Raw genomic sequence first — 113,004 nt, 5'->3', positions numbered from 1 at the left:
AACCCCTGCTCGACCTGCATGCCGAGGCACCACGGTTCGCCATCGATTCGATCGACGTGGACGGCCGTCGCATCGACGTCGACGAAACGATCGTCTCGCACACGCCGTTTTGCACGCTGCGCCGCTTCTCGCACGCCGGTGCACAACGCGTGATCCTGCTCTGCGTGCCGCTGGCCGGCCATGCGGCCGTGATGATGCGCGAGACGGTCGAGACCCTGCTGGCCGACGGCGACGTCTGCATCACCGACTGGATCGATGCGCGCGACGTGCCGTGCGACGCGGGCCGATTCGGCCTCGACGAGTACGTGTCGATGCTCGACCGCTTCGTCGATACCCTGCTTGCGGACGCCCGGCCGGTGCACGTCGTCGCCGTCTGTCAGGCAACGTTTCCGTCGCTCGGTGCCATCGCGCTGCGCGCGCAACGCGACGCCGCGCTGCCGGCGAGCCTGACGTTGATCGGCGGCCCGCTCGATGCCCGCATCAATCCGAGTGCGCTCGGCACCGCGGCCCGGTCGCATTCTCTCGACTGGTGTCGCGCCACGCTGATCGATACGGTGCCGCACGGCTTCGCCGGATACGGGCGGCAGGTATTTCCGGCCTATCTGCAGCGCGCCGAGATCGCGGTCACCTACCCGCAACGCTACATGGCGCTGGTCGATCGCTATCGACGAGCGGTGTCGAGCGACGACGCCGACGCACTCGCAACCGCACGCCGCGCACTGCGCGAGTACCTGACGCTCCTCGACATGCCCGCCGAGTATTTCCTCGATACAGTCGACATCGTGTTCCAGCGGGCTTGCCTGGCAAACCGGACGTGGCACGTTCACGGCCAGCGGGTCGAGCCCGCCGCGCTGCGCTCGGTCGTGTTGCTGACCGTCGAAGGCAAGTGCGATGCCGTCACCGGTGCCGGCCAGACCCATGCCGCGCTGGCCATGTGCAGCGGCCTCGCGGCGGATGCCCGGCAACGCGTCGACATCGACGACTGCGACCACTACGGGCTCTTTACCGGCGATCACTGGCACGCCGACGTGCATCCGGTACTGCAAGCGGCGTTCGTCCGGGCCGAACGCGGCTGGCCGCGCTCGTGCGCGGCGTGATGCGCCTTCAACCCGGTGCGGGACCGTCGTGTGCCCATCCGACCCCGTTCATTCCGGCGCCGCACGCTCGCCGGGCGCAGCGCGCTCCGCAGCGGCCACGCGACGCTTGACCGCGATGAAGCTGTCGGGGCTGACGGAAACCGAGTCGATGCCGCACGCCACGAGAAAATCGGCGAACGCCGGATGATCGCTCGGCGCCTGGCCGCACAGGCCGACCTTCGCTCCCGCGTTGCGGGCCGACTCGATCACGCGGGCGATCATCCACTTCACGGCGGCGTTCTGTTCGTCGAACAACCCGGCCAGTTCCGCCGAATCGCGGTCCACGCCAAGCGTCAGTTGGGTCAGATCGTTGCTTCCGATCGAAAAGCCGTCGAAGCGCTGCGCAAACTGGCTCGCGAGGATGACGTTCGACGGGATTTCGCACATCACATAGATCTGCAATCCGTCATCGCCACGCTTCAGGCCGTTGGCGGCCATCACCTCGAGCACGCGGTCCGCCTCGTCGAGCGTCCGGCAGAACGGGATCATCACGACCACGTTCCTGAATCCCATGTCGTTTCGCAGCCGCGCGATGGCCCGGCATTCGAGCGCGAATCCGGCACGATAGCGCGGCGAATAGTAGCGCGACGCACCGCGAAAGCCGAGCATCGGGTTTTCTTCCCGCGGTTCGAACTGCGCGCCGCCGACCAGATGAGCGTACTCATTCGTCTTGAAGTCGCTCATGCGGACGATCACCGGCGCGGGATGACAGACCGCCGCGATACGCGCAAGGCCATGCGCCAGCCGGTCGACGAAATAGTTCGACGGGTCGTCATAGCCCGCCGTCAGGGCAGCGATCGCGCGCTTCGCATGCGCGTCCGTCAGCGCATCGTAGTGGGCCAGCGCCATCGGGTGAACCTTGATATGGTTGCTGATCACGAACTCCATGCGCGCGAGCCCGACGCCGTCGGCAGGCAGTCGCCACCACCTGAACGCCGCGGCCGGATTCGCGAGGTTCAGCATGACCTGCGTACGGGTAGCCGGCAGGTCGGTCAGGTCGATCGCCTCCACGTCGTATTGCGCGATGCCTTCGTACACGAACCCGGCCTCGCCCTCCGCGCACGATACCGTCACTTCCTGCTGATCGTGCAGCATGCGGGTCGCATTGCCGGTGCCGACGATGGCCGGCAATCCCAGTTCGCGGCTCACGATCGCGGCATGCGACGTGCGGCCGCCATGATCGGTGACGATCGCCGCGGCGCGGCGCATCACCGGCACCCAGTCCGGATCCGTCGTGCGCGTCACCAGTACCGCGCCATCGACGAATCGCCCCATGTCGCGCGGACTGTCGATCACACATACGCTGCCGACCGCGATCGCCTCGCCGACACTGACGCCGGTGAGCAGCTTGCGGCCGGCCCGACCAAGTCGATAGGTCTTGATGGCGCTGGCCTCGCGCCGGGACTGCACCGTTTCGGGACGTGCCTGCACGACGAACAGTTCTCCGCTTACGCCGTCCTTTGCCCACTCGATGTCCATCGGCTGGCCATAGTGCGCCTCGATCGCGCAGGCCCAGTTCGCAAGCGCCAGGATGTCGCGGTCCGCCAGCACGAAGGTGGCACGCTCGGCTTTCGAGGTCGGCACGTTGCGGGTCGGTGCATGCTCGTCGCGCGCATAGATCAGCTTGCGTGCCTTGCCGCCGAGCGTCTTGCCGATGACGGGCGTGCACGCCGGATCGCCGAGCAACGGTTTGAACACCTCATATTCGTCGGGATCCACGGTGCCCTGCACGACATTCTCGCCAAGCCCCCACGCCGCGTTGATCAGCACCACCTTGTCGAATCCTGTTTCCGTGTCGAGCGAAAACATCACGCCGGCCGCGCCGAGGTCCGAACGCACCATCCGCTGCACGCCGATCGACAGCGCGACGCGCAAATGATCGAAACCCTTTTCTTCGCGGTAGGCGATCGCCCGGTCGGTAAACAGCGACGCATAGCACCGTCGGCAAGCCGCGAGCAACGCATGCTCGCCGCGCACGTTCAGGTAGGTTTCCTGCTGACCCGCGAAGCTCGCGTCGGGAAGATCCTCGGCGGTCGCGCTCGACCGGACGGCGACATCGACGTCGTCGCTGCCGGCCTCGCGGCACAGTTGCCGATACGCGTCCCGGATCGCGTCGGCGATGTCGTCGGGCCAGTCTCCGTGGAGGATCGCCTGCCGGATCGACGCACCGGCCTCGGCAAGCGACATCTTGCGTGCGCCGAACGCTTCGAGCGTGCTGCCGATGGCCTGCCTCAACCCGTTCGCATCGATGAAGCGCCAGTACGCATCCGCGGTCGAAGCGAACCCGGGTGGCACGCTCACGCCCCGTGCGGACAGGTTGGCGATCAGTTCGCCCAACGACGCATTCTTGCCGCCGACGCGCGCCACGTCGCCGCGTCGCAGATCGTCGAACCAGACGATGTGTGATTTTCCGTGATCCATGACGAGCCCTCCGATGGTCGCGGCCGAGCCGCGAGCGACAGGCGCGGGCCGGCAGTGGCCGGCGCGGTCGGCCGAACACGTTCATCGTGGCTCGGCGCGTCGGCGTCTCCCGTGACCTGCATCAAGAACGGCGCTGCATCGCACCCGGCTTCGCCCGGGGCGGCTTTCCCGCTGCGGTTCGTTCGCTTGCTGCAAGAAATCGACGGGTTTCCGATCGATCGCCCATCGCACTAATCTGCAACACACTTTCAACCAATCGAACAAGAATCGACGAAAAAATGGGCGAGCAAAATCTCCGGTTCGCCATTAAAATGCACCGCTTGGTTAATTTCTACAGCTAACCAGGCTGCACGATCAGGACCTGCGAAGCCCGCGCATGCATGCCGTGCGGCGCCTTCTCCACGTGTTCGAACGGGGCCACCCACGGCGCCCTCTTCCCGCCTGTCGATGCAGCCCGGCGCAAACGGATAAGAAGACACTCATGTCCAAGCAATCCCCTGCAGAGCCGATTCGTGCTTCCGCCCGCATCGGCCTGACCGCCGCGGGCGCGGTCTCGCTGCTCCTCGGCCTTTATTTCGTCATCGGCGGCGGCATGCTCGTCGCCCGTGGCGGGAGCGCGTACTACCTGCTGGCCGGGCTCGCCCTGTGCGCGACCGGCGTCCAGCTCGCCCGGCGCCGCGCCAGTGCGGTCGCGATCTACCTCGTGATGCTGATCGCCACGGCGCTGTGGGCCGTGTGGGAAGTCGGCTTCGCGTTCTGGCCGCTCAACGCGCGGATCTTCATGTTCTCGATGATCGGCATGCTGCTCGCGCCGGCCTGGCCGCTGCTGCGCCGTGCCGAAGGCAAGGCACCCGCACGCGGCATGGCATGGGGCATCGCCGCACTCCTGCTCGCCTGCAACGGCGCATTCGTCTACGGCATGTTCGTGCCGCACGGCACGTTCGGCACCGAGACGCCCGTGCCGGCGGCCGGCAATGCAGGCACCGACGACTGGACGGCCTACGGTCACTCGGACGGCGGCGACCGCTTCACGCGCTACGCGCAGATCGATCGCGACACGGTGAAGCACCTGCAGGTCGCGTGGACGTTCCGCACCGGCGACACGCCGCACAGCCCGGACGGCGGCGGCTCGGAAGATCAGCAAACCCCGCTGCAGGTCGGCAAGACGCTGTTCCTGTGCTCGCCGCACAACACCGTGATCGCCGTGGATGCCGCGACGGGCACGGAGAAGTGGCGCCATGCGTTCCCGACCAAGACGACGGTCTGGGTGCGCTGCCGCGGCCTCGCGTACTTCGATGCGGACAAGCCGCTCGTGCAGCCGACCGTCGCCGGATCGACGCCGGTCCTGCCGGTCGCCGCGTCCGGGGATCCGGCCGTGTGCCGCCGCCGCATTTTCATGAACACGATCGACGCGAAGCTCGTCGCGCTCGATGCGGACACCGGCAAGCCGTGCGACGGCTTCGGCGATCACGGCATCGTCGACCTGAAGGCCGGCCTCGGTAACGCGAAGAGCCCGTTGTACCAGCTCACGTCCCCGCCGACGGTCGCGGGCACGACGGTGGTCACGGGCGGCCGTGTCGCCGACAACGTGTCGCTCGACATGCCCGGCGGCGTGATCCGCGGCTTCGACGTGATGACCGGCAAGATGAAGTGGGCATTCGATCCGGGCAATCCGGACGATCACGCGCAGCCGGCGCAAGGCAAGACCTTCGTGCGCTCGACGCCGAACGTGTGGGCGCCGATGACCTACGATGCGACGTCGAACACGATCTACATGCCGGTGGGCAACGCGGCGATCGACCTGTGGGGCGTGAAGCGCACCGCGCTCGACGAGAAATACGGCGCGTCCCTCCTCGCGCTCGACGCCACGACGGGCGCGGAAAAGTGGCACTTCCAGACGGTCCACCACGACCTCTGGGACTACGACGTGCCGATGCAGCCGACGCTGATCGAGTTCCCCGCGGAAGGCGGCAAGCGCGTGCCGGCGCTGATCGTCGGCACCAAGATGGGCCAGCTGTTCGTGCTCGACCGCGTGACCGGCATGCCGCTGACGCAGGTCGTCGAACATCCGGTCAAGACCGCGTCGATTCCGAACGAGCCGTATTCGAAGACCCAGCCGCTGTCCGTCGGCATGCCGCAGATCGGCGCCGACGTGCTCAAGGATTCGGACATGTGGGGCGTCACGCCGATCGACCAGCTGATGTGCCGCGTGATCTTTCGCGGCATGCGCTACGACGGCCTCTTCACCGCGCCGGACACCGATCGCTCGCTCAGCTTCCCGGGTTCGCTCGGCGGCATGAACTGGGGCGGCCTGTCGTACGATCCGAACGCGGACATGATCTACGTGAACGACATGCGGCTGGGCCTCTGGGTCCATCTGGAGCAGGAGAAGAACCGCGGCGGCGCTTCCGACGGCAACGAATCGGTGAACGCGGGCATGGGTGCCGTGCCGCTCGGCGGCACGCCGTACTCGGTGCTGAAGGACCGCTTCCTCTCGCCGATCGGCATCCCGTGCCAGAAGCCGCCGTTCGGCAGCCTCACCGCGGTCGACCTGAAGACCCGCCGCATCGCATGGCAAGTCCCGCTCGGTACCGTGAAGGACACGCGCCTTCACGGCGTGCAGATGAACATGCCGTCACCGATCGGCATGCCCACCATCGGCGGCTCGCTGACGACCGGCGGCGGTCTCGTGTTCTTCGCCGCAACGCAGGACTACTACCTGCGCGCGTTCGACAGCTCGACGGGCAAGGAACTGTGGAAGGCACGGTTGCCGGTCGGGAGCCAGGGCACGCCGATGAGCTATACAATCGGCGGCAAGCAGTACATCGTCATCTCTGCAGGCGGCGCGCGCCAGTCGCCCGATCGGGGCGACTACGTGGTGGCTTACGCCCTGCCCGACAGCAAGTAAGCGCCGGAATCGACCGGATCGCGTGCGGGACGGGGCGGCGAGGGTTGCCGCACCATCCCGCATTCAGCGCGTCACCTCACTGTCTTGACTGCATGCTACCGTTGTCCATGACTCATTCCTTTCCCGCTTCCCGCATCCGAAATCACGACCTCACGCCGGGACGCCGCCGATCGCGCCGGCCGGCGGCCGTCACACGTTTCGCACTGCGCATCGGTGCGGCCGCAACGGCCATTGCCGCACACGCGCCGGCGGCCCATGCGCAAAGCAGCGTGACGCTGTACGGCACGATCGACACGAGCATCGAGATCACGAATCCCGGCGCGGGTTACGTCGCCCGGATGGATTCCGGCGCGTATCGCGGCTCGCGCATCGGCGTGCGCGGCGCGGAGGATATCGGCAACGGCGTGAAGATCCTGTTCGATCTCGAGAACGGCTTCGGCTCGGCGGACGGCACCCTGGCCGCCGCCAACACGTTGTTCAACCGCCAGGCCTGGATCGGCGTGAGCTCACGCTACGGCACGGTGCGGGTCGGCCGTCAGTATTCGCCGATCTACATCCCGTTCAAGGGGCAGCTCGATGCGTTCGGGGCCGGCACGATCGCGTCGGGGCTGAACAATCTGTCGAAAATCACGCCGTACGAAAGCAATGCGATCACGTATCTGTCCCCCGAGGTGCACGGCTTTTCGACCACGATCATGGCGTCGTTGCGCGACGCGAAGGACGGTGACGGCAACGGGCTGGCAGGCCACATCGAGACGTTCGCCTGGCATGACGGCCCGCTGCGCATTTCGTACGCACACCAGCAAACCCACGGCAGCGGCGCACTGCGCGCCAACCTCGGCGGCGTGTCCTATGCGTTCGGCCCGGTGACGGCCTTCCTGTCGTACTTCAATGGCGACGGCGGAACGCCGCGATATCACGGCGACGGCGTGTCGGCTTCCGCACGCTACGCGGTGAACGCGCGTTTTCGCGCGTCGCTGGGTTATACGTGGCTGCGCGACCGGTCGGGCCGCGACAACGATGCCGACCAGTTCAGCGCGGCGTGTGAATACGATGTGTCGAAGCGGGTGCTGGTCTATGCGAGTGCCGCGTGGCTTCACAACCGCGGCCAGGCCACCTACACGCTGAGAGGCGTGAACGTGACCGGCCTCACGCCTTCGTGGCCGGGTGCGTCGGTGCGCGGTATCCAGTTCGGCGTGATCGATCGCTTCTAGAAGAAGCGCACGTCCGCGGCCGATGTCGCGATCGACGCGACGCGCCCCTTTCACTAAAAGAATTTCGCAAGCCACCCCGGCGCCGCCGCGCGATCGAACACCACGTGCAGCTCCGGGCTGAACGAGCCGAATTCAAGCCCGTGCCGCGTCGCCAGCAGCGTCAGTGCCTGGCTCGTATAAAACGAAATATGCCCGTTGCGCGGCACGCAGTACCACCATTGCTCGATCCCGCGCGCGAGGATCTCCGGCGTGATCAGTGACGTCTGGAACAGCAGTGCGCCGGCAGGCGCCCGGTAGCGGATGATGTCGGCGAACAGGCTTCGAGGATCCGGATGATGCTCGAAGACCTCGAACGACAGGATCGAATCGAACTGCCCCTGCGGCGCGTCGGGATGGCTGAATGGATCATACGAAGTCACATCCGCGAAGCCGCGCGCGGACAACTTCTTTTCCAGCAGCCCGAGCCCCGAGCCGAAATCGAGAATGCGGGTCTCGCGCATCGACGGAAAGCTCGTGCAGATCAGGTCGGCGTGCTGCTGCGGACGATGCTCGAGATACTCCGGATCGTGGCGCGCGTAGTCGTCGTTGTACACGTGACGCGCAAAATCGTCGTGCGTCCAGCGGTCGAAGGCCGGCGTACACGTGAATCCGCATTGCCGGCACGCGTAGTAGTAGATCGGCACGCCCACGAACGGATCGACCTTTTTCCCGGCGATCATGTCGGCGCCGCAGCGCGAAAAATCGACCACGCCGCAGATGTCCGCGTCGGCGCCGCACACCTTGCAGGCGATCGTCGCCGGATGGTTGGCCGGAATGTCAATCATGTTGCAGTCCCCTGGTTGGCTTCAGGCGTACGCGCCACCCGCTCGGTCACGTCGCCCCGGCGCCCCGGCGCCGTCTGCCGGAACGGCGTGGCCGACGGCTACCGCGGCGAATCGTCCCGATCCGCGCACGATACCCGGTTTCCGGCGAACATTTGTTAAATAGCTTGAATAGCCGACATCCGGTCGACAATTTGCCTTAACATCCGGCCACACGATCGACCACGGGCTTCAGCAAGGACCGCGGTCACCATTTTCAGCGGCGCGAAAACGGGCGCGGCTTTCATTCGAACGGACGGACCGACCATGTTCCAATCACCAGGAGACTCCTTCGTCGGCGGCTCGCTGCTCGGCCTGTGCGTCGAGGTGCCGCTCGCCGTGCTCGTTTCGCTGATGATGCATGGCGTCGACTGGACCGGGCCGCGCATCGCGATGCTCGTCGCGACGCCGGTGCTGATCGCGTGCACCGTGCTGCTGACCCGCCCGGTGGCATTCAGCACCGTATGGAAGCACAAGCGCTCGCCGTTCGAGCTGGACGACAATGTGCGCGCGTCGATCTACGGCCGGCTGACCGGCATCGCGCTCGGCCTGGTGTTCGGCATCATGGTCGCGACGACGTTCGCCTGAGCGACGTGTCCTGATTCGGTCCGCGCGGGCCGGATTCGCGCCGGGCGCGCCCGCTCCGGCGCCTGCGCGTCCCTGTCGCGGCACGAGCGTCGGGATCCGCCAGCCGCGCAACCGCACGCGCGACGACCGGCCGTTCGCCGCGCAGGCGGCCGACCATGCGATCTCACGCCACGGCGGATTCGCCCTTGCCGCGCCCGCGCATCACCTACCGGCGTTTGAAGCGCCGGTCGCGCATCACGCCGACGCCACCAGCGCGTTGAACGACGTATCCCAGAACGGCGCGACGTTCGCCGGCCCATCCAGCACGCCGATTCGCGCGAATACGTCCGCGACTCGTTGATGCTGCGCGATCACGTCGGGCGTGACGGGCAGCAGTGCGTAGTCGTCGCTGCGCTGCGCGAACATCGCCTCGAGATCGGCAACCGGCACGCGCGTTTCGCCGTTCTGCGCGCGCGCATACGCGCCGAAATGCCCGTTCGCCCACGCGTACGCGCGCTGGAACCGCAGCAGCAGATCGCCGGTCGCCGCGCGCCGGCGCGGGTCGTCCAGCGTGCGCGGGTTCGCATAGATCGGGAAATTGCCGGACAGATAGCCCTTGCCCGTCTTCAGCACGCGCGCCCCGTAACGGTTGCGCGCGAGCTGGCCGTTGTAGCCGTAGATCGCCCACGCGTCGAGGTCGCCGCGGTCGTACGCGGACAACCCGTCGGTCGGCGACAGGTTGATCGGATGGATGTCGTCGAAACCGAGGCCGGCCTCCGCGAGCTGCCGGTACAGGAAATAGTGCGACGTCGTCGCGCGCACGTAGCCGACGCGCTTGCCCTTCAGGTCCGCGATGCCGAGGATCGGCGTGTCCTTGCGCGCGAGCGTGACCTGGTTGTTCAGATCCTCCCGCGTACGCGAGATGAACCGGACGCTGGCCTTCTGGCGTGCGGCGAACACCGCGGGAATCTCGCTGCCCGAGCCGATGTCGAGCGCATCCGCGTTCAGCGCCTCGATGTGCAGCACGCCGTTGTTGAGCTCGCGCCACTCGATCCGGTATGGCGTGTCGCCCAGGCCGGCCGCCTGCAGCAGCGCGCGCCAGCCGCCCTTGTAGGTCGCGACGCGCAGCGTGGTGCCGGCAAGATCGGCGTTGACGGTCGGCGCGGCAAGCGCGACCCGCGCGACCACGGGGCCCGCCGCGATCGCGGCGCCGGCGAGCAGCAGGCGGCGGCGTGCCGCCGAAGTTGACGCCATCGGATACTCCTGTCGATTGAACGGTAAAGGGAAAAAGGAAGCCGCCGTGCGCGACGGCCGACGTGCGTCAATGCAGCGAAGGAAAACCGTGGCGCTCGGCGAGCAGGTCGAGGATGCGGCGCGGGTCGGTGACGAAGCGCGTCGTGCCGAGCGCTTGCGCGTCGTCCGGCGCCGGTTGCGCGCTACCGAGCACGAGCACCGGCAGGCCCTGATGCGCGTCGTCGAGCACGTCGATCACCGCGTGCCGCGGCCGTTCGAAACCGACCCGGCGCACGTCGAGGCGGCCGGCCCGCTCGGGCGCGCTCGCGAGCAGGCCTTCGATCGCCAGTCCGTGAGGACAGACGAAGTGTCGGCCCGGATACTTCGGATCGGCAAAGCCCGGTTCCAGCAGAAACAACACATCCCGACTCATTTCACACGGCTCCCATATTCGTGGTTCGACCGGGCTGCACGCTGCGTGCGCTGCGCCCGGCGCTGGCCGGCTCGCGGCCGGATGCCCGACTCTACTGCCTTGCATCGCGCGGCCCTACCAACGTTTTGCGGAATCGATATGCAGGTGTGCCTACCGCATCGGCCGCGCGTCTCACAGAGCCGCGTTGCATAAAAACATCGTCATCCGAACGGATCTCGTCGCGATATCCAACGATTTCATCGATCGATATGCGCACGACCGCGCATGGCCGTCGCGCGATGTCCGCCATCCATGCCGATACGTCCGCTGCAGCACGCGCACCGGACGCGATCGCGGCGCACGCGTCGAGCGTGCAGCGGCACGCATTGCAATTCGCTCGCGCAGCGAATTGCAAACCACGGATCGAACGTTCGTCGACCGGACCGACGTCAATAGCATCGTGATCCTCGCAGATTCACCCATAAAAAGAGGTTATTCATGATCAAGAAGTCGGTAGTCCTGGGTTTGGTTTCGATCGGTTCCATCGGCGCGCATGCGCAGAGTTCCGTCACGCTGTACGGCGTCGTCGACGCCGGCTTTGCCTATACGAACAGCCAGGGCGGCGCGAGCAACATCCAGCAGACGAGCGGCAAGCTGAGCGGCAGCCGCTGGGGCCTGAAAGGCAACGAGGATCTCGGCGGCGGCCTGGCGGCCGTGTTCACGCTCGAAAGCGGCTTCCGGCCGAGCGACGGCGGGCTCGGCCAGGGCGGCCGCCTGTTCGGCCGCTCCGCGTACGTGGGCCTGAGCAAGGCCGACCTCGGCACGCTGACGTTCGGCCGCCAGTACGAGCCGATCACCGATCTCGTCGCGCAGTACGCGGGGTCCGGTTTCTGGTCGCCGGCCACCCATGTCGGCGACAACGACAACCTGAACCAGAGCTTCCGGATCAACAACGCGGTGAAGTTCCGCAGCGCGACGATCGCCGGTTTCACCGCCGACGTGCTGTACGCGTTCAGCAACCAGGCCAACGGCGGCGCGGGCACCGGCTTCTCGAACAACAGCGCATGGGGCGTGTCGGCGAACTACGTGAACGGCCCGCTGTCGGCGGGCGCCGGCTACGTGCGGCTCAACCACCCGAACGCGACGTCGAACACGAGCGGCGCGGTTGGCGGCGCGACCACGACGACCGGCAACGACTACAGCGGCGCGTTCTTCTACGGGCTGAACGGCGGCGTGCGCAAGCAGCAGATCGGCGTCGCGGGCGCGAACTACGCGCTCGGCCGCGCGACCCTCGGCTTCGCGTGGAGCCACACGCAGCTCGACTATGTCGACGGCTCGTCGCGCAAGTTCAACAACTACGACGTGAACGGGCGCTACCAGATCACGCCGGCGGCGACGCTGATCGGCGTCTACACGTTCACCGACGGACGCGCGAGCGGCTTGCCGGGCACCGGCGGCCAGACGCTGAAGCCGCGCTGGCACCAGTTCACGCTCGGGTTCGACTATGCGTTGTCGAAGCGCACCGACATTTACCTGTCCGGCATCTACCAGCTGGCCGCGGGCGATGCGAGCACCGCGACGTCCGGTGGCTATCGCCGGATCGCGGCGATCTCGAACATCGGCAGCGCATCGTCGACGAATCGGCAGCTCGCGTTCGTCAGCGGGCTGCGCGTGAAGTTCTGAGCGTTCGCGCAGCCGGCGCGGCGCGATAAGCAAAGCGGGAATCGTTGTTTGCCGCGTCGCGCCCGGTTGCCGAGAATGTCCGTTTTTCCGGATGCTGCCGCGCCCGCGCGCGGCACGGCTTCTCTCATGACCGACTCTCCTTCCCGCCCACGCCGCGCCGGCCGACGCGCGGCGCTGCGCCAGCTCGCCGGCGGCTGGGCCGCCGCGATGCTGCCGGCCGGCGGCGCGCTCGCGGGCCAGCCGCTCGCCCCGCTCGCACCGCTGGACGTGCCGCCGTGGACGCGCACGCCCGGCGCACCGCTGCTGTCGCCACCGTATGGCCTGCCGGGCGCGCACGAACGCGACGTCATCCGTCGCAGCGCGCGCACGCCGGCGCTGCCCGGCTCCGGCTCGTCGATGACGCCGCTCGCCGACCTGTTCGGCGACATCACGCCGAACGGCCTCGTCTACGAGCGCCATCACGCGGGCGTGCCCGAGATCGATGCACAACGCCACCGCGTCGTCGTGCACGGCCTCGTGCGCGAGCCGCGCAGCTTCACGCTCGACGACCTGCTGCGCTTTCCGTCCGAATCGCGGATCCACTTCCTCGAATGCTCGGGCAATACCGGCAGCGAATGGAACGGCCCGAGCGGCCTGCCCGTCCAGTTCACGCATGGATTGCTGTCGTGCTGCGAATGGACGGGCGTGCGGCTGTCGACGCTGCTCGACGAAACGGGCATCGATCCGGCCGCGCAGTGGCTGCTCGCCGAAGGCGCGGACGGCGCGGCGATGACGCGCAGCCTGCCGCTCGACCGGATTCTCGAACGCGCGCTCGTCGTCTATGCGCAGAACGGCGAGCGGCTGCGCCCCGAGAACGGCTACCCGGTGCGGCTGATCGTGCCGGGCTTCGAAGGCAACACGAACATCAAGTGGCTGCGGCGGCTGAAGCTCGTGCGCGCGCCGGAGATGACGCGCGAGGAAACGTCGAAATACACGAGCCTGCTGCCGAACGGCTGCGCCCGCCAGTTCGTGTTCGAGATGGACGCGAAATCGGTGATCACGCGCCCGTCGGCCGGCCACCGGCTCGCATCGCACGGCTACTATCCGATCAGCGGCTATGCGTGGTCGGGGCGCGGCCGGGTGCGCGCGGTCGACGTCTCGACCGACGGCGGCCGCACCTGGCGCGCCGCGCGGCTCGCGGGCGACGTGCGCGATCGCGCGCTGACGCGCTTCGAAGCCGACTGGGTCTGGAACGGCGAGCCCGCCGACCTGCAAAGCCGCGCGACCGACGAAACGGGCTACGTGCAGCCGACCCGCGACGCGCTCGTCGCCGCACGCGGCGTCAATTCGCAATACCACTACAACGGCATCCAGAACTGGCGCGTCGGCGCGGACGGGGAGGTGCGCAATGCGTAACACGATCGTGCGTCGGCTCGCGTCGTGCGCGGTCGTGTCGGGCACGCTCGCGTCGTCAGCGCTACCTGCGTTCGGTGCCGGCTTCGGCCTCGGTCAGCCGGTCGACCGCGCGGCGCTCGCCGCATGGGACATCGACGTCGCGCCCGACGGCGGCGGCCTGCCGCCCGGTGCGGGCACGGTCGCACGCGGCGCGCACGTGTTCGCCGACAAGTGCGCGATGTGCCACGGCGCCGGCGGCCAGGGCGGCGTCGGCGATCCGCTCGTCGGCGGCCTCGACTCGCTGGCCGGCGCGAAGCCGAAAAAGACGGTCGGCAGCTACTGGCCGTATGCGACGACGCTGTTCGACTACATCCGCCGCGCGATGCCGTACAACGCGCCGCAGTCGCTGAGCGCGGACGAAGTCTATGCGGTCACGGCCTACGTGCTGCACCTGAACGGCATCGTGCCGGACGACACGACGCTCGACGCGCACACGCTGCCGCGAGTCAGGATGCCGAACCGCGACGGCTTCGTGCCCGACCCGCGGCCGGGACGACTGTGACGCGACGCGATCCACCGGCCGGCACGACGCAGAACGGCCCGGCAAGACTGCCGGCATCGCGTGCCGGATTTTTTCGTTCGGCGCCAGCGCGCCGCGCAGGGAGGAGCCTACCTTGACCGACACATCCGCCGCCGCTCGGGCCGACGCGCCGCTCGTGACGCCGCCGTTCGTCGACGTCCGTTCGCCGGCCGATTTCCCCGACAGCCCCGCGTCGCGCGTGCTCGCGCAGCCGCTGATGCTCGGGCTGTTCCTGCCGATCCAGGCCGGCGGCTGGAGCGCCTCGACGCTGCCGCGCTCGACCGACTGGACGTTCGACTACAACGCCGACCTGGTCGCGCGCGCCGAGGCGCTCGGCTTCGATCTCGTGTTCGCGCTGTCGCAGTGGTTGCCGAAAGGCGGCTACGGCGGCGTGTTCGACGGCCAGGCGCTCGACTCGTTCATGACGCTCGCGGCGCTCACCGCGCGCACCGAACGGATCATCCTCGTCGCGACGAGCCACGTGCTCTACGGGCCGTGGCATCCGCTGCATTTCGCGAAGTTCACGGCGACGCTCGATCACATCTCGCGCGGACGCTGGGGCATCAACGTCGTGACCGGCCACCGCGCGATCGAACACGAGATGTTCGGCTGGAACCGGATCGAGCACGACCGTCGTTACGAGATGGCCGCCGAGTTCGTCGACGCGGTCAGCCAGCTTTGGGCCCAGCCGGACAACTTCAGCTATGCGCCCGCGCTGTCGAGCTGGCGGCTCTCCGGCGCGTTCGTCACGCCGAAGCCGCGCTACGGCCGCCCGCTGCTGATCAACGCGACCGGCTCCGACGCCGGCATCGATTTCGCGGCCCGCTATTCGGACATCGTGTTCGTCACGAGCCCGGCCGGCCCGGACGTCGATCTCGCGCTGGACGCGCTGCCCGCGCATACGGCCCGCGTGAAGGCGGCCGCCGCCGCGCGCGGCAGGACGATCCGCACGCTGCTCAATCCGCTCGTGATCTGCCGCGAGACGGCGGCCGAGGCGCGCGCGTACCGCGACGCGATCGTCGCGCATGCGGACGAAGGCAGCTTCCACCGCTTCGACAGCGACGCCCATGCGTGGCGCGGCGGCTTCGAACAACGCGCGCAGGCGGCCGCGCGTGCGATCGGCGGCAACATCTCGATCACGGGCTCGCCCGAGGAAGTCGCCGACTACATCGTGCGGCTGCATCGCGCGGGCATCGACGGCATCCAGTTGAGCTTCTACGACTTCAGGCCGGATCTCGACTTCTTCGGCGCACGCGTGCTGCCGCTGCTGCGCGACGCCGGCCTGCGGCGCTGAACTCAGGCCGCCGCCGCGCCGGGCACGGCCGACGCGCGCCGCGCCGCGGGGCGCCGCAATCCGAGGTGATCGCGCAGCGTGCTGCCGGCGTAGTCGCTGCGGAACAGCCCGCGACGACGCAATTCGGGCAGCACGAGCGCGATGAAATCGTCGAGGCCGCCGGGCAGGGTCGGCGCCATCACGTTGTAGCCGTCCGCGCCGTAATGCACGAACCGTTCCTCGAGCGCATCGACGATCTGCTCCGGCGTGCCGACGAGCTGCCAGTGACCGCGCGCGCCCGCGATGCGCAGGTACAGCTCGCGGATCGTCAGGTTCTCGCGGCGCGCGAGCTCGAGCGTCAGCGTCTGCCGGCTCTTGCTCGCATTCGTTTCCGGCAGCGGCGGGATCGGGCCGTCGAGCGGATAGGCGGACAGGTCGACGCCGCCGGTCAGGCCCGACACCAGCGCGAGCCCGACCTTCGGGTCGATCAGCGCCTGCAGCGCGTCGAACTTCTCCTTCGCCTCGCTCTCGGTGCGACCGACCACCGGAAAGACGCCGGGCATGATCTTCAGCGTGTCGGGGTCGCGGCCGAACGCGGCAAGCTGCCCCTTCACGTCCGCGTAGAACGCGACCGCGTCGTCGAGCGTCTGCTGCGCGGTGAAGATCACCTCGGCCGTGCGCGCGGCCAGCCGCGTGCCGGCCGCCGACGAGCCGGCCTGCACGATCACCGGCTGCCCCTGCGGCGCGCGCGGCACGTTCAGCGGCCCGTCCACCCGGAAGAAGCGGCCGCGATGAGCGAGCACGTGGCGCTTGTCCGGGTCGAAGAAGCGGCCGCTGGCACGGTCGCGCACGAACGCGTCGTCGTCCCAGCTGTCCCACAGTCCGCGCACGACGTCGGCGAATTCCTCCGCGCGCGCATAGCGTTCGCCGTGATCGAAATGCGCATCGCGGTTGAAGTTGCGCGCTTCGTGCGCGCTCGACGACGTGACGAGGTTCCATCCGGCGCGGCCGCCGCTGATGTGGTCGAGCGACGCGAACTTGCGCGCGATGTGGAACGGCTCGTTGAAGCTCGTCGACGCGGTGCCGACGAGGCCGATGCGTTCGGTGACGGCCGCGAGCGCCGACAGCAGCGTCAGCGGCTCGAACTGCGCGACGTAGCTGTGCGCGGTGCGGCTCAGGAATTCGACGTCGTCGCCGCGCGTGCCGACGCCGTCCGCGAGGAACACGAGGTCGAACTTCGCGGCCTCGGCCGCCTGCGCGAGCCGCACGTAATGACGAAAGTCGACACCGGCGTCCGCCTGCGAGCCGGAATGGCGCCACGCGGCGATGTGATGGCCGGTCGGATACAGGAACGCGCCGAGGTGCAGGTGGCCGGTGCGGGTCGTCATCGGGGAGCTCCCGGAAAGTGGGCTGCGGGTGCAGCGGAATCAGAACACGCGTCCTTCGGTCAGGTGCGTGGTCACGCCGTTCAGGTCGTAGTCGCCGATCACCCGCGCCTTGTGCAGCAGCGGGTTGTGGCTGAAGATCGTGCGCAGGTTGCGCCAGTGCCGGTCGAGGTTGTGCACGCGCGCGGTCGCCGACGCGCCGCCCACTTCGAACAGCCGTTCGGCCGCGTACAGCGCGAGCTTGCCGACGATCAGCTGCGTGCGCGCGGTCGCGAGCGCGCTGTCGAGCACGCGTTCGTGCGCGTCCGCCGCGCCGGCCTCGATCGCGTCCGCGGAGCGGTCGAGCGCACGCGCGTTGTCGCGCACGAGCGCGTCGATCGCGTGGCTGTGCGCCGACAGCTCGCCGACGATCTGCTGGATGAAATGATCGTCGCGCGCGCTCGCCGCCGGGCTGTGCAGCACCGGCCGGCCATGCTCGAGCACGTAGCGGCGCGCGTCGGCCGCCACGTTGCGCACGATGCCCGCGCCCGTCGCGACGAGATGAAGCTGCCGCAGCGCGCCGCAATGGCGGCCGACGAGCGTCGAGCCGTCGCGGGCCGCGATTTCGTCCGCGAATACCTGCACGTCGTGCAGCAACAGGCTGCCGCTCGCGGTCATGCGCTGGCCCATGCCGTCCCAGTCGTCGAGCACCTGCACGCCGTCGCGCGCGACCGGGATGATCACGGCGAGCGCGTCGCCCTGCTCGTTCTCCACGTTGATGCGCGCGAAATCGGCAAACGCGGTGCCGGTCGAATAGTATTTGCGGCCCGTCACGCGATGGTGCGCGCCGTCGCGGCGCAGCACGGTCGTGTTCTCGCCCGGCCGCGACGTGCCGCGCTCGGTCGACGCGCCGCCGAAGATCGCGCCGGCCAGCGCGCGCTCGAGCTGCACGTCGTTGAACGGCGTGCACGGCGACAGCCGCAGCGTCTCGGTCAGGTCGTAGTGGATGCGCAGCGCGTGCGCGAGATTCGAATCGGCGGCCGCGAGCGTCGCGATCGTCTCGAACAGGTCGACCAGCGTGCCGCCCAGGCCGCCGCGTTCGACCGGAATCCTCAGTACGCCGAGCGCGGAACGGCGAAAGAGTGCGAAGCCTTCGAACGGCAGTTCGCGACGCGCCTCGCGTTGCGCGGCGTCGCGCCCGATCGCCGTCGCGAGTTCGGGCAGTGCGGCGAGCGCGGCGCGCAACGCGTCGTGCGGTTCGGCACCATGACGGGCATTCATGCAGCGGTTCCTCATCGTCGAAAAGCGACGGCCCGCCGCACGATTGCGCAGGCCGTCGCCGCAGCCCGCAGGCAGCACCGAAAAGTATAGGGACGCATCCGGTGCGCGTGAAAAACCGATTTCAGCTTTGGTTATGCGTGCGCCGGGAATGCGGCGCGCACGCGCATCGATACGGTCAGTGCGGGATGCCCCAGCGGCGCACCGTCACGCGTTCGAGCGTATCGAACACGAGATGCTCGACGAGCAGGCCGATCACGATGACGGCCGCGAGGCCCGCGAACACGCGGTCGGTATACAGCTCGTTGCGGTTCTGGAAGATGTACCAGCCGAGCCCGCCCTGCCCCGCGCTCGCGCCGAACACGAGTTCGGCCGCGATCAGCGTGCGCCACGCGAACGCCCAGCCGACGCGCAGCCCCGACAGGATCGACGGCAGCGCGGCCGGCACGAGAATCAGCGCGATCTGGCGCAGGCCGGTGAGGCCGTAGTTGCGCCCGGCCATCTTCAGCGTGGCCGGCACGCCGGCGAACCCCGTGTACATGCTGAGCGCGAGCGGCCAGAGCACCGCGTGCACGAGCACGAACAGCAGGCTGCCGGTGCCGAGCCCGAACCACAGGAGCGCGATCGGCAGCAACGCGATCGACGGCAGCGGATTGAACATCGACGTGAGCATCGACAGCACGTCGCGGCCGATGCGCGTCGACACCGCGAGCGAAGTCAGCACGAACGCGAGCAATACGCCGAGCGCATAGCCGCGCAGCAGCACCGACATCGAGATACCCGTCTTCACCAGCAGTTCGCCCGACGCGATGCCCTGCACGAACGCGGCCAGCGTCGCGCCGAAGGTCGGCACGAGCAGGTCGTTCGCGACGATGCGCGCGATGATTTCCCATGCGGCGATCAGCACGAGTGCGATGACCGCGCGGCGAAACCCGCTCGCGCCGACGATGCGGCGCCAAAGCGGTGCGGGCGCCGCACGTTCGGCGTCGGGCGGCGGGTCGAGCGGGCGCACGTATTCGGCGCGCACGGGCGGCAGCGGCGGCAGGACCGGATCGATCGTGCTCATGATGCGATGCCCTCCGTGGCCGGTGCGGCCCGCGTTTCGTCCGCGACGTCGGTATCGAACAGCAGATGATGAATGCGCGCGACGCGCTCGCGGAAGTCGCCGCTGCCGACGCTGTCGAGCGAATGATCGTGACTGTTGAGCTCCGCGCGCACGCGGCCCGGATGCGGCGACAGCAGCAGGATCCGGTTGCCGACGACGAGCGCCTCCTCGATCGAATGCGTGACGAACAGCAGCGTGAAGCGGAACTCGTCCCACAGGCGCAGCAGTTCCTCCTGCATCTTGCGGCGCGTGAGCGCGTCGAGCGCGGCGAACGGTTCGTCCATCAGCAGCACGCGCGGCTGCATCGCCAGCGCACGCGCGATCGCGACGCGCTGCTTCATGCCGCCGGACAGCGTGTGCGGATAGGCATCGGCGAACGCACCGAGGCCGACCTTGTCGAGATAGTGCAGCGCGCGCTCGCGTGCTTCGGCGCGCGACAGCTTCGCGGCCACGCGCAACGGAAACGCGACGTTCTCGACGACCGTCTTCCACGGCGGCAACTGATCGAATTCCTGGAACACGACGATGCGGTCGGGGCCCGGCCCTTGCACGGGCCGGCCGTCGAGCGCGATCGAGCCCGACACGGGCTCGATGAAGCCGGCGATCGCCTTCAGCAACGTGGACTTGCCGCACCCCGACGGGCCGAGCAGCACGAAACGGTCGCTGCCATACACGTCGAAGCTGACCTGATGGGTCGCGCGCACGATCCGCGCGCCGCTCCGGTATTCGAGGCTCACGCGATCGATCGCCAGCAGGCGCTCGCTGTGCGCGCCGGCCGGCGCGGACGCGGATGCCGGCCTGCTCGCCGCGTCGGTGTCGGTGACGGGTTGGGCGGGCGGTGCGGCGGCGCCGCGCGCCGCGTACGGCGGCAGCCCGATTCGGGGAGAAGTGGCGTTCACGATCGAAACTCTTGCGGGTAAAGCATCAACATACGGCGGCACCGCGCGCGGCCCAACCAACGATTGCACATATCGAAACCGCGTCGACGCATAAGCGTCGATCGCGGCGCCGCAGCGCCACGCCCGCTCAGCTGCCGCCGGCCGTCGCCGGATCGTCGAAGAAGTAGTCGCGCCACGACTTCGGCTCGTTGCGGATCGCGCCGGTGCGATACATGAACTGCGCGAGCTTCAGCGTGTTCTCCGGGGCCGTCTTGAACTGCACCTGCGGATTGCGCAGGATCTTCAGCAGCAACGCGCGATCGATCTTCGAACCGTTCACGCGGATATAGGTATCGACCGCGCGGTCGGGATCTGCCGCGATCTGGTGCGCGGCGTCGGCGAGCGCGGCGACGAACGCGCGGTACGTCTTCGGGTTCTCGTCGCGGAATTTCTCCGTCGCGTACAGCACCGTCGCGGAACTCGGGCCGCCGAGCACGTCGTAGGAATTCAGCACGATGTGTGCGTTCGGATTGCCCGCGAGTTCCTGCTCCTGGAACGGCGGATTGCCGAAGTGGCCCGTGATCACGTTGCTGTTCGCGAGAATCGCGGCCGTCGCGTCGGGATGCGGGATCGCCTGCGTGAGCGGATCGAGCTTGTCGAACTGCTTGTCGCCCCACTGCTTCGCGGCCGCGTACTGCAGCACGCGCGACTGCACCGACACGCCGACGGCCGGCACCGCGATGCGGTCCTTCGCGCCCAGGTCGGCGATCGTCTTCACGTTCGGGTTGCTGCTGACGAGGTAGTACGGAAAATTGCCGAGCGACGCGACGCCCTTCACGTTCTGCCGGCCGCGCGTGCGATCCCACACGGTCAGCAGCGGCCCGACGCCCGCGCCGGCGACGTCGACCGCGCCCGACAGCAGCGCGTCGTTCACGGCCGCGCCGCCCGACAGACGCACCCAGTCGACCTTGATGTCGAGGCCGGCCTTGCGCCCTTCCTTCTCGATCAGTTGCTGGTCGCGCGCGACGTTCAGCATCAGGTAGACCACGCCGAACTGCTCGGCGATGCGGATGCGGCCTTCCGCGTGCGCGGCTTGCGGCGTGCCGGCGGCGGCCAGTGCGAGCGCCGCGGTGAGCGTGGCGGCCAGTGCGCGGCGCGCGGCCAGGGTCGTGCGGCGCAGGGCCGGCGAAAGCGGAAACGACATCGGAACTCCAGTGAGAATGAGGCGGCGAACCAGGACGTGCCGTTCAGAACGGCGCGTCACCTTCGATCGTGGTGCGGTACAGCTTGCGGCGCAGATGGTCGGGCGTGCCGGCCGCGAGATGCATCAGCGAGCGGTTGTCCCAGAACACGAGGTCGTGCTCGCGCCAGTGGTGCCGATACAGATGCTCCGCGCGCACGCTGTGCGCGAACAGTTCGTCGAGCAGCGCGCGGCTTTCGTCTTCGGGCAGATCGACGATGCGCGTCGTGAAATGCTCGCTGACGAACAACGCCTTGCGGCCCGTTTCAGGATGCGTGCGCACGACCGGATGCACCACCGCCTCGACCTGCGCGATCTGCTCGGCCGACAGGTTCGGCCGCCACGGGCTGCGCGCCTGCAGCTCCGCATAGCGGGCGAGATACGTGTGCTCGGCACGCCGCCCTTCGACCGCGCGGCGCAGGTGCGCGGGCAGCGTGTCCCACGCGAGATGCATGTTCGCGAACAACGTGTCGCCGCCCTCGGCCGGCAGCTCCTGCGCATGCAGCAGCGAGCCGAGGCTCGGCTTTTCCTTGTACGACAGGTCGGAGTGCCAGAAATGGCCGGCGTCGCCGAGCCCGATCGGCTTGCCGTTCTCGACGATGTTCGACACGATCAGCACTTCCGGATGCGCGGGCAGCGCGAACTGGTGCAGCACGTGGATCTGCAGCGGGCCGAAACGGCGGCTGAACGCGATGTGCTCGTCCGGCGTGATGCGCTGGTCGCGAAACACCAGCACGTGATGGTCGAGATGCGCGCGATGGATGCGTGCGAAATCGGCGGCGCCGAGCGGTTGCGACAGGTCGATGCCGACGACTTCGGCGCCGAGCGGCGCATCGAACGGGACGATGTCGAATCGCTGCGCGCCGGCCTCCGGCGGCAAGGCGGGCGTCGATATTGCGGCGCGGATGGCGGAAGTCGTCACGGTACAGCCCTTGATTCGGTAAAGATGCGAATCTACGAGCGCGTGCCGCACTGCGTCAACGAAGCGATTCGGATACGTTTATCTGCTGCAGCGATAAAGATCGCTGCTCGGACGGCGGGGCCGGCAGGCGGGCGTCCGCCACCCGACGCGGGCTTTCTGCAGTATTTACAAATGCAGCGCCGTCCGGCACCGCCCGCGTGGGCCGGGCCGATGCCGCGGCGTCGCCGGGCATCGGCGCCGCTCCGGCACGCAGCTTGCGCGCGCCGGACCGGATATGGCCGCGGCACGGAATCGCCGGCCGCCAACGGCATTGCCTGGTCGTGAGCGATGAAAACAGTCCCTCCCCTGCTGGAATCGGCGCCAATGCGGGCCGATCACTTCGTCCAGTTCTACGAGTCCGACGCGCAGCTCATGTCGGAAGTCGCCGTGTTCGCGGCCCAGGCGCTGAGCGCCGGCGGCAGCGCGATCGTGATCGCGCGGCCCGCCTGCCTCGCGGCGGTGCACGAACGCCTGCACACGCTCGGTGCATCGGCCGGCGGCGCGGCTCGCGGCCGCATCTTCATGTCGAGCGCGCATGCGCTCCTCGACAGCTTCATGAATGGCGACCTGCCCGACCCCGCGCGCTTTCGCCGCTCGATCGGCACGATCGTCGAAGCGGCGATCCGCGCCGGCCGGCCCGTGCATGCGTTCGGCGAAATGGTCGCGCTGCTGTGCGCGCGCAACCGGTACGCCGCGGCGCTGCGGGTGGAAGCGCTATGGAACGCGCTGATCGAGCGCTACCGCTTCTCGCTCTACTGCGGCTATCCGCACGATGCGTTTGCGAGCGCCGAGCAATCGGAGACGTTCCGCCACGTATGCGCGCTGCACCGCCGCATCCTGCCCGTCGCATCGCTGCGCGACGACGAAGGCGGGCTGCACCCGACGCTGGCGCTGGCGCAGCAGCGCTCGCGCGCGCTGAGCGACGAGATCCGCCGCCGCGAGGATGCCGAACAGCAACGCAACGGCGTCCTGATGCACGCGCCATTGCCGATCGCGCTGCTGTCGGGCCCCGCGCACCGGATCGTGCTCGCGAATCACCGCTTCTCGGCCTTGTGCGGCCGGACCGACATCGTCGACCAGCCGCTGACGGCGGTGCTGCCCGGCGGCGATGCGCCCGAGATCGTGCGTGCACTGGAAGCCGCCCGCGCGCAGGGCTGCTCGACGACGATCGGCGAGCACCGCGACCGCGCCGAGCCGGACGGCGCCCGCGTGTACCGGCTGCATTTCAATCCGCAGCCGCTCACGGACGGGCTGGGCGTGATCGTCAGTGCGGTCGAGGTGACCGAGCACGTCGCCGCGCGCGAGAAGCTCGTCGCCGCGAACGCGGAGCGCGACCGGCTGCTGGGCGAGCTGCGCGACGCGAATCAGGCCAAGGACCAGTTTCTCGCGGTGCTCGGCCATGAGCTGCGCAATCCGCTGACGCCGATCTCGCTCGCGCTGGAGCTGATCCGCAACCGCGACGGCCACGCGACGCCGAACGAGATCGCGATCATCCAGCGCCAGCTCGATCACATGGTCCGGCTGATCGACGACCTGCTCGACGTGTCGCGCATCACGCGCGGCAAGATCACGCTGAAGAAGGAAGCCGTGCGGCTCGCCGACATCGCCGACCGCGCGGTCGAGATCGCGAGCCCGCTGCTCGAGCAGCGCCGCCACCGCCTGCAGGTCGACGCCGATCCGGACGCGCGCTGCCACGGCGACCCGGTGCGGCTGTCGCAGGCCGTCGCGAACCTGCTGACCAACGCGGCGAAATACACGCTGCCGGGCGGCGACATCACGCTGCGCGCGGCGCGCGGCGCGGACGACACCGCGATCGTCGAGGTGTGCGACAACGGCGCCGGCATTCCGCGCGATCGTCTCGACAGCATCTTCGAGCCGTTCTACCGGCTCGACGGCGAAGCGAAACAGGCGCATGGCGGCCTAGGCATCGGCCTTGCGCTCGTGCGCAGCCTCGTGACGCTGCACGGCGGCACGGTGCGCGCGGACAGCGCCGGCCCCGGCTGCGGCAGCACGTTTACGATCACGCTGCCCGAATACCGGCCGAAAGCGGTGGCGGTCACCGTGCCGCAGCCGCCGCCCGGCGTCCGCGACCTGGCGCCGGGCCGCACCGGCCGGCGCGTGATGCTGGTCGACGACAACGAGGATGCCGCGTCGACGCTCGCGCAATGGCTGCGCGACGCCGGTCACGAGGTCGCCGTCGTGCACGACCCGGTCACCGCACTGGCCGCGTACCGCGCCTATCGCCCCGACGTCGCGATCCTCGACATCGGACTGCCGGTGATGGACGGCTACGAGCTGCTGCGGCGGCTGAAGGCGATCACCGAGGTCACGCCGTGCATCTTTCTCGCGCTGACCGGTTATGGCCGCAACGCGGATCGCGAACGCTGTCTCGCGACCGGGTTTCTGCAGCATTTCGTGAAACCGGTCGACCCGGCCGCGCTCCATCTCGCGATGAGCCGGCCGGGGACGGACGGCGATGCGCACGACGGCGCCGGTGCGGAAGCCGGACGCTGAACGCTGCCGGATCCTGAATGCCGAATGCGGCACGAGGCATGGAACCAGCCGACGTTCCGGCAAGCGCCGTGCGGCTCAGTTCTCCTCGGAACAGCGGATCGACGTCAGGCCGGCCGATTCGACGATCCGGATCAGTTGACGCAGCATCGCATCGGCGTCGGCCGGTTCGCGCCACTTCACGAGCAGTTCTTCCTCGCGCGACGCACGCGCGGCCGTTTCGCGAAAACCGCGCGTGCGGCACGCGAAGCCCGCATTGTGCAGCCCGGTCGTCAGGCGCTCGCGCGCCGTCGAGCCCAGTTCGTACTCGACCGTGACCAGCGCAGTCCTGACGCTGCGCACGCGCTGCTCGACCAACCGCAGCGGCCATACGACCAGGAGGGCGAGCGCGAGCCCGAGCGCGCCGAGCGACAGCTGGCCGCCGCCGATGCACAGTCCGACGACGGTGACGAACCACAGCGTCGCGGCCGTGGTCACGCCGGATACGAGGCCGTCGCGATGCAGGATCGCGCCGCCGCCGATGAAGCCCATCCCGGTCAGGATGCCGAGCGGCAGGCGCATCGGGTCGAGCACCGAGAACCCGTCCTGCGGCTTGCCGGCCTGCAGCAGCAGCGCATTGACCTGCAGCATCGCCAGGCACGCGGCGAGACAGACGAAGATCGTCGTGCGCAGCCCTGCCGTCTTGCCGGATTCGCTGCGATCGAGGCCGATCAGCCCGCCCGCGACGAGCGCCAGGACGATCCTGACGAGGACCGCATCCCACTGAAGTACGACCGGCATCGGCTCCATGCGCGCCTCCCTGCAAATCTTCTTGCGTGATGCGTCGCGGCGTGGCCGCGGACGACGCTTGCGGCGCGCAAGGTTCGGGCCCGGTTCGCGCGCGTGTCACAGTGTCGGCGTGTCGCCGCGCGCACGGCTAGCGCCCTGACCGCTCAGTCGTCGCACGCGCATGCGACCGGGCCGCCGTCACGGTCCCGCCCTTCTCCGCATCCGTTCGGATACGAAAATCGCCTGCGTCACGCTTCCGCGCCTCCCGGTATCCGACCGGGTACGAAACGGCGCACCGGCTCCCCGGTTCGCCGCTCCGTTCCTGTACGGATACGAAGGGATGCCCCGGCCGGCGAGTTGTGCAATACTGTTCCCGATCAGATACGAAGCACGGAGAACGTCATGTCGGAGTCCCAGTCCGTCGACACGATCGGCGCGCTCGCCCACCTCATCCGCGCCGCGCGGCTCCAGCAGGGGTTCACGCGCGACGAACTCGCGAACGCGACCGGGCTGTCGCCGAAATTCATCAGCCAGGTGGAAGGCGGAAAGCCGACCGCGCAAATCGGCAAGGTCATGCTGCTGCTCGGCGAACTGGGCGTGCGCCTGTACGCCGAGTCGTCGGTCGAGATTTCGGAAGCCACCGCGCTGAAGGCCGCGCAACGCCGCAGGAGCAGCCATGGCGGCTAGAACGCTGATCGCGTCCGCCAACGGCGTGCGCATGGGCACGCTGACCGACGACAAGGGCATCTGGTCGTTCGCGTACGACCCGCAATGGCTCGCGTCCCCGGCTGCCTATCCGCTGTCCCCGGCGTTCGCGCTGCGCGCCGGCCCCTACACCGACACGTCGACCGATCGCCCGGTCCAGTGGTTCTTCGACAACCTGCTGCCCGAGGAAGGCATGCGCACCTCGCTCGCGCGCGAGGCGAAGGTCGACGCCGCCGACGCGTGGGGCCTGCTCGCGTACTTCGGGCGCGAATCGGCCGGCGCGCTCACGCTGCTGGCCGACGGCGAACGGGAAGCGCCCGGCAGCCTGCAGCCGCTGCCGCTCGACGAGCTCGAGCGCCGCATCCAGGCGATGCCCGAGCGCGCGCTGACGGCCACCGCGCCCAAGCGCATGTCGGCGGCCGGCGCGCAGCAGAAGCTGCTGCTGGTGCTGCGCGGCGATGCACCCGACTACGCGCTGTACGAGCCGGTCGGCAGCGAGCCGTCGATGCACCTGCTCAAGCCGGACATGCGCGCGGCCGGCTACCCGCACTCGGCGATCAACGAATTCTTCTGCATGAAGCTCGCGAAGAAGATGGGGCTCGACGTGCCCGACGTGCACTTCCTGCGCGCGCCGTCCGCGTGTTACGTGATCGACCGGTTCGACCGCGACGTCGCGTCGGCGCCGGCCGCACGCGTGCATACGATCGACGCGATGCAGTTGCTCAACTACGACCGCGGCTTCAAGTACCAGCGCGCGAACGCGCAGGAGCTCGCCCGCGCGATCGAGCGCACCAGCACGCGCGCGCTGGCGCGCCTGTCGGTGTTCCGCTGGACCGTGTTCAACGTGGTGGTCGGCAATGCCGACGCGCACCTGAAGAACCTGTCGTTCTTCGTCGACGCGCGCGGCTACCGGCTCGCGCCGTTCTACGACATCGTCAGCACGGTCGTGTATCACACGCCGACGCACCGCCCCGACCATCGCGGCGATCACTGGCCGCACTGCGAATTGACGATGCCGCTCGGCAACGCGATGCGCTTTGTCGAAATCGATGCGGCCGCGCTGATCGCGTTCGGTCAGGCGCTCGGGCTCAGGGAGAAAGCGGCGGCAAGCGAACTGCAGCGCTTTCTCGAACCGCTCGATCGCCATGTCGCGCAGACGCTCGACGAAGTGCGGGCAATCGCGCGCCCGGACGCCGGCGAGACGCGGCTGCTGAATTCGATCGCGGCGATGCCGATCGCGGAGATGGGGCGCGCGCTTCGGCCGACGCACGGTTGAGGACGGACACGAAGCATGCACCTGGGCGCGCCGGTCCAGGTGGATCGCCAATCCGACGTCCTGCGTCGGTCGGGTGCCCCATTCCGCGATCGTTGCCGCCGTGCCCGCCCCGCGCCGGCATGTCGGCAGACGCGAACCTGCGCCCGCCGTACGGCCGGGCGCCGAACCGCTCGGTCAGCGGATCGGCGGCGTCGAACTCAGCTTCTCCGACAGCATCCGTTCGTACACGCCGAAGTGCAGATCGACCTCCTTTTGCGTGACCGGGGTGACCGTGATGTTGATCTGTTCGGGCAACAGGCCCAGCACGACCGCGACCGCGGCTTCAAGTTGCGGTGCACAAGCCTTGTCCTCCGCCATCGTCGTGCCGACCAGCACGTCGTAGGTCTTTTCCTGCCGGCAGACGATCTCGACGAGTCGCGCCCGCGCGCTCATGTTGTTGTCGATCGCGAGCCTGACGACCTCGGTCACGGTGCGCATCGTCTCGGTCGGAAAGCCCTTCGTCGAGCGCAGCCGGATACGATGCCTGCCCAGCGTAAGCCAGTCCGTATCGAATTCCATGGCGTCCTCCGCATGCAGTTCCAAGCCGCTGCGATGATAGGTTCCAGCACCGGAATTTCAAGTGCAAAAATCTGCCGCCGCCCCTTGAAATTTTCCGCAGAGTGCCTATCTTGAGTTTCGCTCAGGCAGACGCGCGAACCGTTTCATCCCGCGCGCTGCGTGTTTCGATTTGTTTGCCGGCAGTCCGGCAGGCGAACTGGAGCGCGTAGGCCCGTTCGCCTCCCGATTGCCATCCAGGAGGATACGATCATGAGCGATCTTTACTTCGGAACCGATCTCTTCAGCGAGTTCGACCGCCTGCAGCAGCAGATGGCGCAACTCTTCGGCGGCTTCCCGTCCAGCATCCGCGCGAGCCGGCTCGGCGCATTTCCTCAGATCAACATCGGCGCGACGGACGAGTCGATCGAGATCGTCGCCTTCGCCCCGGGCATCAACGCCGCCGAACTCGACGTGTCGATCGACAAGGGCTTGCTGACCCTCAGCGGCGAACGCAAATCGACGCAACCCGACACTGAAAGCGAGACGCGTACGTATGCGCAGGAGCGCTTCGTCGGCGCCTTCCGGCGCGTCATCGAGCTGCCCGACACCGCCGATCCCGACAAGGTCCAGGCGCGCTACGAAAATGGCTGCCTGTCGATCAGCATCGGCAAGCGCGAGTCGTCCAAGCCACGCGCCATCACTGTCCAGTAACTCGAGGAGCCGATCATGAACGACATGACCAAACTGGCTGAACGCGACCCGTCCGCAGTCACGCGTCGCGACGCGGAACAGGCCACGCGCCGGATCACCCTCACCCCGGCCGTCGACATCTACGAGAACAACCAGGGCGTCACACTGTGGGCAGATCTGCCCGGCGTGACGAAGGACAAGCTGGACGTCAAGGTTCACGACAGCAGCCTCTCGATCGAGGCCGAGGCGGTGGTGCCGACGCCGGCAAATCTGCGCCTGCAGCATGCCGAGGTCCGGGAGCCGCACTTCGCCAGGACGTTCACGCTGTCACCGGACTTCGATACGTCGAAGATCGAGGCAAGCCTCCAGGACGGGGTGTTGAAGCTGACGATCCCGCGTCGCGACGAGGCTCGCCCACGGCGCATCGAAGTCAGGACCGGCTGACCCTGCGGCAATGGCGGGTCGGGAGCATGGGCGGCGGGAAAAGCGCCGCCGCCCGTCGCGAATCAGGAGCGGGAGGCACCGGTTTCCGATGTCGCTCAGGAGTCCTGGAAAGGGCATGCGGTCCTTGTCCGCACCGTGCCCATGCGACGATCGCGACACGCACGTCCGCACCGGATGGCCACATCGCCATCGTCCGGATCGAACGGAACGACGAGGTGTCGGCCGACCGGCATCCGCCGCGTTTCGGCGAGCGCTGGACAAGCGCGGCCGAAACGCAGCGCGATGCGCTCGAGTACGCGGTGCAACTGATCGATCGCGACATGCCCGGCGCAGCCGAGGCTCGGGGCACGCATGCTGCCCGAGGGGCTGGCCGCCACGCTCGAAACGGATTGAAGCTGAATCGGAGGATGCCATGAATACCGATCCGAAAAAGTGGAACCCCTTCAAGTTCCTTCGCGGAACTGCCCGCAAATCCGACGCGGAAGGCCCGGAAAACCCGCCGTCAAGCGAACAGTGGCGGGCCGCGTGGCCCGACATTCCGCGACTGTTCTCACGTGAGCCGTGGCGTGCGGTGGAGGAATTCCTTCATGACCCGCTCGCAGGCCGTGGCGCGCTCGAACGATGGTTCGGCGACTTCAGTTCATCGCGCTTCCAGCCGCGCATCGACGTCGTCGATGAAGGACCGGTGCTGCGCGTGACCGCCGAACTGCCCGGAATGGCGCGCGAAGATCTGAAGGTGAGCGTCGAGGCCGGGGCAATCGTGCTGCGCGGAGAGAAAAAGCAGGACGTACGCAGCGAGGAAAACGGCTGTTACCGGCTGGAGCGCGCCCACGGAAGCTTCATCCGCACGATCCCGATGCCGGACTACGCCGACCCCGATCGCACGTTGGCAAAGTTCGATAACGGTGTACTCACGTTGACCGTGCCAAAGTCGGAGCCGACGCAGACCGTGAGTCGCACGATCGATATTCGCTAGGGCAAACACGAAAAGTGCCGTGGTGGCGGGCGGATATCGGACGAACCGGGCCGTTGGCTCAGTTGGTGGAGCGGCCGACTTTTTTGTCCGTTGGTCACTGGTTCGAATCCGGTACGGCCCGCATGAAACCGAAAATCCGCTGCCAGCCGACAAACGCCGCTTGCCATAGGCGACGAACGCACCGCATCCACGGATGATGGTCAGCCAGCCGCTGTGGAAGTGTCGTGGCAGACGTGCCCGAAGCGGGACACTCGCGACGCATATCGCACGGCGTCGTCCTTTGGACCCGGCTCGATCTCGCACCAGAATTCCTGATGACGGGCACCGAGACGGCGGGCCGCCTCGTAGCGATGAAAGTGACTGGCGAGCCAGAACCGGCACCCGTCGAAGAAGACCTTCATGGCCGGCCGCGCCGCGCGCATCGAACCACGGCGGATAGCGGTCATGGCTTCCTCCAGCGCTTCGTCGGCGAATGTTTGCGCGCCGCGCAGTGCATCATCGACCGAGAGTTGCAAGAACTTGAGGTAGTCCCTCCCGAGCACGCCGGCAGGAAGCCCCATCGACGAGCGGACAGGCGAACGCGGTTCATTGGCCATGACCATGTCCGATTCAGCGGGTTGGCAAGACGATCGGGACGCGGGTTGATGTCGCCGCATCCCGAGCCGGCCGGTCGGGCAAGTTCATTCGTCGGCCATGAGATGGCGGATGACCAGCGCCGGATCGGCGATATCCAGAATCAGCCGGCGCAGTATGCGCCTGCGCATGTGCTCTTCGTCGAGACTCCAGGGCGCGCCCTTTGCGCTGAGATAACGCGCGAGCGCGTCCCGGTTGTCTGCGCCTGCGGGCAAGTCGAGCCGGACGGCCAGCAGTCCCGCCACCACGTCGTCGAGCTCGATGTCGAGCGGCTTCGAGTCGATGCAAAGTTCGAGTTTCATGTCGGTCACCCGCAAAAAGCGGCGCCGCTTCAGCGGGGCAGCGCGCGGCGCCGAACGTGTCGCGCCGGCCGCGACTGTTGGCCGGCGCGTACGAGACCCGCTGCCCGGGTCAGTACTCGAGCGCCGGTTCGGCGGACTGCGCCGGCTTTTCGTCCTTCGGCGCGTCCGCAACCGTCGCGTCGGTCGTCAGGATCAGCCCGGCGATCGATGCGGCGTTCTGCAGCGCCGTACGCGTAACCTTGGTGGGATCGACCACACCCGCCTCGACCAGATCGCCATATTCTCCGGTGGCCGCGTTGTAGCCGAAGTTGCCCTTGCCTTCGAGCACCTTCGCGATGACCACCGAAGGCTCGTCCCCCGCGTTCGAGGCGATTACGCGCAGCGGCGCTTCGAGCGCGCGCAGCACGATCTGGACACCGGCGTCCTGGTCGCCGTTGGCGCCTGTCAGGCTCGCCACCATCGAACGGGCGCGCAGGAGCGCTACGCCACCGCCCGGCACGATGCCTTCCTCGACCGCCGCGCGCGTGGCATGCAGCGCGTCGTCCACCCGGTCCTTCTTCTCCTTCATCTCGAGTTCGGTCGCCGCCCCGACCTTGATGACGGCCACCCCGCCCGCGAGTTTCGCGACGCGCTCCTGCAGTTTCTCGCGATCGTAGTCGCTCGTGGCTTCCTCGATTTGCGTGCGAATGGACTTCACGCGCGCTTCGATGCGCTTCTCGTCGCCCGCGCCGTCGATGATGATCGTGTCGTCCTTGCGCACCTCGACGCGCTTGGCACGGCCGAGATCCTCGAGTGCCGCCTTCTGCAGCTGCTTGCCGGTTTCTTCCGAGATGACGGTCGCGCCAGTCAGGATGGCGATGTCCTCGAGCATGGCCTTGCGCCGGTCGCCGAAACCGGGCGCCTTGACCGCCACCACCTTCAGGATGCCTCGCATCGCGTTGACCACGAGCGTGGCCAGCGCTTCGCCGTCGACATCTTCCGCAACAATCAGCAGCGGCTTGCCTGCCTTGGAGGCGACCTCGAGGATCGGCAGCAGATCCCGGATGTTCGAGATCTTCTTGTCGTGCAACAGGATCAGCGCGTCGTCCAGGTACGCGGCCTGCCGTTCCGGATCGTTGATGAAGTAGGGGCTGACGTAGCCGCGGTCGAACTGCATCCCTTCAACCACGTCCAGCTCGTTCTCGAGCGACTTGCCATCCTCGACCGTGATGACGCCTTCCTTGCCGACCTTCTCCATGGCGTCGGCGATGATCTTGCCGATGGTCTCGTCGGCGTTCGCCGAGACCGCCGCCACCTGTGCGATCTCCCTGTTCGTGGAAATCGGCTTCGACAGCTTGCGCAGTTCGTCGAGCACGGCGGCCACGGCCTTGTCGATGCCGCGCTTGAGATCCATCGGATTCATGCCGGCGGCGACGTGCTTCATGCCTTCCTGCACGATCGCCTGGGCGAGCACGGTGGCCGTGGTGGTACCGTCGCCGGCCACATCGGCGGTCTTCGACGCGACTTGCTTGACGATCTGCGCCCCCATGTTTTCGAAGCGGTCCTTCAGTTCGATTTCCTTCGCGACCGACACGCCGTCCTTCGTGAGGGCAGGCGCGCCGAAGCCGCGCTCGATCAGCACATTGCGGCCTTTCGGCCCCAGCGTGACCTTCACGGCATCGGCGAGAACGTTCACGCCCTTGACGATACGGGCACGGGCGCTGTCGTGGAATTGGACGTCTTTTGCACTCATGTTGCTGCTCCGGATAGTAGTCGTTGACTCGACCCGTCGCGAACCGCCAGTCGGGTATTCGCGACCGGCTCGGGATGTCAGGCGGCCTCACGCGAGGCGCCGACTTCGGCCTCGAGGAGGCCCATGACGTCTTCCTCGCGCATGACGAGCAGTTCCTCGCCATCGACCTTGACGGTCTGGCCTGCGTATTTGCCGAAGAGAACCTGGTCACCGACTTTCAACTGGAGCGCGCGCAGCGTTCCATCCTGCAGCAGCCGGCCGCTGCCGACTGCGACGACTTCGCCTTGTTCTGGTTTTTCTGTCGCGGAATCGGGTATCACGATGCCCGAAGCCGTCGTCCGCTGCGTCTCGATTCGCTTGACGATAACCCGGTCGTAGAGGGGACGAATCTGCATTTCCATCTCCTGAGCGATTAAAGGATCACCAATAAGGGAATCCGGCTACGGGCACCGAGGCGCGTGGAACGCCGCCGTGCAGCCGAGCCAATGTCTGGCGGATTGCGAAATAGAGGCGGCCGTCGCGCGCTTCAAGGGGGTGTGAAAACGGCTATTTGTAACAAATTGTTTCGGGGCGGCAGCGGAATGGGATTGCCCTGCCGAGGCGACGTACGGTGCGGCCGCGTCCACATTGCCGGGCTCGCTACGGGCGCTGCGAGGTCCGGCCAGTGGTGACCAGCGAACGAACGCGACAAGCGGGGGAATGGGCGATGCTGAATAGATAAGACAGGATAAGTATTCTTATCACAATGCATCTGTTTTTATTAAAAACTCGAACACGAACAAATACGCCGGGTCAATCGATCCCCTGCCCGCTCGCCCGTGTTTGCCTCACACGGCATGACGAAACGCGAAGGCACGCGAAGACACAGGAACACGGCAGACGTACGCGGCAAATCACGCGAACGAAGCACCGCTGCGGCGCGTCGCCCGCGCGCATGCCGCAATCGATTGGCCGTCGATATTCCGCGGCGGCCTCATCCGGTCGAAGCTCGGGCAGACCGCGCCGCACGCCCGATGCAACGCACACGAGATTCAGCCGTGAAAGGCGCCCCGCCTCACCCGGCAGTCGACTGAAGCGGCAATTCAGGGCCTTTGCAGGATGTCTGTCGCCTGCTCGGCGTCGGCCAGCGAGTCGAGCGCTAGATAGGCGATGAACTGCGAGCCGAGCACGGCGGCGGATACGCCGCGGAGATTGATCCCGCCGTCCGACAGTTTCTGGGTCAGTTCCGCGATGATCCCCATCTGGTCCAGCCCCATCACACGGATCGAGTGCAGGCTCGAGCTAGGACTGAATCCCGCCTGCGTGGCAGCACGGGTCTCCCGATCTCCCTGCAGCGGCGCGACGAATACCACCCCTTTGCCGGGTGCTTCCTGGGTGCGCCGGGCGACGATGAATTGCAAATCCGCGCCGGCATCCCGCAACGCGTTCAGCACGCGTGCAAGACCGCCCGGCTTGTCCTCGATGGTGGCCGCCCATACGTCGACGCGTTCCACGAGCAGTTCCATGGCCCCTCCAGAAAGTCGGACCTCGATGAAGACAATCTATGTCGCGCATGACCGGCGAGCAAGGCCGCTTGTGCGAACGGCGGCATGCAGGTTCGCCTAGGAATCCGATGATTTCGCCGACGGGGGACGCAAGCCGAGCATGACCGCCTGCCGATGCCGCCATTGAAGCAGCGCGTCGCGGAACTCGTCGGATGATTGCCCGGACGTAACCCGCCATGCTCCGGATTGAAAGGATCTCGCGGCGCGCCAGAACGATCGGGCCTCGGGCCCGTCGTCGATGGGAGTAATGGGCAACTGGTACGTTCGATGCAGATACGACAGGAAGGCGAGCCCGTAGCCGCGGCGCCTCATCGTCGGGAGAATTTCCAGTCGATGGACATATACTCGATCGGTTCGCGGCGCCAGGCTGTATGTCGCCGCGCCGACGATACCGCCGGATGCCGCGAGGATCGCGACTTCCCAACCCGAATGCGGCACACCGTCGATGCCCAGATCGATCGGAGTCGATTGAAAACGAATCACGGGAAGCCGGCGAAATTTGTGCCGCGCAAAAAGTAACCGCAGGTAGGAAAGCACGTTCAGCCTTTCGTCATGTCCGCAGCGGCACGCTTGCTCATCTTCGCGCGCCACCGCAATTCGCAGCCGCACCCTGGCGCGTTGACGCTTCCCCTGTCGAACGCAACCGCCCATGACATGAACGACCCGGCATGGATGTCCGGATCGACGCGACCGTGCGGTTCGCGAGCGACGCCGGCCAGAACTATTTCCGGTTCTTCAGGAACGTCTGTCCGGCTGCCGTGATCGAGACGCTTCCGCGGCCGTTCGTCGGATAGCGCACGAATCCTGCGCCGATGAGCTCGCGGGTAATGGACCAGCCAAGTGCGGGTGTATCGCGACCGTAACGAATATCGGCAAGGCGCTCCAGCGCCCAGATCGCGGATGCCGAGATGGTCGGAACGGTCGAAGCTTCGTTATCGCTCATGGCGTCTCCAGGAGTTTGATCATGATCAAGGGTGCCGCATGTATCGGACTCAATCGGCAAGGCACGCACTCAGGCGCGTCCAGTCGTAACGGGCGCCGACCTCGATGCGTACGGCGGCATCGACGAGGTCGATGCCGTGGTGGCCGCAGTGCCGATCCGCACGTTCGATGAGTGCCTCGAGCGACGGCAGCGGTGCGTCGCTCTTCCAGGCGAAGGCGATCACGTTGCCCGCATCGTCTTCAGCCGGTGCGATTGCGACGGACGGGCCGAACGTCTCACGCAGCCTCGCGAGACAATCACCGAGTCGCGGATCGTCGCCGAGCAGATTGACGACGAGCACGCCGTCGTCGTTCAGTCGCGCGCGACAGGTGTCGTAGAAGGCTGCGCTGCAGAGCTCGGACGGCGCGCCATCCGCATTGAAACCATCCTGCAACAGCGCATCGAATGTGTGCGCGGTCGTCGACAGGTGCCGCGCCGCGTCCGCGCAGATGATCGTCAGTCGCGCGTCGTCGGGTGGAACGTGGAACCCGTCGCGAAGCGCGATCACTTCCGGATTGATTTCGATTGCGGTGAGACGGGTGTTCGGCAGGTTCCGATAGCAATACTTCACGAGCGAACCGCCGCCGAGCCCGATCAAGCCAACATGCGCGGGTTCCGGCTGAAACAGCAGGAACCCCATCATCGTGCGCGTATAGCCGAGTGCGAGCGCGTCCGGAGCCTCCCGCAGCATCGTGCTTTGCATGCCACGGCCGTCGAAGCACAGCGAGACGAGGTGCTCGTTTTCCACGACGATCGGCTTGTCGGCGATCTCGGCCGGGGAAGCCGCGCGCAGGCCCAGGAACGGAAAATCGACAGGCGGCACGTCGGTCAGCCCTCTTGAAGCAAGGGCAGGAGCGCACGAAGCGCCGCCTCTTCGTCCGGACCGCTTGCAAGGACTTGCGCGGATGCGCCGCGACGCACCTGCAGCGATGACATGGCCATGCCGTCCTTGGCATTCCCGCGCCGCCCATTGGCGATCAGCAGGATGTCGCTGTCGAAACGGCGCGCCGTGACCACGAGCGCATCGCGCACGGCGGTCGCACCGTTCCGGCTCCAGGCGGGACCTGCTTCGAAATAGACGACGGTTGCCATGTTCCTCGCGTGTGGCGTGAGATGGATGCTGGTATTCAGTGGGACGGGGCGATCCGGCAGGCCATCAGGAACGCCTGGAACTCGGTTTCCCATGCCGCGTCGCGCATGTCGATTTCGAAACCGACGAGACGCTGCATTGCGCCGCTCAGATACACGACACGGAGCAATCGAGGCGGCACGCCCTGCGCGAAACAGCAGCCATCCGCATCGAGCAGCAGGCGCGGATGGTGCCGGAACCGCGCACTGGCCACCGAGATGGGATCCATCACATGCCGAGCCGATTCCCGCGGATAGACGAACGCCAGATGAATACCGGCGGCCGCGAGCCGCTCGCCCACATCATGGAAGCGGTGGACCATCTGGAAGCCGCGCTCGCCGCCGCGCCCGACGCCCACCACGACAAGCCCCCGGCTCCCCGCGACCTCCGGCAGGGATATGGGCCGCCGATCAGGCAACAGCAGCATCCCATCTAGATCGAACATGTCGGCTACCTCCGCGAATCCGCCCTCAATTCCGGCGATCGGCGGCAAGGCTGGATTATAAGACAGCATTCATATAATGTGTATTTCATTATAATGTTGTGTGCGCCCACCCCGTGGTCGGCCCGCCTGCGAGCCGACGGCACGGCGCCCGTTCCGGCGAGGCAGGTATTCGCCCGCTCTTGCCGCCGGCCGGCTCGAATCCGTCCGATGGAAGCCGCGAACGGTGCCCCCGCCTGCCCGCAATGCGCAATGGAATACACCTGTCCGAACGGCACACTGCATCTGTGCGCGGACTGAGGTCATGAATGGTCGGCGGGCGCCGGCATCGAATCCGCTGACGATTCGGCCAGGCGAGTCGTCAAGGACGCGAACGGCAATGTGCTGTCGGACGGGGGCGCGGTCGCGCCGATCAAGGATCCGCGCGTGAAGGGTTCATCGATCACGCTGAGAATGGGCGCCAAGGTAAAAAGCATCCGGATCGTCGGCGGCGATCACGAGATCGACGGCAAGACCGACGCGGGCAGCTTCGTGCTCACGGCGTGCTTTCGCCGGGAAGCGTGACGCCGCGCGCTCACCTACGGCGAACCCGCTTGTCGTTGCGGTTCGCTGCACGCGCTCCCCACCGACAACATATCTACCCGGATCGATCGGGCATGGAGCGCGGTTATCGGAATCTGCCCGGCGTGACCATCGACGCGATCGAAACCGATCCGGACGCGATCGCGCTACGCGATGTATTCAGGATTCCTGCAGACGATGCCCGGTTCAAGATGGCCCGTGCGGATGGCACGAAGTACGTGACACGGAAGGATGCCCATACCGACCCTGGCATGCGCACGGCATGCGCACCGGGAAATCGACGTCCGGGCGGCTCGCGAACTCAGTCCGCGCTTCGCTTCACCCGTTTGCCGAGCGCGCTTTTCGTCTTGTAGCTCACGCCGTGTTGTTCGAGATACTCGCGAATCAACTGCCGCACGACTTGCGACGGCGTCAGGTCCTGCTCCGCGCAGAGCATGTCGAACGCCTCTTTCTTGGCGGGATCGATCAGGATGGTCAAGCGTGCGGTTTTCGTTTCCATTGCAGGGCAGAGTCGGCGATATGCTAATTTAATTATAATGCATCGGCCCTTGCGTACCGCGCCCGAAAGCATTCGGCACGCGCGGGTGGCCCACGCTCGGCGAAAGCGCCCCAAGCAGGATCCGCCGCCGGCAACGCGCAGTCGGGTTTCGTTTCACCTTGTGCAGGCTCACGACCGGCGGTCAAGCCGATAGAGATAGTCGAGCACGTCGTCGACGACGGGCACGATCGCCAGCGTGACGAGTGCCGCGGCCAGCGGCACGGTCGACACGTAGCCGACATGCTTGAAGCCGATTGCGCCCGCCAGCCCCCCGACGAAGAACGACGCCAGCATCGTCGCGTGAATCCTGAGCTTCGCGCGGTTCGCGATCACCGTCTGCGCGTGCACGTCGGCACTTGAACGATTCCAGTAAAAGAGCTTGCCGAGTTCGATGCCGAGGTCCGTCACGATGCCCGTCATGTGCGTCGTGCGGATTTCCGCCCCCGACAGCTTGGTGATCATCGCGTTTTGCAGCCCCATGATGAAGCACAGCAGGATCACCGTGACCGGCATGAAGAACGCTTCCCACAGCGCGAGATGGCTGCCGAGCAGCCCGAACAGGAGCAGCAGCGCCGCTTCGACCAGCAGCGGCAGCACATACTGACTCTGCAGGCCACGGCGCCGCCCCCAGTTGACGAGCACGGCCGAGCAGCCGGCACCCACCAGAAACGACGCGAGCGAACCCACCCCGGCCAGCACGAGCCGGATGTCGCCGAGCGCGGTCTGATCCGCGATCGCCGACACGATCCCGCTCATGTGCGACGTGTATTGCTTGACCGCGAGGAAACCGCCGGCATTGGTTGCGCCGGCGACGAAGGCAAGCGAAAACCCGAGCTGGCGGTTCGCGGCCGCGCTGCGGTGTTTTCCCGTCAGGCTTCGGAAGTACTGCGCTGGCATAGGATCTTCCCTCATTCGCCCGGATCGGGAGACAACGACGCCCCGGGCGGAGCCCGGCGCGCCGCGGCACACCGCCACGGTCGCCCGTTCCATCCAGGGTGCCATGAGACTTTTATGATAACGGCATTATCATACCTTGTTATCCTGATTCGTCTTTCGGTGTCATAATGCGGGCAGGAACAGATCGCGGAAGAAGCGGCCTTTCCATCACCTCGTCCAACCCGAGCGTACTGGAGACATTCCGGATGGCACCCGTGCCGGTCGTCCATTTCGTCCTGCTGGCCGTGGCCGCGTGGCTCGCGGTCGGCACGCTGGGGCTCGGGGCGCTGCGCCGCACGCGACTGGTTGCCCACGGCCTCTTTCCGCTCGGCGCGCTGGTCGGGCTGTTCGTCGGCGCGGCGGGCCTCGCCGGCATCCTTGCCGAGCCGTCTGCCGCGGCGCTGCCGATCGGGCTTCCCGGCCTGCCCTTTCATCTGCGTCTCGATCGCCTGTCCGGCTATTTCCTGTTCGTGCTCGGCCTCGTCGGCACCGGGATCGGCGCCTTTTCAGCCGGCTATTTCCGCAAGGGTGAAGGATCCGCGCCCGGGCTGATCTGCTTCGAATACCACGTCTGCGTCGCAAGCATCGCGCTGGTGTTGATCGCCGACGACGCCTATGTATTCATGGTCGCCTGGGAGACGCTGACGCTGTCCGCGACGTTTCTCGTCATGACCAACCACCGGATCGGCGAGATCCGCCGGGCCGGTTACCTGTATTTCCTGATCTCGCACGTCGGCGCGCTGGCGCTGCTGCTCTGCTTCGGCATTCTGCAGGCGCGCACCGGCGACTACACCTTCGCCAACCTGCGCGCGCAGTCGCTGGATGCCTTGCCCGCGTCGTTCGCCTTCCTGTTCGCGCTCGTCGGGTTCGGCGCAAAGGCGGGGATCTTCCCGCTGCATGTGTGGCTGCCGGAGGCGCACCCCGCGGCGCCGTCGCCGGTCTCGGCGCTCCTCAGCGGATTCGTGCTGAAAGTCGGCCTGTACGGCCTGCTGCGCGTGCTGTTCGACCTGTTGCACGTGCAGATTGCGTGGTGGGGCGTGCTGCTGCTCATGCTGGGGCTCGGCACCGCGCTGCTCGGCGTGGTGTTCAGCACCATCCAGGTCGACATGAAGCGCCTGCTCGCCTATTCGTCGATCGACAACGTCGGCCTGATGCTCGTCGCGCTCGGTCTCGCGGTACTGTTTCGCGCGTACGGGATGACGAGCCTGTCGGCGCTCGCGCTGACCGCGATGCTCTACCAGATCGTTGCGCATGCAGCGTTCAAGAGCCTGCTGTTCCTGGGCACGGGCGCCGTGCTCCACGCCACCGGCGAGCGCAACCTCGGCAGGCTCGGCGGACTGATCCGCTTCATGCCGTGGACCGCGTGGGCCGTGCTCGCGGGCGTCGCGGCCAGCGCGGGCCTGCCGCCGCTAAGCGGTTTCGTGGCCGAGTGGCTGCTGCTGCAGGGCTTTCTGTTCGCGCCGCGGTTGCCGGATTCGGTACTCGCGATGACGGTGCCGATCGCCGCCGCGCTGATCGCCATGTCGGCCGCGCTGGCCGGCTACACGATGGTCAAGTTCTTCGGCATCGTGTTCCTCGGGCAGCCGAGAGAAGCGAAGCTGAACCGCGCCCGCGACGCGAACGCGTGGGAACGGCTCGCGTTCTGCTGGTTCGCGGCCGCCAGCGTGCTGCTCGGGCTGATGCCCGCCCAGTTCGTCAAGTTGCTGGATCGCGTCACGCACACGCTGGTCGGCGCCGGCGTCGGCGCGGACAATCATGGCTGGCTGCTGTTCGCGCCCGTGTCGGCCGCTCGCGCGAGCTACATGCCGGCGGCGTTCATGCTGTTCTTCATCGCCTGCTGCGGGCTCGCGTGGGTGCTGGTGCGGCGTTTCTATCACGGCCGGCTGCGCCGCGCGGCCCCGTGGGGCTGCGGCTTCCCGTTCACGACCGCGCGCATGCAGGATACGGCGGAAGGATTCGGGCAGCCGATCCGCGAAATCTTCGCACCGCTGCTGCACATCGAGCGGCAATTGCCGTCGCCGTTCGACACCCAGCCGGCCTACCGGGTGTCGGTGACCGATCGCACCTGGTCCGCGCTCTACGCGCGCATCGCGGCGCTCACGCAACGCGCCGCCGACTGGGCAGGCCGCCTGCAGACGGGCAAGATCGCGGTTTACCTGACCTACAGTTTCGTCGTGCTGATCGTGCTGCTGATGTTGGTGAGACGATGGTAACCCTGTCCGGCGTCATCTCGCAGACTCTCGAAATCGTGATAGCGATCGCGGCCGCGCCATTGCTCACGGGGTGGGTCAACCAATGCCGCGCCTGGCTTCAGAACCGGCGCGCGCCGTCCATCTGGCAGCCGTACCGGATGCTCCACAAGCTGTTCAACAAGGAATCGGTCATCGCGCACGGTGCGAGCCCCGTGTTCCGCGGCGCGCCCTATGTCGTCTGGGCCGCCATGACGCTCGCGTGCGCGATCGTGCCGACCCTGTCGACCGAGTTGCCGCTGTCGCCCGCCGCCGATGCGATCGCGCTTGTCGGCCTGTTCGCGCTCGCGCGCGTCGCGCTGTCGCTCGCGGCGATGGACGTCGGCACGGCGTTCGGCACGCTCGGCGCCCGCCGCGAAATGCTGATCGGCTTCCTCGCGGAGCCGGCATTGCTGATGGTGCTCCTGTCGGCCTCGCTGATTACGCAGTCGACGCTGCTGACGAGCATCGTCGCGACGCTCGGCCGCGGCGAGCTCACGATCTATCCGAGCCTGGCGTTCACCGGCATCGCGTTCACGCTGGTCGCGCTGGCCGAAAATGCGCGGCTGCCGGTCGACAATCCGACCACCCACCTCGAGCTCACGATGATCCACGAGGCGCTGATCCTCGAATATTCGGGGCGGCATCTTGCGTTGATGGAATGGGCGGCAAGCCTCAAGCTGTTCGCGTATTCGTGCATCGGTCTCGCGTTGTTCGTGCCCTGGGGCATCGCGAATGCGGGCGATCCCGTCGCGCTGCTGCTGGCGGTGCCGGTGCTCTTCATCAAGCTGACGGCAGGCGGTGTCGCGCTCGCCGTGGTCGAAACGGCCAACGCGAAGATGCGCATCTTCCGGGTACCGGAATTCCTGGCCACGGCTTTCCTGCTGGCCGTGATCGGCATGCTCGTCCACCTGCTGCTGGGGGCATGAATGCACGCCTACGCGACACAACTGATCAATTTCCTCGCGGCCGTGCTGCTGATGCTGTCGTTCGCGATGCTGAGCCAGCGCCGGATCCTGTCACTGATCCATCTCTATACGCTGCAGGGCGTCGCGCTCGTGTCGGCGAACCTGATCCTCGGCTTCGTCACGGCCGACGTGCACCTGTATGTGTCCGCCGGGCTGACGCTCGTGCTGAAGGTCGGCGTGATTCCGTGGTTCCTGTATCGGCTCGTGCGCAGGCTCGACGTCAAGACCGACGTCGAACCGCTCATCAACATCCCGACCACGCTGCTGATCGGCATCGTCCTCGTGATCGTCGCGTTCAACGTCGCCGCGCCGATCAGCCAGCTCGCGACCTCGGTCGCGCGCGGCACGCTCGGCATTGCGCTCGCGTGCGTGCTGCTGTCGTTCATGGCGATGATCACGCGCGCCAAGGCCATTCCGCAGGTGATCGGCTTCCTGTCGATGGAAAACGGGCTGTTCTTCGCGGCGGCGGCCGCGACCAACGGCATGCCGATGATCGTCGAGCTCGGCATCGGGCTCGACGTGCTGATCGGCATCCTGATTCTGGGCGTCTTCATGTTCCAGATTCGCGAGCAGTTCGACAGCCTGGACATCCATCACCTCGAGAAACTCAAAGATGAATGACGCCCACGTCGTGCTCGCCGTGCTCGGGCTGCCGCTCGCGGGCGCCGCGTGCCTCGCCTGCGTGCGGCCGAGCCGGGTCGCGCGCCATCTGAACGTCGGCTTCAGCCTCCTGACGTTCGCGGCGACGCTGGTGCTGGCCGCGCGCACCGTCGAGCACGGCCCGTCGTTCGCGTTCGGACGCGCGTTTTTCGTCGATCCGCTCAATGTCTATCTCGTTGCGCTCACGGCGTTCGTCGGCTGGACGACCTCGCTGTTTTCCCGGCCCTACATGCAGATCGAGGAAGCCCGCGGCCGGATGACGGCCGCGCGGATGCGGCTCTATCACAGCATGTATCAGCTCTTCATGTTCGCGATGCTGCTCGCGCTGCTGACCGACAACGTCGGCGTGCTGTGGGTCGCCATGGAAGCCGCCACGCTCGCCACCGTGTTGCTCGTCAGCGTCTACCGAACCGCCGCGAGCCTCGAAGCCGCATGGAAGTACTTCATCCTGTGCGGCGTGGGCATCGCCCAGGCGCTGTTCGGCACGATCCTGCTGTACCTCGCCGCGAGCCGGCAGCTCACCGACGGCGACGCGCTGCTGTGGACGAGCCTGGCCGCCGTCAGGACGCAGCTCGACCCGACGATCGTGTCGATCGCCTTCGTGTTTCTGCTGGTCGGCTACGGGACCAAGGTCGGCCTCGTGCCGATGCACAGCTGGCTGCCTGACGCGCACGCCGAAGGTCCGACGCCGATTTCGGCGGTGCTGTCCGGCCTGTTGCTGAACGTCGCGCTGTATGCGGTGCTGCGCTGCAAGGTGCTGGCCGACGGCGCGCTCGGCAATGGCCTGCCGGGGCGGCTGCTGGTCGGGTTCGGGCTCGTGTCGGTCCTGATCGCGTCGTTCTCGCTGTTCCGGCAGAAGGACGTGAAGCGCCTGTTCTCGTACTCGTCGATCGAGCATATGGGCTTGATGACGTTCGCATTCGGGCTCGGCGGCCCGATCGCGACGTTCGCCGGGCTGCTGCACATGACGGTCCACTCCCTCGTCAAGTCGGCGATCTTCTTCGCGGTCGGCCATGCCGCGCAGAAGGCCGGCACGCAGGCGATCGACGGCATTCGCGGGCTGCTGCAGGTCAGCCCGACGGTCGGCTGGGCCATGATGCTCGGCACGCTTGCGATTCTCGGCCTGCCGCCGTTCGGCGTGTTCGCGAGCGAATTCCTGATCGTGACGACGGCCATGAACACGCTCCCGTGGACCGCGCCGTTGCTGCTGCTCGGGCTCGCCGTCGCGTTCGCGGCGATCTTCGCGCGCGTGCAGCGGATGGTGTTCGGCGAAACGACGACGGCGACGCCGCTCGAACACCGGCCGGCGCTGCTGCCGGTGTTCGTGCATCTGGGACTCGGCCTGATGCTGGGCCTGTACGTGCCGCCTTACCTGGCCATGTGGTACCGCCAGGCGGCGACGATGCTGGCGGGGTGAACGATGCGACTCGACTTGATTCAGGCGGACGGCTCGACGCGCCTGCGGCACGCGGCAGGCCAGGTTCCGGCTGCCGTGGTTGACGTGGACGAACCGCGCTGGCTCGACATCGCGCATGCCGCGCGGAGCGAACGAAGCCGGCTTGTCGCGATGTGGGGCGGCGAAACGCGCGCGCGCGTATTTTCGGTCAATGCGGCGTACGAATGCGACGACGGCGTCCTGTGGGTGCGTCTCGCGACCGGGCCGGAACCGCGGGCCGACGGCGACTATCCCGATCTCGCGGGCGTGTTTCCCGCCGCGACGCGGATGCAGCGCGCCATTTTCGACCTGACCGGCCTGCGCGCGCGCGATGCGCGCGACACGCGCCCGTGGCTCAATCACGGCAACTGGCCCGACGACTACTTTCCGCTGCAGAAGCAGGCAACCGGCATCGAGCGATTCGACTCGAACGAAGCGGATTATCCGTTCGTGCAGGTTGCCGGCGACGGCGTGCATGAAATCGCGGTCGGGCCGATTCACGCCGGCATCATCGAGCCGGGCCATTTCCGGTTTTCCGTCGTCGGCGAGAAGGTGCTGCGGCTCGAGGAACGGCTCGGCTATGTACATCGCGGCGTCGAGCGGCTGTTCGAACGGACGGCCGCATCGAACGGCCATCGCGTTGCGGGCCGGATCGCCGGCGACTCGACCGTCGCGTTCTCGTGGGCCTATTGCATGGCGCTCGAACAGGCATGCGGCACGGCCGTGCCGGCGCGTGCGCTGGTGCTGCGCGCCCTCCTGCTCGAGCGCGAGCGCATCGCCAATCACCTCGGCGACCTCGGCGCGCTCGGCAACGATGCCGGATTCGCGTTCGGTCTCGCGCAGTTCTCGCGGCTCAAGGAGAACTGGATCCGGACCAACGGCGGCGTCTTCGGGCATCGCTACCTGATGGACCGGATCGTGCCGGGCGGGCTGGCCGTCGACATCGATCCGGAAGACGCGGCGATCCTCACCGAACAGTGCGAACGCATTGCACGCGACGTGCACGTGATGCGCAAGATCTACGAGGACCAGTCCGGGCTGCAGGACCGGTTTCTCGGCACCGGCCGCCTGAATGCCGACGTCGTCGCGCATTTCGGCGTGCGCGGCATGGCCGCCCGCGCCAGCGGCCAGACCTTCGACGTGCGCGCGAACCTGCGGCCGGCCCCGTACCACGACCTGGCCGTCCAGGCGGCCAGCGATGCGCGCGGCGACGTTGCGGCGCGGGTCGCCGTGCGGTTTGCCGAAATCGACGAATCGCTGCGCCTGATGACCGACCTGCTCGCGAATCTTCCGGAGGGGCCGATCGCCGCCGCCGTCATGCCCGCGGCGGCGCCATCCGCGGGCATCGGCTGGGTGGAGGGCTGGCGCGGCGACGTGTTCGTCGCGCTCGAGACGGCATCGGGCGATGCCATCGCGCGCTGCCATTGCCACGATCCGTCCTGGCAGAACTGGCCGGCGCTCGAGCACGCGATCATCGGCAACATCGTTCCCGATTTCCCGCTGATCAACAAGTCGTTCAACCTGAACTACGCGGGGCACGATCTCTGATGTGGCAACTCATCCGTCAATTCGCGCGCACCGACTTTCCCGACGAACCCGTGCCGGCCACCGAAGCCGCGTGGCGACACGAGGCGCAGCAGATTCGTCAGGACATACTCGACCTCCTCGGCCGCGCCTTGTGCATCCGGCAGATCGACGCGGGTTCGTGCAATGGTTGCGAGCTGGAGATCCACGCGCTGAACAACCCGTACTACAACATCGAAGGGCTCGGGATCAAATTCGTCGCCAGCCCGCGCCATGCGGACCTGCTGCTCGTGACCGGCCCCGTCACGCTGAACATGAAGGCCGCCGTGCTTGCCGCGTACGACGCCACGCCGGCGCCGAAACTCGTCGTCGCGGCCGGCGAGTGCGCATGCACGGGCGGCATCTTTGCCGACAGCTATGCGGTGTGCGGCCCCGTTTCGTCGGTCCTGCCCGTCGACGTGACCATCCCCGGATGCCCGCCCCCTCCGGTCGATTTGCTGCGCGGCATCCTGACCGCCTGCCGATCACGCGGAGCCTGAAGCGGATGCCCGCGGCAATCCTTCAGGCGGCCGATGAGGCGCGGATATCCGGATCCATGACGTCGTCTCGTTCGAACGCAAGCCGGCCCCGGCGCACAGCCACCAAACGATCCGCGTGCAAACGGAAACGCGATGCTCACGCGCGTCGCGACGCGCGGTATCGGTATCCCTGCAACTTTTATTGAGGCGAAGGAAAACTGTATGACTGAAAAAGGTAAAGACCAGATCGTTCGTGCGTTCCGCGCGGTCTTCCTGGCGTTTCTCGGCGTCAACAAACGAAAGAATCTCGAAGCGGATGCCACGCAACTCAACCCGTTCGCGGTAGTCATTGCCGCGTTCGTTGCGCTTGGCGCATTCATTGCGCTGCTGCTGATCGTCGTTCATCTGGTCGTAGGTTGACGGTTCGCCGCCACGAATGCGCGAGCTCGCCACGGCAACGCACCGGCCAGGTCGCGCGCATGCCCGTTCGCTAGGGCGTGAAGATCGGCAGGCCCGGTGCGATCGGGTCGCCCGGGTCGCCCGGCTCGATCGGCCGGTTCTCCCGTATCGCATCGACGATCCAGGTCATCGGCGCCGACCGCGCCGGTCGACGCGCGACCGGATGCCGCACATCACCGCCCGATCGGCAGCCCAGTCGGTTCGATCCACCCGAGCCGGTATGCGATCAGCAGCGACAGGAACAGCGTGATCGACAACCCGACGCGCGCCGCCAGCGACCACGCCATCCGCTTGCTTCCGCCGCGGTCGTGATTCATGAAATACAACGCGAAAACCAGGCTTCCGATAATCATCACGAAAGCCGCCGAAACCAGCGCAATCTTCATTGTTTGTGTTCCTCCAGACCCGAATCGGTCTTCAGCAGTTCGACCAGCCTTTGCCGCTCGGCAGCGACGTCGGCGACGCCCGACGCCGGCCAGTCCAGCGCCACGCCATTACCCAGCGAATCGCGCACGAGCGTCTGGTAATGGCGGTCGCTGATCCGGCCCTGCTCCATCGCTTCCGATATCTCATGCCGAAACGGTAGCGGAAAGCTCGCGTATCCGCGCGACAGCGCGGCATATTGCCGCGCGTCGATCTCTTTCGACGACGGCACGACGGCCCACACCACGACGGCCACGATGGCTGCAAACGGAATCGCCGTATAGCGGAGAACGAACTTGATCGGGGTCATGAGGCGGATATCGGAGTGGCGTGTAGCGGAGTGGCGTGTAGTAATGGCGAAGCAACGGCCAGGCAGCGCCGCGGTGACGGCCCGCACGGGCCGCATGGAAACGGAAGCGGCCGGCGCCCATCGCGCAAACGCCGGCGCCGCTTGGGCAGCCCGGCTGCCGGCAGCCACGTCCGACATTGTACTTAAAGCCCCATACGGCCAACAGGGTATGATAATCCGGTTATCATGTTTGCCGCGCGATCGACGATCCGTTCTCATCGCGCGAATGCCGGCGTCGCGAGTTCGCTCGCACACCACAATCGCGCATTCGGACAGAGCAGCGAAAACGAATGGATTATAATTTGATTAACATATCGACCGCGCCCGCCTCACGATGGAAACGAAAACCGCCCGCCTGACCGTCCTGATCGACCCCGCGAAGAAAGAAGCGTTCGACCTGCTCTGCGCGGAGCAGGATCTCACGCCGTCGCAAGTCGTGCGTCAGTTGATCCGCGAGTATCTCGACAAACACGGCGTCACGTACAAGACGAAGAGCACGCTCGGCAAGCGGGTGAAGTAAGCCCGGCCGAAGGCGGCGCCGTCACGCGCAGATCTCCCACCGTGCATGTTCACGCGCGCGCCACACGAGCCGCGCGGGATCGATGCCCTCCCCGGCCTTCATGCGCCGGGCGGTGGACGACAGCTTGAGCGCGCCGGCCGAACCGAACCCGAGCGCGCGTTCGAGCAGGATCCGCAGCGACGGCAACGGGTTGCCGTTCTTCCACGCGAACGCGATGAAATTGTTGTCGTCGCCGCACGGCACCAGCGCATACGAATCGTCGAACACCGCGCGCAGTTGCTCGAGATGCCGCGGCAACGCCGGATCGTCGTCCATGAAGTTGATCGCGAGCACGCCCGTTTCGCTCAGCCGCGCACGGCACGCGTCGAGAAAGGCCACGCCCGTGCAACTGCCCGGCATGCCGTCGGCAACGAACGCGTCGTGCAGGATCACGTCCGCCCGGACCTCGGGCCTTGCCACGTAGTCGGCGCCGTCCGCGCAGACCACCGCGAAGCGCGCGTCGTCCTGCGGAATCCGGAACACGTCGCGCAGCGCGATCACGTCCGGGTTGATCTCGACCGCGTCGATCGCCGTGTCGGGCAGGTGCCGATAGCAGTATTTCGCGAGCGATCCGCCGCCGAGCCCGATCATGCAGATGCGCGCCGGCACCGGCTGCAGCAGCAGGAAACCCATCATCACGCGCGTATAACCGAGTTCGAGCCTGACCGGATCCTGCAGCGACATGAAGCTCTGCGTGCCGAAGTGGTCGAAGTGCAGCGACACCGCGTGCTTCGTCTCGAGCACGAACGGCCGGCCGTCGTTCAACGGCATCGCCAGGAACTGCAGGAATGCGTCATAGGACGCTCGATCCTCGCTCATGCTCGGCAGGCCCGGTTGATCGGAGCGTCGGTCGCGCCGCGTGCGGTCATACCTTCTTCAGGTAGCAGGCCTTCAGCATGAAGCCGCCCATGTCGGTCTTGCAATCGACTTCGTGATCGCCTCCGACGAGACGGATGCTCTTCACCTTGGTGCCCATCTTCAGCGTGATCGACGAGCCCTTCACGCGCAAATCCTTGATCAGCACGACGGAATCGCCGTCCGACAGCACGTTGCCGTTCGCGTCCTTGACGACGTCGCCCGCCGGTTCGTCGCCCGCTTCGGCGCCGGCGCCGGCCGACCATTCATGGCCGCAGTCCGCGCACACGTAAAGCGTGCCGTCCGGGTAGGTGTTTTCCATCGCGCATTGCGGGCAGGCGGGGGCGGCGTTCATTGCAGCTTCCATTCGGTGGGGGTTCAGGTCAATCGAAAAAAATACCGGGCACGCAAGCACGTGGCCCGGACCGCGCGCGCACCGCTGCGATCCACGGATCGGCAGGGCAGCGCAACGCGCACACGACATTATAATGCAATACACATAATCCAGTTGTCGGATTATAATCGTCAGCTTTCGATCATTCGCCGGACTTGATGGCGGTTTCGCTGAGGATGTCGACATGTTCGAGATGAATGCCGCACCGGCACCCGATGCACGGCGCGCGGCGCCCCGTCGGGAAGCCGCGCGCCGCGCGTTCCCGCCGTGCTGCCGGCCGGCCATTGCACGCCGTTCCGGCGATTTTCCCCGAGGCTGATCCGCACGTGGCAACCGTCGTCTACGTTGAAATCGGCCCCGCATGGAACCGCGGCCGTGCGGCCGCGTCCCGCGACGCGATCGTCGCGGCGGCGCACCGCTTCCAAAGCGAGATACTGCTGCTCGCCAACGGGCTCAGCGGCAGCGCGAAGGACGCAACGGCCATCGCGGCGCTGCAGATGCATGGCGGCACGTCGGCGCAGATGCTTGCCACCGGCCCCGACGAGGAAGCCGCGCTCCAGGCGCTGTTGCCGTTGCTGCAGGCGGGCTGACGCCGCCGCGCGCCGCGTCGCCCGATCCCACGGCCTCGTGCCGTTCACCCTGAATCACCCGTCCCCTGAGGAAGCGATGAACGACAACGTCACGTCCAATACCCCCAACCTGTCCGCGTCCGCGCTCTGGGCGCTCGAGCGCCTCGCCGACGTGCGCTACGGCCGCGATGCGCCGGCACTCGGCTGGTCGGTCGAGCAGGAACTCGTCGGCGCGGGCTTCGTCAGCCATGCCGCGCATGGCCGTTCCGGAGCATCGATCACCGCGCACGGCCGCAACTTCCTGAAAAGCCGGAAGTAGGAAACAGCAAACGGCCGGCACGGGCGCGCCGCCGCCACGCGGCCGCCATCCCGTGCCGGCCCCGTCGGGCGACGGCTATCCCGGCGATGCGATTCGCATGCCCCGCTGCCGGCGGGGATTTGCGGCCGCGCCGCAGTTTCCGCGGTATCGTACGGGACCCAAGCGCGGCGCACCGTGCCGCCTTCGCCTTCCTTTCCTCATGGAACGCCCGATGACCTCCCGCGCCCTGCCGCCCGTCACGTCCCCACCGGTTCTCGACACGCCCCGCCTGATCCTCGAAGGCCATCCGCTCGGCGACTTCGACGCGCTCGCCGCGATGTGGACCGAGCCGACCGTCGTCGAGCACATCTTCAACGGCAAGCCGTCGGCGCCGCGCGACTCGTGGATGCGGCTGCTCGCGTATCGCGGGCTGTGGCCGCTGCTCGGCTACGGCTACTGGGCGATCCGCGAGAAGGCAACGGGCCGCTATGTCGGCGATCTCGGCTTCGCCGACTTCCACCGCGCGGTCGAGCCGCCGATTCGCGGCGTGCCGGAAGCCGGCTGGGCGCTCGCGAGCTGGGCGCACGGCAAGGGCTATGCGACCGAGGCGCTGGCGCATGCGCTCGGCTGGCTCGATGCGCAGAACCGGTTCGAACGCAGCGTGTGCCTGATCGCACCGACCAACGTCGCGTCGATCCGCGTCGCGCAGAAGGCCGGGTATGCCGATCCGGTGCGGATCCGCTTCAACGACGCCGATTCGCTGCTGTTTTCGCGCGCGTGCCGCTAGGCACGATGCCGCCGTCGCTGCCGACGACGGAACGCGCAGCGATCGCGAGCCAGCACAACCCTTGCATGCCGCGGGTCGGTGCGCCCGCCGCCGTCACGTGTCCGCCGGCTTGTCGCTGAGCGCGGACGACGCCGGATTCTCCGGCTCGCGCGCGAGGCCTTGCGCGAACACCTTCAACCCTTCGAGCAGCGGCGTCAGCGCATCCCACAGCGCTTCGTCGTGCAACAGCCGGTACGCGCCGCGCACGCCGGGCGCGACGTGCTCGTGCTCGGCCGGCTGCCACGCGCCGATGTGATGCAGCGCGTCGGCTGCCGCGAACACGGCCTTGCCGAACTGCTCCGGCGGAATCCGCGACAACGCCGTCACGAGTGCCGCGAGGTTCTGCATGCCGCTTTGCATGCCCGGCTTGTCGAACGCGCCGACGAACGTCTCGGCCATCTGCGCATTCGCGCTGACGACCTCGTTCGCGAAGCGCAGGAAGCCATGGCGGTGGAGGCTGCCGAGCAGGCTTTCGAGCGCGTGGTGCGCGTCGGGCTCCGGTGCCGGGGGCGTCGTGGCGGGATAGGGACGATCGGTCATCAGCGGTTCTCCGGATGAGGCGCGGCGTGACGGACGTTGCGGCCGCCACGCGTGCGCCGGATTCGTGTCGTGCTTCGTTCACCGCGCCCGCCGGCGCGCAGCCGATGTCGCCGTCAGTGCGTCGGGCCGCCGGGCGGCGCCTTGTATTCGCTGCGTGCGCCCATCGCGTCCTCGACGGTCTGCACACCGCGCAGCGCGGCCACGCCGTCGACGACGGCATGCCGTTCCGCTTCTTCCACCTGCCCGCTCAGGCGCACGTGCCCGTGCTCGACGGTCACGTCGACGTCGCGCGGACGCCCGACCAGATGGCCCAGCGCGGCACGCACGCGTTCGGTGACCAGTGCGTCGTCCGCGTCGCCGGCGAGCCAGTCGGCGCGCAGCCCCGCGATCGCGCCGCGCGCATGATCGGCCGCGCGCTTCGCCTGCGTATTCGCGTAGTCGATCACGCCGTGGCGGCCCGCGGCGGCCTTGTCGCGCACGTACGCGCGCCGCCGCCGGCCCGACGCCGGATCGAGGAAATACATCGCCGCCGCGCCGCACGCGACGGCTACCGCGAGATTCAACAACGGGTTGTTCGAGCGTGTTCTGGAAGTCATGGGAGCACCGTGGTCGATACCCGGGACAGCCGGGCTTCGCCGACACGTGCAGCATGTGCCGTTCCTCGCCGCAACGCCGCCGCTGCGGCGGCGTTGCGCGCACGCCGGTGCGGCATCCGGGCCGCGTGGCTTACTCTGCGACGGGGCGATCGAAATGACAAGCGCTTGAAAATTCCGCGACCGGCGAGCACCGCCGGCCATGGACGGTGCCGGGCACGAAAACCGCGGCATGCGTCGTTGACGCGCGTCGAATGGCGCGGTACACGAGCCGGCCGCGGCCTGCGAGCCGGTTCATGCGTGAGCGTCCGGCGACGTGCGTTGCCGCCGCGCGCGCGTATCCGTGTCGCGGGCGGGTATGCGACTGACCGTTAGTTGCAATTGCAGGATCACCCGTCCGGGTGCTGGCCGCGGGCATGCGGCATCCGCCGTCGGTCATGCCCCCGCCCCCTGCTCGGATGCGGCCCGCCGCGACACGACCGACCGCGCCCGCTCAACCGCGTGATGGCCGGCGCTCACGGCGTCGCGCCGTGCATCTTCTGCCAGCGCTCCATCAACGCGATCTCGTCGCGCTGCGCGGCGACGATGCGGCTCGCGAGCTGCCGCAGCGTCGGGTCCTTGCCGTACTTCAGCTCGACCCGTGCCATGTCGATCGCACCCTGGTGATGCGGCGCCATCTGCGACACGAAATCGCGATCGGCGTCGCCGGAATAACGCGCGCCCTCCATCGCATCCATCATCCTGCGGTCGGCGCGCTTGTACGCCTGGGTCGAGGTGTCGGGAACGGTCACGGTGTCGGGCGGGCGCAATTGGCCCCCGGCCGGCGATACGGCTGCCGCGGCGGCGACCAGCAGTGCGCAGGCGGCGCAGTGCCGGGCCGCGCGCACCGGGCGGCGGGTGAATGCATCCATGTCACGGCTCCTCGGGAATTGAACGGTCGGTTGCCTGCTCTTCGCGTGCAACGCCTGCCTGCAACGCCCGTACCCGACGCAGCCGGCACGCCCGGACGGCACGCGCATTGCGCGACGCACCGGCAACGCCGCGCACGGCGATCGCCCGCGCCCGGCGCATCGGCTCATCCCGAACCAAGGAGAAACGGCATGGCGACAGTGGCGGATTTCATCGTCGAACGGCTGTATGACTGGGGCGTGCGCCGCATCTACGGCTACCCGGGCGACGGCATCAACGGCTTCTTCGGCGCGCTCGGCCGGGCCGAGGACAAGATCGCGTTCGTGCAGGCGCGCCACGAGGAGATGGCCGCCTTCATGGCGTCCGCGCATGCAAAATTTACAGGCGAGCTCGGCGTGTGCGTCGCGACCTCGGGCCCCGGCGCCACGCACCTCGTGACCGGCCTGTACGACGCGCGGCTCGACCACATGCCGGTGCTCGCGATCGTCGGCCAGCAGGCGCGCGCGGCGCTCGGCGGCCACTACCAGCAGGAAGTCGACCTGCCGGCGCTGTTCAAGGACGTTGCGGGCGCATTCGTCCAGCTTGCCGTCGTGCCGGGCCAGGTGCGCCACCTGGTCGACCGCGCGGTGCGCATCGCGCTCGGTGCGCGCACGGTCACCGCGCTGGTGCTGCCGAACGACCTCCAGTCGCTCGACTACGCGCCGCCGAAGCGCGCGCACGGCACCGTGCATTCGGGGATCGGCTACACGCCGCCGAAGGTGGTGCCCTATCCCGACGACCTGCAGCGCGCGGCCGACGTGCTCAATGCCGGCAAGCGGGTCGCGATGCTGGTCGGCGCGGGCGCGCTGCGTGCGACCGACGAGGTGATCGCGGTGGCCGACCGCCTCGGCGCGGGCGCGGCGAAGGCGCTGCTCGGCAAGGCGGCGCTGCCCGACGACCTGCCGTGGGTGACCGGCTCGATCGGGCTGCTCGGCACCCGGCCGAGCTACGAGCTGATGAGCGAATGCGACACGCTGCTCGTCGTGGGCTCCGGTTTCCCTTATTCGGAATTCCTGCCGAAGGAAGGCGAGGCACGCGGCGTGCAGATCGACCTTAAGGCCGACATGCTGAGCCTGCGCTACCCGATGGAGGTCAACCTCGTCGGCGACAGCGCCGAGACGTTGCGCGCGCTGCTGCCCCTGCTGAAGGAACGGGACGACACCGGCTGGCGCGACCGGATCGCGAAATGGAATGCGGACTGGCGCGACACGCTCGCGGCACGCGCGGCCGCGCAGGCGAGCCCCGGTCGCGGCGTGAATCCGCAACGCGCGTTCACCGAGCTGTCGCCACGGCTGCCCGGAGACGTGATCCTGACGAGCGATTCGGGCTCCTGCGCAAACTGGTATGCGCGCGACCTGATGATGCGGCGCGGGATGATGGGCTCGCTGTCCGGCGGCCTCGCGTCGATGGGCGCCGCCGTGCCGTATGCGATCGCCGCCAAGTTCGCGCACCCGGCGCGCCCCGTGATCGCGATGGTCGGCGACGGCGCGATGCAGATGAACAACATGGCCGAGTTGATCACCGTCGCGAAGTACTGGCGGCAATGGCCCGATCCGCGCTGGATCTGCATGGTGCTGAACAACGAGGACCTGAACCAGGTCACGTGGGAGCAGCGCGTGATGGAAGGCGACCCGAAGTTCGACGCATCGCAGCAGATTCCGGATGTGCCGTACTACCGCTTCGCGACGCTGCTCGGGTTGAAGGGCATCTACGTCGACGACCCGGAGCAGCTCGGCGCCGCGTGGGACGAGGCGCTCGCGTCCGACCGTCCGGTCGTGCTCGAGGTCAAGAGCGATCCGGAAGTGCCGCCGCTGCCGCCGCACGTGACGCTGCAGCAGGCGAAGCACTTCGCGCAAACGCTGGTGAAGGGCGACGCACGCGAGGCGAACGTGATCGTCGAGACCGCGCGGCAGGTTCTGTCGGCCGTGCTGCCGGGCAACGGCGAACACGGTGGCAAGGGCGGGACAAGCCGGTCGTAGCGCATCACGGGCGGGACGGCGCGGTGCGCGTGTCGTGCCGCCCCGTCGCGTGCGGCGCGGCGCAGCGCGGTGGGTCAGCCGATGTCGACGTCGCCGCCGCCGTCCTGCAGCGCGAGCGCCGCGTTGACCAGGCCGACCTGCGCGAGCGCGAACGGGAAATTCCCGCACATGCGCCGCGCCTTCACGTCGTACTCCTCGGCCAGCAGACCGACGTCGTTGCGCAGGCCCAGCAGCCGCTCGAACAGCGCGTGCGCGTCGGCGTCGCGTCCCTGCATCCGGTACACCTGCACCAGCCAGAAGCCGGCCGCGACGAACGTGCCCTCGTTGCCCTCGCAACCATCGTCGAAGCGCGGCGGGCGATAACGGAACGGCAGGCCGTCCTCGACCAGCTCGCGCTCGATCGCAGCGACCGTCGCCGCGACGCGCGGGTCGGACGCGTCGAGCATCCCCGTCAGCGGAATCAGCAGCAGGCTCACGTCGAGCCCGTCACCGTCGTAGCGGTCGACAAAGCGGCCGAGTTTCGCGTGGTAGCCGCGCGCGAGGACGTCCGCATGCACGGTATCGGCCCAGCGCCGCCACGCGTCGAGCGGCGCGTGATGATCGAACGCGTGCGCGGAGCGGCACGCGCTTTCGACGGCCGCCCATACCATCACCTTCGACGACGTGAACGGGTGCCGGCCGCTGCGCACTTCCCAGATCCCTTCGTCCGGCTCGCGCCAGATCGTCGCGAGATGCTCGAGCAGTCGCCGCTCGAGCATCCATGCGTCGTCGTCGGGCGGCAGCCCGTGCCGGCGCGCCTGGTACAGCGCGGCCAGCACTTCGCCGTACACGTCGAGCTGCAGTTGTTCGGCCGCCGCGTTGCCGAAGCGCACCGGCCGCGCGCCTTCGTAACCGGCCAGGTGCGCGGCTTCCCATTCGTCCGCCCGCCGGCCGCCGTCGGCCGCGTACAGCACCTGCAATTGCGCCGGATGATCGGCGATCGCGCGCACCAGCCAGTCGCGCCAGCGCGCCGCCTCGTCGCGGTAGCCGCAGCGCACCAGCGCGCGCAGCGTGAAGCTCGCGTCGCGCAGCCAGCAGTACCGGTAGTCCCAGTTGCGCATGCCGCCGAAGGATTCGGGCAGCGAGCTCGTCGGCGCCGCGACGATGCCGCCCGTGCGCACGCTCGACAGCAGCTTCACCGTGATCAGCGCGCGCTCGATCGCGTCGCGATACGGGCCTTGCGCCGTATTGCACGTCGACCAGGCGCGCCACGACGCGAGCGTGTCGCGCAGCGACGCGTACGCATCCGGCAAGGGCGGCGGCCGGTCATATGAACGCGCATAGCTGATGCAGAAATCCGCGCGCTCGCCCGCGGCGATCCGCTGCGTGCCGACGAGCCGGTCGTCCCGCACGTCGAGGTGCGCGTCGGTATCGAGCCACATCGCGTCGCCGCCCGTCATCATCCGCCAGCGCCGGCCGAGCCGCCGACACCACGGCAGCGCGTGGCCGTAGTCGAAGCGCACGCCGAGATCGACGTCGAGTTCGACCGTGCCGCGCTCGCCACGCACGCTGCGGATCAGGCACGGGTCGGGCGCCGCCCAGTTCATCCAGTCGATCACGACGACGCAGCCGGACGACGTCTCGAACGTCGTTTCGAGCACCGCGCTGCCCGGCAGGTAGCGGCGCGTCGCGCGGGCCCCCGGCTCGCGCGGCCCGATGCGGAAGCGGCCGTTGTCCGGCGTGCCGACGAGTGCGGCAAAGCATGGCGGCGAATCGAAGTCCGGCCAGCACAGCCAGTCGATGCTGCCATCGAGCGCGACGAGCGCGGCACTGCGGCCGTCGCCGATCAGCGCGTAGTCCTCGATTAGCATCGCGCTCACCGGTTCAGCTTGCGCGCGGCGGCGTCGCCGACGTCGACGGCGATCGGCAGCGCTTCGACGCCATGCGCGCGCACTTCGCACGCGATGTCGGGCAGCGCGCGCGGATCGCGGGCAGGCAGCGCGACCTTGGCACCGCGTCGCGCGAACGCATGAGTGGCGGCCCGGCCGCCCCCGGCATTCGCACTCGTGATGGCGACGGTCCTCACGGTCGATTCCTCCTGTTTGTTCGCGGTGGCCGGCACGCCGCCGAGACATTCCCGGGGTTGCCGGCCGTAACACGATCGGCGTAGCAAACTGCGTGCCGGATATCGCACGAGCCGCGGCACCCTGCCCCCGAACGATGAACCGTCGCCCGATTTACAAGCCGGCTGTAACGCGCTGCACGTTGCGTGCACAACGCCGGGCGCCTCGCCTGCGCGCCGGACGCGCACGGAACTTGCTCCGCCGCGAACGGTTTGTCGTCACGCCGCCGGATCCGGCAAGGAGTCGCCGTTGCTCGTCCCGCCGTTCATGAATGCGTGCCGTATTGCCGATACCGCCGATACCGCCGATATCGCCGGTATTGCCGGCATCGCCGCGGCCGCGTGCATCGTCGCGCCGCGGGCAGCGCGTGCGGCCGACGCTTCTGCGTCACCCGCCGGCCCGCTGCCGCTCGCGTACGTCGCGCATGCTGCCGGCCCCGCTGCAGATCCGGTGCTCGTGCTCGGCTGGGCCTTGCTCGCGCTGTGCACGTTCGTCTGCGCGACGATCGCGGTGCTGCTGCTGATCGCGATGTTTCGCCGCCGCGCTCAGGCGGGCGGCGGTCACGGCAGCGGGCTCGCGATCGTGACGGTCGGCTCCGCGATCTCGATCGCGCTGCTGTTCGGCGCGCTGGTCTACATGCTGCGCGTGCTCGGCGCGGTCGCAGCGCCGCCGCGTCCGCCCACGCTCACGATCGTCGTGACCGCGCGCGACTGGTGGTGGGCCGTGCGCTATCCGGACGACGCGGGTGGCACCGCGTTCGTCACCGCGAACGAGATCCACATCCCGGTCGGCGAACCCGTCGCGGTCGAACTGAAGAGTGCGGACGTGATCCATGCGTTCTGGGTCCCGCAACTGGCCGGCAAGACGCAGACGATCCCGGGCCAGACGAATCACCAGTGGCTGCAGGCCGACCGGCCGGGCGTCTATCGCGGACAGTGCTCGCAATACTGCGGCGCGCAGCACGCGCACATGGCGTTCGAGGTCGTGGCCGAACCGCCCGATGCGTTTCGCGCGTGGCTCGCCGCCCAGCGGCAGCCGGCGCCTGCCCCGGCGGCCGGCGCCGAGCAGCGCGGCCAGCGCCTGTTCGCCGCGCGCTGTGCGGGCTGCCATGCCGTACGTGGCACCGACACGGCCGGCGACGCGGGCCCCGACCTGTCGCATCTCGGGTCGCGCCGGCTGCTCGCGGCCGGCACGCTGGACAACACGCCCAACAACCTGCGGCGCTGGCTCGCGCAAGCGCAGCAGATCAAGCCGCAGACGCTGATGCCGTCGTTCGCGCTCGCGCCGCGCGACGCCGACGATCTCGCCGCGTATCTCGCGACGCTGCACTGAACGGAGGATGACGATGGCCGTTGCCCGCGACCCGCCCGCCCCGCTCAGCCGCGTGCCGGACCTCGGCGAAGCGCCGCCCGGCTCCGCGCACGAGCGCGAACTGGCCGGCCTGTGGGAATCGGAACCCGGCTGGCGCGGCCGGCTCCGCACGGTCGACCACAAGCGCATCGGGCTGCGCTACATCGTCACCGCGTTCGCGTTCCTGCTGCTCGGCGGCGTCGAGGCGCTCGTGATGCGCATCCAGCTCGCGCGGCCGGATGCGACGGTGCTCACGCCTGCGCAATACGACGCGCTGTTCACGATGCACGGCGTCACGATGATCTTCCTGTACGCGCTGCCGGTGCTGTCCGGCTTCGCGAACTATCTGTGGCCGCTGATGCTCGGCTCGCGCGACATGGCGTTCCCGCGCCTGAACGCATTCTCGTACTGGGCGTTCCTGTTCGCCGGGCTGTTCCTGTATGCGAGCTTCCCGCTCGGCGCGGTGCCGGACGGCGGCTGGTTCAATTACGTGCCGCTCGCGTCGCTCGACTACAGCGCCGGCGCGAACATCGACATCTATGAGCTCGGCATGATCCTGCTCGGCATCTCGACGACCGGCGGCGCCGCGAACTTCGTCGTCACGCTGCTGCGGATGCGCGCGCACGGGATGTCGATCGACCGGCTGCCGATCATCGTGTGGGGCACGCTCACCGCATCGGTTGCGAACCTCGTCGCGGTGCCGTCCGTGAGCCTCGCGTTCCTGCTGCTGTGGCTCGACCGCAATGCCGGCACGCACTTCTTCGATGTCGCGAACGGCGGGCGGCCGCTGTTGTGGCAGCACCTGTTCTGGATGTTCGCGCACCCGTGGGTGTACGTGGTCGTGCTGCCCGCGATGGGGATCGTGTCGGACGCGCTGCCGACCTTCTGCCGCCGGCCGCTCGTCGCCTACGAGGCCGTCGCGGTATCGACGGTGGCGACGATGCTGATCGGCTTCGAGGTGTGGGTCCACCACATGTTCGCGACCGGCATCGCGCCGCTCGCGCTCGCGTTCTTCGGCGCGGCGAGCATGCTGATCTCGATCCCGAGCGCGGTCGCGGTGTTCGCGTGGCTCGCGACGATCTGGACCGGCCGCCCGGTGTTCCGCACGCCGTTCCTGTATTTCGCGGGCTTCGTGCTGATGTTCGTGATCGGCGGCGTGTCCGGCGTGATGACGGCCGCGGTGCCGCTCGACTGGCAGCTGACCGACACGTATTTCGTCGTCGCGCACCTGCATTACGTGCTGCTCGGCATCAACGTGTTCCCGGTGCTCGGCGGGCTCACGTACTGGTTCCCGAAATTCACCGGGCGGATGATGAACGAGCGCTTCGGACGCCTGACGTTCTGGGTCGTGCTGGCCGGCTTCAACCTCGGCTTCTTCCCGATGCACGTCTCCGGGCTGCTCGGGATGCCGCGCCGCATCTATACCTATCCGTCCGGAATGGGCTGGGACACGTCGAACCTGCTGACGACGATCGGCTCGTTCGTGTTCGGCATCGGGATCGTGATGTTCGTCGTCAACGCGCTGGTCAGCGCGCGGCGCGGCGCGCGCGCCGGCGGCAATCCGTGGGGTGCGGCCGGGCTCGAATGGTCGGTCGCGTCGCCCGCGCCCGTGTACAACTTCGCGGTGCTGCCGCTCGTGGCGTCGCGGCACCCGCTGTGGGAAACGCACGACGACGCGAAGCGCACCAGCGTGCAGGTCGGCTACCGGCTCGCGGACGGGCGCGAGGCGCTCGCCGTCACGCCGCTCGCGGCGACGCCGAGCGCGATCCTGAAGATGCCCGAGGACAGCAGCGTGCCGTTCGTGCTCGCGCTGCTCGCGACCGCGGTGTGCGCCGCGATGCTGGCGCGCTCGCCGACGCTCGTGTGCGCGGCCGTCGCCGGCTGCGCGATCGGGACCGCCGTGTGGCTGTGGCCGCGCCGCACGCTCGGGCAGCGCGCGCGCCTGCCGGCCCGCGATACCACGCAGGCACCGTCGGCAGCGGCCGGGCTGGATCCGGAACGGCCGCCGTCGGCCGCGGTGCCGCCCGGCGCGCCGGCCGCGTGCGTCGAGCCGTTGCCGGTCGGCAGTTACGGCGAACGCGCGGGCGGCTGGTGGGGCGTCATCACGCTGATCGTGACCGAGGCCGGACTGTTCGGCTACCTGCTGTTCTGCTATTTCTACCTGCAGTCGCAAGCGGCCGCGCCGTGGCCGCCCGAAGGGATGCCGAAGCTCGGGCTCGCGGCCGGCAACACGGTCGTGCTGCTGTCGAGCAGCGGGTTCGTGTGGCTCGCCGAGCGCGCGGTGCGAGCCGGCAGGCAAACCCGCGCGGTGGCCGCGCTCGCCGTCGCGCTGGCGCTCGGCGTCGCGTTCGCGCTCGTGCAACTGCACGAGTGGCGCGACCATCCGTACGGCCCGACCGCGCATCTGTACGGCAGCTTGTACTTCACGATCACCGGCTTCCACCTCGCACACGTGGTGGCCGGCCTCGTGATCCTCGCGCTGCTCGCCGGGTGGACCGCCGCCGGCTTCTTCGGCCGCGAGCGACGCGTCGCGCTGACGGTCGGCGGGCTCTACTGGCACTTCGTCGACATCGTGTGGCTGTTCATCTTCACCGCGCTGTACGTGTCGCCGTACTGGCTCAGGAGCCCGGGATGAACGGCGCGCGACGCTCGTGGACGCCCTTGCTCGCGATCGCGGCCGGCCTGGTCGGCGCGCCCGCGCTGTGGTTCGCGCAGATGCTCGCGTCCGAAACGCTCGCGTCGACCGCCTGCTATCCGCTCGGCGTCGCGCAGGCGGTGCCGCGCTGGGCGCACGTCGGCGTGTGGCTCGCGCTGATCGCCGCGTGCGCGTTCGCGCTGGCAGCCGTCTCCGCCACGTGGCTCGTGCGCACCTGGCAACGCCGGCATGACGCCGATGTGGAGGCCGCGACGCGCGACGACAGCACGCGATTCCTCGCGCGCTGCGGGATGCTCGCCGCGCTCGGGTTCGTGATTGGTCTCGTGTTCACGGGGATCGTCACCGCTTTCCTGGGGCCGTGCAGTCCATGGCGCTGATCTCGTTCGCTGCGCTCGCTTCGATCGTTTCGCGCCCGGCGCGTCTCGTTCCGGGGCGCGGCGTCGGCGTCGCGCTCGCCGCGTGCGCCGCGCTCGCCGCATGCGACATGCAGCGCGACGACCACGCGATGTCCGCCGGCGATACGGCCGACGACGCGTCGGCGGCCGAAGCGGCCGAGCCCGCATCGGGCTGGCGGTTCGTGAAGATTCGCGCGGCAGCCGATGCCGGGGCGTCGATGTCGGCGCGGGTGGAAAGCGATCGCCGGCTGTCGCGGTCGCGCGATGCGACGGCGTCGGATTCGGCAGCGTCGGGGGCGTCCGCCACGCCGCGCGATGCGGCGTCCGCGGCGGCCGCCCGTCGCCCGGTGGTCGCCGCCGCCGCCGCGAGCGCCGATGCCGCCACCCTCGCGCGCGGCCGCTATCTCGCACTCGCCGGCGACTGCGCGGCCTGCCACGACGCGGCCGACCACACGCCGTACGCGGGCGGCCAGCCGGTGAATTCCCCGTTCGGACCGATCTATGCGCCGAACATCACGCCGGACACGGCTCACGGCATCGGCGACTACACGCTGCGGCAGTTCGACGACGCGTTGCGGCGCGGCGTGCGCGCGGACGGCAGCCGGCTCTATCCGGCGATGCCGTACCCGTCGTTCGCGCGCATGACCGACGATGACGTGCGCGCGCTGTATGCGTATTTCATGCGCGGCGTGGCGCCGTCCGCGAACGCTGCGAAGCTCACGCAACTGCCGTTTCCGTTCAACCAGCGCTGGGCGCTCGCGCTATGGAGCCTCGCGTTCGCGAACCACGACCGTTTCGCGCCGCGGCCGTCGCAATCACCGGAATGGAATCGCGGCGCGTATCTCGTGCAGGGGCTCGGCCACTGCGGCGCATGCCATACGCCGCGCGGCCCGGCCTACAACGAGCGCGGCTACGACGAACGCAGTCCCGCGTTCCTGACGGGCGGCATCAACGATCACTGGTTCGCGCCGAACCTGACCCGCGCGGATGCGGACGGCCTCGGGCGCTGGACCACCGACGACCTCGCCGCGTTCCTGCGCAGCGGCCACGCGGTGCGCGGTGCCGTGTTCGGCGCGATGGCACCGGTCGTCGCCGAGAGCACCGCGCGGCTGACGGATGCGGACCGCCACGCGATCGCCGTGTACCTGAAGTCGTTGCCCGCGCAACCGACCGCCGCGACGAATCCGCTCGGCGTCGGCGTCCCGCGGCTGACGGCCGCCGGGCCGCAGCCGGAAGGCGGCCAGCAGGCACCGGGAGCCGGCGTGTATGCAGCATTCTGTGCGCGTTGCCACGGCGCCGACGGCGCGGGCGTGCCCGGGCGCGGGCCGCCGCTCGCCGGCAATTCCGCCGTGCTCGCGGCCGACCCGACCAGCGCGATCCGGATCGTCGTCGAAGGCGCACGGCCGGCGCCCGGCACGCACGGGCCCGTGCAGCGGATGCCGGCGATGCGCGGCGCGCTGACCAGCAGCGAGATCGCCGCGGTGGTCAGCTATGTGCGCGGCGCGTGGGGCAATCGCGCCGCACCGGTGTCGGAGCAGGATGTGAGACGGTTGCGGGCGGCGATCCACCGCTGAACCCCGGCCGCGATCGACATGTATGACTAATCGAACCGTACGAACCGGACCGGCCGGTTCACGCGCTCAGTGCGGCATCGCCGGCGCCGCTTCGACGTCGGACCGGCCCGGGCGCAAGCAGAGCGTGGCAAGCGCGGCGCCCGCGAGCGGCACGGCCAGCGCGAGGAAGAATCCGGACGGCCCGCCCCACGCCAGGAACGTGCCGCCGACGGCCGAGCCGGCGATCGCGCCCGCGCGGCCCATCCCGATCGCCCAGCCGGTCGCGGTCGCGCGCAGCGCGGTCGGATACGCGCCGACGATCAGGTAGTTCAGCGCGATCTGCTGCCCGCCGATGCCGAACCCGGCCGCGCCGACGAGCGCGAACACCAGCGCCCAGTTCGTGCCGGCGTAGCCGAGGGCGAGCGCGATCACGATGCCGGACGCGAACATCGCGCCGAGCAGGTTGCGCGTATTCACGCGCGGCAGCACGATCGACAGCGGGATCGCGCAGACGATGAACACCGCATTGACGATCACGGTGCCGACCGGCGCCTGCTGCGCGGTCAGGCCGGCCGCCTTCAGCACCGTCGGCAGCCACGACAGCAGCATGAACCATGCGATCCAGTTCAGCAGGTAGATCGCCCAGATGCCGAGCGTGTTGCCCGCGTGGCCGTCGCGGAACAGCGCGGCGACGCTCGCTTTCGTCGTCGCCTCTTCGGGCACGGACAGGCGCGCGTCGGACGGCAGCGCCTGTGCGACGATCTTCGACAGCGTCGCCCGCATCCGCTGCTGCGCGCGTGCGTCGTCACGCGACGCCAGATAAAACAGCGACTCCGGCAGCAGCAGCGCGACGAGGCCGAGCACCGCGAGCGGCGCCGCGCCGCCCACGACGAAGATCCCCGGCCAGCCGATCACCGGCAGCATGCGCGCGGCGAGCAGCCCGCCGAGCATCGCGCCGGCGGGCAGGCCGAGCAGCACGCCCGTCATCACCGCGCCGCGCAGCCGGGCCGGACAGTATTCGGCCGCGAGCGCGAGCAGCACCGGCGTGCAGCCGCCCATCCCGAGCCCCGCGACGAAGCGCAGCGCGAGGATGTGGCGCGGGTCGCCGGCCCACGCCGTGGCGAGCGTCGCGCTGCCGAACAGAGCAAGGCCGATCATGATCGCCGGCCGGCGGCCGATGCGGTCGCCGACGAGGCCAAGCGTCATCGCGCCGATCGTCATGCCGACGATCCCGGCGGTCAGGATCGGGGCGAGCGCGCCGGCCGGCAGCCGGAACGACGCGAGGATCGCCGGGCCGGTAAACGCGATCGCCTGCGTGTCGAAGCCGTCGAGCAGCGCGATCAGCACGCACAGCGCGAGTACGCGAATCTGCAACGCGCCGAGCGGCGCGTCGTCGATCAGCGCGGGAATCGAGCGAACGGAAGCAGCAGTCATGAAAGCGTCTCCAGGATCGCCCCGTCGTTGCGGGGCGATCCGTTTATCGTTTTTGAATTACGGCGTGAAGGGGTCGCGTATCAGTCCGCCTGCACCGCGACGGCCTTGATCTCGACGATGTAACCGGGCGAGCCGCCGAGCATGTGCGCGCCGACCGCGGTCCACGCGGGCCGCGGATGCGCATGCAGATAGCGGTCGCGTACCTCCATGAACAGCGGCAGGTCGCGCATGTCGGTGTGGAAGGTCGTCAGGTCGACCACGTCGTCGAGCGATGCGCCGGCCGCCTCGAGCACTCGCTTCAGGTTCTCGAACGCCTGCACGATCTGCGCCTCGCGGCCTTCGACGAGCTGCATCGCGGCATCGCGGCCGATCTGGCCGGATACATAGACGGTATCTCCGACCTTGACCGCCGGCGCGTAGCCGATTTTCTCGTACACGGCTTCCATTCCGGCGGGGATGATCGCTTCGCGTTTGGGCATGAGTGTCTCCGGGGCCGGCGTGTCGGCGCCGGCCGGTTGTTGGATGGTTGTTGGATGGTCGTTCGCGCGCACGCCGGGCTGCGGGCTGCGGCGCGCACGTGTCGGAAGAAGCGCGCGGCTCGGCGCGCGCCGCTCAACCCGTATCGCCACCCGCGACCGGCAGCACCGTGCCGGTGATGTAGCTCGCCTCGTCCGACGCGAGGAACAGGATCGGCGCGATCTGCTCGTCGAGGCTGCCATAGCGCTTGAAGAACGTCGAATCGGTCACCTGCCGCACCGCTTCGGCCATCCACGCCTGCTCCTGCGCGTTGTCGCCGGCCGCATTGCGCGGCACGCGGCGTGGCGGCGCCGTGGTGCCGCCCGGCGCGGTCGCGACCACGCGGACGTTGTGCTCCGCGTATTCCATCGCGAGCGCCGCCGTCAGCGCATTGACGCCGCCTTTCGCCGCCGAATACGGCACGCGGCGAATCCCGCGCGTCGCGTTCGACGATACGTTGACGATCGTGCCGCCGCCCGCGGCCAGCAAGTGCGGCAGCACCGCGTGGCAGCTGTAGAGCGTCGGCATCAGCGAGCGGCGGATTTCGGCGTCGATCTGCTCGGGTTCGAACTCGGCGAACGGCCGCATCCGGATCGCGCCGCCGACGCCGTTGATCAGCACGTCGATCCGGCCGAACGTCGCGACCGCGCACGCCATCGCCGCGCGCGCGCCGTCGTAGGTCTCGAGATCCGCGACGAAGCCGGCCGTGTTGCCACCCGCCGCTTCGGCGGCCACCTCGGCCACGAAGTCCGCGCGGTCGACGAACAGCACCTGGCCGCCCTCGGCCGCCGCGCGCAGTGCGACGCCGCGGCCGATGCCCTGCGCCGCGCCGGTGACGACGACGACCTTTCCGGAGAATCGTTGCATGGTCATGCCGCCTTTGCCGTCACGTTCGGGGTGAACTTCTCGTAGTGGAAGCTGTTGGGCTTCACGCCTTGATCGTCGAAGTACTGGCGCACCGCGTCGACCATCGGCGGCGGGCCGCACAGATAGACGTCCACGTCGCCGTCGTTCAGCGCATCGGCCGGAATGTGCTGCGTGACCCAGCCCTTGCGTTCGTGGCTCGACGCCGCATCGGCGACGACCGTCGCAAAGCTGAAGTTCGGCAGCTTCGCCGCATACGCTTCGATCGCGTCGACCAGCACGAGGTCGAGATCGCGCGTCACGCCGTAGATCAGGTGCACCTTCTGCTGCGAACCGCTGCGCGCGAGCACCTCGAGCATCGACAGGAACGGCGCGAGACCCGTGCCGCCCGCGAGGAACAGCAGCGGCCGCGCGACGTCGCGCAGGTAGAAGCTGCCGAGCGGCCCGTTCAGTTCGAGCGTGTCGCCGGGCTTGGCCGATTCGAGCCACGTGCTCATCACGCCGCCCGGAATCTTCTTGATCAGGAATCCGACCTTCGTGTCGCCCGGCGCGGACGAGAACGAGTACGAGCGGTGCTGGCCGCTGCCCGGCACGCCGATGTTCACGTACTGGCCCGGCAGGAACACCGGTGCGGCCGTGTCGACGTCGAGTTCGAGCACGATCGCCGCGTCGTTGTGCTGGTCGACCTTCGTCACGGTCGCGGCGAACGCGCTGTGGCCGGTCTTGCATGCGACCGACGAGCTCGGCACCGCGATCACGCAATCGCTTTGCGGCACCATCTGGCACGTCAGCACGAGGCCGCCGTCCTTCTCGTCCTCGGTGAGCGCGTCGTCGATGTAGTCGTCGCCGAGGTCGTAGCTGCCGCTTTCGGCGCGGCACTTGCAGGTGCCGCACACGCCGTCGGAGCAGTCCATCGGGAGGTTGATCTTCGCGCGGAACGCGGCGTCGAGCACCTTCTCGCCGGCCTTGCAGTCGATGAAGCGGGTGACCCCGTCCTCGAAGTTCAGTGCAATCTTGTAGGTGGACATGACCTCGTCTCCCTGTGTTACTGGTCGAAACAATCGGCGTCAGACGTGGTACACGTCGAGCACCTGCCGGATGTAGTCGTTCTTCAGCACGATCTTCTTGTTCGAGATCAGCAGCGCGTCGCCCACCTGGCGCAACGTGACGAACATCGTGCCGAAGAAGTGATCGGTCACGCGGTAGCGGTGGTTCAGCGTGTGGAAGTTGTAGCGCACGTCCACCTCGCCGTCGCGCTCGGCCAGCACCTCGACGTTCGTCACGTTGTGGCTCGTGCGCGGCTCGGGCGTCGACGCGCCGCTGCGCTCGGTCTTGATCCGGAACACGCGATCCTCGAGGCCGCCGCGATCCGCGTAGTACATCAGCGAGATCTGGCTGTGCGGATCGTCGGTCGGCCGGTCGTCGTCGTCCCACGCGGGCATCCAGTACGTGACGTCTTCCGTGTAGCAGGTGAGCCACGCGTCCCACTCGCGGTCGTCGAGCAGGCGCGCTTCGCGATACAGCGCCGCGCAGATGGTCCGGTAATCGATGTTCATGCTTCCACCTCCCCGCGTTCCTGCTTCAGTGCATCGCGCATCACGCGCACCCAGTGTTCGTGCTGGCACACGAACAGCCCTTCGTCCTCGCTGCGCTCGCCCGACATGCGCGGGTTCAGCCCCATCCGTTTCGCGTTCTCGTCCGGCCCGTCGATCCACAGCGGCGCGCCGCGCGACAGGTCGTTCCACATCGCCGTGATGCCCGCGTAGCCGGCCTGGCACGCGCGGAACTCCTCGAGGTCGTCGGCCGTGCCCATGCCGCTCACATTGAAGAAGTCCTCGTACTGGCGGATCCGCGTCTCGCGGTCGGCGTCGCTCTCGCCCTTCGGCGCGAAGCAGAAGATGCTGACTTCGGTCTTGTCGACGCCGAGCGGGCGCACCACGCGGATCTGCGTGCTGAACTGGTCCATCAGGAACACGTTCGGGTACACGCACAGGTTGCGCGTCTGGTTCACGATGAAGTCGGCCTGCACTTCGCCCACGCGCGCCTTGATCTCGTCGCGGTGCTGGTACACGGGCCGCACTTCGGGGTTCATCGTCTTGGTCCACAGCAGGATGTGGCCGTGGTCGAAGCCGTACACGCCGGCGACCGACTTGCTCCAACTGTTCGCGTCGACGGCCTTGGTGCCGTCCTCCTTGCGGCGGCCCATCGTCGCCGCGTAGTTCCAGTGCACGGTGCTCACGTGATAGCCGTCGCAGCCGTTCTCCATCTGCATCTTCCAGTTGCCTTCGTAGATGTAGGAGGAGTTGCCGCGCAGCACTTCGAGGCCGTTCGGCGCCTGGTCGACGATCTGGTCGATGATCACGCGCGCCTCGCCGAGGTAGTCCTCGAGCGGCAGCACGTCGTCGCTGAGGCTGCCGAACAGGAAGCCGCGATAGTTCTGGAAGCGCGCGACCTTCTTCAGGTCGTGCGAGCCGTGCGTGTTGAACTGCACCGGATACTCGGTCGTCTTCTCGTCCTTCACCTTCAGCAGCTTGCCGGTGTTCGAGAAGGTCCAGCCGTGGAACGGGCACGTGAAGCTGCCCTTGTTGCCGTGCTTGCGCCGGCACAGCATCGCGCCCTTGTGCGCGCATGCATTGATCACCGCGTGCAGCTCGCCGGTCTTGTCGCGCGTGATGACGACCGGCTGGCGGCCGATCCACGTCGTGTAGTAATCGTTGTTGTTCGGGATCTGGCTTTCGTGCGCGAGGTACACCCAGTTGCGCTCGAAGATGTGCTTCATCTCGAGCTCGTACAGCGCCTCGTTCGTGAAGATGTCGCGGCGGCAGCGGAAGATGCCGGCCTCCTTGTCGTCCTGCACGGCGGTGGCGAGCAGGTGGTCCAGTTCGGTGGTGGGGTCGATCGTGGCGGACATGTTGGTTCCTCCTGTGCGCGTGCCGGGTCCTGCAAGCACGCTCGCATCGGTATCGATTGAATCTCGCGGGAGCCCGGCCGGCGGCGGCGCCTGCGCGCCGCCGGGCCGTCGGGCGGTTATGCCGTGGCGGAAGCGCGCAGGCGTTCGACGATCTGGTTGTCCCTGCCCTCGACGCGCGGCGTCAGGACGAAGTTGAACTCGATGTCCTGGTACGCGTCGGCCTTCAACCCGAGCGCGGCGCCGCCGGTCTTGCCGGTGACGGGCGGGATCAGCTCCTCGCGGGTCGCATACGCGAAGTCGTCCCAGATCAGCGGGTCGCCGTCGATGTTGAACTGGGTCGTCAGCTTGCGGTGGCCGTCGCTCGTCACGAAGAAGTGCACGTGCGCCGGTCGGTTGCCGTGGCGACCGAGGCGGTCGAGCAGCTGCTGCGTCGCGCCCTGCGGCGGGCAGCCGTAGCCGACCGGCATCAGCGTGCGGAACTCGTACTTGCCGTCCGCGCCCGTCTTCACCGCGCCGCGCAGGTTGAAGTCGCTCTGCGAGCCGGTCGGGTCGAAGTGCGAATAGAAGCCGTGCGAGTTCGCGTGCCAGCATTCGACCAGCGCGCCGGCCACCGGCTTGCCGTCGAGATCCTTCACGGTGCCGTGGATCACGAGCGGGCCCGCGCCTGCGTCCGCGTCGAGGTCGATCTTCGCGACGCCGTCGCGCACCGGGGCGCCGGCGACGTACAGCGGGCCTTCGATCGTGCGCGGCGTGCCGCCGTCGAGGCCGATCGCCTCGTCCTCGGCGTCCATCCGGATGTCGAGATACTTCTCGAGGCCGAGGCCGGCCGCGAGCAGCGCCGCTTCGCCGTCCTGGCCGAGCTTGTTCAGGTAGTTCACGCCGGCCCACACTTCGTCGGGCGTGATGTCGAGATCGTCGATCGCCTTGAACAGGTCGCCGAGCAACCGCAGCACGATCTGCTGCGTGCGCGCGTCGCCGCCGTTAGCTCCATTGGCGCCCGCGTTCGACGCGGCCTTCAGCAGATCCTGCACTTCCTTGGTTTCGAAAACTTTGACGCTCATGATGGTGTCTCCACGTGTATTTGGGGAAAGGTGACCCGGGGTGCTCGCCGTTGCAGAAGCGGCGGCTCCGTGGCTCAAACGTCGCCGTCGTGTATCGACGACGGGTGGCGACACAACGGCGTCACCGAAATCTTCATGTACGGGAACAGCGGCAGGCCGGTCAGGATCTCGTGCAGCTCGGCGTTGCCCGACACGTCGAACACGCTGTAGTTCGCGTATTCGCCGGCGATGCGCCAGATGTGGCGCCACTTGCCGCTGCGTTGCAGCTCCTGCGAGTACGCCTTCTCGCGGGTCTTGATCTCGTCGGCCACCGCGGCCGGCAGGTCGGCCGGGAGGTTGACGTCCATGCGTACGTGGAAAAGCATCGTGATGTCCTGGTACGTGAGCAGGTTGTCGCGGGTATTAGCGGGTCAGCGGGCGACTTTCGTCAGCCCGTCGCGGGTGAAGCGCGCGACCTTCGCTTCGTCGAGTTCGATGCCGAGGCCCGGGCCGCTCGGCACGGTCAGCTCGAAATCGCTGTAGTCGAGCGGGGTCGCGAGAATCTCTTCGGTAATCAGTAGCGGTCCGAACAGTTCGGTGCCCCACTGCAGGTTCGCGAAGCTCGCGAACAGATGCGCGGACGCGACCGTGCTGAACGCGCCTTCGAGCATCGTGCCGCCGTACAGCTCGATGCCGGCCGCGTCCGCGATCGCCGCGACGCGTTGCGCCGCGAACAGGCCGCCGCTTTGCTCGATCTTGATCGCGAACACGTCCGCGCCGTGCTGCTTCGCGATCTCGAACGCGCTGTCCGGGCCCTGCAGGATTTCGTCGGCCATCAGCGCGACCGGGAAGCGGCGCATCAGCCGTGCGAGCGCCGCGGCCGACGCGACCGGCTGCTCGACCAGTTCGCAGCCGGCATCGGCGAGCGCCGGAATCGCGCGCGCGGCCTGCGTTTCGCTCCATGCCATGTTCACGTCGACGCGCACCGAGGCACGCTCGCCCACTGCCCGCTTGATCTCGGCCACGTGCCGGATGTCCGCGTCGAGCGCCTTCGCGCCGATCTTCAGCTTGAACACGTTGTGGCGGCGCAGGTCGAGCATCCGTTCGGCTTCGGCGATATCGGTCGCGGTGTTGCCCGATGCGAGCGTCCACGCGACCGGCAGGCGATCGCGCCGGCGGCCGCCGAGCAGTTCGCTGACCGGCACGCCGAGGCGCTTGCCGTGCGCGTCGAGCAGCGCGGTTTCGAGCGCGCTCTTCGCGAAATGATTGACCTTCGCGAGCTTGCCGAGGAACGCCATCAGCGTCTGGATGCGCGTCGCGTCGCGGCCGATGATCGCGGGTGCGAGATACGCGTCGATCGCGAGCTTCATCGCCTCCGGGCTTTCCGGGCCGTAGGCCATCCCGGCGATCGTCGTGCCTTCGCCGAGGCCCGTCACGCCGTCGCTGCAGGTCACCTTCACCAGCATCAGCGTCTGGCCGTGCATCGTGGCGACCGACAGCTTGTGCGGACGGATCGTCGGCAGGTCGACGAGGCGGGTTTCAATGCGTTCGATGGTGACTGAGGACATGGGGCACGCTGCGTGTGGGGAGTTCATGGAACGGATTTATACGCGGCGGGGAAATGGAGCGTCCAATACTTTTGGTCTCGCTTTTTGATACCTGGGAGGTATTGAAAAGCGCATGAAGTTGCGGAATATTGCGGTGTGCCATACCTTTTTTGGCTAGGTATGCGGGCTGGGAGGCTTGCTGGAGCGCGGTCTTGCGGGTCCGGGGTGTTGCTTGGGCAGGGGTGCGGTGCGGCTGCTTTCGGTGGGGGGGAAATCGGCTGAAAACCGGTGGGCTGCCTGAGCCGATCAGGGTTTTCCTGAGGGGATTGGTGGGGTGGCCGCGCGGTCTTCGGGTTTGGCGTCGGTTTCTGCGGATGAACGGATGAAGGTCGGTATGCGTCAGGTGGGGTACCAGGGACGCAACCGACGACGGCGCGAGAGGTCTTCTGACATCGGCGAAGGCCGCAATCCGCCAGGAGCGGTCGCTGCCTCATGCCTCGACATAGCCGCTCGAGCGTCCCTTCCGCCCTTGGCAAGAGACACCCGAGGATCGACGTCTCGGCAGACGCGTATGGCCTTCATCCGAAAAAAGCTGACAGATCGTGTGTCAACTGGACCTTGAGAATCAGTTCCCCTGATCGTGCGGTACCGTGACGGTTGTCGCAGCAGTCGAAACACTACCGCAGTAATTCTTCGCCGAATATATGGCCGTGTAAACCCGACCGGCCTTATCGCTTCCTTTACGTGCGCTCATCACACTGAATGTTGTCGCGGCGGTGCCAACGTCTGCCGAAATATCGCCTGAATTTCCGGCTGGATTCGAGACGACGGAAACGAGTGTGATTAAGGGATTCTGGTCAAAATCGTCTTTAACCGAGATTGTTGCCGTAATCTTGACCATCTTATGGTTGGGCGGCCAGAGTACGTTCGGCGAAGCAGCAACTGACAGTCGGGGTGCTGGACAGAAGCGCTCAAGACTCAACGGAGCGGAAAAGGCGGCATCCCCGCCTCCGTTCAGTGAGACAGTCCAATGCGAGGTCGTATAGGTCTGATCGCTGTTGGGCACGGTCACACTGAAACCCGCGAGGTTGCTCCCCGGTGCTATAGCGGCGTCGGGATTCGTTACGCCCCACTCAAGATCGACGTTCCCCGTTTCTTCCGTCGTGTTCATCACAACATTCCACCCCGGCGGCGACGTGACTGAGGACTGTGGCAGCCCATCCTGGGCATTCAGAGGCATGGTGCGCAGCTCCGGCGCACCGTGATAGTAGTCGAAGCCGACTTGCAATGCGGTGATCGGACTCGTCCCTGCGTTGACGACTCGATAGTGATAGATCGTAAAGCCTGAAGATGGCTCCACGCTCACTTTCACGTCGACTGGAGGGACCTGCTGGGCGTTGGCGGCAATGTCGAACAAGGCACTCGTTGCCAGTACCAGCAGGAGCAAAATGGAATTAACTACATGCCGAGCTTTCGGTGCCATGATGGGTGTCCCTCTACTGATGCTCGAAATGCACTCTGTCCGTCGACGGAAATGGCCGGTATAACTGGCATTGAGCAGCCAGTGCGTCCACGTTAGGAAGTCCGTTGATTGAAATGTCAATCGCCATGCCGCGCGTATGGTTCCCGTTCGGTCCTGCCGGCCGGATATGCGATGCACCGACACCATGCCTATTGAATTCTGCCTGAACCGCAGCCTTCGTCGCAGCACACTCGGGGTCGGTATTGGATCTCAAATTGCCGGGCGCATTCCATTTGTCCCAAATTTCACGCAGGTGGCTCTGATACTCGGACGGCCTGTAAGCCGATGTTAGCCGATTTGCGCCGACGAGCCCGGAGAAGCAGGACCAGGCTGTCTGCATCGACGGCGTCAGATGATCTGTATCGATCGTCTGCCCATTCTCGAACGATTGGGCCACCGGATCGGTGAAAGGAGGGTTCGTCAGCGGAGGAATTGCACAATGGCGAAGCGCGATATTCACCGCCTGGGCCTGGGTCTGATCTCCCCAGCCATCCTGCACCACGGAGAACACGAGTTGAACGTGCTTATTTTTCCATGGGCTTAAATCCTTGGATACAGGGACGTTTGGACTTTGCCAAAAGGTTCCCCAGTTGCTTCCAGAAGGCTGGCCCAATTTACTGACAAGCGGGATAGTGCCAGAAGGGGTGACAAGATTGATATCCAGCCAATCGTATATCCCGCCATCCCACGTCTTGAGCCCGTAAGAAAAATTGACCAGCCCTCCGTCATTAACGTCGATGTCGACGGTCAGCGTGCTTGGTCCGGAGGGCTCCGCCCCAGGGAGGCGTTGGCCGTTCACGCCATAGGGATATGGCGTGTCCCACTCGCCAATCGATGCGTTGATCCCATTCGCCCCTTGAGTCACGGTGACAAAACCGACCCCTCCTTGGGAAACGCCAGTGATTTTCGGTGGGTTGGGCTGCTGTTGCGAGTATGCGGTTGATCCGGTGAACACGGAAATCAAAAACAACCAGAATAACAGTTGCCTGCGCATAGCCGCCCCCCGCTATTTTTCTTCCCGACTTCGTAGCCGCGTCATCAGAAATGACGGGGGCTAGCCCTTTCTAGTCTGAACCTTGTCGATTCAGCTTAGGCGACCGGATGTCCAGCGTCAACCGCGTGGTGCGTAAGCATGTTAAGTACGCCGGCACGGTCCTGGATATTCCCTTGCTCCGATGCCCGAGAAAAACACTCGAGGCAATCGTTCAGTGAATAAGATCGTGGAAGCGGTGATTAGGGAAGGGATGGGGCTTGAGTGTTCGAGTCCAATGACCGTTCGAACTTAGAAGCTGCCGTCGAGGTCGCTGCAGGCCGAAGGGCTGAAGTGGGTCGATCTGCGCCGGTCGTGCGTCACAGGGCGGCGGCCGACCGCGTTCGGCCAACTTGCGACGTTCGGCGCGGGTGTAGAAATCGTCGACAATCATTCGGTGCATAGCTGGCTGGCCGAAACCACGACCGATGTGTCCGATAGGGGGATCTGTTGAAACACGAACCAAATCAATCGGCTTGGCACCTCGCTGCCGGAAACGAGCTCTTGCTCAAGCTATTCAACGAGTACCCAACGTTCCACGATGCCATGGTGTGCTCAGTGAGCATGGAGCGGGCGAAACGCGTGAAATCTGCCACGCCGGGGGTGCTGTTCGATCCACGGAAATTGGAACTGGTCGACGTCCTGCTTGAATTGAAACATAGAGTCCCACGCAGCCGCGCCGAGCGGGTTGGTCAGATTGATTATGGAGTCACCGTAGCCCTGCTCGACGTTCAAGCGTGCGATATCGATCTAAACGCAATGCTAGCTGACAGCTTCGTGAATGAAGTGACCTTGTCTCGCGAAACCGATGGACTGTTTCTGTTCGATCTTGAACCGAACATAGGGCTGAGTATGAGCGTTCGGTGTGCCGAAGTGCAGGTGCGTGCGGTTTGGCCGTACCCGGCTGAATCTCCGTTCGACGAGCTCTTGCCATAGGTCGTCGGCGACGGCCACTTCCGGCTGCGCCTCTTCAATGGCCGCTATGTAAAATGTCGCAGGTCTCTTGTGGGGTGCTCTTGGCCGATCGCGCCATTTCAACGGCGATGGTGATGCAATGCGTTCCGCGTGTTCCTATCATGGTTCGAACGCTTCGATGATTGCTTGTCCATGTGCTGCGATTCGGCTGTCGAGCAGAGACCAGGTCCCAAGCCACTCCCTGTAGCTCGCGGAATGAAACGTCACTGCGTCACCGGCAACTGCTTCTGCAAAGCTGGCAATTTCGTCCCGGTGCCGGGCGAGGTTATCCGGGGCGATGGCAAGGCCGCCTCGCGCCGCGGGTTCAGCGAAAAGATAAAACAACGCGGGTGCCCGGTTGCGTCGGCCGCCTTCGGTCACCAAACCGAACGCGTGCTTGACCAGTTGCGCGGCATCGAGGTGAACATACCTTACATCTCCGGAGCGCAATCGGTCGCGCATCCTTTCATAACCCTTCATATTGGCGCCCCACACCGGGCGGTCATAGGCGTCTGACAGGCTGACCGATTTCGCGTCCCGGAAGGGCTCAAAACGCTTGCTCTCTATTCCGATGAGGTACCTGGGCGTCTGCACGATGGCGTCGAGCCAAGGATGGCGCCCTCCGGCCCAGGGAAATCGCGCACAGAATTCGATGTCTACCAGTTCCGGAACGCCTGCGTTCTCGAGGCCTTTCAGTGGCGGCAGTTGGCGAGGTCGCTCAATGAACCAGCCAAAACAATTGACCGCGAGTGCCGCGGAGCTTTCAGGGCTCGAAAACTTCCCGGATTCAATCTCCTTGCCTCCGGCTTTCGCGAGGCGGTCAAGCACATGATTGACGGGAATTCCGGATAGAAATGGTTGGCCGTCCACACATCCCCCCGCATCGGATTGACGAATATGCCGAACGGCCGAGCCAGCAAGGCGCTTGCGAGTCGGTTCAGCCTAATGTAGTGCTCGACGCCCCGCACTCGGTCTTTGAGTGGGACGAGCAGGCACCTGCTCTGCCCGAAAGATGTCAACTCGGCTTGCCGTACCGAAACCCGCGCCCCCCACGTCGTCGACATGTCGGAAGATGCTACATAGGGAGCGAGTCGACCGCAATGGCCATTGCATCTTGGACGTTGTCGTCGCAGCGGTGGAGCCGCTAATGACGGCAGTAGGTCGGTTTGAGCCGATCGCGGACCGCCGGGAGGGCAATCGGCCGGGTTCGGCCAGGAGGCGACATTCGTCTATGCTGTCACCTGGGCAGTCGGACATCGGTTCGGTCCAGTAAAACCGCCAGTCGGTTGGCGAAGATGCCGCTACCGTAGGCCAGCCATCAAAACTCCATTGGGGACTCGTTTTGGAACGCTCTCCGGGTAACGTCCGAGCAGGATGTTACAGAAATGCAACCTCGTCGAACGGCATTGTCTTGGGTTGAGCAAGGCTTCATAGATCACAAGAAATAAATCAAATCAATCACTTGCTCTGCAATGCGCCCGGAACTTTCCGGGCGGTAATGTTGCGTGCCTGAAACAATTTGTACGGAAAAAAAGCGCAAACCACAAGAATCACCATGGATGCGTTGCGCCGTTCCCCAGATCTTCAGGGTTGGCACAATCTGTGCTGCCTGTCCCTAAGCCGAATTATTCGGTGTGTGTTCGAAGTAAACGATCCCGCCCTCCGGCGAGGTTTCCGCCACGCACAGGAGCGGGAAATCAATATATGACGCAATCGGGGTGAACTATGAATACCAAGACCGCGCTGGCAGCGCTTGCTCTCGTCGGGTTATGTGGTTGTGTCACACAGGGCGGGGCTCCCACTGCTATGCGTGTGGAAAAGAGTCGAACATTCGACGCCCCTTTCGACGTGGTATGGCCAGCAATAATCGATAGCATCGCAGAACAAAATTTACCGATCACCACACTCGAAAAGGTAAGCGGTCTAATAGCCATAAGCGGCGTTTCTTATTCCCCAAATGACGCAAACGAGGGGTATCGCGGTGCGGTAATGGGGGTTCCCGATCTAGTAACTGCCCGCGCCGCAAGGTTTAATATTTTCGCGACGTCGCAGGAAGGTGGAAAGACGACCGTCAAAGTAAACACAAGCTTCACAATGCAGGTGCGCACGGGAAATGGATCCAATCTTTTCCCATACCGATACCAAACAGAAGAAGCATTTTCGAATGGCAATTTCGAGAAGCGAGTATTTAGCGAAATTTCTTATCGCGTTAACCACGGTCCCGAACTGAAGAGGGCAGTTAAAACAGGTTCGGTAACGGGTGATTCAGACGACGGTGGAATGCATTGCGTGCAAGGCATCGGTGGAACAATATGCACGCACACCAATCAATGATGCATTTAATTAAAATGCGAGGCGCCCTTCTTCGCTGTGATGGCGTACGGCGAGCTTGCAGTAATCAGATGCATTCAGGAAGGACGTCGGCAATGTGCTGCCGACGTTCGCGCGGAATTATGCGTCGGCGCGCCGCTCTGCATTTGAGTGAAAAAACAGGCGATGGTCGATGAAAATTGTTGCGGCAACGCGGATTTCGGCCGTCGATGGGTGCGTAGTTAATCGGGCCATCGCAATGGCGGCTCAAAAATGCTAAGAACTACGGAGACCACCAATGAAGTCGATCGGAGTTGTGGTGGCGCTTGCATTCGTTGCAAGCCTGGCATACGCGCAGCAGTACGCAATCGACCCCCAGACGGGTCAGGCATACCCAGTCGTCCAAACCAAGCGTGGTGCGATGGCACAGAACCCGGAGACCGGACAGACGTACCAGATAGTTCAGCCGTCGCAGACGTGTGACGATGCGAAATGGCGCCTGCAAGAGAATACTCGCATGGCAGCCGCACAGGGTCGCCCATTACCGGCAAACTTCATTGCCGCATCCCGGCGCCGGATTGCCCGCTTGTGCGAGCAGTAACGTCTCCCCACCCGGCATGGAGTTGTAATTGATGTTCGCTGTGATGCGGTAGCGGCCGATCCTCGAAGGGCGAACGTAGAACTTGGCGTAGCTTTGTGCGCCAGGCCTTATCAGTTAAGACGCAGATGCTGCAGCATCATTGGGGTGACGGTTGCAGGTGCTGCTGCGGGTTGCGTGCTCATGTGACCGGGTAAAGTTGCTTTGGCGGCCCGACTTTACCAGCGCCTCTGACGCGGGAGTACGAAGTTCGCCGTCCGGCCAGTTTCCGGCGGCCACACCGGAGGTTACCGGCCAGAAGCGGTCAACCGACGGCTCGGAGAGATCGGTAACAATCAGTCCAGTTCTTACGGGGGCAGGGAAACGTACATCGCCGGCAAACAACCGAGACGCAACTAGAACAAAGTGCTTGAGACAAGGGGGCACGAATATGCGATCCAGTCTTCACTCTTGCATTTCGATTGCTACGACATTTGTTCTCTGCCTGTGTCTTGGGGCTTGCAAGCAGGAACAAGACAAGTGGCCTGCTCTATTGCAAAACGTGACGGCGAGTGGTGGTTACTGGGGCGCGTGCCCGCCTAAGGACAGGATCGGACAGGAAACGTTGAAAACCATGGGGCGGCTTGGAACATCGCCTGAACTTGACGCCCGATTGAATGCCGGTTTCCCTCCTGGATCGGATGCTCAGAAACTCGAAAGGATCCTTGCTGAACAAGGATTTCACCTTGACGGTGTCTGCCAGACAGACCGGTCGATTCATGCTGCCGACTTTTTCCGTAAAGGCGAGGACTTCCTATCTTACGGTGTGTCCGCAGAAGTCTATTGGAAAGTGGATCAAATCGGAAAAATCGAGTGGACGAAAGGATTTGTTATGTTTGTCGGCTTATAGAATCATCGGATTGTTGACAACAAAGACTGTGGTTGGTCGATTGAATGACCGTTTGCAAATCACTAAAGGACCGCTCAGGGTGATAACGGCCTGTCGCTGAAAGGGTAGGGATTCAAGATATTGTTGACGAAGGTCTCACTGGGGCGGCGCTGGGCAAACGAGGTCCGGCGAAGACCCCGGATGGCGTGGCGAGAGAAATCCAGCAACCGTATATGGCTCACCTGACTGCTATGTCACCCCGTGAATGACCGAACCGGCGAGGTGGTGCAGGTGAGCGACAAGACCGGTCCGGCCGGCGCGTTGACTCTCGGATTACGTGGAAATGAAAGAATGAACATTGATCGTGGTCGTCTATATCATTCGTCGGATGACTTCTTCGCCCTCGGTGAAAATCCGGCGATGAAGCTCTCGACAGCCGCTGCAACCGATGTCTGTGAGCGCGCGGCCCAATATGGCTTGGTCGTCGCTCGAATTGAAGGCGGCATCTGGCATTTGGATCCCCCCCAATTCGAGGCGCGGTACGATTGCATTTGGGACGGCGCAGATCCGCCCATCGACGTGAATTCAGCGGATCAGAATAACCATGCGGGAGCTGAATTTATTCGACGAATGAGTCCGCCCAACGACGTTTTCGTGCTGATGACCCTGCCGATAACAGGGTGAAGGCAGTATGCGGATTCTTGGCTTCGGGAGGTTTATAGAAATTCGTGTGAGCGTTGATAGCGAAGTTAATCAAGAGAAGCAGCAGTCTGGTCAATTGAACGACTTCTTCCCAAATTGCTGAAGGCTCACTTCGGGTCGGTAACGGCCGGTCCCTAAAAGGGCAGGCGTAGGTCTTGGCGTAGCTTTGGGCGTCAGGCCTTGTCAGATAAAGCGCAGGTACTGCTGCATCATTGGGGTGACGGTTGCAGGTGCTGCGGTGGGTTGCGTGCTCATGTGACCGGGGAAAAGTTGCTTTGGCCGCCCGAGTTTACCAGTGGGCCGGACACGGCTGGCGAAGTTGGCCGTTTGGTCAGTTGCTCGGGATCCGCGCGACGAATGTTTCCGCCCCAGCTTCTGGGCTTCGAGTGGCGGGAATGACCCACCACGTAGTGCAAACCCCGACACGCCGTTTGCAGTCGACAGGTCTAGATTATGACTATACGGGCGCTGCCTCGGGCGCCGGTCCAGTGCGTGGTCGTGAGGCTCGTCATGACTGTAAAGATCAAAGAAATGTCGACGCGTGCCAAACGGATACTACATGTCACTGGCATGCTCGCCGTTATCAACTTCTTCGCTTTCTGGTTCGCCGCTGTCTACTTGGGCGGTGACGCCCTGAACGGTTATGTGCGCGATCTGCACTACTTTGTTTGCGCACATGGCTCATGCCATGAGGTCACCCACTCGATCTGGAGGTACAGCTATTGGCATGCGACATCTGCTTTAGCAGGTATCGCACTGATATTCATCGAGAGTGCGATTCTTATAAATTCCGGAGACATCGTCGTTGATTGATGCGTCGCGGTCTAATGGCCGAACCCCAAAAGAGTTGGCGTGGGTCATAGCATAGCTTTGTGCGTAGCGCCTTGTCATATAAGGCGCAGGTATGATCACAGTGGACTCGGATATGAAGATGTATTCGCAACTATTAACGCCCCCCTGTTTACGGCGCCGCCACAATGAATATTCGAATTATTGCTACCGTGCCGATGATGATTGTAATCATTGTCAATAATGGAATGAATATTGTTTTTCTTCTCTCTCCTTTTGCATTAAATGTAGCGAAGTTATATATACTCGGATATGATTTTTTTACTCGAAACGGAATGACAAACATCGCGATAAGTGTCAAGACGAAGCATGCGTCTCGCCAATGAGCCATTTGGGTTGATATTGGTGCTCGACCGTGACCGTAAAATGCGCGAACGTAGTAGAAAAACAAAACCGCCGAGACCAATGCGGCGTCCATCAAATGCAAGGCAATTTTCTTCATGATGCTACCCCGCCAAGCTTTGATTGTTGCGTTTGGTAGCAATTAGATGCAATGGCAGCGGAGTTTTCAAGGAATCGTTAACCCCATTGCATTTCACACACGTCAATTCGAAAGAGTTGTAAACTTTCGCGCGGCGTTTGGCCCATCTGAAGCGAATGGCTGCTTTGTAGAAAGGCGGCTGTCCGCTCCGGGTCGGTAACTGCCGATCCGGAAAAACATGAGCGCAGGTCTTGGCACAGATTCGCGCGATGAGCGTTGTCAGACACGGCGCAGCTCCTACTGCACCAACAATCCCCGCACCGACTGTTCAATTTCCGCACACCGAATCGCAGGCACCCACCGACCCGCGCGGCCTCGCCGGGTGGGAATAAACCCGTATAGCCCCGCCTCTCCTCACCTGCCTACCCTCGCGCGCATGCCGGTCGGGCGGCGCAACGCCCGCTCCGGCCGATCGGAATTTCGTGAGGAGACTACATGGATAGCAGCAGCAACACCGCACTGTTCGACGCCGACATCTGGCGCGGCAAGACCTTCACCGGCCGCTGGCACGCGAGCCCGCACACGGCCGACGTAATCGAACCCGCAACGGGCAACACACTCGGCCGCATCGGTCTCGCGGATGCCGGGACAATCGCCGACGCATCGGCCGCCGCCCATCGCGCACAGCCCGCCTGGTTCGCCCTGCCCTACGACGACCGCGCGGCGGTCCTGCGCCGCGCCGCAACCGTCGCCGAAACGCACTTCGATGCGATCGTCGACTGGCTCGTGCGCGAAAGTGGCTCGACGCGCGCGAAGGCGTCGTTCGAAACCTCCGTCACGATCAAGGCACTGCACGAAGCAGCCGGGCTGCCGTCGCGCGCGGCCGGCGAAGTGCTGCCGTCGGCGGCCGGCCGGCTGTCGCTCGCGCGCCGCCGCCCGCGCGGCGTGGTCGGCGTGATTTCGCCGTTCAACTTCCCGCTGTACCTCGCGATGCGCGCGGTCGCACCGGCGCTCGCGCTCGGCAACGCGGTCGTGCTGAAACCCGATCCGCGCACGGCCGTATGCGGCGGCGTCGCGATCGCGCGCGTGTTCGAACTCGCCGGCCTGCCGGAAGGCGTGCTGCACGTGCTGCCCGGCGACGGCGCGGCCGGTGCGGCGCTGGTCGCCGATCCGCACGTCGCGATGATCCAGTTCACCGGCTCCACAGCGGCCGGGCGCAAGGTCGGCGAAGCGGCGGGCCGCCACCTGAAGAAGGTGTCGCTCGAACTCGGCGGCAAGAACTCGCTGATGGTGCTCGACGACGCCGATCTCGACCGCGCCGTCGCCAACACCGCATGGGGCGCGTATCTGCATCAAGGCCAGATCTGCATGGCGACCGGCCGCGTGCTCGTGCAGCGCACGATTCACGACCGCTTCGTCGCGAAGCTCGTCGAGAAGGCACAAAGCCTGCGGGTCGGCGACCCCGCGACCGCGGACGTCAGCCTCGGCCCGCTGATCAACGCCGCGCAGCGCGATCATGCGGCGAGCGTGGTCGACGCGGCCCGTCGGGCCGGCGCACGCGTCGAGACGGGCGGCGGCCATCGCGACCTGTTCTTCGAGTCGACCGTGCTGAGCGGCGTCGCGCCGGGCAACCCGGCATTCGACGAGGAGATCTTCGGGCCGGTCGCGATCGTCGTGCCGTTCGATACGGACGAAGATGCGATCGCGCTCGCGAACCGGACAGAATACGGGCTGTCGATGGCGATCCTGTCCGCCGACGTCGGGCGCGCGCTCAGGATCGGCGAGCGCTTGAACACCGGGCTGCTGCACATCAACGACCAGACGGTCAACGACGAAGTGATCAACCCGTTCGGCGGCGTCGGCGCATCGGGCAACGGCTCGAGCATCGGCGGCAGCGCGAACTGGGAAGAATTCACGCAGTGGCAGTGGCTGACGATCAAGGGTGAAGCGCCGCTTTACCCGCTTTGACGAGGAGACCGACCATGTACACCGAAAACGATACGCGCGCCGTCACCGCGGCCGTCGCACGTGCCGCCGGCGCGCCCTTCTCAATCGAATCCGCCCGGCTCCGCGCGCCGCGCGGTGACGAGGTGCTGGTGCGCGTCGTCGCGACGGGCCTGTGCCACACCGACCTGATCGTGCGCGACCAGTATTACCCGGTGCCGCTGCCGGCGGTGCTCGGTCATGAAGGCGCCGGCGTGGTCGAGGCGGTCGGCCCGAACGTGAAGACGCTCGCCGCGGGTGACCACGTCGTGCTCACCTACGGCGCATGTGGCCACTGCGCGTCGTGCGTCGGCGGTCACGGCGCGTATTGCCGGCAGTTCTTCGGGTTGAACTTCGGCGGCGCCGACGCCGACGGACAGACCGCGATCCGCGACGCAGCCGGGCAACCGCTGCACGATCATTTCTTCGCGCAGTCGTCGTTCGCGAGCTACGCGCTCGCCCGCGAAAACAACGCGATCAAGGTGCCGACGCAGGCGCCGCTCGAACTGCTCGGGCCGCTCGGTTGCGGGATCCAGACCGGCGCGGGCGCGGTGATCAATTCGCTCGCGGTGCGCACGGGCAGCAGCTTCGCGAGCTTCGGTGCCGGCGCGGTCGGCATGAGTGCCGTGATGGCCGCGCGCGTCGCGGGCGCCACCACCATCATCGCCGTCGACATCGTGCCGTCGCGGCTCGCGCTGGCGCTGGAGCTCGGCGCGACGCACGCGATCAACAGCAAGGAAGTCGACGTCGTCGACGCGATCCGCGAGCTCACCGGCGGCGGCGTCGACTACGCGCTCGAGTCGACCGGACTGCCGGCCGTGCTGTCGCAAGGGATCGATGCGCTCGGCTCGCGCGGCACGATGGGCGTGGTCGGCGCGCCGAAGCTCGGCACCAAGGCCGAATTCGACGTGAACAGCTTGCTGCTCGGCGGCCACACGATCCGCGGCATCGTCGAAGGCGACAGCGTGCCGCAGACGTTCATTCCGCAGCTCGTGCAGTTGTATCTGCAAGGACGGTTTCCGTTCGACCGGCTGGTGAAGTTCTATCCGCTCGACCAGATCAACCAGGCGGCGGAAGACAGCAGCAAAGGCATCACGCTCAAGCCGATCCTGCGTTTGCCGCATTGAGCGCGGGGACGCCGCCGGCCAACGGTGGCCATCGTGGCTATCGGGCTGCCATCGGCGGCGCCCCTGTCGGGAAAATACCGCGCTCCTGGCGCCGGGCTATATTACGCATTCGCGCGACACGCCGGGCCGCCACGCCCGGCCCCGGACACTCGCCCCCCAAATGGAGCGCAGCGTGAAGACGGCCCCCGAATCCCTTGCACGGCCGGTCGACCTCGACCGGCTCCGCGCCCGCTTCGCGGCGGGCGAGCCGCTGCCGGAAACGGCATTGCCGGCCAGCGTCGCGCGCTCGTGGCTGCGTTCGCGCGACGCCGGGCTCCGGCCGTGGCAAACCGCCCGCTACGAAATGCAGCGCGAGTTCGACGAACCGCGCGCGGACCGGCGGCTGCTACGCTGCGTCGCGCAGGAGATCGAGCAGCTGTGGGCCGCGTTCGGCGGCAGCGAGTGGACGATCTTCTGCGTCAATCCGCGCGGCACGATCGTCCATGCGCGGCGCAGCCCGCAATGCGACGACACGCTGCTGACGCCGATCGTCGCCGGCCGCCGGATCGTCGAACCGAACATCGGCACGACCGCACCGAGCTGCGTGATTCACGACGGCACGGAGGCCGTCGTTGCGGGCGCGCAGCACTATCTCGACGAGTTTTCGCGGGTGTTCTGTCTCGCGGTGCCGCTGGTCGGCTTCGACGGCGAAGTGATCGGCGCGCTCGACATCACCGGCATCGGCCGGCGCAATGTCGTGCAGCTGCGCGAGCAGTTCCGGCATGCGGCGCTGTCCGCCGAGCAGCGCCTGTATGCGATGCTGCGCGACTGCCATCTGCTGCAGGTGCAATACGATCCGCGCTGGCTCGGCACGCCGCTCGCCGGGGTCGTCGCGCTCGACGAAGCGGGCCGCGTGCGCGCGGTGAGCCGGCTCGCGCGCCAGATGCTCGACCTCGCGCCCGAAGGGCCGGTCGCGCCGGTCGATCTCCGGCAACTGTTTCCCGGGGCGACGCCCGCGCAACAGCGCCGCCTGCTGACGCCGGCGCGCACGCCGCAACGGATCGCGCGGGACGATGGTAGCCACGTATGGGTGCGCACGGTGCGTGCGCCGCTCGATCGGGCGACGACGGCACGCCACGCCGATGTGCTCGAAGAAGCCGCCGACGTGTGCAACGCGGCGCCGGCCGCCAGCCCTCAGGCGAGCCTGCACGAACAGTCGCTCGACGCGATCCGCCGGGCGCTCGGCGAGCACGACGGCAATGTGTCGGCGGCCGCGCGGCAGCTCGGTATTTCACGTACGACGCTTTATGCGAAGCTCAGGCAGCTCGATGCGGCGGGGCTCAGGACTGGCGGGCCGCATTGACGCGGTTTGCGGTTTGCGGTTTGCGGTTTGCGGTTTGCGGTTTGCGGTTTGCGGTTTGCGGTTTGCGGTTTGCGGTTTGCGGCTTGCGGCTTGCGGCTTGCGGCTTGCAGCGATCAGTGCAACGCGCCGGCGGCACGATCGCCGCCCCCGCCGGCCCAGCGGCGGCTACGCCAACGCCCGCCGCTCATGCAGCCGCAACGCGGCCCACGCAATCCCGGCCGAGAAGATCCCGACCACGCCGCCGAACGTGCCGATCCACGGCAGGCCGAAATCCCCGGCGATATGGTTGCCAAGCAGCGCGCCGGCACCAATCCCGACGTTGTACAGCCCGGAAAAGATCGACACCGCGAGATCGGTCGCCTCCGGCGCCAGCTTCAGCACCCACGCCTGCATCGCGAGCCCGAAGCAGACGATCGCCCCGCCCCACACCAGCGTGTGAACCGACAGCGTGACGATGTTCAGCGCGCTCGGGAACAGGATCAGCAGACAGGCCGACAGCGCGATGATCGACGCGAGCAAAAAATCGGCCGGCCGTTCCGGAAACACGCGATTGAAGCAGAGCGCGGCCGGCATGCCGGCCACGCCGAACAGGATCAGCACGTAGGTAATCCGGCTGCTGCTCGCATGATTGACGCTCTGCACGAACGGCTCGATGTACGTGTACGACGTGAAGTGCGCGGATACGACCAGCACGGTGATCGCATACAGCGCCACGAGCGCCGGCTTCCTGAGAAACGCGCCGATGCTGGAAAGCGATCCGGCGCCCTGGCTCGGCAGCACCGGCAGCGTCATGCGCAGCATCAGCAGCGCGACGGCCGCCGCGCCGCCGATCACGAGGAACGTCACGCGCCAGCCGAGCGCCTCGCCGATCACGCGCCCGAGCGGAATGCCGGCGACCATCGCGATCGCCGTGCCCATCGCGAGCAGGCTGAGCGCGCGGCTTTTCCGGTCGCTCGGCGCGAGCCGCACGGCCAGCGGAACGGAGATCGACCAGAACACCGCGTGCGCGCACGCGATGCCGAGCCGGCCGATCATCAGCACCGTGAAATTCCACGCGACGCCGGTCACGACATGGCTGCCGACGAACACCAGCAGCGCGCAGCTCAGCAGCTTGCGACGCTCGACGTGGCGCGTGACGAACGTGAGCGGCAGCGACACGACGGCGACGGCCCATGCGTAGATCGTCAGCATCAGGCCGACGTCGGTCGGCGGCATCCGCAGGCTGTCGCCGATCGCGCTCAGCAGCGCGACGGGCACGAACTCGGTGGTATTGAAGATGAAGGCAGCAAGGGCCAGGGCCAGAACGCCCCACCACGACTGTTCGGAACTGACGGCGTCCGGGGTTGCCATACGGGAATTCGACGAAGGTTGGGGGCGCGGGCAGCCGGCCCGGCGCATCGGCGCGATTGTACCAGCGGCACATGACATGCCGCGGCGGGCTGCGCCGCCGGGACATGGCGATGACACGGCCGCGCGCCGATAATGCGTCGAAGGATATTTCGCGGACGATTTGCCCGAACGTCATCGGGCCGGGAGATTCACATGCGCATTGAAACGTCGTTTCTGTTCGATCTCGACGGCACGCTCGTCGACAGCGTCTATCAGCACGTGCTCGCGTGGAAGGAAGCGCTCGATGCCGAAGGCATCGAGCTGTCGGTATGGCGCATCCACCGCAAGATCGGGATGAGCGGCGGCCTGTTCCTGAACCAGCTGCTGCGCGAGACGGCCGGCGACATCGACGCCGAGCGCGTCGAGCGGCTCGCGCGGCTGCACGCGGCCGCGTACCAGCGGCTGCGCGCGCAGGTCCGGCCGCTGCCGGGCGCGCGCGAGCTGCTGGCCGCGCTGTCGAACGCCGGCATCCGCTGGGCGATCGCGACCAGCGGGCGGATGGAAACGGCCGCCATCAACCTCGAGGCGCTCGGCGTCGATCCGGCGAAGAACGTGGTCGTCACGCGCGACCAGGTCAAGTATGCGAAGCCGGATCCCGACCTGTTCCTGACGGCCGCGGCGAAGCTGAACGTGCCGATCGAGCACACGGTGGTGGTCGGCGACAGCATCTGGGACATGCTCGCCGCGAGCCGCTGCCGCGCGCTGGGCGTCGGGCTGCTGTCGGGCGGTTACGGCAGCGACGAGCTGGAACGCGCGGGGGCGCTGCGCGTGTACGACGATCCGGCGGATCTGCTGTGGCATCTCGACGAGATCGCGGCACGGCCGTAGACCGTTCGCGTTTGCGGACCCGGTCGCGCGCGGCGTCGGCATGCAGTCACGAAAGAGCCGAGCCGCGCACCCGCGCCCTGTTGATCGAACCAGGTCGCTCGATTCGATTCGCACTGAATCAATCGTCATCGACCCGCTTGTCGATCAGATAACGCCCGCGCTCGACGCCCGCGCGCAGCGCCTCCTCCTGCGTCGACCATTCGGAGCCTGCCGGCTCCGGCACGATCAGCTCGATGCGGGCACCGTCGACATACACCTGCACCTCGTCGCCCCACGCGCCGCGTGCGTTGCGTCGCGCCCATACGCGTATCTCGTGGCCGCGATACGGGTCGCGAACCTGTGCGTCCTGTTGATGTTGCATCCTGGCCTCCTGTACTTATCTGCGATGGCGATGCAAAAAATGCGCGCCGCATGGCCGCCGCGCGCGCCGTCGGCCCCGCGCGCACGCGCCGTGCCCGCTGTCGGCCGCCCCGGCACGTGTCTTGCGTTCGTGCCCGGTATCGAACCACTCCGGTCCGCCAGACAACAAAGGAGGCCGCGATGATCGGCCATATCGAACTCGTCGGACGCCTGCTGCTCGCCGCGCTGCTCGGCAGCGTGATCGGGCTCGAACGCGAACGGCTGAACTGGGCCGCCGGGTTGCGCACGCACATGCTGGTGTGCGTCGGCTCGGCCCTCGTGATGCTCGTCTCCACCTTCGGCTTCGAGGACGTGCGCGGACAATACGGCGTCGTGCTCGATCCGTCGCGGGTCGCGGCCCAGGTGGTCTCGGGCATCGGCTTTCTCGGCGCCGGGTCGATCCTGCTGCGCGGCGAGGTCGTGCGCGGGCTGACGACGGCCGCGAGCCTCTGGGCGGTGGCCGGCGTCGGCCTGGCCGCCGGCGGCGGCATGTACGTCGCGTCGATCGGCGCGACGGCGATCGTGCTCGCGATCCTGGCGGGCGTGAAGCCGCTCGAGCGCCGCTTCATCGCGCAGCGGCAGCAGCGCACGCTGCGGCTCGTCGTCGAGCGCGGCGGCCTGACGCTCGGCGTCCTGCACGACACGCTCGGCGCGGGCCGCGTGCGCGTGAAGCGGTTCATCGTCCAGCAGTCCGACGACGATCCGGACACCGACGACATCTCGATATCGTTCTCGCGCACGAGCGGCGCGGAATTTGCGGCGATCTGCGAATCCCTGCAAGGCATCGCCGGCGTGCGGACCTGCAGTCCCGACACCTCGTCAAGGAGTTTCGCGTGACCCAGACCGACCTGCTTTCCTATCTCGTGTCGAGCCAGCTGGCCGCGCGCATGCGCGGCGGCGCCTGGCTCACCACCAGCCAGGTGGTCGGCGCGCTGCGCGCGTGGCTTGCGTGCCATCACGCCGAATGCGGCTGGCTCGACCGGATCCGGATCGCGAATGCGTCCGCGACGATCGCGCAACGCATCTACGACATCGCGGCCGCGTACGGCGAACCCAAGCACGGCGAACGCGTCCGGCTCGACGCCGGTTCGCCGGAACTGCAGGCGCTGCGCGCACGTTGCGACGCGCTGCTGCAACGCATCGACGGCGGCCGGGACGTCGACACCCGATGATCGCGCCGGACCGCAAGCCGCGCGCCGCCGTCGCGACGGCGGGCCCCGACGAGGCGGCGGCCGCCCCCTCGCGCACGGACGAACCGGTGCGACACGGCCTGCTCGAATGCGGACGCAATTGCGACACGATCCGCAGCGCGGACCGCTTCGCGATGCTGGTGGACGGCGCCGCGTATTTCGCGACGCTGCGCGCCGCGCTGCGGCGGGCGCGCCATACGGTGTTCATCGTCGGCTGGGACGTCGACAGCCGGATGCGCCTCGCGCCGGCCGACGCCGCCGGCGACGGGCTGCCCGACACGCTCGGCGCGTTCCTGCACGCGCTCGCGGCCGCGCGCCACAACCTGCGCATCTACGTGCTCGCGTGGGACTTCGCGATGATCTACGCGCTGGAGCGCGACTGGCCGCCCGTCTATCGCGCCGCGTGGCGCGCGCATCGCGGCATCCGGTTCCGGCTCGACGACACCCATCCGCGCGGCGCGTCGCATCACCAGAAACTCGTGGTGATCGACGACCGGCTCGCGTTCGTCGGCGGGCTCGACCTGACGCGCGAGCGCTGGGATACGCCCGCGCACGCGGCCGACGATCCGCGCCGCCGTGACGCCCGCGGCATGCCGTACGGCCCGTTTCACGACGTGCAGGCGATGTTCGACGGCGACGCGGCCGCCGCGATCGGCGAGCAGGCGCGCACGCGCTGGCGCAACGCATGCGGGCGTCCGATCGCGATCCGCGCGCAGCGCCATCTCGAGCGCGACGAAGACGTCGATCCGTGGCCGCCCGGCGCGCGCGTCGACGTGAGCCACGTGCGGCTCGGCATCGCGTACACGGCGCCGCGCCACCGCGACCGCGAGCCGGTACGACAGGTGCGCGCGCTCGTCGAGGACACGATTCGCGCCGCGCGGCGCCACCTGTACATCGAGAACCAGTATTTCACCGCGGCCGTGGTGCGCGAAACGTTGTCCGCGCGACTGGCCGACCCGCACGGGCCGGACGTGACGGTCGTGGCACCCCGCGTGCAGAGCGGCTGGCTGCAGGAAGCGACGATGGGCGTGCTGCGCGCGCGGCTGCACGACACGCTCAAGTCCGCCGACCGCTTCGGCCGCTACCGGCTGCTGTACCCGCACGTCGACGGCCTCGGCGACGCATGCGTGAACGTGCACAGCAAGATCGAGATCGTCGACGACGAATGCATCGTGATCGGCAGCGCGAACCTGAACAACCGGTCGATGGTGCTCGACACCGAATGCTGCATCGCGCTCGTCGCGGCGGGCGAGCCGCGCATCCGCGCCGCGATCGCCGGCCTGCGCGACCGCCTGCTGGCCGAACATCTCGGCACGCCGCCGGCCACGGTCGCCGCTGCGTTCGCGCAAGGCGACCGGCCGAACGCCGCGCTCGACCGGCTGCGCGCGAAACCGGGCCGCACGCTGCGCGTGCTCGACCCGGTCGTGACGCCGCAGCTCGACGCGTTGGTGCCGGTCAGCGCGCGGCTCGACCCCGAGCAGCCGATCGAGCCGGACCGGTTCGTCCGCGAATTCCTGCCGCGCGAGCAGCATCGCCCGCTGACCGCGCGCTTCCTCGCGCTCGGCGCGGCCGTGCTGCTGATCGCGGCGCTCGCGTTCGCGTGGCGCTTCTCGCCGCTCGGCAAGGCGCTGAACGTCGCCGCGCTCGCGCAGGCGGCGGCCCGCGCCGCGGCACTGCCGGGCGCGCCCGCCCTGCTGCTGGCCGGCTACGTGGTCGCGGCGACGCTGTCGGTGCCGATCACGCTGCTGATCGCCGCGACGGGACTCGTGTTCGGCGCGTGGCCGGGCTTCGCTTACGCGGCCGTCGGCTCGCTGACGGCCGCCGCCGCGACCTACGGGATCGGCCGCTGGCTCGGGCGCGACGCGGTGCGCCGATTCGCCGGCGCACGCGCGAACCGGCTCAGCGAACACATCGGCCGGCGCGGCGTGGTCGCGATGGCCGTGCTGCGGCTGTTGCCGATCGCGCCGTTTACGATCGTGAACCTGGTCGCCGGCGCCTCGCACATCGGCCTGCGCGACTTCCTGGTCGGCACCGCGATCGGGATGCTGCCGGGCATCGTGTTGACGGTCACCTTCGCGCACCAGCTGACCGCCGCGTTCCGGCATCCGGGCCCCGGCGCATTCGCGTGGCTCGCGGCGATCGGCGTCGCGCTGGTCGGCATGTCGGTGCTGCTCGTCAGGGTGCTGCGACGATGGTGCTGAGCCGACAGCCGGCCCCGCCGCCGGACATCGTCACGTCGGACGGCGCGCCCGCCGCCGCGCCGGGCGGACGCGACCTGCGCATCGCGACGTACAACATCCGCGGCGGCTACGGCGCGTGGCCCGCGCGCGCGGCCGATCGAATCGCGGCGGTGATCCACGAGCTCGACGCGGACGTGATCGCGCTGCAGGAAGTGCCGCTCGGCGGCACGCGCGCGCCCGACGTGCTCGCGCACCTGCGCGACGCGACCGGCATGCACGCGGTGGCCGGCCCGACCATCGACACGCCGGAGCGCCGCTACGGCAACGCGGTGCTGTCACGCTGCCCGATCCGCGCCGCGCGCACGCTCGACCTGTCGTTCCACCCGCGCGAGCCGCGCGGCGCGCTCGATGCGGACATCGACTGCGGCGCCGGCACGCTGCGCGTGGTCGCGACCCATCTCGGGCTGTCGGCGAACGAACGCAGCGCGCAGGTGCAGCGGCTGCTCGCCGCTTTCGACACCGGTGCGATGCCGGTGATCCTGATGGGCGACATCAACGAATGGTTCGTGCGCGGCCGTGCGCTGCAGGCGCTGGTCACGCGGTTCCGCCGCGCGCCGGCGCCGCGCACGTTCCCGACGCTGTACCCGGTGTTCTCGCTCGACCGGATCTGGATCCATCCGGGCGAATTGCTGGTCGACGTGACCGTGCATCGCAGCATGCTGGCCCGGCGCGCGTCGGATCATTACCCGCTCGTCGCGCGCGTGCGTGCGCGGTCCGCGCCCGGCACGCCGCCCGCGCGCGACGCGCACCACGCCAACGAAACCTGACGGAGCATGCCCATGCGAACCGACGAACTCGACGGAACGGCCCTCGACTACTGGTGCGCACGCGCACTGTGCGCGGACGACAAAGACACGCTGTACTTCACGGCCATCGAGCCGCAGGTGATCGTGACCGCCGCGTGCGATGCGTTGCGGCGCCTCGACGCGCATTTCGCGCCGTCGGCGTCGTGGGCCGACGCGGGGGCGGTACTCGATCGCGTCAGCGACCTGCGGATCGCACGGCGCGGCGACGGCGTCGAATGCGACGCGTGCTTCATCGACGGTCCGTCGACCTGCGCGGCACGCGCGCCCGACGCGCGCACCGCGTTGCTGCGCGCGTTCGTGCGCGCGCGCTTCGGCGACGACGTCGATACCCCGCCGCCGTTTCCGCACCGGATCGAGCGCGGCGCGCCGGTGCGCTACGACCCCGGTGCGCCGCTTCCCGAAGCGGACGACGGTCCGGCCACCGGCGACAGTTCGGACATTCGCTCGATTCCGCGCATATGACGACGCCGGACGCCGAGGCATGGGCCATGCGCGCGATGCAGTGACCCTCCAGCGTTCATGTAAAAAGGACAGGGCGCCGCCCCCGGCATCGCGCCCGAACGTTACCGCGCCGGGCGCCGCGCCGCAGGCACGCGGGTTGCGGCGCACGACCGTTACCGTTCGCCGACGCCCGGACCCGCCATCCCATGAACGCCACCCCGCCCTTCGCTCCCCACCTCTACTTCTGCGACGCGCGCCTCGTCGGCCCGCTCGACGCGTGGCCCGACACGTTCGCGCACATCGCCGGCATGGGCTTCGATCACGTGCTGATCGGCGGCTTCTGGGCCGCCAGCGTCGCGGGTTTTCCGCGGCACGTCGCCGACTTCCACCGGCCGGCCGCGACGTTCGCGACGCGCGCCGGCGCGCTCGAAACCTTCTCGCGGCTCGCCCAGCTCGCGCACGGCCACGGGCTGCGCGTGCTGCTCGAAGTCGTGCCCGACCGCATCGCGCGCGACAATCCGCTGCGCGCCGAGCATCCGGACTGGTATGCCGAGCGCGCGCACGACGACGCGCTGATCGATCCGCGCTGCGGCGCGCATGAACTCGACGTCGCCCATGCGCGGGTCGGCGACGACGCGACGCACGATGCGCTCGCCGCGTGGTGGTGCGCGCATCTCGCCGCGTTCGCGGACGCCGGCGCGGCCGGCTTCCTGATCGACGCGCCGCATCACCTGCCGGCCGCGTGGTGGCCCGGCTGGCGCGCGGCGCTGCGGCGCGCGCGCCCGGACGTCGCGGTGCTGGCTGGCGTGCCCGGCCATGCACGCGACGCGCTCGCGCAACTCGAGGGGGCCGGCTTCGACGCGGTGTTCTCGTCGGTACGCTGGTGGGACCTGCGCTCGCCGTGGTTTGCGGACGAGCACCGGCTGCTGCGCCGCATCGGCTCGCCGATCGCGTTTCCCGACGCCTTCGACGGCCCGCGTCTCGCCGACGACTGGCACGACGCGCCGGACGAGACGCTCGCCCGTGCGTACCACCGCGCGCTGTGGACCGCGGCTGCGCTCGGCACCGGCTGGCTCGTGCCGATGGGCTTCGAGCGCGGCGTCGCGCTGCCGCTGATGGTGCGCGATGCGGACGCCGCGCGCTATCGCGCCGCGTTCGACGTCGCGCGCTTCGACCTGTCCGGCGCGATCGCCGACGCGAATGCGTGGCGCCGCGCGACGCCGCTTGCGGCCGGGCGCGGCGAAATCGCGCAACTGAGCGCGCCCGGCGCGGCCGCGACCGCGCTGCTGCGCGGCACGGGCCCGTCGCTCGAGCACGACGACACGGCGCTGCTGATCGCGCTGAATCCCGCTCTCGATGCCGACGCGCCGGTCGATCCCGCGACGATCCTGCCCGGTGTGCCGGGCGGCTTCACGCAGGTCGCGACGCCGGCGGGCACGTGCACGCCCGCACCGGTCGCGCTGGCCGCGTTCACGCTCGAACCCGGCGGCTACGCGCTGCTCGACGCGCGGCGCGCGCCGCCCGCGACCGCGCGCGCCGGCGCCGCGGACGAGCGCGCCTCGCTGTCCGCCGCGCTCGCGGCCGACCGGATCGCGATCGAACGCGTCGAGCCGGCGGTCGACGGCGGCCGCTTCGCGATCAAGCGCGTGATCGGCGAAACGCTGGTTGTGCACGCATCGATCTTCACCGACGGCCATGCGCATCTCGCGGCCGCGCTGCAGTGGCGCGCGGACGACGAAGACGACTGGCGCGAAGTGCCGTTCGTCGCGGAACCGAACGACCGCTGGCACGCGCGCATCGCGCTCGAGCGGCTCGGCCGCCACGCGTTCCGCGTGATCGCGTGGCGCGACGACTGGGCCTCGCTCGTCACCGACATCGCGAAGAAACGCGCGGCCGGCCAGGACGTGACGCTGGAGGTGCGCGAGGCGCAGCTGCTGCTCGCGACGGCGCTGAAGCGCGCCGCGCCGGACGCTGCGCACGCGGTCCGGCAGATGGAACGGCTGGCGGCCGACTTCAACGACGCGTCGCACGAACACCGTCTCGCACTGCTCGGCGAACCCGCGCTCGCCGACGCCTACGCGGCGCTGCGCTACCGGCCGTTCGTCACGCACGACGATACCGTTTATCCGGTCGAGGTCGAGCGCCGCGCCGCACGCTTTTCCAGCTGGTACGAACTGTTTCCGCGATCGGCGAGCAACGACCCGCACCGGCACGGCACCTTTGACGACGTGATCGCGCAACTGCCGCGCATTCGCGACATGGGCTTCGACGTGCTGTATTTCCCGCCGATCCACCCGATCGGCACGACCGCGCGCAAGGGCCGCAACAACACGCTGAAGGCCGGCCCCGACGACGTCGGCAGCCCGTACGCGATCGGCTCGCCGGACGGCGGCCACACGGCCGTGCATCCGCAGCTCGGCACGCTCGCGTCGTTCCGCGCGCTGGTCGATGCGGCGCGCGCGCAGGGGCTCGAAATCGCGCTGGATTTCGCGATCCAGTGCTCGCCCGACCATCCGTGGCTCGCCGCCCATCCGGGCTGGTTCGCGTGGCGGCCCGACGGCTCGCTGCGCTATGCGGAAAATCCGCCGAAGCGCTACCAGGACATCGTGAATCCCGACTTCTATGCGCCCGACGCGCTGCCCGACCTGTGGCTCGCGCTGCGCGACGTGGTGCTGTTCTGGGTCGAAGCCGGCGTGCGGATCTTCCGCGTCGACAACCCGCACACCAAGCCGCTGCCGTTCTGGGCGTGGATGATCGCGGACGTGCGCGGCAAGCATCCGGACGTCGTGTTCCTGTCGGAGGCGTTCACGCGCCCCGGGATGATGTACCGGCTCGCGAAGATCGGCTTTTCGCAGTCGTATACGTACTTCACGTGGCGCGAGACGAAGCACGAATTCATCGACTACCTGACCGAGCTGAGCGCCGGCCCCGCGCGCGAGTTCTTCCGGCCGAACTTCTTCGTGAACACGCCCGACATCAATCCGCGCCACCTGCAGAACGCGCCGCGCTCGCAGTTCGTGATACGCGCGGCGCTCGCGGCGACGCTCGCCGGCTCGTGGGGCCTGTACTCGGGCTTCGAGATCGGCGAATCGGCACCGCTGCCCGACAGCGAGGAATACGCGGACGCGGAGAAATACGAGCTGCGCGCGCGCGACTGGGCCAAGGCCGCGCACATCGGCGGCGAAGTCGCGCGGCTGAACCGCGCGCGGCGCGAGCATCCGGCGCTGCAGACCCACCTCGGCCTCACGTTCGCCGACGCGGACAACGACCAGGTGCTCGTGTTCGTGAAGGCGACGCCCGCGCACGACAGCGTCGTCGCGGTCGCGATCAGCCTCGACCCGTGGCATCCGCAGGCCACGAACTTCATGCTCGATGCGTCGCTGTGGCGCGGCCTCGGGCTCGTCGACGGCGAACCGCTCGACGCGCTCGAACAGGACGCCGCGCGCGCCGAAACCTGGCGCGGGCATCGCCAGTACGTGTCGCTCGACCCGCACGTGCGGCCCTATGCGATCTGGCGGCTCGCGCCGTCTCCCGGCGCCGCGCGAGCACCGGCGCCCGACCCGGGCGGTGCCCGGGGCCCTTCCGGAGCACACGCATGATGAAACGCGAAGACTCCCTCGACGACGTGCGGCGCGCGCAGTTCCCGTCGCTCGCCCCGGCCGGCACGCCGCGCCGGCGCCGTGCGCGGCGCCGCGCACCCGCGCTCTGCGCGGACGACCCGCTGTGGTACAAGGACGCGATCATCTACCAGGTGCACGTGAAGTCGTTCTACGACTCGAACAACGACGGGATCGGCGATTTCCCCGGCCTGATCGCGAAGCTCGACTACATCGCCGAGCTCGGCGTCGATACCATCTGGCTGCTGCCGTTCTACCCGTCGCCGCGCCGCGACGACGGCTACGACATCGCCGACTACCGCGACGTGCATCCCGACTATGGCACGCTCGCCGACGTGCGGCGCTTCATCCGCGAAGCGCACGCACGCGGCATCCGCGTGATCGCCGAGCTCGTGATCAACCACACGTCGGACCAGCACCCGTGGTTCCAGCGCGCGCGGCGCGCGAAACCCGGCTCGATGCATCGCGACTACTACGTGTGGTCCGACACCGACACGAAATACGCGGGCACGCGGATCATCTTCCTCGATACCGAAACGTCGAACTGGACCCACGACCCGATCGCCGGCCAGTACTACTGGCACCGCTTCTACTCGCACCAGCCGGACCTGAACTTCGACAACCCGGCCGTGGTGCGCGAGGTGATCCAGGTGATGCGCTTCTGGCTCGATCTCGGCATCGACGGGCTGCGGCTCGACGCGGTGCCGTACCTGGTCGAGCGCGAAGGCACCAACAACGAGAACCTGCCCGAGACGCATGCGATCCTGAAGCGGATCCGCGCGACGATCGACGCCGAGTACCCGAACCGGATGCTGCTCGCGGAGGCGAACCAGTGGCCGGAAGACGTGCAGGAATACTTCGGCAACGAGGACGAATGCCACATGGCGTTCCACTTTCCGCTGATGCCGCGCATCTACATGTCGATCGCGAGCGAGGACCGCTTCCCGATCGTCGACATCATGCGGCAGACGCCGGCGCTCGCGCCGAGCAACCAGTGGGCCGTGTTCCTGCGCAATCACGACGAGCTGACGCTCGAGATGGTCACCGATTCGGAGCGCGACCTGCTGTGGCAGACCTATGCGAGCGACCGGCGCGCGCGGATCAATCTCGGCATCCGTCGCCGCCTCGCGCCGCTGATGGAGCGCGACCGGCGCCGCATCGAACTGATCAACTCGCTGCTGCTGTCGATGCCCGGCACGCCGGTGATCTACTACGGCGACGAGCTCGGGATGGGCGACAACATCCACCTCGGCGACCGCGACGGCGTGCGCACGCCGATGCAATGGTCGTCGGATCGCAACGGCGGCTTCTCGCGCGCGGACCCGGAACTGCTGGTGCTGCCGCCCGTGATGGGCTCGCTGTACGGCTACGACGCGATCAACGTGGAAGCCCAGACGCGCGACCCGCATTCGCTGCTGAACTGGACGCGCCGCATCCTGTCGACGCGCCGCGCGACGCAGTCGTTCGGGCGCGGCACGATCCGCTTCCTGCGCCCGGAGAACCGCAAGGTGCTCGCCTACCTGCGCGAACTCGAAGGCCACGAGACGGTGCTGTGCGTCGCGAACCTGTCGCGCGCGTCGCAGGCCGTCGAACTCGACCTGTCCGAATTCGCGGGCCGCGTGCCGATCGAAATGACGTCGGATTCGCCGTTTCCGCCGGTCGGCCAGCTCCCGTATCTCCTCACCTTCCCGCCGTACGGGTTCCTGTGGTTCGTGCTGTCCGAGCATGGCCGCGAGCCGTCGTGGCGGCAGCCGCACGCGCAGCCGCTGCCCGAGTACGTGACGATCGTGATGCGGCGCGGCGACGCGCGGCCGGACGTCGGCCAGCTGCATGCGCTCGCGCACGATGCGCTCGCGTCGTGGCTCGCACGGCGGCGCTGGTTCGCGTCGAAGGACCGCAAGATCGGCGACGCGTGGCTGAACGTCGTCACGCCGATGCCGGACGAGCCGTTCCAGTACGCGGAAGCATGGGTATCCGCGAGCGACGGCGGGGTCGAACGCTACGTCGTGCCGCTGGCCGCCGCGTGGGGCGGCGAGACGTCGCAGCCGCTGTTCGCGCAGCTCGCGCTCGCGCGCGTGCGGCGCGGCCATACCGTCGGTTACCTCACCGACGCGTTCGCGCTGCCGTCGTTCGCGCGCGGGATGCTGCGCAAGCTGCGCGACGGCGCGACGGTGCCGACTTCCGACGGCGGCCGCCTCGACTTCCTGCCCGAGCAGGCGCTCGCCGCGCTCGATCCCGGCGACGACGCCGAAGTGCGCTGGCTCGCGGCCGAGCAGAGCAACAGCTCGCTCGTGATCGGCGATGCGATCGTGCTGAAGCTGGTGCGCAAGGTCGCGCACGGGATCCATCCGGAAGCGGAGATGAGCCGCCACCTGACGCGGATCGGCTATGCGAACACCGCGACGCTCGCCGGCGAAGTCGTGCACGTCGATCCGGACGGCACGCCGCATACGGTCGCGATCCTGCAGCGCTACGTCGACAACCAGGGCGACGCGTGGACGCGTTCGTTCGACTTCCTGAGACGTGCGGTCGACGAGCTCGCGCTGCCGGCCGTCGACGAAGGCGACGCGGCGGAGTCCGGCGAGGAACCGGACGCGCTGCTCGGCTATGCGGCGTTCGCCGGGATCGTCGGCACGCGGCTCGGCCAGTTGCACGTCGCGCTCGCGCAGCCGTCCGACGACCCGGCGTTCGCGCCGGAGCGCGCGACCCCGGCACACGTCGATCACTGGCGCAGCGATGCGATCGCGTCGTTCGAGCACGCGCTCGACGTGCTGGGCACGCGGCTCGATACGCTGGCCCCCGCCGAGCGGGCCGCGGCCGACACGCTGCTCGCGTCGCGCGACGCGGCCGTGCGGGCGCTCGGCGAACTGGTGCCGCGCACCCTCGACGCGCAATGCACGCGAATCCACGGCGATTTCCATCTCGGCCAGGTGCTCGACGTGCAGGGCGATGCGCTGCTGATCGACTTCGAGGGCGAGCCCGCGCGCCCGCTGGAGCGGCGCCGCGCGAAGTCGCATCCGCTGCGCGACGTGGCCGGCTTCCTGCGCTCGCTGTCGTACGTGAGCGCGGCCGCGCAGTTCGTGATCGAGAAGGCGCCGCCGCAGGCGGCCGGCCGCAAGCGCGCGCTGTTCGACCGCTTCGGGCAGGCCGCCGCCGACCGCTTCGTCGAATGCTATCGCGCGGCCGCCGAGCAGGCGCCCGAACGCTTCGTCGACCCGCGTTATGCCGATCGCCTGCTCGCGCTGTTCCTGATCGACAAGGCGTCGTACGAGCTGTGCTACGAAGCCGCGAACCGCCCCGACTGGCTCGGCGTGCCGGTCGGCGGGCTCGCCGCGCTCGTCGAACGCCTGCTCGACACGCACGGTGAACCCGACGACGGAGGCACCCGATGACCGACACGCTGTTCGACCGCCACGATATCGATGCGCTGCTCGCCGGGCGCCATCCGGACCCGTTCGCGTGCCTCGGCCCGCACGGGGATGCCGGGCGGATCGTCGTGCGCGCGCTGCTGCCCGGCGCGCGGCGCGTGCGCGCGGTGACGCCCGACGGCGACGAACTCGGCACGCTCGCGTGCGTCGACGAAGCCGGCTGCTTCGCCGGGACGATCGCGCGCGACGGCCACTACCGGCTCGCGATCGAGTGGCCCGACACGCGGCAGGTGACCGACGATGCGTATGCGTTCGGCACGCTGCTCGACGACGCGGCGCTCGCGCGGTTCGCGGCCGGCGACCCGGCCGCCGTGCTCGAGTGCCTCGGGGCGACGCCCACGCGCGTCGACGGCATCGACGGCGTGCGCTTCGCGGTATGGGCGCCGAACGCGCAGCGCGTGTCGGTGGTCGGCGACTTCAACACCTGGGACGGCCGCCGTCATCCGATGCGGCTGCGGCGCCCGTGGGGCGTGTGGGAACTGTTCGTGCCGGACATCGGCGCCGGCGAGCACTACAAGTACGAGCTGTGCGCGAGCGACGGCCGCGTGCTGCCGCACAAGGCCGATCCGTGCGCGCGCGCGACCGAAGCGCCGCCGCGCACCGCATCGGTGGTCGCCGACACGGCGGCGCTCGACGCGTTCGCATGGCATGACGACGGCTGGATCCACGCGCGGCCGCATCCGGATCGTCGCTTTCGGGTGCCGTGGTCGATCTACGAGGTGCATCCGGAATCGTGGCAGCGCGTGCCCGAGGAAATGGACCGCAGTTCGACCTGGGACGAACTCGCCGAGCGGCTGATCCCGTACGTGCGCGGCATGGGCTTCACGCACGTCGAGTTCATGCCGATTTCCGAGTACCCGTTCGGCGGCTCGTGGGGCTACCAGCCGCTCGCGCAGTTCGCGCCGTCGGCGCGCTTCGGGCCGGTCGACGGCTTCGCGCGCTTCGTCGACCGCGCGCACGCGGCCGGCATCGGCGTGATCGTCGACTGGGTGCCCGCGCATTTCCCGAACGATCCGCACGGCCTCGCGCAGTTCGACGGCAGCGCGCTGTACGAGCACGCCGATCCGCGCGAGGGCATGCACCCCGACTGGAACACCTGCGTGTTCAACCTCGGGCGCACCGAGGTCGGCGCATTCCTCGTCGCGTCGGCGCTCGCGTGGGCGCGCCGCTACCACGTCGACGGGATCCGCGTCGACGCGGTCGCGTCGATGCTGTACCGCGACTACTCGCGCAGGGAAGGCGAATGGGTGCCGAACATCCACGGCGGGCGCGAGAACCTCGAAGCGGTCGCGTTCCTGCGCACGCTGAACGACACGCTGCACGGTACGCTCGCGCCGCCCGGCATCGTCACCTTCGCGGAGGAATCGACCGCGTGGCCGGGTGTCACCGCGGCGACCGGCGACGGCGGGCTCGGCTTCGACTTCAAGTGGAACATGGGCTGGATGCACGACACGCTCGCGTATCTGCGCGAGGATCCGATCCATCGCCGCTATCACCACGACCGGATGACGTTCGGGCTCATGTATGCGTTCTCCGAGCGCTTCGTGCTGCCGCTGTCGCACGACGAGGTCGTGCACGGCAAGGGTTCGCTCGCCGCGAAGATGCCCGGCGACGCGTGGCAGCGGCTCGCGACGCTGCGCGCGTACTTCGGTTTCATGTGGGCGCATCCGGGCAAGAAGCTGCTGTTCATGGGCAGCGAATTCGCGCAATGGGCCGAGTTCGCGCACGACGCGACGCCGCACTGGGACCTGCTCGACGCGCCCGCGCATCGCGGCGTGCAGCGGCTCGTGCGCGACCTGAACCGCGCGTACGCGGCCGAACCGGCGCTGCATGCGCTCGATTGCCATGCGGCCGGCTTCGCGTGGCTGATCGGCGACGATCGCGACAACAGCGTGTTCGCGTTCGCGCGCCGCGACGACACCGGGCGTCTCGTCGTCGCGGTCTGCAACTTCACGCCGGTGCCGCGTGCCGGCTATCGCGTCGGGTTGCCCGCGCCCGGGCAGTGGCGTGAACTGATGAACACCGATGCCGCCGTGTACGGCGGCACGAATGCCGGCAACGACGGCACCGTGTCGACGGAGGCGATCCCCGCGCACGGCGAGTCGTGGTCGGCCACCTTGCGCCTGCCGCCGCTCGCGACGCTGTGGCTGAGCCCGGCCTGACACCCGGCGCCCTCGACACGGAGACGATCCCCATGCCGACCGCCCTGCCCGCCCGTCTCGAACCCGGCCGCTGCCATCCGCTCGGCGCGGCCTGGGACGGCCTCGGCACCAACTTCGCGGTGTTTTCCGCGCATGCGCAGCGTGTCCAGCTGTGCGTGTTCGACCCGACCGGCCGCAAGGAGCTCGCGCGCCTCGACCTGCCCGAATGCACCGACGAGGTATGGCACGGCTACCTGCCGAACGCGCATCCGGGCACCGTGTACGGCTTTCGCGCGGACGGCCCGTACCAGCCGCAGCACGGCCATCGCTTCAATCCGACCAAGCTGCTGCTCGACCCGTACGCGCGCAAGCTGGTCGGCCACTTTCGCTGGTCCGACGCGCTGTTCGGCTATCGCGTGCATTCGAACCGCGCGGACCTGTCGATGGATCGCCGCGACTCGGCGCCCGCGATGCCGAAGGCCGTGGTGGTCGACGAGGCGTTCGACTGGAGCATGGACCGGCGCCCCGACGTGCCGTGGCGCAGCACCGTGATCTACGAGACCCACGTGCGCGGCGCGTCGATGCGCCGCGCCGGGTTGCGCGCGCCGGAGCGCGGCACGTTCGCGTCGCTCGCGCATCCGGCGTTCATCGATCACCTGCTGTCGATCGGCGTGACGACGGTCGAGCTGCTGCCGGTGCACGCGTTCCTGCAGCAGCGCGCGCTCGTGAACCGCGGGCTGCGCAACTACTGGGGCTACGACACGGCCGCGTTCTTCGCGCCGGAGCCGGCCTACCTGTCGACGCGGCGGCTCGACGAAATGCGCATCGCGATCCGGCAGCTGCACGCGGCCGGCATCGAGGTCGTGCTCGACGTCGTCTACAACCACACGTGCGAGGGCAACGAGCTCGGCCCGACACTGTCGTGGCGCGGCCTCGACAACGCGAGCTACTACCGGCTGCGACCGGACGACCCACGCTACCACGTCGACGAGACCGGCTGCGGCAACACGCTGAACCTGTCGCATCCGCGCGTCGTGCAGATGGTGATGGATTCGCTGCGCTACTGGGCGAGCGCGTTCAACGTCGACGGCTTTCGCTTCGATCTCGGCGTGACGCTCGGCCGCGAGGATCACGGCTTCGAGCCGGGCGCGGGTTTCTTCGACGCGCTGCGGCAGGACCCGCTGCTCGCGCAGCGCAAGCTGATCACCGAGCCGTGGGATCTCGGCCCCGGCGGCTATCAGCTGGGCCGCCACCCGCCCGGCTTCGCCGAATGGAACGACCGCTTTCGCGACACCGTGCGGCGCTTCTGGCGCGGCGACGCCGGGCAGCGCCCGGAACTCGCCGCGCGGCTCGCGGGCTCGGCCGACCTGTTCAATCATCACCGGCGCCGCACGTGGGCGTCGGTCAACTTCATCACCGCGCACGACGGCTTCACGCTCGCCGATCTCGTGTCGTATGCGGACAAGCACAACGAAGCGAACGGCGAGGACAACCACGACGGCCACGGCGACAACTGCAGCGCGAACTGGGGCGTCGAAGGCGCCACCGACGACGCGTCGATCCGCGACCTGCGCGCGCGGGTCGCCCGCTCGATGCTCGCCACGCTGTTTACCGCGCTCGGCACGCCGATGATCGTGGCCGGCGACGAATTCGGCAGGACGCAGCACGGCAACAACAACGCATATTGCCAGGATAACGAACTGTCCTGGCTCGACTGGGATCTCGCGCGCAGCGACGAAGGCGCGCAGATGACGCGCTTCGTGTCGCGGCTCGCCGCGCTGCGGCGCATGTATCCGCTGATGTCGGCGCCGCGCTATCCGTCCGGCGACCGCGACGGTGCGCCGGGCATGCGCGAGATCGACTGGTTCGACGAGCGCGGCGACCCGCTGAGCGTGCCCGCGTGGGAGGACGGCGAACGCCGCGCGCTGACGATGCGGCGCGTCGGCACCGGCCGCACCGGGCGCACCGAGGCGTTGCTCGTGATGCTGAATGCGTCGACCCACGTCGTCACGTTCAAGCCGCCCGCACCCGTGCTCGACTATCGCGTGCTGCTCGACACCGCGACGCCCGACGCCGGCCCGCGCGGCTGGCCCGACGCCGGCCGCGACGTCGCCGCGCACGCGGCCGTGATCGCCGTCGCGGCCGTGCCACCCGCCCCGCACTCGTGAGGAGCCGCCATGACGTCACGCACCGTCCATCCGCCCGGCACGCACGCATTCGCGTCGTCGTTCGGCGCGACCTGCCTCGACACGGAACACACGCGCTTCCGGTTGTGGGCGCCCGCGAGCCGCACGGCCGCGGTCGAACTGCACGGCGAACGGCGCGTCGCGATGCTGCCGGCCGGGGACGGCTGGTTCGAGGTCGTCGCGCCGTGCGGTCCCGGCACGCTGTACCGCTTCCTGCTCGACGACGGTCTCGTGGCACCCGATCCCGCATCGCGCTTCCAGCCGCATGACGTGCACGGCCCGAGCCAGGTCGTCGACCCGGCCGCGTACCGCTGGCGCAACGACGCGTGGCGCGGGCGGCCGTGGCACGAGACGGTGCTGTACGAACTGCACGTCGGCGCATGCGGCGGCTATGCGAACGTCGAGCGGCGCCTGGCCGAGCTTGCCGCGCTCGGCGTGACCGCGATCGAGCTGATGCCCGTCAACGCGTTCCCGGGCGCGCGCAACTGGGGCTACGACGGCGTGCTGCCGTTCGCGCCCGCTGCGTCGTACGGACGGCCCGAGGAACTGAAGGCACTCGTCGACGCCGCGCACGGGCTCGGGCTGCAGGTGCTGCTCGACGTCGTCTACAACCACTTCGGTCCCGAAGGCAACCTGCTGCCGCGCTATGCACCGGGATTTTTTCGCGCGGACCGGCAGACCGCCTGGGGGCCCGCGATCGACTTCTCGTGTGCGCAGACGAGCGCGTTCTTCATCGACAACGCGCTGTACTGGCTCGACGAATTCCGCTTCGACGGCCTGCGCATCGACGCCGCGCATGCGATCGACGACGATGCATGGCTGCGCGAGCTCGCCCGCCGCGTGCGCGCGTATGCGGGCGACGCGCGCCATGTGCATCTGGTGCTCGAGGACGAGCGCAATCTGGCGAGCCTGCTCGGCCCCGGCGGTTTCGACGCGCAGTGGAACGACGACTTCCACAACAGCGCGCACGTGCTGCTCACCGGCGAGCGCGAAGGCTACTACCGCGCGTACGCCGATGCGCCGCTGCGCCATCTCGCGCGCACGCTCGGCGAAGGGTTCGCGTACCAGGGCGAGCCGTCGCCGCTGCACGACGGCGCGCCGCGCGGCGAGCCGAGCGCGCACCTGCCGCCGACCGCGTTCGTCACGTTCCTGCAGAACCACGACCAGATCGGCAACCGCGCCTTCGGCGAGCGGCTGCGCGCGCTCGCGAACGACGACGCGGTGCGTGCGGCGACCGCCCTGATGCTGCTCGCGCCGCAGGTGCCGCTGCTGTTCATGGGCGAGGAAGTCGGCAGCACGCAGCCGTTCCAGTTCTTCACCGACTATCGCGGCGCGCTCGCCGACGCGGTGCGCGAAGGCCGGCGCCGCGAGTTCGCCGCGTTTTCCGCGTTCGCCGATCCCGCGCATCGCGACGCGATTCCCGATCCGAACGACATCGGCACGTTCGTGCGCTCGTCGCCCGGTCATGCCGGTGACGACGCATGGCCCGACGCCGAAGCGTGGCGGCGCTTCTACCGCAGCGCGCTGGCCGTGCGCGCGGCGCTCGTGACGCCGCACCTGCCCGGCACCCGCGCGCTCGGCGTCGAGCTGCTGTCCGCTATCGGCATCGGCAACCGCGACGGCGACGGCAGCGCGGAGGCGCTCGTCGCGCGCTGGCGGCTCGGCGACGGCAGCACGCTCACGCTCGCATTCAATCCCGGCTCGCGCGACGCGCTGCTGCCGATGCTGCCGGTCGGCAAGATCGTGTTCGAGACGCCGCCGCGCGCGCGCGACCGTCTGGCCGAGCGGCGGCTGCCCGCGCGCACCTGCATCGCGTGGCGCGACGGTGCGGTCAACCGCGATGCGCTCCATCACCGCACGAACGGGCACACACGACAATGACGACCGACGTGCCGATCGCAGACCTCGCGCGTGCGGCCGGGCTGGCGCCCGACTGGATCGACGCGGGCGGCGTCGCGCGGCGGGTGGGCGACGACGCGCTCGTCGCGCTCGTCGATGCGCTCGGCTGGCCATGCGGCACGCCGATCGAGCGGGTCGACAGCGCGGCCGCGCTGACCGATGACCGGGACGCAACGCCGCGGGTCGTCACCGGCGACGCCGGCGTGCCGCTGACGCTCCCGCGCAGCGTCGCGCCGCCGGGCGCGCGCTTGCGGATCGCGCTCGAAACGGGCGAGCACGTCGACGCTCGCGTGGCCGACGCGGGCGAATCCGGCGCACTGCCGCCGCTCGCGGTGCCCGGCTATCACGCGCTCGAGATCGGCGAGCAACGCATCGGGCTCGCCATCGCGCCGCCGCGTATGCGGCCGTTCACTGCCGACGACGGCGTGGCGGGTGCGCAGCGCCGCTGGGGCATCGCGGCCCAGTTGTACAGCCTGCGCCGCACGGGCGACGACGGCGCGGGCGACTACACCGCGCTCGCCGGTCTCGCCGCGCACGCGGCGCGGCACGGCGCGCACGCGGTCGCGATCAGCCCGACGCATGCCGGCTATCCGGCACTGCCCGAGCACGACAGCCCGTATTCGCCGTCGTCGCGGCGCTGGCACAACGTCGCGTATCTCGACTGCGACGCGGTGCCGGGCGCCGATATCGTGCGGCGAATGCATGGCGCGACGGCACATGGCACTGCCGCGCCCGATACGCCGCTGATCGACTGGCCGCACGTGCTGCCGCTGAAGCTGCGCCGCTTGCGCGCGTGCTTCGATGCGTGGCGTGCGAACGGCGGCCCGTTGCGCGACGCGTTCGAGCGATTCCGTACGGCAGGCGGCGCCGCGCTCGACGCACACGCGCGCTTCGATGCGCTGCAGGCGTTCTGCATCGAACACGGGATCGGCGCGGACTGGCGGCAATGGCCCGCGCCATGGCGCATGCCGGCCTCGGCAGAGGTCGACGCCTTCGCACACGCGCATGCCGAGACGATCGCGTTCCATGCGTTCCTGCAATGGTGCGCGTCGGACGCACTCGGCAACGCACAGCATGCGGCGCGCGAGGCCGGGATGGCGATCGGGCTGATCGCCGATCTCGCGGTCGGCGCCGATCGCGCGGGCAGCGACGCATGGGCGCACGGCACGACGCTGCTGCGCGGCGTGTCGGTCGGCGCGCCGCCCGACCTGTTCAATGCGGATGGCCAGGCCTGGGGCGTGACGACGTGGACACCCGCCGCGCTGCGCGCGACCGGCTTCGCGCCGTTCGTCGACCTGTTGCGCGCCGCCTTCGCGCAGGCGGGCGGGGTTCGTATCGACCACGTGCTCGGCTTCGCGCGGATGTGGATCGTGCCGGACGGCGGATCGCCGCGCGACGGCGCGTACTTGCACTATCCGCTCGACGATCTCGTGCGGCTGGTCGCGCTGGAGGCGGCACGGCATCGCGCGGTCGCGATCGGCGAGGATCTCGGCACGGTGCCGGCCGGGTTTCGCGAGCGCCTCGGCGCGCGGGGGATCGCGGGAATGCGCGTGCTGTGGTTCGAGCGTGAGGCGGATGGCGCGTTTCGGCCGCCATCGGCTTGGGAGCGCGACACGATCGCGATGACGTCGACGCACGATCTGCCGACCGTGGCGGGTTGGTGGCGTGGTGTCGATCTCGAGTGGCGGCGGGGGTTAGGTGATGCAGATGCAGATGCAGATGCAGATGCCTCCGAGGATGCACGCACCGACGACGGGAGTGGCCAAACGCAACGCACCGCGAGCGCGCGTAATGTCGGTGACGACATCGGTCGCGCCGCGGCCGCACACCGAGCGGGACGTTACGAACGAAACAAACCTGCTTTGCGTGACGAGCACCCCGCCAAGGATGTCGGTCACGGCGTGCCCCAAACACGCGACACGCCGCCGCCCGCCCCCGACCTCGCCCTCACTGCGGCCCGGGCCGAACGCTCGACCGAGCGCGCGGCATTATGGCGCGCGTTGCAGCAAGCGGGCTGCGCGCCGCCCGGTGATCCGGTACCGCCTGCCGACACGCCACCCGTCGATGCAGTCCTCGCGTATGTCGCGCGCAGCCCGTCGCCGCTCGCGATCGTGCCGCTCGAGGATCTGCTCGCACTGGACGCCCAACCGAATCTCCCCGGCCCGCCCCGCGGCCATCCGAACTGGCTGCGCCGGCTGCCGCGCGCGGTCGACGCGCTGTTCGACGCCGACGTACGCAGACGCATCGCGGCGCTCGAGCGCGCACGCCGCGCCCGGGAGCAGGACGTATGATTCCGCGCGCGACCCTGCGACTGCAACTGCACGCCGGCTTCACGTTCGACGACGCGGCCGCGCACACCGACTATTTCGCGCGGCTCGGCGTGAGCCACCTGTACCTGTCGCCGATCACGACGGCCGAGCCCGGTTCGCTGCACGGCTACGACACCGTCGACCATCACACGATCAGCGCGGAACTCGGCGGCGCAGCCGGCTTCCGCCGCCTCGTCGACGCGTTGCACGCGCGCGGCCTCGGCGTGATCGCCGACATCGTGCCGAACCACATGGGCGTCGGCGGCGCATCGAACGGCTGGTGGAACGACGTGCTCGAATGGGGTCCGGCGAGCCCGTACGCGCGCTACTTCGACATCGACTGGCATCCGCCTGACGCGACGCTCCACGGCAAGGTGCTGCTGCCCTGCCTCGGCGCGCCCTACGGCGACGCGCTCGCCGCCGGCGACGTCGCGCTCGGCGCCGAGCCGTCCAGCGGGCGTTTCTTCATCGCATGCCCGGGCAGGACGCTGCCGGTCGCCGCCGCGACCTACGCCGAGATCCTGCGCATCGCCAACCGTGCGGACCTGAACGCGCTCGCCGAACGGTTCGTCGCCGCGCCGGTGCGCGGCAGCACGCGCCTCGCGGACGCGCACACGGCACTGCGCGAATACGCCGCCGCACAGGGCCCGCATGCGTTCGACGCGATACTGCGCGGCGCCGATCCGCGCCGCGCACGCTCGCGCGCGTGCCTGCATCGATTGCTCGAACGCCAGCACTACCGGCTCGCGTGGTGGCGCACGGCCGCCGACGAGCTGAACTGGCGGCGCTTCTTCGACATCGCGACCCTCGCGGCCGTGCGCGTCGAGGACGAAGCGGTGTTCGACGCGGTGCACGCGCTGCCGCTGGCGCTTCATGCGGCCGGCTGCCTCGACGGCCTGCGCGTCGATCACGTCGACGGCCTCGCCGACCCGGGCGCGTACTGCCGCCGCCTGCAGGCGCAGCTCGCCGCGCAGTGCGGCGAGCGGCCTTATCTCGTCGTCGAGAAGATCCTCGCGCCGGGCGAGACGCTGCGTGAAGACTGGCGCGTCGACGGCACGACCGGCTACGACTTCATGAACGACGTCGCCGCGCTGCTGCACGATCCGGCTGGCGCGGCGCCGCTCGCCGCGCACTGGGCGGCCGTGTCGGGATCGGCGCGGTCGTTCGCGCAGGAGGCGGTGGCCGGCAAGCGGCGCGTGCTGAAGCGGCAGCTCGCCGGCGAGCACGAACGTGTCGCGCGGGCGTTGCACCGCATTGCGCGCGCGGCACCCGCGACGCGCGACCTCAGCCGGATCGCGATTCATCGCGTGCTGGGCGAACTCGCCGTGCACCTTCCCGTGTACCGGATGTACCCGACACCCGGCAACGAGCCGACCGGCGCCGATCGTCGCGTGCTGGCGCACGCGTACGACGCGGCGTGCGCGACGATCGATCCGTCCGACCGCTACGCGCTCGATCGCGTCGCCGGCTGGCTCGGGCTGCCGGGCCTGCGCGCGCCGCGCGCGGATGCCGAGGCGCTGCACGCGGCGCGCGTCGCGTTCGCGCAGCTCACCGCGCCGCTCGCCGCGAAGGGCGTCGAGGATACCGCCAACTATCGCTACGGCCGGCTGCTGTCGCGTAACGAGGTCGGTGCCGATGCGGGCGATTTCAGCCTGTCGCGCGGGGCGTTCCATGCGCGCAACCGCCGTCGCGCGCGCACCGTTCCGCATACGCTCGTCGCGACCGCGACCCACGATCACAAGCGCGGCGAAGATGCGCGCGCGCGGCTCGCGGTGCTCAGTGAAGTGCCGGACCTGTGGCGCGCGGTGTCGCTCGACTGGTCCGCGCTGAACCAGCCGCGGCGCGGCGGCCCGCATCGCGATCTCGCGTGGGCGCCGGGGCCGGCTGCGGAAGCGCTGCTGTACCAGACGCTCGTCGGCTGCTGGCCGCCGGCGCTCGCGCCCGACGATGCGGCCGGGCTGGCTGCGCTTGCCGGGCGCGTGGTGCGCTGGCAGACGAAGGCGCTGCGCGAAGCGAAACAGCATACGGACTGGCTCGCGCCCGACGCGGACTACGAGCCCGATTGCGAACGGTTCGTCCGCGCGATCCTGACGCCGCATGGCGCCGGCGATTTCGTGCACCGGCTGCATGGGTTCGTCGCGCGGATCGCGCCGGCCGGTGTCGTCAACAGCCTCGCGCAGGCGGCGCTGCGGATCGCGTCGCCGGGTGTGCCCGATCTGTATCAAGGTACCGAGTCATGGGATCACTCGCTGGTCGATCCGGACAACCGGCGCGACGTGCCGTTCGCTCAGCTCGCGGCCGAGCGGGTCGACGAACCGGTCGCCGCGTACCTGCAGGATTGGCCCGACGCACGCGTGAAGCGCGCGCTCGTCGAGCGGATGCTCGCGCTGCGCGCCCGCTGGCCGGCAACGTTCTCGGATGGTGCGTATGTGCCGCTGCGCGTGCGCGGCAGGCTCGGGCGGCATGCGCTCGCGTTCGCGCGCTGCGACGCGACGGCGACGGTCGTGGTCGTCGTGACGCGGCTCGCGTGCCGGTTGCTCGGCGAAGTGCCGGAGTTGCCGCGCATCGCGCCTCAGGAATGGGGCGATACCGCGATCGTGTTGCCGCGCGGCACGAGCGAGCGGTGGATCGACTGGCTGAACGACGGGAGCGAAATCGACGCGCCGGACGGCATGTTGCGGCTCGATCGCTGTCTTGCCGCGTTGCCGGTCGCGGCGCTGGTGGCAGCCGACGAGCAGCGCCTGCGACCGTGAGCGATGTTGTGCACATGCCGGCGCCCGAGATGTGCTTTCGCGCGGCCGACTTGCATGCTACCCGACAGGCAGACCGACGCTCAACCGAACCATCCAACCCGCTTCCCCACGCGAGTCATCCTCAAATCCCCCGCTGATTCACCCGCTTCGACAACGCCTCCGCGCTTTCCTTCCGTTCGCTGTACCGGTCGACCAGATACGGGCCGATGTCGCGCGTCAGCAGCGTGAACTTCATCAGTTCCTCCATCACGTCGACGACGCGATCGAAATAGGCCGACGGCTTCATCCGCCCCGCTTCGTCGAATTCCATGAACGCCTTTGCCACCGACGACTGGTTCGGGATCGTCAGCATGCGCATCCAGCGTCCGAGCACACGCATCTGGTTCACCGCATTGAACGACTGCGAGCCGCCGCTGACCTGCATCACCGCGAGCGTCTTGCCCTGCGTCGGCCGCACCGCGCCGACCGACAGCGGAATCCAGTCGATCTGCGACTTCATGATGCCGGTCATCGCGCCATGTCGTTCCGGCGAGCACCAGACCATCCCCTCCGACCACATCACCAGCTCGCGCAATTCGACCACCTTCGGGTGACTTTCGGGCGCATCGTCGGGCAGCGGCAGGCCGCTCGGATTGAACACGCGCACCTCGGCGCCCATCGCCGTGAGCAAGCGCTCGGCCTCCTCGACCAGCAGGCGGCTGAATGAACGCTCGCGCAGCGAGCCGTACAGCAGCAGGAAACGCGGCGGATGCGTCGACGGCGACGCCGGCCGCAAGCGGCTCGCGTCCGGCACGCGGAAGAGTTCGGCGTCGAGTTGCGGCAGGTCGGTCAGTCGGTCGGTCATGGATGGATTCCGTGGTTTGCTCAAGCGCGCTCGTACCAGCCCTTCGACCGGTTCACGATGCGCACCACCAGCAGCATGACCGGCACTTCGATCAGCACGCCGACGACGGTCGCGAGCGCCGCGCCGGAGTGGAAACCGAACAGGCTGATCGCGGCCGCGACGGCCAGCTCGAAGAAGTTGGACGCGCCGATCAGCGCCGACGGGCATGCAATGTTGTGCTTCTCGCCCACGGCACGATTGAGCCAGTATGCGAGCGCGGCGTTGAAGAACACCTGGATCAGGATCGGCACCGCGAGCAGCGCGATCACCAGCGGCTGCTTCAGGATCGCTTCGCCCTGGAACGCGAACAGCAGCACGAGCGTGGCCAGCAGCGCGGCGATCGACCACGGGCCGATTTTCGTCATCGCGGCGTCGAACGCAGCTTGCCCGTTCGCGAGCAACACCTTGCGCCAGATCTGCGCGAGGATCACCGGAATCACGATGTAGAGCACGACCGACGTGAGCAGCGTCGCCCACGGCACGGTAATCGCGGACATCCCCAGCAGCAGCCCGACCAGCGGCGCGAACGCGATCACCATGATGCTGTCGTTCAGCGCGACCTGCGACAGCGTGAACAGCGGATCGCCGCCGGTCAGCCGGCTCCACACGAACACCATCGCCGTGCACGGCGCGGCGGCCAGCAGGATCAAACCGGCGATGTAGCTGTCGAGCTGGTCCGCCGGCAGCATCGGCGCGAACAGATGCCGAATGAACAGCCAGCCGAGAAACGCCATCGAGAACGGCTTGACCAGCCAGTTCACGACGAGCGTGACGCCGATGCCTTTGACGTGCTGACGCACTTCATGCAACGCCCCGAAGTCGACCTTGACCAGCATCGGGATGATCATCACCCAGATCAGCAGCCCGACCGGCAGATTGACCTGCGCGTACTCCATGCGGCCGATCTGCTGGAACACGCCGGGCAGCATCTGGCCGAGCGCGATGCCGGCGACGATGCACAGCGCGACCCAGACGGTCAGGTAGCGTTCGAAGAAATTGATCGCGGGCTTCGCAATGGCATGGCGAGGCGGGATCGCGTTGGACGTGTTCATCGAAGAGGATTCCGTGCGGGAGCAACGCAC

The 113,004-nt window shown here is 67.9% G+C and carries 103 protein-coding genes, 1 tRNA gene and 1 pseudogene (1 of these 105 only partly in view); 54 read left to right on the top strand and 51 right to left on the bottom strand.

Features of this window, described 5'->3' with window-relative positions; all coding sequences use genetic code 11:
* A protein-coding gene (phaZ, locus tag DIE16_RS04500) for a polyhydroxyalkanoate depolymerase (protein ID WP_124891948.1) crosses the window boundary here: on the top strand, positions 1-1,097 show its 3' portion. 118 nt of this gene lie to the left of the window's left edge; 1,097 of the gene's 1,215 nt are visible here — the last part of the coding sequence; the start codon falls outside the window, past its left edge; the stop codon is at positions 1,095-1,097.
* A 48-nt stretch (positions 1,098-1,145) separates the two neighbouring features.
* Here phaZ and ppsA read toward each other — a convergent pair whose 3' ends face one another.
* Positions 1,146-3,557 carry a phosphoenolpyruvate synthase gene (gene ppsA / locus DIE16_RS04495; protein ID WP_124570366.1) on the bottom strand — a complete coding sequence of 804 codons (2,412 nt, stop codon included), beginning with the start codon at positions 3,555-3,557 and terminating at the stop codon, positions 1,146-1,148.
* Between the two features lie 481 nt (positions 3,558-4,038).
* Here ppsA and DIE16_RS04490 point away from each other — a divergent pair, with 481 nt between their 5' ends.
* Both DIE16_RS04490 and DIE16_RS04485 read left to right on the top strand, forming a co-directional pair.
* Positions 4,039-6,465 carry a membrane-bound PQQ-dependent dehydrogenase, glucose/quinate/shikimate family gene (locus DIE16_RS04490; RefSeq protein ID WP_124891897.1) on the top strand — a complete coding sequence of 809 codons (2,427 nt, stop codon included), beginning with the start codon at positions 4,039-4,041 and terminating at the stop codon, positions 6,463-6,465.
* 92 nt (positions 6,466-6,557) lie between these two features.
* Positions 6,558-7,679, top strand: a complete 1,122-nt coding sequence (locus DIE16_RS04485) for a porin (RefSeq protein WP_124891896.1) — start codon at positions 6,558-6,560, stop codon at positions 7,677-7,679.
* Between the two features lie 53 nt (positions 7,680-7,732).
* On the opposite strand, the gene DIE16_RS04480 is transcribed toward DIE16_RS04485, so the two are convergent.
* On the bottom strand, positions 7,733-8,503 hold the full coding sequence (locus tag DIE16_RS04480) for a class I SAM-dependent methyltransferase (protein WP_124570363.1): 771 nt from the start codon (positions 8,501-8,503) through the stop codon (positions 7,733-7,735).
* Between the two features lie 303 nt (positions 8,504-8,806).
* Between DIE16_RS04480 and DIE16_RS04475 the strand changes: the two genes are divergently transcribed.
* Positions 8,807-9,127, top strand: coding sequence for a hypothetical protein (locus DIE16_RS04475; RefSeq protein WP_044846518.1), 321 nt, complete (start codon positions 8,807-8,809; stop codon positions 9,125-9,127).
* Positions 9,128-9,361: 234 nt separating this feature from the next.
* On the opposite strand, the gene DIE16_RS04470 is transcribed toward DIE16_RS04475, so the two are convergent.
* The gene (locus DIE16_RS04470; RefSeq protein WP_124891895.1) at positions 9,362-10,360 is read right to left on the bottom strand and encodes an ABC transporter substrate-binding protein; all 999 of its coding nucleotides are present in this window, start codon (positions 10,358-10,360) and stop codon (positions 9,362-9,364) included.
* Positions 10,361-10,427: 67 nt separating this feature from the next.
* A complete protein-coding gene (locus DIE16_RS04465; protein ID WP_044846516.1) occupies positions 10,428-10,772 on the bottom strand; it encodes a DUF3088 domain-containing protein in 345 nt (114 codons plus the stop codon).
* A 184-nt stretch (positions 10,773-10,956) separates the two neighbouring features.
* Between DIE16_RS04465 and DIE16_RS04460 the strand changes: the two genes are divergently transcribed.
* The 5 genes from DIE16_RS04460 (at position 10,957) to DIE16_RS04440 (ending at position 15,682) form a co-directional block, all read left to right on the top strand.
* Positions 10,957-11,253: a hypothetical protein gene (locus tag DIE16_RS04460; protein WP_124891894.1), complete on the top strand. Its 297-nt coding sequence runs from the start codon at positions 10,957-10,959 to the stop codon at positions 11,251-11,253.
* On the top strand, positions 11,250-12,434 hold the full coding sequence (locus tag DIE16_RS04455) for a porin (protein WP_124570361.1): 1,185 nt from the start codon (positions 11,250-11,252) through the stop codon (positions 12,432-12,434). Before DIE16_RS04460 ends, DIE16_RS04455 begins: the two co-directional genes overlap by 4 nt.
* A gap of 126 nt (positions 12,435-12,560) precedes the next feature.
* Positions 12,561-13,829 carry a sulfite dehydrogenase gene (gene soxC, locus DIE16_RS04450; RefSeq protein ID WP_124891893.1) on the top strand — a complete coding sequence of 423 codons (1,269 nt, stop codon included), beginning with the start codon at positions 12,561-12,563 and terminating at the stop codon, positions 13,827-13,829.
* Positions 13,822-14,370: a c-type cytochrome gene (locus tag DIE16_RS04445; RefSeq protein WP_124891892.1), complete on the top strand. Its 549-nt coding sequence runs from the start codon at positions 13,822-13,824 to the stop codon at positions 14,368-14,370. Before soxC ends, DIE16_RS04445 begins: the two co-directional genes overlap by 8 nt.
* A 112-nt stretch (positions 14,371-14,482) precedes the next feature.
* Positions 14,483-15,682 (top strand): LLM class flavin-dependent oxidoreductase, encoded by a 1,200-nt coding sequence (locus DIE16_RS04440; protein WP_124891891.1) that lies wholly within the window; start codon positions 14,483-14,485, stop codon positions 15,680-15,682.
* 2 nt (positions 15,683-15,684) lie between these two features.
* Here DIE16_RS04440 and DIE16_RS04435 read toward each other — a convergent pair whose 3' ends face one another.
* From DIE16_RS04435 to DIE16_RS04410, 6 genes are all read right to left on the bottom strand, one after another.
* Complete coding sequence (locus tag DIE16_RS04435) at positions 15,685-17,049, bottom strand: LLM class flavin-dependent oxidoreductase (RefSeq protein WP_124891890.1); 1,365 nt, start codon at positions 17,047-17,049, stop codon at positions 15,685-15,687.
* 39 nt (positions 17,050-17,088) lie between these two features.
* The gene (locus DIE16_RS04430; protein ID WP_124570357.1) at positions 17,089-18,306 is read right to left on the bottom strand and encodes an acyl-CoA dehydrogenase family protein; all 1,218 of its coding nucleotides are present in this window, start codon (positions 18,304-18,306) and stop codon (positions 17,089-17,091) included.
* A 175-nt stretch (positions 18,307-18,481) separates the two neighbouring features.
* Complete coding sequence (locus DIE16_RS04425) at positions 18,482-19,369, bottom strand: ABC transporter permease (RefSeq protein ID WP_124519738.1); 888 nt, start codon at positions 19,367-19,369, stop codon at positions 18,482-18,484.
* Entirely contained in the window at positions 19,366-20,307 is a 942-nt protein-coding gene (locus DIE16_RS04420) for an ABC transporter ATP-binding protein (RefSeq protein ID WP_260434338.1), read from the bottom strand. Before DIE16_RS04420 ends, DIE16_RS04425 begins: the two co-directional genes overlap by 4 nt.
* Before the next feature lie 127 nt (positions 20,308-20,434).
* Complete coding sequence (locus DIE16_RS04415; RefSeq protein WP_124891889.1) at positions 20,435-21,490, bottom strand: ABC transporter substrate-binding protein; 1,056 nt, start codon at positions 21,488-21,490, stop codon at positions 20,435-20,437.
* Between the two features lie 43 nt (positions 21,491-21,533).
* Positions 21,534-22,448 carry a TauD/TfdA family dioxygenase gene (locus DIE16_RS04410; protein WP_124666189.1) on the bottom strand — a complete coding sequence of 305 codons (915 nt, stop codon included), beginning with the start codon at positions 22,446-22,448 and terminating at the stop codon, positions 21,534-21,536.
* Positions 22,449-22,811: 363 nt separating this feature from the next.
* On the opposite strand from DIE16_RS04410, the gene DIE16_RS04405 reads away from it, so the two are divergent.
* Positions 22,812-25,001, top strand: a complete 2,190-nt coding sequence (locus DIE16_RS04405; RefSeq protein ID WP_124891888.1) for an ATP-binding protein — start codon at positions 22,812-22,814, stop codon at positions 24,999-25,001.
* A 75-nt stretch (positions 25,002-25,076) separates the two neighbouring features.
* Here the strand turns inward: DIE16_RS04405 and DIE16_RS04400 are convergent, their stop codons facing one another.
* Positions 25,077-25,787: an MgtC/SapB family protein gene (locus DIE16_RS04400; RefSeq protein WP_124570353.1), complete on the bottom strand. Its 711-nt coding sequence runs from the start codon at positions 25,785-25,787 to the stop codon at positions 25,077-25,079.
* A 381-nt stretch (positions 25,788-26,168) separates the two neighbouring features.
* Between DIE16_RS04400 and DIE16_RS04395 the strand changes: the two genes are divergently transcribed.
* Together DIE16_RS04395 and DIE16_RS04390 are read left to right on the top strand one after the other, a co-directional pair.
* On the top strand, positions 26,169-26,453 hold the full coding sequence (locus tag DIE16_RS04395; protein ID WP_044843467.1) for a helix-turn-helix domain-containing protein: 285 nt from the start codon (positions 26,169-26,171) through the stop codon (positions 26,451-26,453).
* Positions 26,443-27,747, top strand: a complete 1,305-nt coding sequence (locus tag DIE16_RS04390; RefSeq protein ID WP_124891887.1) for a HipA domain-containing protein — start codon at positions 26,443-26,445, stop codon at positions 27,745-27,747. Before DIE16_RS04395 ends, DIE16_RS04390 begins: the two co-directional genes overlap by 11 nt.
* Positions 27,748-27,921: 174 nt before the next feature.
* On the opposite strand, the gene DIE16_RS04385 is transcribed toward DIE16_RS04390, so the two are convergent.
* Complete coding sequence (locus tag DIE16_RS04385; RefSeq protein WP_124519732.1) at positions 27,922-28,305, bottom strand: hypothetical protein; 384 nt, start codon at positions 28,303-28,305, stop codon at positions 27,922-27,924.
* Positions 28,306-28,554: 249 nt separating this feature from the next.
* On the opposite strand from DIE16_RS04385, the gene DIE16_RS04380 reads away from it, so the two are divergent.
* The 4 genes from DIE16_RS04380 (at position 28,555) to DIE16_RS04360 (ending at position 30,515) form a co-directional block, all read left to right on the top strand.
* Positions 28,555-28,995 carry an Hsp20/alpha crystallin family protein gene (locus tag DIE16_RS04380; protein WP_124570351.1) on the top strand — a complete coding sequence of 147 codons (441 nt, stop codon included), beginning with the start codon at positions 28,555-28,557 and terminating at the stop codon, positions 28,993-28,995.
* Between the two features lie 15 nt (positions 28,996-29,010).
* Entirely contained in the window at positions 29,011-29,418 is a 408-nt protein-coding gene (locus DIE16_RS04375; RefSeq protein WP_124891886.1) for an Hsp20/alpha crystallin family protein, read from the top strand.
* A gap of 412 nt (positions 29,419-29,830) precedes the next feature.
* Complete coding sequence (locus DIE16_RS04365) at positions 29,831-30,394, top strand: Hsp20/alpha crystallin family protein (protein WP_124891885.1); 564 nt, start codon at positions 29,831-29,833, stop codon at positions 30,392-30,394.
* Positions 30,395-30,441: 47 nt separating this feature from the next.
* Positions 30,442-30,515: transfer RNA gene (locus DIE16_RS04360), tRNA-OTHER, on the top strand.
* A gap of 79 nt (positions 30,516-30,594) precedes the next feature.
* Here DIE16_RS04360 and DIE16_RS04355 read toward each other — a convergent pair.
* The 10 genes from DIE16_RS04355 to DIE16_RS04310 form a co-directional block, all read right to left on the bottom strand.
* Positions 30,595-30,990, bottom strand: coding sequence for a hypothetical protein (locus DIE16_RS04355; protein ID WP_124519728.1), 396 nt, complete (start codon positions 30,988-30,990; stop codon positions 30,595-30,597).
* Positions 30,991-31,074: 84 nt separating this feature from the next.
* The gene (locus DIE16_RS04350) at positions 31,075-31,329 is read right to left on the bottom strand and encodes a hypothetical protein (RefSeq protein WP_124485851.1); all 255 of its coding nucleotides are present in this window, start codon (positions 31,327-31,329) and stop codon (positions 31,075-31,077) included.
* 109 nt (positions 31,330-31,438) lie between these two features.
* Positions 31,439-33,061: a chaperonin GroEL gene (groL, locus tag DIE16_RS04345; RefSeq protein ID WP_124528635.1), complete on the bottom strand. Its 1,623-nt coding sequence runs from the start codon at positions 33,059-33,061 to the stop codon at positions 31,439-31,441.
* A 77-nt stretch (positions 33,062-33,138) separates the two neighbouring features.
* Positions 33,139-33,456 (bottom strand): co-chaperone GroES, encoded by a 318-nt coding sequence (gene groES / locus DIE16_RS04340; protein ID WP_124891884.1) that lies wholly within the window; start codon positions 33,454-33,456, stop codon positions 33,139-33,141.
* Positions 33,457-34,143: 687 nt separating this feature from the next.
* Entirely contained in the window at positions 34,144-34,566 is a 423-nt protein-coding gene (locus tag DIE16_RS04335) for an ACT domain-containing protein (protein WP_124528639.1), read from the bottom strand.
* A 96-nt stretch (positions 34,567-34,662) separates the two neighbouring features.
* Positions 34,663-35,142: a hypothetical protein gene (locus DIE16_RS36990; RefSeq protein ID WP_260434337.1), complete on the bottom strand. Its 480-nt coding sequence runs from the start codon at positions 35,140-35,142 to the stop codon at positions 34,663-34,665.
* Between the two features lie 184 nt (positions 35,143-35,326).
* Positions 35,327-35,548, bottom strand: a complete 222-nt coding sequence (locus DIE16_RS04325) for a hypothetical protein (RefSeq protein ID WP_082088431.1) — start codon at positions 35,546-35,548, stop codon at positions 35,327-35,329.
* Between the two features lie 49 nt (positions 35,549-35,597).
* Positions 35,598-36,410, bottom strand: a complete 813-nt coding sequence (locus tag DIE16_RS04320; RefSeq protein ID WP_124891883.1) for a fused MFS/spermidine synthase — start codon at positions 36,408-36,410, stop codon at positions 35,598-35,600.
* 5 nt (positions 36,411-36,415) lie between these two features.
* A complete protein-coding gene (locus DIE16_RS04315; protein ID WP_044843459.1) occupies positions 36,416-36,679 on the bottom strand; it encodes an HPr family phosphocarrier protein in 264 nt (87 codons plus the stop codon).
* 35 nt (positions 36,680-36,714) lie between these two features.
* Positions 36,715-37,161 carry a hypothetical protein gene (locus tag DIE16_RS04310; RefSeq protein ID WP_124891882.1) on the bottom strand — a complete coding sequence of 149 codons (447 nt, stop codon included), beginning with the start codon at positions 37,159-37,161 and terminating at the stop codon, positions 36,715-36,717.
* 207 nt (positions 37,162-37,368) lie between these two features.
* Here DIE16_RS04310 and DIE16_RS04305 point away from each other — a divergent pair.
* Positions 37,369-37,722, top strand: a pseudogene (locus DIE16_RS04305) (zinc ribbon domain-containing protein YjdM).
* Between the two features lie 319 nt (positions 37,723-38,041).
* Here DIE16_RS04305 and DIE16_RS04295 read toward each other — a convergent pair.
* Together DIE16_RS04295 and DIE16_RS04290 are read right to left on the bottom strand one after the other, a co-directional pair.
* Entirely contained in the window at positions 38,042-38,239 is a 198-nt protein-coding gene (locus DIE16_RS04295; RefSeq protein ID WP_044843458.1) for a ribbon-helix-helix protein, CopG family, read from the bottom strand.
* A 168-nt stretch (positions 38,240-38,407) separates the two neighbouring features.
* The gene (locus tag DIE16_RS04290) at positions 38,408-39,175 is read right to left on the bottom strand and encodes a YoaK family protein (protein WP_044843457.1); all 768 of its coding nucleotides are present in this window, start codon (positions 39,173-39,175) and stop codon (positions 38,408-38,410) included.
* 245 nt (positions 39,176-39,420) lie between these two features.
* Here DIE16_RS04290 and hyfB point away from each other — a divergent pair, with 245 nt between their 5' ends.
* From hyfB to DIE16_RS04255, 7 genes are all read left to right on the top strand, one after another.
* Positions 39,421-41,427 (top strand): hydrogenase 4 subunit B, encoded by a 2,007-nt coding sequence (hyfB, locus tag DIE16_RS04285; RefSeq protein ID WP_124891881.1) that lies wholly within the window; start codon positions 39,421-39,423, stop codon positions 41,425-41,427.
* Positions 41,421-42,371, top strand: coding sequence for a respiratory chain complex I subunit 1 family protein (locus tag DIE16_RS04280; protein ID WP_124891880.1), 951 nt, complete (start codon positions 41,421-41,423; stop codon positions 42,369-42,371). The genes hyfB and DIE16_RS04280 overlap by 7 nt, the downstream gene beginning before the upstream one ends.
* Positions 42,372-43,031, top strand: a complete 660-nt coding sequence (locus DIE16_RS04275) for a formate hydrogenlyase (protein WP_044843454.1) — start codon at positions 42,372-42,374, stop codon at positions 43,029-43,031. It abuts the gene before it with no gap.
* Positions 43,024-44,487 (top strand): hydrogenase 4 subunit F, encoded by a 1,464-nt coding sequence (locus tag DIE16_RS04270; protein ID WP_124891879.1) that lies wholly within the window; start codon positions 43,024-43,026, stop codon positions 44,485-44,487. The genes DIE16_RS04275 and DIE16_RS04270 overlap by 8 nt, the downstream gene beginning before the upstream one ends.
* A 3-nt stretch (positions 44,488-44,490) precedes the next feature.
* Positions 44,491-46,053 (top strand): NADH-quinone oxidoreductase subunit C, encoded by a 1,563-nt coding sequence (locus DIE16_RS04265; RefSeq protein WP_124891878.1) that lies wholly within the window; start codon positions 44,491-44,493, stop codon positions 46,051-46,053.
* The gene (locus DIE16_RS04260; protein WP_044843451.1) at positions 46,053-46,568 is read left to right on the top strand and encodes an NADH-quinone oxidoreductase subunit B family protein; all 516 of its coding nucleotides are present in this window, start codon (positions 46,053-46,055) and stop codon (positions 46,566-46,568) included. Before DIE16_RS04265 ends, DIE16_RS04260 begins: the two co-directional genes overlap by 1 nt.
* Before the next feature lie 201 nt (positions 46,569-46,769).
* Entirely contained in the window at positions 46,770-46,967 is a 198-nt protein-coding gene (locus DIE16_RS04255) for a DUF2970 domain-containing protein (RefSeq protein WP_044843450.1), read from the top strand.
* 212 nt (positions 46,968-47,179) lie between these two features.
* Here DIE16_RS04255 and DIE16_RS04250 read toward each other — a convergent pair whose 3' ends face one another.
* Together DIE16_RS04250 and DIE16_RS04245 are read right to left on the bottom strand one after the other, a co-directional pair.
* The gene (locus DIE16_RS04250) at positions 47,180-47,392 is read right to left on the bottom strand and encodes a DUF2909 domain-containing protein (RefSeq protein WP_044843449.1); all 213 of its coding nucleotides are present in this window, start codon (positions 47,390-47,392) and stop codon (positions 47,180-47,182) included.
* The gene (locus tag DIE16_RS04245; protein ID WP_124570342.1) at positions 47,389-47,739 is read right to left on the bottom strand and encodes a hypothetical protein; all 351 of its coding nucleotides are present in this window, start codon (positions 47,737-47,739) and stop codon (positions 47,389-47,391) included. Before DIE16_RS04245 ends, DIE16_RS04250 begins: the two co-directional genes overlap by 4 nt.
* Positions 47,740-48,112: 373 nt before the next feature.
* Here DIE16_RS04245 and DIE16_RS04240 point away from each other — a divergent pair, with 373 nt between their 5' ends.
* The gene (locus DIE16_RS04240) at positions 48,113-48,298 is read left to right on the top strand and encodes a ribbon-helix-helix protein, CopG family (RefSeq protein ID WP_044843447.1); all 186 of its coding nucleotides are present in this window, start codon (positions 48,113-48,115) and stop codon (positions 48,296-48,298) included.
* A gap of 21 nt (positions 48,299-48,319) precedes the next feature.
* Here the strand turns inward: DIE16_RS04240 and DIE16_RS04235 are convergent, their stop codons facing one another.
* Positions 48,320-49,156: a spermidine synthase gene (locus DIE16_RS04235; protein WP_124528647.1), complete on the bottom strand. Its 837-nt coding sequence runs from the start codon at positions 49,154-49,156 to the stop codon at positions 48,320-48,322.
* A 46-nt stretch (positions 49,157-49,202) separates the two neighbouring features.
* Positions 49,203-49,547 (bottom strand): zinc ribbon domain-containing protein YjdM, encoded by a 345-nt coding sequence (locus DIE16_RS04230; protein WP_044843445.1) that lies wholly within the window; start codon positions 49,545-49,547, stop codon positions 49,203-49,205.
* A gap of 236 nt (positions 49,548-49,783) precedes the next feature.
* Here DIE16_RS04230 and DIE16_RS04225 point away from each other — a divergent pair, with 236 nt between their 5' ends.
* From DIE16_RS04225 to DIE16_RS04215, 3 genes are all read left to right on the top strand, one after another.
* Complete coding sequence (locus DIE16_RS04225; RefSeq protein ID WP_260434335.1) at positions 49,784-50,176, top strand: HPr family phosphocarrier protein; 393 nt, start codon at positions 49,784-49,786, stop codon at positions 50,174-50,176.
* Between the two features lie 76 nt (positions 50,177-50,252).
* Positions 50,253-50,474 carry a hypothetical protein gene (locus DIE16_RS04220; RefSeq protein ID WP_044843444.1) on the top strand — a complete coding sequence of 74 codons (222 nt, stop codon included), beginning with the start codon at positions 50,253-50,255 and terminating at the stop codon, positions 50,472-50,474.
* 211 nt (positions 50,475-50,685) lie between these two features.
* Positions 50,686-51,240, top strand: a complete 555-nt coding sequence (locus DIE16_RS04215; RefSeq protein ID WP_260427264.1) for a GNAT family N-acetyltransferase — start codon at positions 50,686-50,688, stop codon at positions 51,238-51,240.
* A 93-nt stretch (positions 51,241-51,333) separates the two neighbouring features.
* Here the strand turns inward: DIE16_RS04215 and DIE16_RS04210 are convergent, their stop codons facing one another.
* The 3 genes from DIE16_RS04210 to DIE16_RS04200 form a co-directional block, all read right to left on the bottom strand.
* Positions 51,334-51,819 carry a DUF1641 domain-containing protein gene (locus tag DIE16_RS04210; protein WP_124485837.1) on the bottom strand — a complete coding sequence of 162 codons (486 nt, stop codon included), beginning with the start codon at positions 51,817-51,819 and terminating at the stop codon, positions 51,334-51,336.
* Positions 51,820-51,932: 113 nt separating this feature from the next.
* Positions 51,933-52,415: a BON domain-containing protein gene (locus tag DIE16_RS04205; protein ID WP_124891877.1), complete on the bottom strand. Its 483-nt coding sequence runs from the start codon at positions 52,413-52,415 to the stop codon at positions 51,933-51,935.
* A 512-nt stretch (positions 52,416-52,927) separates the two neighbouring features.
* Positions 52,928-53,323, bottom strand: coding sequence for a DUF305 domain-containing protein (locus DIE16_RS04200; protein ID WP_044843440.1), 396 nt, complete (start codon positions 53,321-53,323; stop codon positions 52,928-52,930).
* 189 nt (positions 53,324-53,512) lie between these two features.
* Between DIE16_RS04200 and DIE16_RS04195 the strand changes: the two genes are divergently transcribed.
* Positions 53,513-55,339 carry a thiamine pyrophosphate-requiring protein gene (locus tag DIE16_RS04195; RefSeq protein WP_124891876.1) on the top strand — a complete coding sequence of 609 codons (1,827 nt, stop codon included), beginning with the start codon at positions 53,513-53,515 and terminating at the stop codon, positions 55,337-55,339.
* A 74-nt stretch (positions 55,340-55,413) separates the two neighbouring features.
* Here the strand turns inward: DIE16_RS04195 and DIE16_RS04190 are convergent, their stop codons facing one another.
* Both DIE16_RS04190 and DIE16_RS04185 read right to left on the bottom strand, forming a co-directional pair.
* Positions 55,414-57,189, bottom strand: coding sequence for a glycoside hydrolase family 15 protein (locus DIE16_RS04190; RefSeq protein WP_124891946.1), 1,776 nt, complete (start codon positions 57,187-57,189; stop codon positions 55,414-55,416).
* A 5-nt stretch (positions 57,190-57,194) separates the two neighbouring features.
* Positions 57,195-57,404: an SDR family NAD(P)-dependent oxidoreductase gene (locus tag DIE16_RS04185; RefSeq protein ID WP_124645793.1), complete on the bottom strand. Its 210-nt coding sequence runs from the start codon at positions 57,402-57,404 to the stop codon at positions 57,195-57,197.
* 286 nt (positions 57,405-57,690) lie between these two features.
* Between DIE16_RS04185 and coxB the strand changes: the two genes are divergently transcribed.
* The 4 genes from coxB to DIE16_RS04165 are packed head-to-tail and all read left to right on the top strand — an operon-like array spanning position 57,691 to position 63,416.
* Positions 57,691-58,773 (top strand): cytochrome c oxidase subunit II, encoded by a 1,083-nt coding sequence (gene coxB / locus DIE16_RS04180; protein WP_409364447.1) that lies wholly within the window; start codon positions 57,691-57,693, stop codon positions 58,771-58,773.
* 13 nt (positions 58,774-58,786) lie between these two features.
* Positions 58,787-61,426 (top strand): cytochrome c oxidase subunit I, encoded by a 2,640-nt coding sequence (gene ctaD, locus DIE16_RS04175; RefSeq protein WP_124891875.1) that lies wholly within the window; start codon positions 58,787-58,789, stop codon positions 61,424-61,426.
* Positions 61,423-61,824, top strand: a complete 402-nt coding sequence (locus tag DIE16_RS04170; protein ID WP_124891874.1) for a cytochrome C oxidase subunit I — start codon at positions 61,423-61,425, stop codon at positions 61,822-61,824. Before ctaD ends, DIE16_RS04170 begins: the two co-directional genes overlap by 4 nt.
* On the top strand, positions 61,815-63,416 hold the full coding sequence (locus DIE16_RS04165; protein ID WP_124891873.1) for a cytochrome c: 1,602 nt from the start codon (positions 61,815-61,817) through the stop codon (positions 63,414-63,416). Before DIE16_RS04170 ends, DIE16_RS04165 begins: the two co-directional genes overlap by 10 nt.
* Before the next feature lie 66 nt (positions 63,417-63,482).
* On the opposite strand, the gene DIE16_RS04160 is transcribed toward DIE16_RS04165, so the two are convergent.
* The 11 genes from DIE16_RS04160 to DIE16_RS04110 all read right to left on the bottom strand — a co-directional run bounded on the left by DIE16_RS04160 (position 63,483) and on the right by DIE16_RS04110 (position 74,223).
* Positions 63,483-64,829 carry an MFS transporter gene (locus DIE16_RS04160; RefSeq protein WP_124891872.1) on the bottom strand — a complete coding sequence of 449 codons (1,347 nt, stop codon included), beginning with the start codon at positions 64,827-64,829 and terminating at the stop codon, positions 63,483-63,485.
* An 80-nt stretch (positions 64,830-64,909) separates the two neighbouring features.
* On the bottom strand, positions 64,910-65,308 hold the full coding sequence (locus DIE16_RS04155) for a RidA family protein (RefSeq protein ID WP_044843433.1): 399 nt from the start codon (positions 65,306-65,308) through the stop codon (positions 64,910-64,912).
* Between the two features lie 133 nt (positions 65,309-65,441).
* Positions 65,442-66,218 (bottom strand): benzoate diol dehydrogenase BenD, encoded by a 777-nt coding sequence (gene benD, locus DIE16_RS04150; RefSeq protein ID WP_124485832.1) that lies wholly within the window; start codon positions 66,216-66,218, stop codon positions 65,442-65,444.
* A complete protein-coding gene (gene benC, locus DIE16_RS04145) occupies positions 66,215-67,237 on the bottom strand; it encodes a benzoate 1,2-dioxygenase electron transfer component BenC (RefSeq protein ID WP_124891871.1) in 1,023 nt (340 codons plus the stop codon). Before benC ends, benD begins: the two co-directional genes overlap by 4 nt.
* A 39-nt stretch (positions 67,238-67,276) precedes the next feature.
* Positions 67,277-67,765, bottom strand: coding sequence for a benzoate 1,2-dioxygenase small subunit (gene benB, locus DIE16_RS04140; protein WP_044843430.1), 489 nt, complete (start codon positions 67,763-67,765; stop codon positions 67,277-67,279).
* A complete protein-coding gene (locus tag DIE16_RS04135; RefSeq protein ID WP_124891870.1) occupies positions 67,762-69,120 on the bottom strand; it encodes a Rieske 2Fe-2S domain-containing protein in 1,359 nt (452 codons plus the stop codon). The genes benB and DIE16_RS04135 overlap by 4 nt, the downstream gene beginning before the upstream one ends.
* A 116-nt stretch (positions 69,121-69,236) precedes the next feature.
* On the bottom strand, positions 69,237-70,181 hold the full coding sequence (gene catA / locus DIE16_RS04130; RefSeq protein WP_124891869.1) for a catechol 1,2-dioxygenase: 945 nt from the start codon (positions 70,179-70,181) through the stop codon (positions 69,237-69,239).
* 74 nt (positions 70,182-70,255) lie between these two features.
* Positions 70,256-70,546, bottom strand: a complete 291-nt coding sequence (catC, locus tag DIE16_RS04125; RefSeq protein ID WP_044843427.1) for a muconolactone Delta-isomerase — start codon at positions 70,544-70,546, stop codon at positions 70,256-70,258.
* Positions 70,547-70,591: 45 nt separating this feature from the next.
* Positions 70,592-71,728, bottom strand: a complete 1,137-nt coding sequence (locus DIE16_RS04120; RefSeq protein ID WP_124666169.1) for a muconate/chloromuconate family cycloisomerase — start codon at positions 71,726-71,728, stop codon at positions 70,592-70,594.
* A gap of 604 nt (positions 71,729-72,332) precedes the next feature.
* Positions 72,333-73,190: a hypothetical protein gene (locus DIE16_RS04115; RefSeq protein ID WP_124891868.1), complete on the bottom strand. Its 858-nt coding sequence runs from the start codon at positions 73,188-73,190 to the stop codon at positions 72,333-72,335.
* 13 nt (positions 73,191-73,203) lie between these two features.
* Positions 73,204-74,223, bottom strand: coding sequence for a hypothetical protein (locus tag DIE16_RS04110; RefSeq protein ID WP_124891867.1), 1,020 nt, complete (start codon positions 74,221-74,223; stop codon positions 73,204-73,206).
* Between the two features lie 540 nt (positions 74,224-74,763).
* Between DIE16_RS04110 and DIE16_RS04105 the strand changes: the two genes are divergently transcribed.
* Positions 74,764-75,195 (top strand): Imm50 family immunity protein, encoded by a 432-nt coding sequence (locus DIE16_RS04105; protein WP_185735446.1) that lies wholly within the window; start codon positions 74,764-74,766, stop codon positions 75,193-75,195.
* A 138-nt stretch (positions 75,196-75,333) separates the two neighbouring features.
* Here the strand turns inward: DIE16_RS04105 and DIE16_RS04100 are convergent, their stop codons facing one another.
* Together DIE16_RS04100 and DIE16_RS36500 are read right to left on the bottom strand one after the other, a co-directional pair.
* On the bottom strand, positions 75,334-76,083 hold the full coding sequence (locus tag DIE16_RS04100) for a PGN_0703 family putative restriction endonuclease (RefSeq protein WP_124891865.1): 750 nt from the start codon (positions 76,081-76,083) through the stop codon (positions 75,334-75,336).
* A 565-nt stretch (positions 76,084-76,648) separates the two neighbouring features.
* Positions 76,649-76,810: a hypothetical protein gene (locus tag DIE16_RS36500; RefSeq protein WP_185735445.1), complete on the bottom strand. Its 162-nt coding sequence runs from the start codon at positions 76,808-76,810 to the stop codon at positions 76,649-76,651.
* A gap of 128 nt (positions 76,811-76,938) precedes the next feature.
* On the opposite strand from DIE16_RS36500, the gene DIE16_RS04095 reads away from it, so the two are divergent.
* The 4 genes from DIE16_RS04095 to DIE16_RS04080 all read left to right on the top strand — a co-directional run bounded on the left by DIE16_RS04095 (position 76,939) and on the right by DIE16_RS04080 (position 80,504).
* Entirely contained in the window at positions 76,939-77,547 is a 609-nt protein-coding gene (locus tag DIE16_RS04095; protein WP_124891864.1) for a hypothetical protein, read from the top strand.
* Positions 77,548-78,725: 1,178 nt separating this feature from the next.
* A complete protein-coding gene (locus DIE16_RS04090; protein ID WP_124891863.1) occupies positions 78,726-79,010 on the top strand; it encodes a hypothetical protein in 285 nt (94 codons plus the stop codon).
* Positions 79,011-79,280: 270 nt separating this feature from the next.
* A complete protein-coding gene (locus DIE16_RS04085) occupies positions 79,281-79,673 on the top strand; it encodes a colicin immunity protein (protein WP_260434334.1) in 393 nt (130 codons plus the stop codon).
* Positions 79,674-80,201: 528 nt separating this feature from the next.
* Positions 80,202-80,504, top strand: coding sequence for a hypothetical protein (locus DIE16_RS04080; RefSeq protein ID WP_124891862.1), 303 nt, complete (start codon positions 80,202-80,204; stop codon positions 80,502-80,504).
* Positions 80,505-80,652: 148 nt separating this feature from the next.
* Here DIE16_RS04080 and DIE16_RS04075 read toward each other — a convergent pair whose 3' ends face one another.
* Positions 80,653-80,982 (bottom strand): hypothetical protein, encoded by a 330-nt coding sequence (locus tag DIE16_RS04075; RefSeq protein WP_124891861.1) that lies wholly within the window; start codon positions 80,980-80,982, stop codon positions 80,653-80,655.
* 474 nt (positions 80,983-81,456) lie between these two features.
* Here DIE16_RS04075 and DIE16_RS04070 point away from each other — a divergent pair, with 474 nt between their 5' ends.
* The 3 genes from DIE16_RS04070 to DIE16_RS04060 all read left to right on the top strand — a co-directional run bounded on the left by DIE16_RS04070 (position 81,457) and on the right by DIE16_RS04060 (position 85,413).
* The gene (locus DIE16_RS04070) at positions 81,457-82,929 is read left to right on the top strand and encodes a benzaldehyde dehydrogenase (RefSeq protein WP_124891860.1); all 1,473 of its coding nucleotides are present in this window, start codon (positions 81,457-81,459) and stop codon (positions 82,927-82,929) included.
* Positions 82,930-82,943: 14 nt separating this feature from the next.
* The gene (locus tag DIE16_RS04065) at positions 82,944-84,071 is read left to right on the top strand and encodes an NAD(P)-dependent alcohol dehydrogenase (RefSeq protein ID WP_124891859.1); all 1,128 of its coding nucleotides are present in this window, start codon (positions 82,944-82,946) and stop codon (positions 84,069-84,071) included.
* 172 nt (positions 84,072-84,243) lie between these two features.
* Positions 84,244-85,413, top strand: coding sequence for a helix-turn-helix domain-containing protein (locus DIE16_RS04060; RefSeq protein ID WP_260434333.1), 1,170 nt, complete (start codon positions 84,244-84,246; stop codon positions 85,411-85,413).
* Between the two features lie 165 nt (positions 85,414-85,578).
* Here the strand turns inward: DIE16_RS04060 and DIE16_RS04055 are convergent, their stop codons facing one another.
* Positions 85,579-86,763, bottom strand: a complete 1,185-nt coding sequence (locus DIE16_RS04055) for a sugar transporter (RefSeq protein ID WP_044843420.1) — start codon at positions 86,761-86,763, stop codon at positions 85,579-85,581.
* Positions 86,764-86,955: 192 nt separating this feature from the next.
* On the opposite strand from DIE16_RS04055, the gene DIE16_RS04050 reads away from it, so the two are divergent.
* Entirely contained in the window at positions 86,956-87,630 is a 675-nt protein-coding gene (locus DIE16_RS04050) for an HAD family hydrolase (protein WP_044843419.1), read from the top strand.
* Positions 87,631-87,748: 118 nt separating this feature from the next.
* Here DIE16_RS04050 and DIE16_RS04045 read toward each other — a convergent pair whose 3' ends face one another.
* The gene (locus DIE16_RS04045) at positions 87,749-87,991 is read right to left on the bottom strand and encodes a DUF6566 family protein (RefSeq protein WP_044843418.1); all 243 of its coding nucleotides are present in this window, start codon (positions 87,989-87,991) and stop codon (positions 87,749-87,751) included.
* A gap of 179 nt (positions 87,992-88,170) precedes the next feature.
* Between DIE16_RS04045 and DIE16_RS04040 the strand changes: the two genes are divergently transcribed.
* The 12 genes from DIE16_RS04040 (at position 88,171) to treY (ending at position 111,039) form a co-directional block, all read left to right on the top strand.
* Positions 88,171-88,866 carry an MgtC/SapB family protein gene (locus DIE16_RS04040; protein ID WP_044843417.1) on the top strand — a complete coding sequence of 232 codons (696 nt, stop codon included), beginning with the start codon at positions 88,171-88,173 and terminating at the stop codon, positions 88,864-88,866.
* Positions 88,863-89,201 (top strand): hypothetical protein, encoded by a 339-nt coding sequence (locus DIE16_RS04035; protein WP_124891857.1) that lies wholly within the window; start codon positions 88,863-88,865, stop codon positions 89,199-89,201. The genes DIE16_RS04040 and DIE16_RS04035 overlap by 4 nt, the downstream gene beginning before the upstream one ends.
* A complete protein-coding gene (locus tag DIE16_RS04030) occupies positions 89,198-91,420 on the top strand; it encodes a VTT domain-containing protein (RefSeq protein ID WP_124891856.1) in 2,223 nt (740 codons plus the stop codon). Before DIE16_RS04035 ends, DIE16_RS04030 begins: the two co-directional genes overlap by 4 nt.
* A complete protein-coding gene (locus DIE16_RS04025; RefSeq protein WP_124891855.1) occupies positions 91,411-92,226 on the top strand; it encodes an endonuclease/exonuclease/phosphatase family protein in 816 nt (271 codons plus the stop codon). Before DIE16_RS04030 ends, DIE16_RS04025 begins: the two co-directional genes overlap by 10 nt.
* Before the next feature lie 12 nt (positions 92,227-92,238).
* Positions 92,239-92,727 carry a phage protein NinX family protein gene (locus DIE16_RS04020; RefSeq protein ID WP_124891854.1) on the top strand — a complete coding sequence of 163 codons (489 nt, stop codon included), beginning with the start codon at positions 92,239-92,241 and terminating at the stop codon, positions 92,725-92,727.
* A gap of 185 nt (positions 92,728-92,912) precedes the next feature.
* A complete protein-coding gene (locus tag DIE16_RS04015; protein WP_124891853.1) occupies positions 92,913-96,305 on the top strand; it encodes an alpha-1,4-glucan--maltose-1-phosphate maltosyltransferase in 3,393 nt (1,130 codons plus the stop codon).
* The gene (gene treS / locus DIE16_RS04010) at positions 96,305-99,715 is read left to right on the top strand and encodes a maltose alpha-D-glucosyltransferase (RefSeq protein ID WP_124891943.1); all 3,411 of its coding nucleotides are present in this window, start codon (positions 96,305-96,307) and stop codon (positions 99,713-99,715) included. The genes DIE16_RS04015 and treS overlap by 1 nt, the downstream gene beginning before the upstream one ends.
* Positions 99,712-101,913 carry a 1,4-alpha-glucan branching protein GlgB gene (glgB, locus tag DIE16_RS04005; protein WP_124891852.1) on the top strand — a complete coding sequence of 734 codons (2,202 nt, stop codon included), beginning with the start codon at positions 99,712-99,714 and terminating at the stop codon, positions 101,911-101,913. Before treS ends, glgB begins: the two co-directional genes overlap by 4 nt.
* 32 nt (positions 101,914-101,945) lie before the next feature.
* Positions 101,946-104,060, top strand: coding sequence for a glycogen debranching protein GlgX (glgX, locus tag DIE16_RS04000; RefSeq protein ID WP_124891851.1), 2,115 nt, complete (start codon positions 101,946-101,948; stop codon positions 104,058-104,060).
* Positions 104,061-104,069: 9 nt separating this feature from the next.
* Positions 104,070-105,959, top strand: a complete 1,890-nt coding sequence (gene treZ, locus DIE16_RS03995) for a malto-oligosyltrehalose trehalohydrolase (protein ID WP_124891850.1) — start codon at positions 104,070-104,072, stop codon at positions 105,957-105,959.
* Complete coding sequence (gene malQ / locus DIE16_RS03990) at positions 105,956-108,268, top strand: 4-alpha-glucanotransferase (protein ID WP_124891849.1); 2,313 nt, start codon at positions 105,956-105,958, stop codon at positions 108,266-108,268. The genes treZ and malQ overlap by 4 nt, the downstream gene beginning before the upstream one ends.
* Positions 108,265-111,039, top strand: coding sequence for a malto-oligosyltrehalose synthase (gene treY / locus DIE16_RS03985; RefSeq protein WP_124891848.1), 2,775 nt, complete (start codon positions 108,265-108,267; stop codon positions 111,037-111,039). The genes malQ and treY overlap by 4 nt, the downstream gene beginning before the upstream one ends.
* Positions 111,040-111,160: 121 nt before the next feature.
* Here treY and arsH read toward each other — a convergent pair whose 3' ends face one another.
* Positions 111,161-111,883 carry an arsenical resistance protein ArsH gene (gene arsH, locus DIE16_RS03980; RefSeq protein WP_124891847.1) on the bottom strand — a complete coding sequence of 241 codons (723 nt, stop codon included), beginning with the start codon at positions 111,881-111,883 and terminating at the stop codon, positions 111,161-111,163.
* Between the two features lie 20 nt (positions 111,884-111,903).
* Positions 111,904-112,974, bottom strand: a complete 1,071-nt coding sequence (gene arsB / locus DIE16_RS03975; protein ID WP_124891846.1) for an ACR3 family arsenite efflux transporter — start codon at positions 112,972-112,974, stop codon at positions 111,904-111,906.
* Positions 112,975-113,004 lie beyond the last annotated feature (30 nt).

This window comes from Burkholderia sp. Bp9090, from assembly GCF_003857985.1.
Lineage (GTDB): Bacteria > Pseudomonadota > Gammaproteobacteria > Burkholderiales > Burkholderiaceae > Burkholderia.
Note: the sequence above shows the minus strand (reverse complement) of the source record. Positions and strands in the feature narration are given on the sequence as shown.

Excerpts from the sequence above, each read along its gene's own strand:
- ppsA (WP_124570366.1), bottom strand. The coding sequence starts at position 3,557 with ATGGATCACGGAAAATCACACATCGTCTGGTTCGACGATCTGCGACGC.
- DIE16_RS04490 (WP_124891897.1), top strand. The coding sequence starts at position 4,039 with ATGTCCAAGCAATCCCCTGCAGAGCCGATTCGTGCTTCCGCCCGCATC.
- DIE16_RS04485 (WP_124891896.1), top strand. The coding sequence starts at position 6,558 with ATGCTACCGTTGTCCATGACTCATTCCTTTCCCGCTTCCCGCATCCGA.
- DIE16_RS04480 (WP_124570363.1), bottom strand. The coding sequence starts at position 8,503 with ATGATTGACATTCCGGCCAACCATCCGGCGACGATCGCCTGCAAGGTG.
- DIE16_RS04475 (WP_044846518.1), top strand. The coding sequence starts at position 8,807 with ATGTTCCAATCACCAGGAGACTCCTTCGTCGGCGGCTCGCTGCTCGGC.
- DIE16_RS04470 (WP_124891895.1), bottom strand. The coding sequence starts at position 10,360 with ATGGCGTCAACTTCGGCGGCACGCCGCCGCCTGCTGCTCGCCGGCGCC.
- DIE16_RS04465 (WP_044846516.1), bottom strand. The coding sequence starts at position 10,772 with ATGAGTCGGGATGTGTTGTTTCTGCTGGAACCGGGCTTTGCCGATCCG.
- DIE16_RS04455 (WP_124570361.1), top strand. The coding sequence starts at position 11,250 with ATGATCAAGAAGTCGGTAGTCCTGGGTTTGGTTTCGATCGGTTCCATC.
- soxC (WP_124891893.1), top strand. The coding sequence starts at position 12,561 with ATGACCGACTCTCCTTCCCGCCCACGCCGCGCCGGCCGACGCGCGGCG.
- DIE16_RS04445 (WP_124891892.1), top strand. The coding sequence starts at position 13,822 with ATGCGTAACACGATCGTGCGTCGGCTCGCGTCGTGCGCGGTCGTGTCG.
- DIE16_RS04435 (WP_124891890.1), bottom strand. The coding sequence starts at position 17,049 with ATGACGACCCGCACCGGCCACCTGCACCTCGGCGCGTTCCTGTATCCG.
- DIE16_RS04430 (WP_124570357.1), bottom strand. The coding sequence starts at position 18,306 with ATGAATGCCCGTCATGGTGCCGAACCGCACGACGCGTTGCGCGCCGCG.
- DIE16_RS04425 (WP_124519738.1), bottom strand. The coding sequence starts at position 19,369 with ATGAGCACGATCGATCCGGTCCTGCCGCCGCTGCCGCCCGTGCGCGCC.
- DIE16_RS04415 (WP_124891889.1), bottom strand. The coding sequence starts at position 21,490 with ATGTCGTTTCCGCTTTCGCCGGCCCTGCGCCGCACGACCCTGGCCGCG.
- DIE16_RS04405 (WP_124891888.1), top strand. The coding sequence starts at position 22,812 with ATGCGGGCCGATCACTTCGTCCAGTTCTACGAGTCCGACGCGCAGCTC.
- DIE16_RS04400 (WP_124570353.1), bottom strand. The coding sequence starts at position 25,787 with ATGGAGCCGATGCCGGTCGTACTTCAGTGGGATGCGGTCCTCGTCAGG.
- DIE16_RS04395 (WP_044843467.1), top strand. The coding sequence starts at position 26,169 with ATGTCGGAGTCCCAGTCCGTCGACACGATCGGCGCGCTCGCCCACCTC.
- DIE16_RS04390 (WP_124891887.1), top strand. The coding sequence starts at position 26,443 with ATGGCGGCTAGAACGCTGATCGCGTCCGCCAACGGCGTGCGCATGGGC.
- DIE16_RS04385 (WP_124519732.1), bottom strand. The coding sequence starts at position 28,305 with ATGGAATTCGATACGGACTGGCTTACGCTGGGCAGGCATCGTATCCGG.
- DIE16_RS04380 (WP_124570351.1), top strand. The coding sequence starts at position 28,555 with ATGAGCGATCTTTACTTCGGAACCGATCTCTTCAGCGAGTTCGACCGC.
- DIE16_RS04375 (WP_124891886.1), top strand. The coding sequence starts at position 29,011 with ATGAACGACATGACCAAACTGGCTGAACGCGACCCGTCCGCAGTCACG.
- DIE16_RS04365 (WP_124891885.1), top strand. The coding sequence starts at position 29,831 with ATGAATACCGATCCGAAAAAGTGGAACCCCTTCAAGTTCCTTCGCGGA.
- DIE16_RS04355 (WP_124519728.1), bottom strand. The coding sequence starts at position 30,990 with ATGGCCAATGAACCGCGTTCGCCTGTCCGCTCGTCGATGGGGCTTCCT.
- DIE16_RS04350 (WP_124485851.1), bottom strand. The coding sequence starts at position 31,329 with ATGAAACTCGAACTTTGCATCGACTCGAAGCCGCTCGACATCGAGCTC.
- groL (WP_124528635.1), bottom strand. The coding sequence starts at position 33,061 with ATGAGTGCAAAAGACGTCCAATTCCACGACAGCGCCCGTGCCCGTATC.
- groES (WP_124891884.1), bottom strand. The coding sequence starts at position 33,456 with ATGCAGATTCGTCCCCTCTACGACCGGGTTATCGTCAAGCGAATCGAG.
- DIE16_RS04335 (WP_124528639.1), bottom strand. The coding sequence starts at position 34,566 with ATGGAACTGCTCGTGGAACGCGTCGACGTATGGGCGGCCACCATCGAG.
- DIE16_RS04325 (WP_082088431.1), bottom strand. The coding sequence starts at position 35,548 with ATGAGCGATAACGAAGCTTCGACCGTTCCGACCATCTCGGCATCCGCG.
- DIE16_RS04315 (WP_044843459.1), bottom strand. The coding sequence starts at position 36,679 with ATGGCAACCGTCGTCTATTTCGAAGCAGGTCCCGCCTGGAGCCGGAAC.
- DIE16_RS04310 (WP_124891882.1), bottom strand. The coding sequence starts at position 37,161 with ATGTTCGATCTAGATGGGATGCTGCTGTTGCCTGATCGGCGGCCCATA.
- DIE16_RS04295 (WP_044843458.1), bottom strand. The coding sequence starts at position 38,239 with ATGGAAACGAAAACCGCACGCTTGACCATCCTGATCGATCCCGCCAAG.
- DIE16_RS04290 (WP_044843457.1), bottom strand. The coding sequence starts at position 39,175 with ATGCCAGCGCAGTACTTCCGAAGCCTGACGGGAAAACACCGCAGCGCG.
- hyfB (WP_124891881.1), top strand. The coding sequence starts at position 39,421 with ATGGCACCCGTGCCGGTCGTCCATTTCGTCCTGCTGGCCGTGGCCGCG.
- DIE16_RS04280 (WP_124891880.1), top strand. The coding sequence starts at position 41,421 with ATGGTAACCCTGTCCGGCGTCATCTCGCAGACTCTCGAAATCGTGATA.
- DIE16_RS04275 (WP_044843454.1), top strand. The coding sequence starts at position 42,372 with ATGCACGCCTACGCGACACAACTGATCAATTTCCTCGCGGCCGTGCTG.
- DIE16_RS04270 (WP_124891879.1), top strand. The coding sequence starts at position 43,024 with ATGAATGACGCCCACGTCGTGCTCGCCGTGCTCGGGCTGCCGCTCGCG.
- DIE16_RS04265 (WP_124891878.1), top strand. The coding sequence starts at position 44,491 with ATGCGACTCGACTTGATTCAGGCGGACGGCTCGACGCGCCTGCGGCAC.
- DIE16_RS04260 (WP_044843451.1), top strand. The coding sequence starts at position 46,053 with ATGTGGCAACTCATCCGTCAATTCGCGCGCACCGACTTTCCCGACGAA.
- DIE16_RS04255 (WP_044843450.1), top strand. The coding sequence starts at position 46,770 with ATGACTGAAAAAGGTAAAGACCAGATCGTTCGTGCGTTCCGCGCGGTC.
- DIE16_RS04250 (WP_044843449.1), bottom strand. The coding sequence starts at position 47,392 with ATGAAGATTGCGCTGGTTTCGGCGGCTTTCGTGATGATTATCGGAAGC.
- DIE16_RS04245 (WP_124570342.1), bottom strand. The coding sequence starts at position 47,739 with ATGACCCCGATCAAGTTCGTTCTCCGCTATACGGCGATTCCGTTTGCA.
- DIE16_RS04240 (WP_044843447.1), top strand. The coding sequence starts at position 48,113 with ATGGAAACGAAAACCGCCCGCCTGACCGTCCTGATCGACCCCGCGAAG.
- DIE16_RS04235 (WP_124528647.1), bottom strand. The coding sequence starts at position 49,156 with ATGAGCGAGGATCGAGCGTCCTATGACGCATTCCTGCAGTTCCTGGCG.
- DIE16_RS04230 (WP_044843445.1), bottom strand. The coding sequence starts at position 49,547 with ATGAACGCCGCCCCCGCCTGCCCGCAATGCGCGATGGAAAACACCTAC.
- DIE16_RS04225 (WP_260434335.1), top strand. The coding sequence starts at position 49,784 with ATGCCGCACCGGCACCCGATGCACGGCGCGCGGCGCCCCGTCGGGAAG.
- DIE16_RS04220 (WP_044843444.1), top strand. The coding sequence starts at position 50,253 with ATGAACGACAACGTCACGTCCAATACCCCCAACCTGTCCGCGTCCGCG.
- DIE16_RS04215 (WP_260427264.1), top strand. The coding sequence starts at position 50,686 with ATGACCTCCCGCGCCCTGCCGCCCGTCACGTCCCCACCGGTTCTCGAC.
- DIE16_RS04210 (WP_124485837.1), bottom strand. The coding sequence starts at position 51,819 with ATGACCGATCGTCCCTATCCCGCCACGACGCCCCCGGCACCGGAGCCC.
- DIE16_RS04205 (WP_124891877.1), bottom strand. The coding sequence starts at position 52,415 with ATGACTTCCAGAACACGCTCGAACAACCCGTTGTTGAATCTCGCGGTA.
- DIE16_RS04200 (WP_044843440.1), bottom strand. The coding sequence starts at position 53,323 with ATGGATGCATTCACCCGCCGCCCGGTGCGCGCGGCCCGGCACTGCGCC.
- DIE16_RS04195 (WP_124891876.1), top strand. The coding sequence starts at position 53,513 with ATGGCGACAGTGGCGGATTTCATCGTCGAACGGCTGTATGACTGGGGC.
- DIE16_RS04190 (WP_124891946.1), bottom strand. The coding sequence starts at position 57,189 with ATGCTAATCGAGGACTACGCGCTGATCGGCGACGGCCGCAGTGCCGCG.
- ctaD (WP_124891875.1), top strand. The coding sequence starts at position 58,787 with ATGGCCGTTGCCCGCGACCCGCCCGCCCCGCTCAGCCGCGTGCCGGAC.
- DIE16_RS04170 (WP_124891874.1), top strand. The coding sequence starts at position 61,423 with ATGAACGGCGCGCGACGCTCGTGGACGCCCTTGCTCGCGATCGCGGCC.
- DIE16_RS04165 (WP_124891873.1), top strand. The coding sequence starts at position 61,815 with ATGGCGCTGATCTCGTTCGCTGCGCTCGCTTCGATCGTTTCGCGCCCG.
- DIE16_RS04160 (WP_124891872.1), bottom strand. The coding sequence starts at position 64,829 with ATGACTGCTGCTTCCGTTCGCTCGATTCCCGCGCTGATCGACGACGCG.
- DIE16_RS04155 (WP_044843433.1), bottom strand. The coding sequence starts at position 65,308 with ATGCCCAAACGCGAAGCGATCATCCCCGCCGGAATGGAAGCCGTGTAC.
- benD (WP_124485832.1), bottom strand. The coding sequence starts at position 66,218 with ATGACCATGCAACGATTCTCCGGAAAGGTCGTCGTCGTCACCGGCGCG.
- benC (WP_124891871.1), bottom strand. The coding sequence starts at position 67,237 with ATGTCCACCTACAAGATTGCACTGAACTTCGAGGACGGGGTCACCCGC.
- benB (WP_044843430.1), bottom strand. The coding sequence starts at position 67,765 with ATGAACATCGATTACCGGACCATCTGCGCGGCGCTGTATCGCGAAGCG.
- DIE16_RS04135 (WP_124891870.1), bottom strand. The coding sequence starts at position 69,120 with ATGTCCGCCACGATCGACCCCACCACCGAACTGGACCACCTGCTCGCC.
- catA (WP_124891869.1), bottom strand. The coding sequence starts at position 70,181 with ATGAGCGTCAAAGTTTTCGAAACCAAGGAAGTGCAGGATCTGCTGAAG.
- catC (WP_044843427.1), bottom strand. The coding sequence starts at position 70,546 with ATGCTTTTCCACGTACGCATGGACGTCAACCTCCCGGCCGACCTGCCG.
- DIE16_RS04120 (WP_124666169.1), bottom strand. The coding sequence starts at position 71,728 with ATGTCCTCAGTCACCATCGAACGCATTGAAACCCGCCTCGTCGACCTG.
- DIE16_RS04115 (WP_124891868.1), bottom strand. The coding sequence starts at position 73,190 with ATGGCACCGAAAGCTCGGCATGTAGTTAATTCCATTTTGCTCCTGCTG.
- DIE16_RS04110 (WP_124891867.1), bottom strand. The coding sequence starts at position 74,223 with ATGCGCAGGCAACTGTTATTCTGGTTGTTTTTGATTTCCGTGTTCACC.
- DIE16_RS04095 (WP_124891864.1), top strand. The coding sequence starts at position 76,939 with ATGAATACCAAGACCGCGCTGGCAGCGCTTGCTCTCGTCGGGTTATGT.
- DIE16_RS04080 (WP_124891862.1), top strand. The coding sequence starts at position 80,202 with ATGACTGTAAAGATCAAAGAAATGTCGACGCGTGCCAAACGGATACTA.
- DIE16_RS04075 (WP_124891861.1), bottom strand. The coding sequence starts at position 80,982 with ATGAAGAAAATTGCCTTGCATTTGATGGACGCCGCATTGGTCTCGGCG.
- DIE16_RS04070 (WP_124891860.1), top strand. The coding sequence starts at position 81,457 with ATGGATAGCAGCAGCAACACCGCACTGTTCGACGCCGACATCTGGCGC.
- DIE16_RS04065 (WP_124891859.1), top strand. The coding sequence starts at position 82,944 with ATGTACACCGAAAACGATACGCGCGCCGTCACCGCGGCCGTCGCACGT.
- DIE16_RS04055 (WP_044843420.1), bottom strand. The coding sequence starts at position 86,763 with ATGGCAACCCCGGACGCCGTCAGTTCCGAACAGTCGTGGTGGGGCGTT.
- DIE16_RS04050 (WP_044843419.1), top strand. The coding sequence starts at position 86,956 with ATGCGCATTGAAACGTCGTTTCTGTTCGATCTCGACGGCACGCTCGTC.
- DIE16_RS04045 (WP_044843418.1), bottom strand. The coding sequence starts at position 87,991 with ATGCAACATCAACAGGACGCACAGGTTCGCGACCCGTATCGCGGCCAC.
- DIE16_RS04040 (WP_044843417.1), top strand. The coding sequence starts at position 88,171 with ATGATCGGCCATATCGAACTCGTCGGACGCCTGCTGCTCGCCGCGCTG.
- DIE16_RS04030 (WP_124891856.1), top strand. The coding sequence starts at position 89,198 with ATGATCGCGCCGGACCGCAAGCCGCGCGCCGCCGTCGCGACGGCGGGC.
- DIE16_RS04025 (WP_124891855.1), top strand. The coding sequence starts at position 91,411 with ATGGTGCTGAGCCGACAGCCGGCCCCGCCGCCGGACATCGTCACGTCG.
- DIE16_RS04020 (WP_124891854.1), top strand. The coding sequence starts at position 92,239 with ATGCGAACCGACGAACTCGACGGAACGGCCCTCGACTACTGGTGCGCA.
- DIE16_RS04015 (WP_124891853.1), top strand. The coding sequence starts at position 92,913 with ATGAACGCCACCCCGCCCTTCGCTCCCCACCTCTACTTCTGCGACGCG.
- treS (WP_124891943.1), top strand. The coding sequence starts at position 96,305 with ATGAAACGCGAAGACTCCCTCGACGACGTGCGGCGCGCGCAGTTCCCG.
- glgB (WP_124891852.1), top strand. The coding sequence starts at position 99,712 with ATGACCGACACGCTGTTCGACCGCCACGATATCGATGCGCTGCTCGCC.
- glgX (WP_124891851.1), top strand. The coding sequence starts at position 101,946 with ATGCCGACCGCCCTGCCCGCCCGTCTCGAACCCGGCCGCTGCCATCCG.
- treZ (WP_124891850.1), top strand. The coding sequence starts at position 104,070 with ATGACGTCACGCACCGTCCATCCGCCCGGCACGCACGCATTCGCGTCG.
- malQ (WP_124891849.1), top strand. The coding sequence starts at position 105,956 with ATGACGACCGACGTGCCGATCGCAGACCTCGCGCGTGCGGCCGGGCTG.
- treY (WP_124891848.1), top strand. The coding sequence starts at position 108,265 with ATGATTCCGCGCGCGACCCTGCGACTGCAACTGCACGCCGGCTTCACG.
- arsH (WP_124891847.1), bottom strand. The coding sequence starts at position 111,883 with ATGACCGACCGACTGACCGACCTGCCGCAACTCGACGCCGAACTCTTC.
- arsB (WP_124891846.1), bottom strand. The coding sequence starts at position 112,974 with ATGAACACGTCCAACGCGATCCCGCCTCGCCATGCCATTGCGAAGCCC.